Here is a 114,206-nt window from a genome sequence, read left to right as displayed (position 1 = left end):
CCCTGGCACTCCGATCGAAGCATTGCGCGGAGACCGTGGGCGTGAGGTAAAGCGCCGCGCGCAAGCCATGGGCTTCTAAGTCGCCGATCGCAGCGGTTCCAGACGTCTCCGCAGGTGAGAGACGTCTGGAACCCCTGCGCGAGGCTAAAAGAGCGGGGCTCACCCCGTAGTCCCGTGGGTCGTCACACGGGCCAGGAGTGCTCGGCCGACGCCGGGGGCCGCCACGGCGAGCCGCCGTGAGTTCGGCACGGCCACACGCCGCCACAACACCTCGCAGCCGACGAGCCCGAGGATGTCGCGATACAGCGTGTACGCGGTCCGCACACAGGGCCGCGACGTCGCGGACAGCATCCCGATACCGGGCTCCGCAGACTGATATATCGCATACGAGTGCGCGACGAGATCGTCGAGAACCCGTTGCACCCGGTCGTTTGCGCGCCGATGACGACGACACCATTGCAAAAGGTCGCGGTCGACGCCGTGCGCTCCGAGGACGTCCTGCGGCAGGTACACCCGGCCGCGGTCGAGGTCCTCGCCGACGTCGCGCAGGAAGTTCGTGAGCTGGAACGCCACCCCGAGCCGGGCCGCGTACGGTTCGGCCTCCTCGCGGGGCACGACGGTGCCGAGCACCGGCAGCATCTGCAGCCCGATGACCTCCGCCGAGCCGTGCACGTAGACACCGAGCGCGTCGAGGTCCGCGTACTCCGTCACGTCGAGGTCCATCCGCATCGACGCGAGGAAGTCGGTGAACAGCGACCTGTCGATGTCGTAGCGGCGCATCGTGTCGGCCAGCGCGTGCAGGACCGGGTTCGACGGCGCCTTCTCCAGGAGCCGCTCCAGCCGGTCGAGCTCACCCGCGCGGTCGGTCACCCCGGCCGCGTCGACGATCTCGTCGGCCCACCGGGCGAACGCGTACAGCGCGTGCACCGCGGGCCGCTGGTCAGGCCGCAGCAGCGTCGTGGCCAGGAAGAACGTCTTGCCGTACCGCGCGTTCACGCGGCGGCAGGCGGCATAGGCGGAGCCCAGGTCCACTGTCCTGGGGCTCATTCGTAACGAGAGGACAGGCCGAACGGGTCCGGCTTCACCAGTGAGCGCGCCGCGAGCCCCGACACCACCAGCGCGAAGAACAGGTAGGCCCACGAGTACAGCGCCGTGTCGCCGTTCGGGAACGTCACCAGCAGCAGGAACAGCGACGCCGTCGTCACCGTGACCAGTGCGCCCGTGCTCCACGCGAACCCGGCGGCCAGCGCCAGCGCCCAGGTGAAGTACCAGGGCAGCGTCGCGGGGGACAGCAGCGCCACGGCCAGCAACGTCAGCGCGCCACGCCGGACGGCGTCACGCACCTCTCCGTCGCGCGACGCCCACCACTGCGTGTACGCGATCCAGACCAGCACGACGGAACCCAGCGCCCGCGCCACGCCGATGAAGATGCCGCCGTCGACGTAGACGAACCAGTTCACGACCATGCGCACGAAGTCGCCCACCGCGCTCGGCAGCGACAACCAGTTGATGATCATCGACGAACTGCGCAGCGCCGGGATCCAGCCGAGGCTCACCCCGGCGACCAGCGTGCACACGAGGAACGTCCCGAGGAACGCGGCCAGGCCCGGCAGCAGCGCCTTGCGGAACTGGGCGCGCTTGTCGCCCTCCAGGCGCGCCGCCCAGATCCAGACGAGGAACGGCACGATCACGACCGCCGTCGCCTTCACCGAGAACGCGAGGGACAGCAGCACGAAGCCGAGCACGTGCCTGCGGTCGAGCACCAGCAGCACACCGGCCGCCATCAGCCCGATCATCAGCAGGTCGTTGTGGGCGCCGCCGATCAGGTGGACCAGCACCAGCGGGTTCGCCGCGACCAGCCACAGCGCGATCGCCGACTTGCCGCCCAGGTGCCTGCTCAGGCCCGGCAACGCCCAGCACAGCAGCACCAGCCCGCCCGCGAGGGACAGGCGCATGGCGACGACGCCGAGGATGACGCTCGCGTCCGTGATCCACACGATCGCCTTGGCGACCAGGATGAACAACGGCCCGTACGGCGCCGGCGTGTGCTGCCACACCCAGCTGACGTTCTCGGACAGCGTGCTCTGCAGGACGGCGGGCCCGACCGTGTACGGGTCGTAACCGCTCAGCGCGAGCTGGCCCTGTGCCAGGTAGCTGTAGATGTCCTTGCTGAACAGCGGCGGCGCGAACAGCAGCGGCAACGTCCAGACCGTCACCGCGACCAGCACCGCGAAGTCGCCGATCTCACCCCACCGCACGAGGCGGCCGAGCCGGATCCACGCCCAGATGACGAGGCCGAGCCCGAGGTACAGGACCATGCTCGCGAGGTCGCGGCCGTGGCCGTAGCGCAGCCAGCTCAGCCCGACCTGGGCGAGCAGCGGGTCGCGCTCGAGGATCGCGCCGGCACCCATGCCCCCGAGCGCGATCAGAGCCACGCCCAGCAGGCCGAGCATGGTCGTGCGGATGGGGATGGCGTAGGTGTTCGTGCGCACGACTGGATCAAGCTCCTGTGGAAGTGTCTCGGAGCTCGTGCGGGGGAGGGACGGAGTTGCTGCCATCGCCCGAACATCGTTGCACAAGGCGCTGAAGCGTCGGCAAGCAACGGGCCACACTGGTCACGTGGACTTAATCAAGCCGTCCGCCGGGGAAACGTGATCAACTTCAGAACGCGCGCTTGGTGGAGCTGATCGCGAGGCCGGCGAGCTTGGCGGCGGCCGGTTCGGCCACGGGAGCGGCGTCGAGGGCGGCCAGCGCGCTCTTCGTCAGCTCCTCGATGCGTTCCTCGACGGCGTCGACGGCGCCGACCTTCACGAGCGTGCGCCGGACCTCCTCGACGGTGTCGAGGTCGAGGTCCGGCTTGCCCAGGGCGATATCCAATATATCGGCGCCGAACTGCATGCCGAGCGCGACGAGCAGCGTGCGCTTGCCCTCGGCGAGGTCGTCCCCCGCGGGCTTGCCGGTGACCTCGGGGTCGCCGAACACGCCGAGCAGGTCGTCGCGCAACTGGAACGCGACGCCGATGTCGGCGCCGAACGCGCGCAGCCCGTCGATCAGCTCCGGCGAGCCGCCCGCCATCGCCGCACCCATGTGCAGCGGCCGTTCGACGGTGTAGGCGGCGGTCTTGAGCCGGTCGATGCGCAGCGCGGCGTCCGCGGACGAGTCGCCCCGCGCCTGCGTCAGCACGTCCAGGTACTGGCCCGCGAGCATCTCGGTGCGCATGTCCCGCCACGGCTCGCTCATCCGGCGCAGCACCTCCGACGGCAGCCCGGCGGCGAAGAGCATGTCGTCCGCCCACGCCAGCGCGACGTCACCGATCAGCACGGCTGCCGACATGCCGAAGCGCTCCGACGAACCGAGCCAGCCCTGCTCGCGGTGCCGCGCGCCGAACGCGATGTGCACGGTCGGCTTGCCCCGGCGCACCGAGGAGGCGTCCATCAGGTCGTCGTGGATCAGCGCGCACGCCTGGATCAGCTCCAGCGAGCTGACCGCCGTGAGCACCTCGTCCGCGAGTTCGCCGTCGGGATCGCCGCCGGCCGCTCGCCAGCCCCACCACGCGTAGGTCGGGCGGATGCGCTTGCCACCGCCCAGCACGAAATCGGAGAGCGCGTCCACCGCGCTCGCGAAGCTCGGGTCCATCGCCTCACCGGACGCGCGCCGGGAGGCCAGATAGGTGGTCAGTGCTGCTTCGACGTGCTGGGGCAGAGCGACGTCGATGGGGTGGTGGGACACACGTCCATGGTCCGCTGTGTCCGAGACCACCCGCATGGCGGGGCCCGCGTACCACATGATGAGCTGGAGTCTCACCTAGCGGAAGACCCACTAGGGTTGGCTCCATGACGTCGGTGGTGGAGCGGCTCCGGGGAGAGTCACCCAAGTTCTCGGTGGAGTTCCTGCCGCCTCGGGACGCGGAGGACGAGAAGGTCCTCTGGAAGGCCGTCCGCGAGCTGGAAGGCCTCGACCCGGCGTTCGTGTCGATCACCTACGGCGCCGGCGGGTCGCGCCGGGACCGCACGATCCGCGCCACCGGCCGCATCGCGCAGGAGACGACGCTGCTGCCCGTCGCGCACCTCACCGCCGTCGAGCACTCGGTGGCCGAGCTGCGCAACGTGATCGGCTGGTACGCGGCGATCGGCGTGCGCAACGTCCTGGCGCTGCGCGGCGACCCTCCCGGCGACCCGATGGGCGAGTGGGTCGCGCACCCCGAGGGCCTGAACTACGCCGACGAGCTGGTGCGGCTGGTCCGCGAGCTCGGCGACTTCTGCGTGGGCGTGGCGGCGTTCCCGTACGGGCACCCGCGTTCCGGCGATCTCGACACCGACCTGAAGTTCCTGCTGCGCAAGCTCGACGCGGGCGCGGACTACGCGGTGGCGCAGCTGTTCCACGCGCCGGAGCCGTTCCTGCGGATGCGTGACCGGGTGGCGGAGGCGGGCTGCTCCGCGGCGATCCTGCCGGGAATCATGCCGATGCTCTCGCCGCGCGGCCTGGCCAAGATCGTGGAGCTGTCCGGCGCCGACCTGCCGCTCGACGTCTCGCGCCGGTTGGAGCCGTACGCGGACGACGTGGCGGGGTTCCGGGCGACCGGCATCGACATCGCGACCGAGATGTGCCAGCGGTTGCTCGACGAGGGCGTTCCGGCGCTGCACTTCTACACGATGAACAGGTCCAAGGCGACGAAGGAAGTGCTGGGGCGCCTGGGCCTGGTGACCCGCGCCTAGAGCGTGACGTTGCGCTTGTGCGCGATGAGGGCGAGCACGACGACGATCAGCGCGGCACCGCCGGTGAGTCCGGCGACCAGCAGCGCCCAGCCGAAGAACGAGCTGGAGTTCTCGCCCGCGTACTGCACGGTGGCCTGCAGCATCGACGCCTGACCGGGTTTCGGAGACCACGCGATCGTGTTGTTCTCCTCCTCGCGGCCGTTGGTGTTCACGATCTTGCCGGGGAAGCTGACCTTGACCTGGATGTCCGCGCGTTCCACCGGGACCTGGGTCAGGTCGACCGACCCCGACAGCGTGACAAGATCACCCGACCGGCGGAAGCTGAGGCTGTAGCGGCTGTTCGACGAGCTGGTGGACGTCGACAGCGTCCGCATCTCGTCGAACGACAGGCCGTTGAAGAACAGCTGCGTGCCCGCGTACGACTCCACCCGGTACGGCTTGGTGGTGACGCGGCTCGCGAGCTCCGGCGGCACCTTGAGCTGGGGACCGGGGTCGTTGTCCTGCGTCGGAGGCGTGGCCGCGACGATCTCGCCGGAGATGCGGTCGTCGTCCGACACGGCCATGGCCGCGTAGACGCGAACGCAGCCGCTCAACGAAAACAGGGTGAGCAGCAAGAAGACCGGCAGCAGAAGTGCCCGGGAACGACGCACGCGGACATCCTGCCAGCACGGCCCAAACGACGCAGGTCCCCTCCGAAGGTCGTGAGCTTGACTAACTACCTTTTGGTGTGGAGGGGCGCGAGGTAGCGTCTCGAAACATGGCATCCGTGCACGAGATCAGCAACAAATTCGTCAGCGACTACGTGGCGCTGGACCCCATCACGGCCACCAGTCTGGGCTTCGCGGGAGCCGATGACCAGCTGACGGACCTCTCCCCGGAAGGGCACGCGGCGCGCGACGAACTCGCCGTCCGCGCTCTCGCCGCCATTACCGCCGCACAGCCCGCGGATGCCTCGGAGGAGGCGGCACGCGCCGTCTTCCTCGAACGGACGGGCCTGGAGCACGAGCTGTACGAGGCCGGGGAGACCGAGTCCTCGCTGAACGTCATCGCGAGCCCGATCCAGTCCGTGCGCGACATCTTCGACCAGATGCCGACCGACACGCCGGAGCAGTGGGCCACGATCGGCCGTCGCCTCTCCGCCGTGCCCGCCGCTCTCGACGGCCTGCGCGCCTCTCTCTCACACGCCGCTTCCCGCGGACACGTCTCCGCGATCCGTCAGGTCACCCAGGTCGCCAAGCAGTGCGACACCTTCGCGACGACCTTCTTCGGCCCGTTCGCCGCCTCCGCCAACGTCGACGGCACGGTGCGTTCCTCTCTCGACGCCGGCGCCACCGCCGCTGCCGCCGCCTACGCGGACTTCGCCTCGTTCCTGCGCACGACGCTGGCACCGCAGGCGCCCGCCAAGGACGCGGTCGGCGAGGAGCGCTACCGCCTCGGCTCGCGCTACTTCACCGGGTCGCGGCTCGACCTGGCCGAGGCCTACGCGTGGGGCTGGGAGGAGTTCCTCGGCATCGAGGCCGAGATGAAGAAGGTCGCGGCGCGGCTCAAGCCGGGCGCTTCCCTGGCGGAGACCGCGGCGTTCCTCGACGAGCACCCGCGCTACCAGGTGCACGGCCAGGACGGCCTGCAGACGTGGATGCAGGAACTGTCCGACAAGGCCCTGCTCGACCTGCGCGACGTGCACTTCGACCTGCCCGACGCGCTGATGAACCTCGAGTGCAAGATCGCCCCGCCCGGCGGTGCCGTCGGCGCCTACTACACGCCGCCGACCGCCGACTTCTCCCGCCCCGGCCGCATGTGGTGGTCGATCGCCGAGGGCAAGTCGGTGTTCCCGACGTGGCGCGAGACCTCGACGGTCTACCACGAGGGCGTGCCGGGCCATCACCTCCAGTGCGCGACGGCCGTGTACCAGTCGGAGACGCTGAACGACTTCCAGCGCCTGATGTGCTGGGTGTCGGGCCACGGCGAGGGCTGGGCGCTCTACGCGGAACGCCTCATGCGCGAACTCGGCTACCTCGACGACGACGGCGACCTGCTCGGCATGCTCGACGCGCACCTGTTCCGCGCGGCCCGCGTGATCATCGACATCGGCATGCACCTGGAGCTGGAGATCCCGGCCGGCACCGGCTTCCACCCCGGCGAGCGCTGGACGCCCGAACTCGGCCTCGAGTTCATGATGACCCGCACGCTCTCCGAGCCCGCCCACATCCGCGACGAGATCGACCGCTACCTCGGCTGGCCGGGCCAGGCGCCGGCCTACAAGATCGGCGAGCGCCTGTGGCTCGCCGCCCGCGAGGACGCGCGGACCCGCAAGGGCGCCGACTTCGACCTCAAGCTCTTCCACAAGGAGGCGCTGGAGATGGGCGCGATGGGCCTCGACACCCTCCGTGAACGGTTGGCCGCCCTCTAGCCCCACCTCTCATTGCAAGGCTCTGAACAGCACTTATGACCCCTTATGCAAAAAACGTTTGCGGACGTCCGCAAACGTTTTTTGCATAAGGGGGTGGAGATGGTTGAACGATGAACTTGCCTGAGCTGTGTTTTCACCTCCGGCATCGGCGCCGGATGTACCTGCCGGACGACAGGTACGGCACGGCGGTCGCCTTCGTGGAGGGCTACAACTCGGCGCTCGGCGGAGCACCGCTGGCGGGCTTCCAGGAGTACGTGGCAGGGAGGACCGGCCAGACCGGGTCGCCGGTGTGGTGGCCTTATCTGATCACTGAAGTGGTGGTGCCGGACATCTTGGGCGAGGGCGGCGGCATCGGTCAGCTGCCCGTAGAACTGGGAAACGCGCTCACCGACAGGCTGCTCGATCTGCTGGAGGCGTTCCTCGTGGACAGGGGCGAGCAACTGATATCCGATATATCGGATATCAGTGCGACGCGAGCGGTCGCTACGCCGGATCAACCCACCGGACGCGTACGCGGTTCGTGATCGGCTCCGGGTCGTCGGTCCGCACGAACTCGAGCCACGGACCCGGCTCGGGCCGGACCGAGGCGAAGCCGTCCCCGCTGCGCACCACCGGATGCCCGGTCGCCCGGGCCGACGCCAGCGGATCACGCGAGTCGACGACGACGGCCGCGATCACGCCGGGATATTCGGGGCGGGGTTCGAGGACGCAGAACTCGTTGCCCTGCGGATCGCGCAGCACCACCCACGGCACGTCGGTCTGACCGACGTCGGCGAGTTCGGCGCCGAGCTTCAGAGCGCGCGCCACGACGTCCGCCTGGTGTTCGGGCGACGACGAGGCCAGGTCGACGTGCACCCGGTTCTTCTCGATCTTCGGGGCGTCGCTCCACACGAACGTCAGCTCGATCTCGTCACCGGCGAACTCGGACCAGAACGCGGCCAGGGCCGGGGGATCCGCCGCCTCGAACGTGATTTCCACGCGTACGAGGGTACTGTCTCGCGCGTGGCGAAGCTGGTGCTCGGACCCCTCCTCAGGCATGTCGACGACACATCCGCGACGGTGTGGGTCGAGACCGATGCTTCCTGCGAAGTCGTGATCGCCGGGCACACGGCGCGCACGTTTCAGGCGGGAAGACAGCACTTCGCGCTCGTCAGGCTGGAGAACCTGGGGCCGCGCACGGAGTACGACGTCCGGCTCGACGACGAGCTGGTGTGGCCGGAATCCGGCAGCGGGTTCCCGAAACCGGTCATCCGCACCGGTGAGGTCCGCCGGATCGCCTTCGGGTCGTGCCGCGCCGCGCCGACCCAGCCGCTCGGTCCCGACGCCCTCGACGCGTTCGCGCAGCGGCTCATGGAGGTGCCGGAGGAGGAGTGGCCGCAGGCGCTCGTCCTGCTGGGAGACCAGGTCTACGCCGACGAACCCACCGAGGCCACCAAGCAGTGGCTGCGCGATCGCAGGCAGGGCACGGAGGAACCGGACGGCGAGGTCGTCCACTTCGGCGAGTACGCCCGCCTCTACCACGAGACCTGGGGCGACCCGGAGATCCGCTGGCTGCTGTCGGTCGTGCCGACCGCGATGATCTTCGACGACCACGACGTGCGCGACGACTGGAACACCTCCGCGACGTGGCGCGCGGAGATGGCCGAGAAGCCGTGGTGGCGCGACAGGATCCGCGGCGCACTCTCCTCGTACTGGGTCTACCAGCACCTGGGCAACCTCGGCCCGAACGAGCTCGCGCGGGATCCCTTGTACGCCAAGGTGAAGGCCCAGGACACGGACGTGCTGCCGTTGCTGGAGGAGTTCGCCGAGGAGGCGGACAAGGAGGTGGAGGGCCGCAAGTCGACGTGGTGGAGCTTCCGCCGCGAGTTCGGCCGCGTCCGGCTGCTCATGGTCGACACGCGCTCGGGCCGCATCCTCGACGAGGGCAAGCGGCAGATGGTCAGCGACGCCGAGTTCGAGTGGATCGAGCAGAACACCGACGGCGAGGACATCGACCACCTGCTGATCGGCTCGTCGCTGCCGTGGCTGATGCCGCACGCGCTCAGCCACTTCCAGTCCCTCAACGAGATCGGCGCGCGCAAACCGGGCTGGCAGGGCAAGGCCGCCGAGGGGATCCGGCAGGCGGTGGACCTGGAGCACTGGCCGGCGTTCCGCGAGTCGTTCGACCGGCTCACGCGGATGATCGAGAAGGCCGCGGGCAACGGCGCCGCGACGGTCTGCGTGCTGTCCGGCGACGTGCACCACAGCTACGTCGCCGAGGCCGAGTTCCCCAGGCCCACCAAGGCCTTCGTCGCGCAGCTCGTGTGCTCGCCCATCCACAACGAGGCGCCGAAGTTCCTGCGGCCGGGGTTCCGGTTCTCGTGGTCGCGCCCGGCCTCGTGGCTGTTCCGCCGCCTCGCGACGCTGGCAGGCGTGCCGGAGGACCTGGTGCACTGGCGCAAGACCAGCGGCCCGCACTTCGGGAACTCCGTGGCACTGCTGGACTTCGACGGCCGCCGCGCCCGCTACCGGCTGTTGTCGGCAACGGGCGAGGAGACCGCGTCCGTCCTACTTGGTCGCGAGTCGCAGTAGCGCCCACAGCTGCGCGATGGCGTCGTCGTCGCCGATCGTCGTGACCAGGCGGTCGGGCAACCGGCCCCACAGCCAGCGGTACATCGTCATCGGGCCCGCCGACACCTGCGCGTCGGCGGCGTGCGCGTCCTCCGGGTCGACCACGCGCCACGCCGACGAGCCGTGCGGACCGCAGCGCGTGAGCCACAGGTGGTCCTCGACCTGGATGGCCACGAGGCTCTCCCGCGACCCCCGCACCCCGAGCACGTCCAGCTTGTGCCCCAGCCACAACGTGAGCACCTCGTCGACGCCGTCGATCGCGACCTCGTCGGCGACGGCACCGGGTTCCACGCCGGAGGCGCCCTGGACGTCCATGCGGTGCACCGTCGTCTCGTGCGCGAGCCGTCGCCGCCAGAACCCGTAGTTCTGCCGGTCGGGCCACCACGTCGCGCACGGCTCGTCCTCGTCGTGCGCTTCGAGTTCCGCGATCACGGCCTCCGCGCCCGACCGCATGAAGTCGAGCGTGTCCTCGCCGGGCGCCGGGTGGTCCTGCCACTCCCCGGCGCGGGGCTCACGGCCGAGCCTGATCCACGCCAGCACACAGCGATAGCCGCCCCCGACGTGCCGCACGGTCTCCCCGAGGTTCAGCCCGGGACAGGCCGGCACGCCCTTGTGCGGTGGCTGGCCTATCGCGGACATGGCGAGCAGTTCCGCCTCACGACGCAGGATGTCGAGAGAGTTCACCGCTTCGCCTCGCTCATCACACGGTCGACGAGCAGCACGAACTGATGGGTCTGACGCACCAGGTCGTCGGCCGTGCGCGCGTCGACATGCCGGGTGATCCCCGCGAGCACGGCAGCCCGAGTGGACGACCACGACGCGAAGAAAGCGGCCCACTCACTCATCTCCGGTGCGAGCGCGCCGAGCAGCACCCACGCGCTGGTCGGCCTCGACCGCCCGCGATGGGGTCGTCCACGTAAGGCGAGCACCGCGGCGGCAGCGCGCAGTGCGGCGAGATAAGCGGTCGCGAACCGCTGCGGGGGCTCGGGCGTGCGCTCCGACTCGGCGAGCGAGTCGTGGGCCTGCCGCAGCAGGGCGAGCGCGGACGCGGGTGGCAACGGGATGGGGAAGGCTGCCGGATTCGAAAGATCGGCTGTCATCTCGGCCTCCTCGTGGCGTCGGTGGACGACGTCACCGCCGAGGGGAAGCCGGCGGCTCTCGGAGGTGGGGTGCTTCCCCCACCCCACCTCCGAGGCATAGTGCGACTCGAACACCTGTTCGAGTCCTCATCAGCGTAGCTCCCGGCCGATGGATTCCTCAACCCGCCCCACCACGTGGGCGCGAGTCGTGGTCTGATGGAGATGTGAGTGCGCTCGAACACCCCGGAATCCGCAAGGTCGCGGAAGCCCTGCCGCCCGCCACCGCCGGACGCATCGTCGTGCTGCCGGACGCCGTGCGGACCGCCGCGGCCGCCGCGGAAGCGGTGGGCGTCCAGGTCGGCGCGATCGCGAACAGCCTGCTGTTCGCCGCGGTGCGCGACGGCGTCGCGGCCCCGCTGCTGGTCCTCACCTCGGGCGCGCACCGCGCGGACACGTCGATGGTGGCCGAACTGGTGGGAGCGGAGGCGGTCAAGCGCGCCGACCCGGAGTTCGTCCGCGAGCACACGGGCCAGGTGATCGGCGGGGTGTCGCCGGTCGGGCACCCGGCACCGATCGAGACCATCGTGGACAGGGCGTTGTCCGGCTACGAGGAGATCTGGGCGGCCGCGGGCCATCCGCACGCCGTCTACCCCACGACCTTCACGGACCTGGTGGCGCTGACGGGCGGACGCGTGGCGGTGGTGACGGCATGACGGCCTCGCCGCGCCTGGAGCGCATCGTCGAGATGACCGCCGCGGAGCTGAACGTGCGGCTGGGCGAAGCCCTCGCGCTGTACGTGACGGCCATGAACTACCCGCCCGGCACCGTCGAGCAGCGCGCCCCGATGTGGCTCGCGCACATGATGCGCGAGGACTGGCGCTGCGTCGTCGCGCTGGGGGAGCAGGACGAACTCGTCGGCATCGGCTACGGCTACCGCGGCGCGGCCGGCCAGTGGTGGCACGAGCAGGTGCGGCGCGGACTGATGCAGGTCTCGCCGCCCACCGTCGTCGAGGACTGGCTCACCGACTACTTCGAGCTGACCGAACTGCACGTGCTGCCGCGCGCCCAGGGCCGCGGCCTCGGTGAGGACCTGTTGCGCCGCCTGCTGGAGGGCGTGCCGTCCTCCCGCGTGCTGCTGTCCACGCCCGAAGGCCCGAGCAAGGCGTGGAAGCTCTACCGCCGCGTCGGCTTCGTGGACGTGTTGAGGCACTACCAGTTCACCGGCGACCCGCGCCCGTTCGCGGTCCTCGGCCGCGTTCTTCCCGTCAGCTAGCCCGGAACTGTCCAAGCCCCCGAGTCGCACCGCGGCTCGGGGGCTTGTTGTTGCGATCACCCGGCCCGCGCCCTACGCTCACTGATATGCAATATATTGGATATGGGTCTCTGAAGGAGCGGGCGGCGGCCGAGATCCGGGCGGCGATCGTGCGCGGCGACCTGGAGCCGGGCACGCCCATCAAGGACGTCGAACTCGCGGAGAAGCTCGGCCTGTCCCGCACCCCGGTGCGCGAAGCGCTCGCCACGCTGACCGACGAGGGCCTGGTCGAGACCAAGCCGCACGCGTACACCCGTGTCACCGCGCTGGAAGCGGAGCCGGTGCGGGACGCCCTCGTCGTCGTCCAGTCCATGCACGCCCTCGCCGTCGGCATCGCGGTGCCGAAGATGCAGGCCGAGGACATCGCCGCCATGCGGGCCGCGAACAAGTCCTTCAAGAAGGCGCTCGACGCCAACGACGCCGTCGCCGCGCTGGCCGCCGACGACGAGTTCCACGCCGTGGCCGTCCACCGCTGCGACAACTTCGCGATCGCCGCGACCATCGACCGCTTCACCCCGCTGGTGCGCCGGGCCGAGCACAACCGGTTCTCCTCGCCGGACGCCCGCCACTCCGTCACCCAGCACCAGCAGATCATCGAGGCGTGCGAGAAGGGCGACCCCGCGCTGGCCGCCACCCTGGTCGACGAGAACTGGAGCACCCTGGAGGACGAACTGTGAACAGATTCCCGCTGCTCTTCGGTCCCTCGCCCGTCCACCGCCTGGACCGCCTCACCGCCCACCTCGGCGGCGCCGCGGTCTGGGCCAAGCGCGAGGACTGCAACTCCGGCCTCGCCTACGGCGGCAACAAGACCCGCAAGCTCGAGTACCTCGTCGCCGACGCGCTGGCCACCGGCTGCGACACCCTCGTGTCGATCGGCGGCATCCAGTCCAACCACACCCGCCAGGTCGCGGCCGCCGCGGCCAGGGCCGGCCTGAAAGCCGTGCTGGTGCAGGAGAGCTGGGTCGACTGGGCCGACGTCGGCAGCGACCGGGTGGGCAACATCCTGCTCAGCCGCATGATGGGAGCCGACGTCCGGCTGGTGAGCGCCGAGTTCGGCATCGGCGTCAAACCCGCCTGGGAACAGGCGATCGAAGAGGTCCGCGCGGGCGGCGGCAAGCCCTACCCGATCCCCGCCGGCGCCTCCGACCACCCGTTGGGCGGCATGGGCTTCGCGAACTGGGCGGACGAGGTCCGCCAGCAGGAAGCCCAGCTCGGCGTCTTCTTCGACACCGTCGTCGTCTGCTCGGTCACCGGCAGCACCCAGGCGGGCATGGTCGCCGGTTTCGCGAACGACACCGGCCGCCGCGTGCTGGGCATCGACGCCTCCGCCAAACCGGCCGAGACCCTCGCCCAGATCACCCGCATCGCGCACAACACCGCCAAGCTCCGCGAGGTCACGGTGTCCGAAGAGGACATCCTCCTCGACGACCGCTTCCACGCCGGCACCTACGGCATCGCCGACGAGTCCACCGTGGACGCCATGCGGCTGGGTGCGAGCCTCGAAGGCATGATCACCGACCCGGTCTACGAGGGAAAGTCCCTGGCAGGGCTCATCCACCTCGTGTCGTCGGGCGAGATCGGCCGCGACAGCACCGTCCTCTACGCCCACCTCGGCGGGCAGCCGGCCCTCAACGCCTACAGCTCGCTGTTCCCGGCATAGGTCTCACGCGCGCAGGCGCAGACCCTTCGGGGTGGCACGGAAACCTGCTTCCTGCAGAACCGTCGCCAGGTGTGAGGTCAGCGCGACCTCGCCGTCGGCTCGCTGGACCGCCAGCTGGCCCAGCCAGCCGTCGCGGACAGCCCGGCTCAGGGCGTTCGCGGCGGTGCGCAGGGTCGGCTCGTCGTCGGTGAACGACAGCAGCGACTTACCTCCTCTCTCCACGTAGAGCGCCGGGGTGCCGTCGACCAGCACCGCCAGCGCGCCGGCTTTGCGGGCCGGCCGGTGTTTGCCCTCTCCCAACGGATCCGGCCACGCCAGCGCGGCTCCGTAGGGCTGGGCGGGATCGGCGGCGGCCAGCACCACCGCGGCCTGGTCGGCCTGGGACGGCTGACCAGGAGGACGGGACAGGGCCCGCAGGCGGTCCACCGCGCCTCGCGCCGCGAACTGGGCCGCACCCAGCCCCTCGACGACATAACCGCGGATGACCTGGCCCGACTCCTCCATGGCCCGCAACACCTTGTAGACACCGCTGAACCCACCCGTCACGCGCTCGGTGTCCAGCGCGCCCCGCGTCAACACGCCGTGGCGTTCCAGGAAAGCCTCGGCACGAGCGTGCGCCCGGCGGGTCGGATCCTCCGCGGGGGTGACCGCCAGGGACCAGCGCCCGGCGGCGGTCGGCGGCCCCGTGCGCGAGGGCATGTCGGGACGAGCGGCGCGCAGCCGTGCGTAACGGCCTCGCGGGGCAGTGCGGCGAGGCTTGTGCGCCGCCCCGCCACCGGACACCAGCGCGCGCAACGGCGACAAAGTGTCGTTGGTGATCAGCCCCGCCCACACCAGATCCCACAGCGTGCCGACGACTTCCGCGTCCGTGCACGCCGTGGACAGCGAGGCCCGGTCGACCACCTGACGGAAGAACAACGCCCCGCCGGACAACGCCTCCAGCACCGCCGTGTGCAGCGGCGACTCCGGAACGGACTCCGGCACCAGGTCGGGCAGCAGCAGATCGGCCACGTCGGTCGGCGCGAGCGCGATCCAGCCGTCGCCACCGGCCAGCGCGCCACACCCCGTCCACGTCACCTCGCCGGACGCCGTCAGCTCGTCCAGCAGCGCCGGGTAGTAGCCGGGCAACCGGGACGGGAACAGCAGCGACTCCAGGGCACTCGCGGGAAGTGGCGCCCCGGCGAGCTGTTCCACCACCGAGAACACGTCGTCGACCGTCGGCGCCGCACGCAACCGGCGGCCCAGGCCGTGCCACTGCGGGAGAAAGCGGCCGAGCGCGGCGGGTTCGACCGGCTCCACCTCGGACCGCAGCAGGGCCAGCGACGCACGGCGCAGACGACGCAACACGTCCGCGTCGCAGTACTCGGTGTGCGTGCCGCCGGGCCGGAGCTCACCGCGCACCAGCCGGCCCGTGGCCGCCATGCGTTCCAGCACACCCGTCACCACGGCCACGCCCAGACCGAAGCGGGCAGCGGGTTCGGAGGCGGGGAACGGCCCGTGGGTGCGGGCGTAGCGGCTCAGCAGGTCGCCCAGCGGATCCGCCACCGGTTCGGTGAACGCCTCCGGCACGCCGACCGGGAGAGCGACCCCGAGCGCGTCACGGACCTTGCCCGCGTCCTCGATCGAGATGCTGCGTTCCTCGCCGGCGATCCGGACCCGGATCACCCGGCGCTCGGCCACCAGTTCGTCGAGCCACGCTCGGGACACGCCGCGTTCGAGCGCCTCCGCGTCGGAGAGATCTCCCAGGAACCGCAACAGGTCCGCGGTGTCCTCGGCGTGCCGCGGCCGGCGGTCCTCGGAGAGGCGCTGCAGGCTGCGCTCGACCTCGGCCACGACCTCCGGGTCGAGCAGCTCGCGGATCGCCTCCGAGCCGAGCAGCTCCGCGAGCAGCGTCGAGTCGAGCGACAACGCCGCCGCCCGCCGTTCCGCGAGAGGAGCGTCCAGCTCGTAGAGGAACATGCCGACGTAACCGAAGAGCAGGCTGCGGGCGAACGGCGACGGCGACTGCGTCTCCACCTCGACCACGCGCACCTTGCGCGAGCGGACGTCCGACATCAGCTCCTTCAGGCCCGGCACGTCGTAGACGTCCTGCAGGCACTCGCGCATGGCCTCCAGGACCACGGGGAAGCTCTCGTACTTCGCGGCGACCGACAGCAGCTGCGCCGACCGTTGCCGCTGCTGCCACAACGGGGTGCGGCGGCGTGGATCGCGGCGGGGCAGCAGCAGTGACCGGGCGGCGCACTCGCGGAACCGGGCCGCGAACAACGCCGAGCCGCCGACCTCCGCGACCACGATCTGCTCGACCTCGTCGGGATCGAGCAGCACGTCCTCCGCGCCCGCCGTCACCTCCACGCCCTCGTAGTCCAGGGCGTCCGGCAGCCGCAGCACGATGCCGTCGTCGGAGTGCGCGGCCTGCACCTCGACCCCGCGCTTCTCCCGCAGGCGCGCCGCGATCGCGAGCGCCCACGGCGCGTTGACCTGGGCGCCGAACGGGGAGTGCACGACGAGCCGCCAGTCGCCCAGCTCGTCGCGGAACCGTTCCACCAGAACGATCCTGTCGTTCGGGACGTGCCGCGTGGCCTCCCGCTGCTCGCCCAGGTACGCGAGCAGGTTGTCCGTCGCCCACGCGTCCAGACCGGCGGAGCCAGCTCGTTCCCGCGCCGCCGAATCCTCCATCGTGGACACTTCGCGCAGGAACTTGCCCATCGCACGGCCGAGTTCCAGCGGGCGGCCCGGAGCGTCGCCCTTCCAGAACGGCATGCGCGCGGGCTGACCCGGCGCGGGCACCACGATCACCCGGTCGTGCGTGATGTCCTGGACCCGCCACGACGACGTGCCCAGCAGGAACGTGTCGCCGACCCGCGACTCGTAGACCATCTCCTCGTCGAGCTCACCGACGCGCGAGCCGGCGCCGTTCTCCGAGGCCGGGGTCATGACCGTGTACATCCCCCGGTCGGGGATCGTGCCGCCGGACGTGACCGCCAGCCGTTGCGAGCCAGGCCGGCCGCGCAGCTCGGAGTTCACCCGGTCCCAGGTGATCCGGGGCCGCAGCTCGCCGAACTCCTCGGACGGATACCGGCCCGACAGCATGTCGAGCACGGCGTTGAGCGCCGAGTCCGGCAGCCCTGCGAACGGCGCCGCCCGCCGCACCAGCGCCGTCAGCTCCTCGAGCGCCCACGACTCCATCGCCACCATCGCGACGACGTGCTGCGCCAGCACGTCGAGCGGGTTGCGGGGGAACCTCACGGCCTCGATCGCGCCGTCCCGCATCCGTTCCGCCACCACCGCGCACGACACCAGGTCGCCGCGGAACTTCGGGAACATCACGCCCCGCGACACCGCGCCGACCTGGTGCCCGGCCCGGCCGACGCGCTGCAGCCCGGACGCGACCGACGGCGGCGCCTCCACCTGCACCACCAGGTCGACCGCGCCCATGTCGATGCCGAGCTCCAGTGACGACGTCGCCACCACGCACGGCAGCCGCCCGGTCTTCAGGTCCTCTTCCACTGACGTGCGCTGCTCCCGCGACATCGAGCCGTGGTGCGCGCGGGCGACGGACGCGGTCTTCTGCACCGTCATGCCCGACTGGCCGATGGCCTCGGCGGGGAACGACTCCAGCTCGGTCGCTTCTTCGGCGAGCTCGTTGAGGCGCGCGGTCAGCCGTTCCGCGAGCCGCCGCGAGTTCGCGAAGACGATCGTCGACCGGTGCGCCCGCACCAGCTCCAGGATCCGTGCCTCGACCGACGGCCAGATGGACGTGCGTTGCTCGGCTCCGGCGGCCGACCCCGACACCTCACCCGTCGGCTGGCCGAGCAGCGCCATGTCCTCGACCGGCACCTCCACCTCGACCTGGATGACCTTCGGGGTCTTCGGCTGCACCACCGACACCGGCCGGCCACCGGCGAGGAACGTGCTGATCTCCTCGACCGGCCGCACCGTCGCCGACAGCCCGATCCGCTGCGCCGGCCGGTCGAGCAGCGCGTCCAGCCGTTCCAGCGACAACGCCAGGTGCGCGCCGCGTTTGGTGCCCGCCACCGCGTGCACCTCGTCGACGATCACCGTCTCCACACCGCGCAACGACTCGCGCGCCGACGACGTGAGCAGCAGGAACAACGACTCCGGCGTCGTCACCAGCACGTCAGGCGGAGTGCGCCCGAACGCCCGCCGTTCCTCCGGGGACGTATCGCCCGTCCTCATGCCCACGGTGATCGACGGTTCCGTCACCCCCAGCCGCTGAGCGGCCTGCCGGATGCCGGTCAGCGGAGCGCGCAGGTTTCGTTCGACGTCCACCGCCAGCGCCTTCAACGGCGACACGTAGAGCACGCGGCAGCGCCGTTTCGGTTCCGAGGGGGTGGTCGAGGAAGCCAGCCGGTCCAGCGCCCACAGGAACGCGGCCAGCGTCTTGCCCGAGCCCGTCGGGGCGATGACCAGCGCGTGTTCGCCCGCCGCCGCGGCCGCCCACGCACCCGTCTGCGCCTGGGTGGGCGCGGCGAAGGCCCCGGCGAACCACTGCCTGGTCGCCGCCGAGAATGCCTCCATCACGTCCATGGAGACCATCATGACGCCGGGGTCCGACAATTTCTGATCGCGCAGGTCCGAGCACCCGGCGAAGCCCTCTGTGGCACGATCACCGCAGTACGTCTGCGAGGGGAGCACGGTGCGCGTCCTGTCCGTCGACCTGGGCACCGCCAACACGGTTGCGGTGCTGTCCGACCACGGCGTGGTGGATGTGGACGGTGGGCCGACGATGCCCTCGTCCGTCTACCTCGACGAGGACGGCTCCCTGCGCGTCGGCAGAGAAGCGGAGCGGCGTTCGCGCCAGGACCCGTCGCGCTACGAGGCGAACCCCAAGCGCCACATCGACAAGGCCACGCTCAAGCTCGGCGAGCAGAACCTGCCGGTCAACGACGCGCTCGCGGCCATCTACGCCCGCGTGCTGGAGGCCGTCACGGCGCTGCTCAAGGGCGAGCACCTCGACGAGATCCGCCTGACGCACCCGGCGGAGTGGGGCCCGAGCAGGCGCAACAAGCTGCTGTCCTCGGCCAGGCTCGCGGGCATGACCGGCGAGCTCGTGCCGGTTCCCGAGGCCATCGCGGTCGCCTCGTTCAGCGGTGGCCGCCCGCTCGCCGTCTACGACTTCGGCGCCGACACGTTCGACGTCTCCGTGCTCGACGCCCAGCACCGCATCCTCGCCGACGGCAGCCTCAGCGACGTCGGTGGTCTCGACGTCGACCAGGCGCTGCTGGAGCACATCGGCCGCACGGTCTCCCACAAGGACCCGGCTGGCTGGCAACGGCTGATGCGCCCGGTCACGGTGGACGACCACCGCGCCCGCCTCGGCCTGCGCGAGGAACTGCGCCTCGCGAAGGAGGACCTCTCCGAGCTGCCTCAGGTCGAGGTGCTGATGCCGGAGCCGTTCGAGAAGGTCGTCATCACCCGCGCCGAACTCGAGGCGCTGGTCCGGTCGAGCCTGATCCGCACCACCGAGCTGCTCATCTCCACGGTGCACCGGGCCGGTGTCACGCCCGAGCACGTCTACCTCGTCGGCGGGTCCTGCCGGATGCCGCTGGTCGCGCAGATCATCGCGGAGAAGGTCGGCATCGTCCCGACCAACCCGGACCACCCGGAGACGATCGTCGCGACCGGCGCGCAGGTCGTGGACCGGGCGACGATCACGCTCAAGCCCGAGGACGACAAGCCCAAGTACGTCGAGCCGCCCACGGTCGTGACCGCGCCGGTCAGCCCCGCCGTGAGCGGGCCGCACCCGGTGAACCCGAACGTCAGCGGCCCGAACCCGGTGGTCAGCGGCTCCTACCCGAGTGGCTCGTATCCAAGCGGTTCGTACCCGAGCGGGTCGTACCCGAGCGGCGCGTACTCGGCGAGCGGCACCTACCCGGTGAACCCGAACGTCAGCGGCAGCTACCCGGCGAACTTCCCGCAGCAGCAAGCCCCGAAGAAGAAGGACAACAAGAAGGTCCTCATCGGTGCCGGCGCGGCGGTCCTCGTGGTGGCGGGCGTGATCGGCGCGGCCTTCGCGCTGTCCGGCCCGAGCCTGCCCAGCGCCGACGAGTGCAAGGACGACACCGCGCAGGACGGCCAGGGCTTCACGAAGTGCCTGCGCCAGCTCGCGGGCACCGTGCCGGACGGCGGCGGCTGCGAGAAGGCCGACTCCGCGCAGATCACCGGCATGGAGGAGATCAAGGGCACGGTCGTGAGCTGCACGATCCGCGACGGCTACGCGGTCCAGTACATCCTCACCGACAGCGTCACCGGCGCCGAGAACAACGCGGCCACCATCGCGAAGTCGTTCCAGACCGACCGCGTCGAGGCCGACTGGACCGGCAACGGCCTGGAGGGCGACTACCGCGCGGCCACGTCGAGCGGCACCGGCGTGCTGGTGTTCACCGCCAAGGGCCGTCCCATGTTCGGCATCCTCACCAAGACCGCCGAGGAGAACGCGGACGAGCTCAAGGCCGACGAAATGGCCGATTTCTTCGAGAAGTCCGTGCAACCGGGGGAGTAAGCGCCCCTGATGGACCTGTCGGCGAGCGGTCCGGCCGTGTCACGATCGTGATCATGGTGACCGTCGCGCCGCAGGTCGAACGCGTGCAGCGCAAGGTCGTCCGCGTGCTGACCGGCACCCAGGTCCTGGGGTCGGCGGCGGTGACGATCGGCCTCGCGTTCAGCACGTTGATCGCCGCGTCGTTGTCCGGGTCCGAGGCCGTCGGCGGGCTCGCGCAGACCGCGGCCGTCGCCGGTGCCGCGGTGCTCGCCCTGCCCGGTGCCCGGCTCGCGCAACGCAGCGGGCGGCGTCCCGCGCTCATCCTCGGCTACGGCATGGGCGGGCTCGGCGCGTTGATCGCCGCCGTCGCCGTGGGTTTCGGCCTGTGGCAGGTGCTGCTGGTGGGTCTCCTCCTGTTCGGAGGGGCGTCCAGCGCGAACTACGCGGCTCGTTATGCCGCAACGGATCTGGCGCATCCGCAACGCCGTGCGCGCGAACTCTCCCGTGTCGTGTGGGCGGCCATGATCGGCGCGATCATCGGCCCGAACCTCGCCGACCCCGCCGGACGAGCGGCCGCCTCCCTGGGCCTGCCCGCCGGCGTGGGGCCGTTCCTGCTGGCGGCCGTCGTGCTCGGCGCCGCGGTGCTGGTGATCCAGTTCGGGCTGCGACCGGACCCGCTGGTCGTCGTGAAGAGCACACGACCGGTTGAATCTCCGGACTGCTGCGCCGGTGGTGCCAGTGGCGAGAGCCCTCGCGGCCTCAAGGTCTGGGCGACGCTCGGCCCGATGGCACGACTTGCACTCGTCGGTGTGACGTTGTGCCACACCGCGATGGTCGGGCTGATGTCGATGACTCCGGTGCACATGAACCACGCCGGGTCGTCGTTGCGCGTGGTCGGCATCGTGATCAGCCTGCACGTCGCCGCGATGTACGCCGCGAGCCCGTTGTTCGGGTGGATGGCGGACCGGCTGGGCCGCGTGCCGGTGCTCGCGATCGGCGCGTCGCTGGTGGTGGCGGCGTCCGGGGTCGCGGGAATGGCGCCCTCGCACGACGCTCCGCAGCTCGCCGCGGGACTGGCGCTGCTCGGGTTCGGCTGGTCGGCGGGGATGGTGGCGGGATCCGCGTTGCTGACCGAGTCCGTGCGGGTCGAGGACAGGCCCGCCGCGCAGGGACTGTCCGATCTGGTGATGAACGTCGGCGCCGCCGTCGGGGGAGCGGTGTCCGGCGTCGTCGTGACGGCGTGGTCGTACGCGGCGCTCGGGCTGATCGTCGGGTTCACCGCGCTGCCGCTGCTCGTCGTGTGCCTCTTCGCATCGCTGCGCAGGCCCGTTCGTTAGGGTCTCCCGGTGCGCATCACCATGTTCCGCAAACTCATGGCGGGGGAGTTCGGCCAGGTCAGGGCCGAGATGATCGCCCGCGACCACGTGCTGTCATCGCTCGGGGGCCGCACCGCGGACGAGGCGCTGGAGGCCGGAACCGAGGCCAAGGAAGTCTGGATCGCGGTCTGCGAAGCGTTCGATGTTCCGGAAAATCGCCGCTGAACAGGGCGTCGGGAGTGTCGCGTGTGCTCGAACACGTGTTCGGCTACAGTGGCCCCGACCCCCGGCTTCGCAGAATTGTCAGACCCCGCCAGTAGCGTCAGGTCCAACATGACGAAGCAACGGCAGACGACAAAAGGTGGACCCAAGATGGCACCCGCAGCACCCGACCGGGACAAGGCGCTCGAGCTGGCCCTGGCGCAGATCGACAAGCAGTTCGGCAAGGGCTCCGTGATGCGGCTCGGCGAAGAGGGCCGTGCCCCGATCGCCGTGATCCCGACCGGCGCGATCGCCCTGGACGTGGCGCTCGGCATCGGTGGCCTGCCGCGTGGCCGGGTCGTCGAGATCTACGGTCCGGAGTCGTCGGGTAAGACGACGGTGGCGCTGCACGCCGTGGCGAACGCGCAGAAGGCCGGCGGCATCGCGGCGTTCATCGACGCGGAGCACGCCCTCGACCCCGAGTACGCGAAGAAGCTGGGCGTCGACACCGACGCGCTGCTGGTGTCGCAGCCCGACACCGGTGAGCAGGCGCTCGAGATCGCGGACATGCTGGTCCGCTCCGGCGCGCTCGACATCCTGGTCATCGACTCGGTCGCCGCCCTCGTGCCGCGCGCCGAGATCGAGGGCGAGATGGGCGACAACCACGTCGGTCTGCAGGCCCGCCTGATGAGCCAGGCGCTGCGCAAGATCACGGGTGCGCTCAGCAACTCCAACACGACCGCGATCTTCATCAACCAGCTGCGCGAGAAGATCGGCGTGATGTTCGGCTCCCCGGAGACCACGACCGGTGGTAAGGCGCTGAAGTTCTACGCCTCCGTGCGTCTGGACGTCCGCCGCATCGAGACCCTGAAGGACGGCGGCGAGCCCGTCGGCAACCGCACCAGGGTCAAGGTCGTGAAGAACAAGGTCGCGCCGCCGTTCAAGCAGGCCGAGTTCGACATCCTCTACGGCAAGGGCATCAGCCGCGAGGGCTCGCTCATCGACATGGGCGTCGACCAGGGCATCCTGCGCAAGTCCGGCGCCTGGTACACCTACGAGGGCGACCAGCTGGGGCAGGGCAAGGAGAACGCCCGCAAGTTCCTGCTGGACAACCCGGACATCGCCAACGAGGTCGAGAAGCGCATCAAGGACAAGCTCGGCATCGGCGCCACCCTCGACGCCGACGAGACGGTTCCCGTCGCGCCGGTCGAGTTCTGAGGTCGTGAGGGTTGGACGAGGCTGAGGAGCAGCGCAAGGCGCGGGACATCTGCTACGCGCTGCTCACCGCTCGGGCCCGCTCCCGGCAGGAGCTGTACGACGCCCTGCTGCGCAAGGAGATCAGCCCCGGTGTCGCCGAGATCGTCCTCGGCAAGTTCGACCGCGCCGGCCTGATCGACGACGCGCAGTTCGCCGAGATGTGGGTGCGTTCCCGGCACACGTACAACGGCCTGGGCCGTCGTGCCCTGGCCATGGAACTGCGTCGCAAGGGCGTGGCGGACGAGGTGGTGGCTGAGGCCGTCGCCGCGGTCGACAGCGAGGCCGAGGAAGAGCGTGCCCGCGAACTGGTCCGCAAACGCCTGCGCACCATGTCCGGCGTGGACGAGACGGCGAAGATCCGCCGGCTCGTAGGTGCGTTGGCGCGCAAGGGTTACGCGGAAGGCCTCGCCTATCGCGTGGTGCGTGATGAGCTGCGCACCGCGGGGGCGGAGGCCTCGGCACTGGACGAGCCCTGGTCGTAGGCCAGGGCGGGTCCCCCTCGTGTCCGTTGGCGTGCCGTAACCGATCACGCCGCTGCGGTGGTTGGTGCCGAGTAGCCTGAAAAGCGTGAGCACTACTCCCGACGCGCCGTCCGCCGTGACCCCCACGGTCTCCGACCTGCTCTGCTTCGACCTCTACACGACGTCGCGAGCGGTCACCGGCTTCTACCGCCCGATCCTCGACAAGGCGGGCATCACCTACCCGCAGTTCCTGGTGATGCTGCTGCTGTGGGAGCGGGACTCGAGGCCGATCCGGGAGCTCGTGCAGGAACTGGACCTGGAGTACAGCACGCTCTCCCCGTTGATCAAGCGGTTGGAGAAGAGCGGCCTGCTGGTGCGCGTCACGCACCCCGACGACGAGCGTTCGGTGCTCGTCCAGCTCACGGACAAGGGCCGTGACCTGCGGTGGATCGGCGCCGAGATGTTCAACCAGCTCGGCAAGGCGCTCGGCATGACCCTCGAGGAGATCACCGTTCTCCGCAAGGCGCTGAACCGGGTCAGGCACGGCGCCGAGCGTCAGTGAGCTGAAACACATCGCGCGCGAGGTAACTCGTCGGGTAACTTACATCGTGCACGATCTAATCGAGCGCGATGCACCACCGCCACGGTGCCCGACGAGAGAGTGAGAGACCAATGCGAGTTCGCAAGGTGTTCGCGGTTCTGGGGACGCTGCTGGCGCTGGCCGCCGTTGTTCCGTCCGGCGCCGGTGCCGCGGAGGAGACCGAGAAGCAGGGCACCAAGAAGCCGACCGTCGTGCTCGTGCACGGCGCGTTCGCCGACGCGTCCAGCTGGAACGGTGTCGTGGAACGCCTGCAGCGCAAGGGATTCCCGGTCGTCGCGGTCGCGAACCCGCTCAGGTCCGTCACCGGTGACGCGAACTACCTGCGCAAGGTGCTCGCCTCGATCGACGGCCCGATCGTCCTCGCCGGACACTCCTACGGCGGCATGGTCCAGTCGCAGGCCGCGCTCGGCAACCCGAACGTGAAGTCGCTCGTCTACGTCGCGGCGTTCGCACCGGAGAAGGGCGAGAGCGCCCTCGAACTGTCGAACAAGTTCCCGGGCAGCACCCTCGGCGACACGCTGTCGGCCATCGACATCGGTGACGGCAGCAAGGACCTGACGATCCAGCAGGACAAGTACTGGCAGCAGTTCGCGGCCGACGTGTCCCGCAAGGACGCGACGCTGGCGGCGGCGACGCAGCGGCCGATCAACGACACCGCGCTGACCGAGAAGGCCGGCGACCCCGCGTGGCACACCATCCCGTCGTACTTCGTGGTGGCGGGCAAGGACAAGAACATCCCGATCGCCGCGCAGAAGTGGATGGCCGAGCGCGCTCACGCCCGCGCGGTCGTCGAGGTCCGGGGCGCCTCGCACTCGGTGGCGGTGTCGCAGCCGGACACCGTGGCCGACCTGATCGCACGCGCCGCGAAGTAGTGCCGAACGCGGTAGTTCGAAAGACGGAGAAGCCGGGACGCGGGCAGGGGCGTCCCGGCTTCTCCGTCTTTCCTCAGGGCTTCGCGACCGTGCAGCCGGGCAGCGCCAGGTTCAGCGTCGTGCCGGGGCCGAAACAGGAAACGAAGTCGAAGGTCTGCTGGCCGTAGTTGATGCCCTTGCGGACGGTGATCTGCCCGCCGGCGTCGACCTCGCACGGGTTGTTCATCGTGCAGCGGCCACCGCTCTCGTTGCCGGTGTTGTTGACGCCGACGACCTTGCCGCTCGCGTTGTCGATGATCGGCGAACCCGAGGTGCCACCGATGGTGTTGCACGACGACGTGTAGCGCAGCGAGTCACGCCAGGTCCAGTCGGCTTCCCTGATCTGGTGGACGAAGCCGTCGATCTGGCAGGAGTAGATCCGCTTCCAGTAACCGGAGACGACCCGGATGTCCGTCTTCGCCACGGGATGCGAGGCCGACAGCTCCAGCGCGCGGCTGCCGTACTGCTGCTGGATCTGCCCGTAGGTCGTGTTGAGCTGGTAGAGCGCCGCGTCCGTGCCGGTCATCGTCGCGTAGACGAGCTTGGTGCCCGTCAGGGTCGCGATCTTCGACCCGGCTCCGTTGAGCAGGCTGAAGCTGCGCGACACCGTCCGGCCGACGATCACCTGACCGGGTTTCATGAGTTCGACGCAGTGCCCGTTCGTGAGAACGAGCGCCTTGTCCGCGGGGCCTGAGTCCGGCAGGCGGACCAATGAGCCGGAGCAGTTGTTGAGCGCCACGATGCCGGTGAAGTCGACGGCGGCCTGTGCGGGGGCCGTCATCACTCCGAGTGCGGCGATCGTCGCGAGCAGGGTTCCGACGAGTCGTCGTGCCATGTGCAGGGTTCCTTTCGGGATGGCATCCAGCACCAAGCCTGTACGGATCGTAGCCGTCCCGCTACCAACGGAAGTCGGTCGACTAGCCGTCGGCAACTCGATCGAGTGACACTGCGGTGATCGGGCTAACGGGTAAAGCGGACCAATCGACGTCGTGGTCACACACCGCAACCGCCAGGAGCCGTGATGACCTATCCGACGCCCGCCTACGCCCCGCCTCCTGCCGCACCGCCGAAGCCCACGAGATTCGGTGCGCTCGCCTGGACCGCGGTGATCCTCGGGATCGTCGGCATCGTCAGCTCGTGGGTCATCTTCTTCAACAACCTCACCGCGGTCGCCGCGTTCGTCGGGATCGTGCTCGGCGTCATCGCGTTGTTCGGCACCCGCAAGGTGCTCGCGGCGGTCGGTGTCGTCCTCTGCGTCCTGGCGATCGTGCTGACCGTGGTGGCGCAGCAGGCCGCGGTCAAGGAGCTCGACAAGATCTTCAACGGTGAGGTCAACCAGGGCCAGGTCGGCGCGCCTGGTGAGACCGCTCGTCAGGACGCGATCGCCGAGAACCCCACCTGGGGCAAGCGGTACTCGTGGGCGAACGGCCTCTCCGTCGACGTCGCCGCGCCGGTCGCGTGCACACCCGGCCAGTACGCGTCGCCTTCGAACATCGCCCGCGCGGTGAAGTTCGAGATCACCATCACCAACGGGACGAGCGCCGCGTTCGAGACCGCGCTGATGTCGGTCGGCACCGACGCGCAGTTCAACGGGCAGAAGGCCGACATGGTGTTCGACAGCAGCGGCGGCTGCGACAGCACGTTCGACTCGGCGACCGTGCTGCCGGGCAAGACCTACACCTTCCACGTCGCGTACTCGGTCGGCGCGCAGCCCGGTGAGATGCAGCTCGTGTTCGAGCCGACCTTCAACGCCGACAAGGCGGCGTTCGTCGGCCAGGTGTAAACCGTTCGCTCGCGGGCGGGCGAACGGGATACAAATCGGGGCATGTTGCGCAAGTACCCGCGAACGCCCCACCTCGAGGGCTCGCGCCTGCAACCGGGCGACGAGGACCTCGACCAGGTGCCGTTCCGCGCGATCGCGGGGCGGCACCTCGTCGTCGAGGAGAAGCTCGACGGTGCCAACGCGGGCATCAGCTTCGACTCCGGCGGTGTGCTGAAACTCCAGTCACGCGGCCATTTCCTGATGGGCGGGCCGCGGGAATGGCAGTTCGCGCCGTTGAAGGCGTGGGCCGCGACGCACCAGGGCGTGCTGTGGGAGAGGCTCGGCACGCGGTACGTGCTCTACGGGGAATGGTTGTACGCCAAGCACACCGTGTTCTACGACGCGCTGCCGCACCACTTCTGCGAGTTCGACCTGCTCGACCGCACTTCCGGGGAGTTCCTGTCCACACCGGAACGTCGCCGCGTGCTCGCGGACACGCCGGTGGTGTCCGTGCCGGTGCTGCACGAGGGGCCGTTGCGTCGGTTGAAGGACCTGACCGCGTTGATCGGCCCGTCGCTGTGCCGCACTCCGGGGTGGCGTGCCGCGCTGGTGGAGGCGGCACGGGCGGCGGGGCAGGACCCGGAAGTCGTTGTCGCGGAGACGGATTCGGACGATGACATGGAAGGCCTCTACATCAAGGTGGAGGAGGACGGACGCACGGTCGAGCGCTACAAGTGGGTGCGGCCGACGTTCGTCACCGCCGTGCTGGACTCGGGCAGCCACTGGCAGGACCGCCCGATCCTGCCGAACCGGGTGGTGGCCCGTGTTTGAGCAACTCTGTCCCGCCGGTCCGCAATGGACTCTCGACTGGGACGCCGTGCGCTCGGCGTTCCCGTGGGTGCGTGCTCTCGAAGGCGTGCCGCAGGACCCGGTGCACCACGCCGAAGGCGACGTCGCCACGCACACCCGGATGGCCTGCGAGGCCCTGGTGTCGCTGCCCGAATGGCGAGCGCGTCCTTTGGCGGATCGCGTGCGGTTGTTCGCCACGGTGCTGCTGCACGACGCCGCCAAGCCGTTCCGCACGCAGATCGCGGACGGCCGGGTCACCGCGCACGGCCACTCGCGCGCCGGAGATCTGCTGGCACGCAAGCTGCTGTGGGAGATGGGACGCCCGATCGCCTGGCGCGAGCACGTCGCCGCGCTGGTGCGCCACCACCAGGTGCCGTTCTGGGCACTGGAACGCCCCGACCTCGACCGGATCGCGTTCCGGGTGAGCCTGCTCGCGCGCAACGACGACCTCGCGACGCTCGCCCGCGCCGACATCCTCGGCCGGATCTGCGGCGACGCCGGCTCGGTGCTGGACAACATCGCACTGTTCGAGGAGTACTGCCGCGAACGCGACTGCCTCGACCGGCCGCGCGCCTTCCCGTCCGACCACGCCCGCTTCCAGTACTTCCGCACGCCCGGCCGCGACCCGGACTACGCCGCCTACGACGACACGCGCGTCGAGGTGACCGTGCTGTCCGGCCTGCCAGGCGTCGGCAAGGACCACTGGATCGCCCAGCACCGGCCGGGCTGGCGTGTGGTGAGCCTCGACGCGGTGCGCTCCCGGCTCGGAATCGCGCCCGACGGCGACCAGCGGACAGTGGCCGCCGCCGCGTTCGAGGAGGCTCGCGTGCTGTTGCGCGCGGGGGAGCGGTTCGTCTGGAACGCGACCAACATCTCCCAGCAACTGCGCGAGCGCTGCATCGGACTCGCCGCCGACTACCACGCCCGGATCACCCTGGTCGGGCTCGAAGCGCCGAAGAACGTGATCCACGCGCGCAACCGCGCACGCCCGGAACCGGTGCCGGCCGCCGTGATCGACCGGCTCGCCGGCAAGTGGGAGGCGGTCGACCCCACCGAGGCGCACACCGTCGAACGGGTGGACACGGCACAGCCCTCGACGCGTGAGTAAGCCGCAGGCAGCTCTCCAAGATCCATATATCGGTTCGCCCAGGTCCGGCGCTGGGCGGCCCGTTGGCCTTTCACCCTGATTATGTCAACCCGTCACCCCTGCTGACCTGCCCCTTAGCAACGAGTCTTTGGACTTCGTCGTCAAAAGACTCGTTGCAAAGGGGGTAGATGAGGTGCGCCCGGCGGGCTGCGGAGGCCCGCCGGGCGCTGATACATCGGGTGGCGAGGGCGACAGCCGATATATCGGTGGGCAAGCGGTCAGCGGCGGTGTTCGCCGTGGTGGCCGATGGCTCGGACGAGCCAGAGGGTGCCGGCCGCGGCGACGACGAGGACGGCGATGCCGGTGAGGAAGCCGACGCTCGTGGACGAGTCGTCGGGCTGGGGTGGCGGGCTGCTGTTGGACTTCTGCTGGGCGATGGGCGGGACGTTCGTCATCTGCAGTGAGTTCGCCTTCACCAGGCCGGTGCCCTCCAGCAGGAGCATGTGTTTGAGCAGGAGGGTCAGGGCGGTCTGCGCGGCGATGCGCGCGGGGACGCTCTTGGTCGTCGCGCGGGCGTGGGCGACCTGGGTGATGAGCGAGCCGTCGGCGGCGCGGGACAGGTTCGCGTACATGCGGTCGAGTTCGTCGCCCGAGCTGGACGAGATGGCGTTCGCCCACGACTTCTGTTCCGTCGTCGGTTCGACGGGGAGGTCCACGCCGATCTGCCGCGCGGACTCGGTGACCGCCTGGGCGAGCTGGGTGTGCTCGGAGGCGAGCTGGCCCGCGACCTTGCGGACCTTCGCGTCGCGGGCGCGGTCGGAGCTCTCGCGGCTCACCGGTTTCTGCCAAAGCGAATGCTGGGTGAGCATCACGAGCAATTCCCGGTCCGACGGTTCCACGTTCTGGCCGATGACGCGGACCGCGTTCACCTGAGCCTTGGCCGTCACCAATTCGAGCGCCGACGGGTCGACCCTGCCGGTGTTCTCCAGGACCGTCATTGTACGAATCAGCATTTGCACCGTCTGGTGGGCGAGCGTGCGAATTGTGGTGTTCTGCGTTGTTGCCCGCGTTTGCACGGCCATGACGAGAAGGCCGCCCTGCGTCTGCCGGACGATCGTCGCGTAGGCGCGGTCGTGGTTGTCCCCGGTGCGTTGCGCCATCTCGTCGATGAGCGCCTGGTGCTCACTGCTGACGTCGTTCGGCAGGACGACGCCGAGTCCTTCGGCGGATTTCAGGAGATCGATGTCCAGTCGTGAATGCCCTTCGAAGATGTCCCGCCCGGCGTTGCTTATCCCCGAATTCGTGGTGCGTGCCGGAGCTTCTTTGCTCACCGGTATCAACCAAGAGTTTGCTTGGCGCAGAGATACCATGAATGAGCGGTCCGATGGCTGTACTTCTGTCGATTGCGCATTTGCCGGGACGGCTCCGATGAAAGCCCCCAGAAATACGACAGACAGGATGGTAAACAGCGCTGCGTGCTGTCCCAGCGTGCCCAACCGGTGACGCATAGTGCCCGTTCCCTCCCGCGATCGAGCTGCCTTCAAAGGTGATACGCGCAGGTGGGGTCCAAGTTCACGACACATGCGCAGATGTCGATGTGACGTGCATCACACCACTAATTGCGAACCATTCGGACTGAATTTACGTACCCGAGAGGATTTCGCGTTCACGATGTAGGATCCGGTGGATTCCATGCTCGGCCACCGAGTCGCTAGGTCTGCCGCCCGAAGCGAACCCGTCGCCGATATCTGGGGAGGTCGTCAGCTTCATGGGTGATCAGGGCAAGGTCGCACAAGCCCACCAGGACGAAGAATTGCTCACGCTGCTCTACGGACAGTTTCAGCGGATGCTGTTCTCGCAGGTCCTGTGCCTGACCAACTACGACCGCCAGTGGACGGAAGATGTTGTTCAGGAGACGTTGATCAGGGCTTGGCAGAACTCCGCACATCTCGTTCGTGAACCGGGGATGTTGCGCGGTTGGCTTTGTACTGTGGCTCGTCGCATTGTGATCGACGGATGGCGAAGCCGACAGGCGCGCCCGCAGGAAGTGGAATTGTTGCGTCCGGACATCGCCGAATCTCCGGACGACACCGAACAGACACTTTCGGTGATGGTCATTACCGATGTAGTACGCCAATTGAGTGAAGAACATCGTTCAGCCATCTACGAAACGTATGTCATGGGGCGAACGGTGAAGGAGGCCGCGATCGTTCTGGGAGTCCCGGAAGGAACCGTCAAGTCCCGGTTGTACAAGGCGATGCACACGATCCGCCGGGCGCTGCAGGACAGGAGCTAGTGATGGTGACCCGTCAACCACATCACGAGCACGTGGGAGCAGGAGCAGGACAAGACCAAGACGACGAAAACCGCACGAGCCCGGAAGGGCCGTGCGGTGATGTCGCGGCGTACGCGTTGGGCGTGCTCGACCCGGCGGAGCACGTGAAGTTCTCCCGGCACCTAGCCGGGTGCGAAGACTGCCGGCGCGACGTGGCCGACTTCGGCATGTTCGCGCCGGCGCTGCGGCCGGTGCTGCGGGAGTGTCCACCCGGCGGGCGCCAGCCGTGCCCCATCGCCCGCAGCATCCTGCTGGTGGCGGCGGGCGTCGTGGTGGCCATCGCCGCGGTGCTGTCCGTCGTGGAGTCGCTGTCCTCGCAGGCCGAGAACCCGATCGAGGTCAGCAGTCTCATTCGCGCGCAGTCCGCGCACGCCGAGCCGTTTGGGCTGCTCGGTCGCGTGTAACTCTCGCGGTGGCACGGTCAGGGGAGCAGCGAACAGGCAGGCGAGGCGGAGCCATCCGCGCATCAGCCTGGCCAAGATCATCGCTCGCTCCCACTCACAACTGCGAACAGCTCACAGTTCCGCTAGCCGTTACCTGTGGGTAAGTTTGCCCGACGACGAAGCGCAGGTCTTTACGGTCGCCACCGAAGGAACCACCGAAACCTTCGACCTGCGGTCCTCTCGGTACCGAAGGCAGGGGTAGACAGAGGTGACATCTCCACTACTCGGCCGGGACGCGGAACTCGCGACTCTCGGACGCTTGCTGGACGACGCTGTTCGGGGAACGGGCTCGTGCGTGGTCGTCACCGGCGGGTTCGGCATCGGCAAGACCGCGGTGCTCGACGCCATCGCCGCCGAGGCCCGCGGCCGCGGGTTCACCGTCCGCCTGGCCAAGAGCGCCCGCCTGGAGAGCCATCTCCCCGGTGCGGTGGTGCGCCAGCTCGCGCCGTGCCTCGCCAACGAGCACGACCTGGAAGAGCTGTACGCGCGCGCCGCGAACTCCGCGCGCAAGGCGCCGATCCTCATGGTCATCGACGACGTCCACGTCGCCGACACCTTCTCCAAGCGCGCACTCGCGTACCTGCGCCCACGGCTGCAGCACATGCCGGTCGTCATCGCGCTGGGCGCGTCCCAGGGAAACCTCGCCATCGACGAGGTCACGCTGCCCGAGATCGCCGGCGCCCACCCGCACCGGATCGACCTCGTCGGGCTCGACGTCGCGGCCATCGCAAGCCTCACCGAAGCCCTCCCCGGCCGGGACCCGCAACGCTGCCACGAGCTCACCGGCGGCAACCCCTACCTGCTCCAAGCCCTGCTCCGTGAGGAAGGCGAGGGTTCGGCGGCGGTCGGTGAGATGATCGGCATGCGGCTGCGCGAGTACACCGGAGCCGCCGAGGTCGCCCGGTCCGCGGCCGTTCTGGACGGTGACGCGGGCCTCGAACTGCTGTCCGCGCTCACCGGCTTCGACGCGCTGCCCGCCGTCGACATGCTCGTCCGGCTCGGCGTGCTCGCCGACACCGACCCGCTGACGTTCCGGTATCCGTTCGTGCGCAACAGCATCCTCGCCGACATGCCGATCGCGGTCCGCTCCGCCGCGCACGCCCGCGCGGCGTGGCTGCTGTTCGAGTCGGACGCCCCGGACGGGCGCGTCGCCGAGCACGTGCTGAAGGCCAGATCCGTCCGCTTGCCGTGGTCCGTTGACCTGCTGCGCGAGGTCGGCGGCGTCGAGCACCTGGAACGAGCGCTCGAGGAGCACCTGTCCGACGAGGACCGCCTGGCGATCGAGGTCGAGCTCGGCCACACGGAACACCTGCTGGACAACGCACTGGGCCGTGACCGCGTCCGGGACGCCCTGATGCGATGCGAGGACCCGCACCTCGCCGCCAACGTCACGCTGGCGTTGAACCAGAGCATGTGCACGGGTTCGGACGCGCACTTCGCCGTCTCGCTCGCGATCATGGCCGTCGCGCGGCTGCTGCCGGAGGACCGCGACCTGGTCTGGAACCTCGTCTGCACCACCTATCTCCTGGCCGCCAACCGCGAGGCGCGCATGGCCAACTGCGCGGGCAAGTACTTCGAGGACCTCGTCGGCGACGTCCCGCAGGACCCGAACCTCAAGCGCGCCCGGTCGGCGCTGCTCGCGGTCGGCAACGCCCGCAGCGGCGACTCCTACCCCGAAGCCGTCGAGTACGCGCTGGAAGCACTCGACGGTGAGTGGGTCGACGTCTTCGGCGAGCCCTACATCTTCACGTTCCTGGTGCCGGTGCTCGGCGACGATCCTGAGCACATCAACAAGTTCTGGCTCTCGCACAGCACCGCGCCGGTCTCGCACGACCCGCACCTGCGCCGCGGAATGCTCAGCATGATCGCCCGCGCCGCGGCCTTCCACAACAGCGGCGACCTGGCCCGCGCGTACACGTTCCTGACGCCGCCGGTCTCGACCGGCAACATGGACTGCCCGGCCGTCGTGCTCGCGACCGCGAAGCTGGCCGAGGTCTGCATCGAGATGGGGCAGTTCGACGAGGCCGCCCCGCTCGTCGCCGAGGACGGCGATCTGTTGCAGCACATCAACATCGTCTACGCCCGCGGCCGGCTCAAGCTCGCGTCCTGCCACGCGGAGGGCGGGTTGGAGGACCTGCTGGAGGCGGGCCGGCGACTCGCCACCCGTGAGATGCCCAACCCCGCGCTGATCCCGTGGCGTCACCACGCCGTGCGCGCGTATCTGGCACTGGGCAACCGGGACGACGCCGCCCGGCTCGCGCACGAGGAACTCGACCTGGCCAAGCGGTGGGGTTCCCCGAGGGTGATCGGGACCGCGATGATGAGCGTCGGCATCAGCACCGACGACATCGACGTTCTCGTTGAGGCAGAACAGATTCTCGGCTCGTCACCGCACCGGCTGCTGCACGCCCAGTCGTCCTACTGGCTCGGCCACCACCTGCGCCGCAAGGGCCGCACCGAGGCCGCGGCCCCGCACCTGCGCAAGGCGTTCGAACTGGCCCGTCACCTGAGCGCGCACCCGCTGGCCAAGCTCGCGGGCGACGAGGTCCGTGACGAGGACGACCAGGTGCAGGGCCTGACCAAGCAGGAGAACCGGGTCGCGCGGATGGCGGCGCAGGGCCTGACGAACCGGCAGATCGCCGAAGCCCTGCACCTCACCCGCCGCACCGTCGAACTGCACCTGTCGAGCGCCTACCGCAAACTCGGCATCACGGGACGAGCTGAGCTCGTCGCCGCCTTGTGGTCCTGACCGCGATCAGCAGACCCGCCAGCAACGCCATCACGATCACCGTGACGACCGACGACAGCACCAGGAACTCGTCGAGCTTGCCGCCCGTGAGGTAGGCGCCGAGCGCGATCGCGACGACCGCGCACACGGCTCGGTCCATGATGGACTCCATCGACAGAAGCGTCGCGCGGTAACGGGAGTCCGGGATCGCGTCGTTGAGCAGCTTCTTCTGGATGGGGAAGCTCATGCCCGCCGTCACGGAGAACAGGCACAGCAACACGATCGTCACGACACCGCCGGACGGCACGATGAAGCCGATCGCCAGCGCCATCACGATCGTCAGGAGGAACACCGATCTGGCCGGCCCGATCCTGCGCGACAGCCAGTGCGGGCGGGCGGCCGCGATCGCCTCGAAGATCGTCATCGCGGCGAGCACCGAGCCGTACCAGGTGACCGAGACTTCCTTGGAGTCCAGCACCGGCTGGAACAGGTTCACCTGCAGGATCCGCACCAGCGTGAACATCGCGATGCCCTGCACCATCAGCAAGAGCAGCCAGCGCGACGTCTTGAGCGCGCCGAACGCGCCGCCGACGCCCGCGAGCAGCTTCGCCGTCTTGCCCTCCGGCCGTTGCCAGCCGGGAATCGGTGGGAGCCTGAGCGCCAGCACGACGGCGATCGCGGCGTTGATCGCGGTGAGCCAGTACGGCGACGGCATGTTCCACTGCATCAGCAGGCCGATCACCGGCCAGTACACGATCTTGCCGATCAGGCTGTACGACCGCCCGACGCCCTCGACCTTCAGGTAGAGGTGCCCGGCGTCGTGCGCGTGGAGGTACTCGTAGAGGTACGCGCTCTGGGCGCCGGAGATCAACGACCTCGCCAGCGCGATCAGCAGGAAGTGGACCAGGAACCCGGTGTAGTTGCCGGCGAGCACCGGCACCAGGTTCGCGACGACCAGCACGCTCGCCCCGAGCCACAGCGACGTGCGGTAGTCGAAGCGGTCCGCGACCATGCCGGTCGGGATCTCCAGCAGGCAGAACGCGATGTAGTAGATCGACTGGATGCCGAAGATCTCGGCGTCGCTCAGGCCGAGCTGCTTCTGGTACTCGTAGAAGACCGGGATCCACAGCAGCAGCCCGAAGAAGAACTGGAAGCCGTACGTCAGGCGGACGGCACGCGCCACATCCGGAGTCGCCGGTACGCGAAGACCCAGCATCAGATCGAGTACGGCCGCAGCTGCAGGACGTACAGGACGTCGTCGGTGGCGAGCCACTCGATGTCGACCGGCGAGTCGAACGTGTAGTCCGGCGAGAAGTGCGACTGCAGCAGCCGCCCGACGATCGCGAGCCGTTGCAGCTGCGCGTGGGCCTTGACGCCCAGGTCTTCCTTCGCGTCACCGAGGGAGACCGTGCGACCGCCACCCTCCACAGTGGAGTAGAGGTACTGCATCGGCTGCTTCGAGCCTTCGACGACGTCGGTGACGTTCGGCGAGACGTTGACGTAGACGTTGCGGAAGTCGTTGCGGTTCATCGGGTTCGTGGTGACCATGACCCCGCCGAAGTCAGCCCTGACCTGCTCCTGGACCACGACGCCCATGAAGCAGTCGTCCAGCGAGATGCCCGCCTGCTGCCTCAGCCTGACGCTGCGCGCGGACACCAGCGAGGCCCACACCTCCTTGACCGACTCCACGATCTTCTCGGCGCTGGTCACGTGGTTGTAGGACTCGTAGATGCCCGCGGCGGAGAACCCGGCGAGGTCTTCGGCGTTCGACGAGCTGCGCACCACGAAGGTCCGCACGCCCGCGAGGTTCTCGACCAACGCGGTGTCCAGTTCGGACAACAGGTAGTCCGGCACGCGGGTCTTGCGGATCAGCTGCTGCAGCTCGACGCACAACGGCTCGATCTCGCGGGCGTTGAGCTCCAGCGCCATCTTCAGCTTGCCGATGGCCTGCTGGATCTTCGGCGACGACTCCAGGAAGCCCTGGTGCATCGAGAACGGGAGGGCGACGCCGCGCGGGACCCGCACCCGTTCCGCGAGCAGCTGCTGGGCCGCACCGAGCAGGTCGTCGCTCTCGGTGTTGAGCAGCTTCGCCAGGTAGGGCATGAGGTTGTCGCGCGGCGGGCGCGGCACCGAGAAGAACCCGAGCAGGCGGCGCGGCGACTCGGACGCGAGTACGTGGTGCAGCTCGCCGAGGTTCGCGGCCTTCGTGCCGTAGCGATGGCTGTCGTTGTAGCGGATCTTGCCGAGCGCGAGGATCGGGTTGTAGGTGTGCTCGGGTTCGCCGAGCGTGACGCGCTGCGCGTACCAGGCAGGCCGCTGGCCGGCGTCCTGCGGCTCGTCGATCAGCCGCAGCCCGACCTCGGCGCCGCGCGGGGACACCTCGTACTCGACCCACTGGCCGTCGAGGTTCTCCCGATCGATCAGGTCGAACGCGCCGATCTGGATGGCGTTCGGGATGGACCAGCCGGTCGCGAGGACGTTCGTGTGCGACAGGGGCGTGGTGTGCCCCGCGTTGATGATGCCGGCGAGCCGCGGAATGTCGTCGGGAACGCGGTGCATCACCACGATGTCGAACCACTCCAGCGTGTTCTCGCGGTACTCCTGCTCGCTGCGGAATGCGCGCAACCGGCCCTTCGTGACACCGGGGTTCAACGCGACGAACTCGGCCGTCGAGAACAATTCGTGCGCCAGGATCCGTGGAAGCCTTTCCACGGGCAGTTCCGCCACCTCCTGTTCCTGGAGATGGTTCGCAGGCTTGAAGAACAACGGCACGGCGGCGTCGACGTTCTTACGCACCTCGGCGTAGAAGAACTCGATCATGTCCGCCGACATGGTGTCGACCTCGACCGTCTCCAGCGAGAACATCCGCCGGTCCTCGCGCTTGTGCAGCGACAGGATGCCGAGGAAGAACCGCCGGTCAGAGGCGTGGTAGAAGCTCTGGTTGAACTCGTCGATCCGCGCCCGCATCTCGCTCTCGGCGATGCCCAGGATCTCGGTGCCGATGTAGAGCGCGTGGAACTCGTGACGCGCGTTGTTCAGGAAGTGGATCGTCCCGTTGTGCCGGTCGACCACCACCTTGACGAATGAATAACCACCCAGACTGCCGGACAGCTGGTTGAATGCCGACATAGTCAGCTGTTCTCCGACCAACCCCGCTACGTCGGCTTCCTGGACAGCCACACCTGCTCCTCTCGTGCGTCATTGCAACGAGCAAGTGTGACACCCAGGAGTTTGGGGTTATTCCAGTGGAAATCTCATTTGGCGGCCGTTCGGTTCACTTTCTCTCAAGCCCCCGTCAATTCGAGACCGGCGTCACCTCCCGTTGGGTGAAGAATCCAACGTGGTGGGACGCCGGTCTCGTGATGTGAGCCGAACTTCCGGTCCGTGATCTGGGTTACCCCAGCTGGACGGACTCCCTGGCGAGGGTTTCGATCCGCTCCCAGTCGCCCTGCACGAGGGCGTCCTTCGGGGCCAGCCACGAGCCGCCGACGCAGCCGACGTTGGCCAGCGCGAGGTAGCTCGGCGCGCTTTGCGGCGTGATGCCGCCCGTCGGGCAGAACCGCACGTGCGGGACCGGGCCGCCGATCGACTTCAGGTAGTCGACGCCACCCGCCGCCTCGGCGGGGAAGAACTTCAGCGCGGTCAGCCCGCGCTCGGCCAGCCGCAGCACCTCGGACACCGTCGCCGCGCCCGGCAGGTAGGGCAGCCCGGTCGCGTCGGCGGCGTCGAGCACCCGGTCGGTCGTGCCGGGGGTGACGAGGAACGCCGCCCCGGCCTTCGCGGCCTGCTCCGCGTGCTCCGGCGCGGTGACGGTGCCCGCGCCGATCACGATCTCCGGCACCTCGCGCGCGACGTTCTCGATCGCGGCGAGCGCGGCAGGGGTGCGCAGCGTGAGCTCGATGACGCGGACGCCACCGCGCAGCAGCGCCTGGGCGAGCGGCACGGCGTGGTCGGCGTCGTCGACCACGACGACGGGGATGACGGGGGACAGCGCGAGCAGGTCTGCCCCGGTGGTCACCCGAAGATTGTCACCGTTGGTCACGAGTGCACTCCTTGCCAGATCTCTTGGCCAGATCTCTTGATCGAAAACCGATATGTCGCAGGCCGACCTGGTGCTCGTCTCTGCCCACCCGGATGCAAAAAACGTTTGCGGACGAAGTCAAAAGACTCATTGCAAAGGCGGGTGGGCAGGGGGCGGCGAGGCTGGTCGGTCGGCTGTGGTCGTGCTGGGTGGTCGTACTGGGTGGTCGTGCTGGACCGCCCCTTTGCAATGGGTCTTTTGCGGACGAAGTCCAAAGACTCGTTGCTAAGGGGCAGGTCAGCGGTGGTGCCGGAGCCAATATATTGGTGGTGCGGGTGTCGGGGACAGCGGGCTAGTGGTGGGTGACCGGGGCGAAGTGGTCGGCGGTGATGGGGCCGAACACCGTCGCGCCGCGGTCGGCGGGTCCGACGCTACGGCGTAGCGCGGCGAACAGTTCGCGGCCCGTGCCCATCCACTCGCGGCTCGTCGGCGGGAAGTCCACCAGGGGGCGTGTCGCCAGTTCCTCCGCGGGCACCTGGATCTCCAGGGTTCCGGCGGTGGCGTCCAGCCGTACGACGTCGCCGTCGCGGACCCGGCCGAGCGGGCCGCCGACAGCGGCTTCCGGGGTCAGCTGGATGGCGGCCGGGATCTTGCCCGAGGCGCCGGACATGCGGCCGTCGGTCACCAGGGCGACCTTGTGGCCGCGGTCCATCAGCACGCCGAGTGGTGGCGTCAGCTTGTGGAGTTCGGGCATGCCGTTGGCCTGGGGGCCCTGCTGGCGGACGACGACGACCACGTCGCGGTCGAGTTCGCCCGCCTTGAAGGCCTCCTGGAACGCCTCCTGGGTGGTGAAGACGCGGGCGGGGGCCTCGACGACGTGGTTCTCCGTCGCCACGGCCGAGACCTTGATGACCGCGCGGCCGAGGTTGCCGGTGAGCATGCGCAGGCCGCCGTCGGAGGCGAACGGGTCCGTGGCCGGGCGCAGGACCTCGAGGTCCAGGGAACGGCCGGGGCCGTCGACCCAGATCAGTTCGCCGTCGGCCAGCATCGGCTCCTGGCGGTAGCGGTTCAGGCCGTGGCCCGCGACGGTGTTGACGTCGGCGTGCAGCAGGCCGGCGTCGAGCAGGGTGCCGACGACGAACTGGACGCCGCCCGCCGCCTGGAAGTGGTTGATGTCGGCGCTGCCGTTCGGGTAGACCCGCGCGATCAGCGGCACGATCGCCGACAGGTCGTTCAGGTCGTCCCAGCTCAGGTCGATGCCCGCGGCGGCGGCGATGGCGACCAGGTGCATCGTGTGGTTCGTGGAGCCGCCGGTCGCCAGCAAAGCCACAACGCCGTTGACCACGGCCTTCTCGTCGACGATGTGCGCGATCGGGGTGTAGCCCTCGCCCTTGGCCATCTCGACGGCGCGGCGGCCGGCGTGCTCGGTCAGGGCGCGGCGCAGAGTTGTCCCCGGCGGGACGAACGAGGCGCCGGGCAGGTGCAGGCCCATGACCTCGACGACCATCTGGTTCGAGTTCGCGGTGCCGTAGAACGTGCAGGTGCCGGGGGAGTGGTACGAGGCGGCCTCGGCCTCCAGCAGGTCGTCGCGCGAGGCCTTGCCCTCCGCGTAGAGCTGCCGGACGCGCGCCTTCTCCTTGTTCGACAGGCCGGACGACATCGGGCCCGCGGGCACCAGGATCGCCGGCAGGTGCCCGAACGACAGCGCGCCGATCAGCAGGCCCGGCACGATCTTGTCGCAGACGCCCAGCAGCACGGCGGCGTCGAACATCTCGTGCGACAGGGCCACGCCGGTCGACATGGCGATGACGTCGCGGCTGAACAGCGACAGCTCCATGCCGTCGCGGCCCTGGGTGATGCCGTCGCACATCGCGGGCACGCCGCCCGCGAACTGGGACACGCCGCCCACAGCGCGGACCGCGTCCTTGATCCAGGACGGGTACTCCTGGAACGGCTGGTGGGCCGACAGCATGTCGTTGTAGGAGGACACGATCGCGACGTTGGACTTGCGCAGCGCGCGCAGCGCCGCCTTGTCGCCGCCGGTGATTCCGGCGAAGCCGTGCGCCAGGTTGCTGCACGCGAAGCCGGACCGGGACGTTCCGTCCTGCGCGGCGGCGGCCACGCGTTCGAGGTACACGCGACGCGAATCGGCGCTTCGGGCGGCGATCCGGCGTGTCACCTCTGTCAGAACAGGATGCAGTTCGGTCATGGGGGTCTCCGGGTCATCACGGGCCGTGGTGGGGCCCTTACGAGACGACAACGGTGGCGTCCCACGGACGGGCGTGACGCCACACACAGTAAGTCATGGCTGGTCGCGGACACAAAAACGATTCAGTTGATGGGACCCGACCAGTTTTGAATCTTGGCGTGTGGTGCTTGTCACATGGCTTGAGATTGGGCAGAGTGCGGGGCACGACCTTGGAACGGAGGTGTCCCATGAACGCCACGGAGATCGTCGAGCTGCGCCGGGTCATCGGTCAGATGCGGCACGCCGTCAGCAACCTGCGCGCCAGGTATGGCGACGTGGCGGCTGTTCAACGCCTGGCCAACGACGTGGAACGCATGGACATCGACGCCACCGAACTCGTCGACCTGAGCACCCCGAGGCAGCGCGAAGCGCCTCAAGTGGAACGCGAGGTCGTGGTCGTGCCAGACACGCCCTACGACGAGTCGCTCTGGAAGGACGCAGACGACGAAGGACTCGGTGGCTACCGCAACCGGACCTGAGCCGAGCTGAACACGCGGCCCCCGCCTGACGCGGGGGCCGTAGTCGTTCCTCCACAACGACGTGGACCCCCAGAAAGGTGAGTAATGGCGAGGGCAGAGATCGCCGCCAGGACTCTGCGCACGGACCGATGGTGGTTGCCGCCGCTGACGACATTCGTCGGCTTGCTGCTCATCTCGATCTACGCGGCGTTCCGCACGTTCCAGGGGGACTACTACTGGGTCGACCAGTACCACTACCTCACACCGATGTACTCGCCGTGCCTCACCGAGGAGTGCGTCCCCGCGGCCTCGCACTTCGGTCAGTGGTTTCCGGCGCTGCCAGGCTTCCTGACCCCGCCGCTGCTGATCATCCCGTTCCTGCTGGGATTCCGGATCACCTGCTACTACTACCGCAAGGCCTACTACCGCGCGGCCTGGGCGTCACCGCCCGCGTGCGCCGTGGCCGAGCCGCACAGCAAGTACACCGGTGAGACCAGGTTCCCGCTCATCGCGCAGAACCTGCACCGCTACTTCTTCTACGCGGCCTCGCTCCTGCTGCTGGTGAACATCTACGACGCGGTCTCCGCGTTCAGCACCGGCGTGGGCCTCGGCAACCTCGTCCTGCTGGTCAACGTCGGCCTGCTGGGCGCGTACACGCTGTCGTGCCACTCGTGCCGCCACATCGCGGGCGGGCGGCTCAAGCACTTCTCCAAGCACCCGGTCCGGTACTGGATGTGGACGCAGATCTCGAAGCTGAACAACCGGCACATGCAACTCGCGTGGGCCTCGCTGATCTTCGTCTGCCTGACGGACCTGTACGTCGCGCTGGTCGCCTCGGGAACGATCTCCGACCTCCGCTTCATCAACTAAGGAGTGGTTTTGCCCGAGCTGGAAAGGCATTCGTTCGACGTTCTCGTGATCGGCGCGGGTGGTGCCGGTCTGCGAGCCGCGATCGAGGCCCGTGAGCACGGCCTGCGCACCGCCGTTCTCTGCAAGTCGTTGTTCGGCAAGGCCCACACCGTCATGGCCGAGGGCGGGATCGCCGCCGCCATGGGCAACGCGAACGAGAGCGACAACTGGCAGGTCCACTTCCGCGACACCATGCGCGGCGGCAAGTTCCTCAACAACTGGCGCATGGCCGAACTGCACGCACAGGAAGCGCCGCAACGGGTCTGGGAACTCGAGACGTACGGCGCGCTGTTCGACCGCACCAAGGACGGCCGGATCTCGCAACGCAACTTCGGCGGCCACGAGTACCCGCGGCTCGCGCACGTCGGCGACCGCACCGGCCTCGAACTGATCCGCACGCTGCAGCAGAAGATCGTGTCTTTGCAGCAGGAGGACTTCAAGGAGTTCGGCGACTACGAGGCACGCCTGCGGGTGTTCCAGGAGTTCACCGTCACCGACCTGGCCAAGGACGGTGACAAGGTCGCCGGCGCGTTCGGCTACTGGCGCGAGTCCGGCCGGTTCGTGCTGTTCGAGGCACCGGCGGTGATCCTCGCGACCGGCGGCATCGGCAAGTCGTTCAAGGTCACCTCGAACTCCTGGGAGTACACCGGCGACGGTCACGCGCTCGCGATGCGCGCGGGGGCCTCGCTGATCAACATGGAGTTCATCCAGTTCCACCCCACCGGGATGGTCTGGCCGCCGTCCGTCAAGGGCATCCTCGTCACCGAGTCCGTGCGCGGTGACGGTGGCGTGCTCAGGAACTCCGACGGCAAGCGCTTCATGTTCGACTACATCCCCGAGGTGTTCAAGGACAAGTACGCGGACAACGAGGACGAGGCCGACCGCTGGTACACCGACCAGGCGAACAACCGGCGCCCACCGGAACTGCTGCCGCGTGACGAGGTCGCCCGCGCGATCAACTCCGAGGTCAAAGCCGGGCGTGGGTCACCGCACGGCGGCGTCTTCCTCGACGTGTCCACACGCCTGCCCGCCGAGGAGATCCGGCGCAGGCTGCCGTCCATGCACCACCAGTTCAAGGAACTGGCCGATGTGGACATCACCGCGCAGCCCATGGAGGTCGGCCCGACCTGTCACTACGTGATGGGCGGCGTCGAGGTCGACCCGGACACCGGATCGTCCTCCGTGCCAGGGCTCTTCGCCGCCGGCGAGGTCTCCGGCGGCATGCACGGCTCGAACCGGCTCGGCGGCAACTCGCTGTCGGACCTGCTCGTGTTCGGGCGCAGGGCGGGTGCGGGCGCCTCGGAGTACGTGCGGGCGATGGCCGAACGTCCTGTGGTGTCGGAAGAACTCGTCACCGAGGCACGCGCCACGGCCCTCAAACCCTTCCAGCAGGAAGGCGGCGAGAACCCGTACACGCTGCACATGGAACTGCAGCAGTCGATGAACGACCTCGTCGGCATCATCCGCAAAGCCGGTGAGATGGAAGAGGCGTTGCAACGGCTGGAGAAGCTCAAGGAACGCGCGCAGGCGCTGACCGTCGAGGGACACCAGCAGTTCAACCCCGGCTGGCACCTCGCCCTCGACCTGCGCAACATGCTGCTGGTGTCGGAGTGCGTGGCGAAGGCGGCGTTGCTGCGCACCGAGTCCCGCGGCGGCCACACCCGCGACGACCATCCCGTGATGGACGCCGAGTGGCGCCGGAAACTGCTGGTGTGCAAGACGTCCGGTGACGGGGCCGAGGTGACGGAGAAACCGCAGATCCCGATCCGCAACGACCTGCTGGACCTGTTCGACCGCAGCGAGCTGGAGAAGTACCTCACCGCCGAGGAGTTGTCATGAGCTACCAGGGGAAGTTCCGGGTGTGGCGCGGTGACGACTCCGGCGGTGCGCTGGAGGACTTCACCGTCGAGGTCAACGAGGGTGAGGTCGTCCTCGACATCATCCACCGGCTGCAGGCCACGCAGACACCGGACCTCGCCGTCCGGTGGAACTGCAAGGCGGGCAAGTGCGGCTCGTGCTCGGCGGAGATCAACGGACGCCCGCGCCTGCTGTGCATGACCCGGATGTCGATCTTCGACGAGTCGGAGACGATCACGGTCACGCCGATGCGGACGTTCCCGATCATCCGCGACCTAGTGACCGACGTGTCCTTCAACTACACCAAGGCGCGCGAGGTCCCGTCGTTCGCGCCGCCGAAGGACCTGGCGCCGGGCGAGTACCGGATGCAGCAGGTCGACGTCGAGCGCTCGCAGGAGTTCCGCAAGTGCATCGAGTGCTTCCTGTGCCAGAACACCTGCCACGTGGTGCGTGACCACGAGGAGAACAAGGAGGCGTTCTCGGGGCCGCGGTTCCTCATGCGGGTCGCCGAACTGGAGATGCACCCGCTCGACACCGCGGACCGCGTCGACCAGGCACAGGACGACCACGGGCTCGGCCTGTGCAACATCACCAAGTGCTGCACCGAGGTGTGCCCCGAGCACATCCACATCACCGACAACGCGCTCATCCCCATGAAGGAGCGCGTCGCCGACCGCAAGTACGACCCGATCGTCTGGCTCGGCAACAAGCTGTTCAAGCGGTCTTAGCGACGGCCTGCGGTATGACCAGCCCGGACTCGTAGGCCATCACGACGGCCTGAGCCCGGCTGGTCAGCCGCAGCTTCGTCATCACGCGGTTGAGGTGCGTCTTCACCGTGCCCTCCGTGACCGTCAGCCTGGTCGCGATCGCCGTGTTCGTCAGCCCGGTGCCGACGAGCCGCAGCACCTCACGTTCGCGGTCCGTGAGCTCGTCCAGCCCGACCGAACTCCACGGCGAGACAGCCGAATCACCCCTCAGATACGCCGCCACGAGCCTGCGCATCACCGTGGGACCGAACTGCATCTCCCCGGACGCGACGGCGGTGATCGCGGCGATCAGCCTCGCCGGTTCGGACTCCTTGAGCACGAACCCGGCCGCGCCCAGCCGCAACGCCTCGTGGACGTACTCGTCCAGGTCGAAGGTGGTCAGCACCAGCACCCGCGCGGACGTCGCGGCACGGGTGAGCGCCGCCAGCCCCGGCAGGCGGATGTCCAGCAGGATCACGTCCGGCCTCGACGGCCCGGCCAGCGCGCAGGCGGTGGCGGCGTCGCCAGCCTCGCCGACGACGGTCAGACCGGGTGCGGCGTTCAGCAAGGCGACCAGGCCGGCACGGAACAACGGCTGGTCGTCGACTACGAGTACGCGCGTCACAATGCCCTCATTCTTGTGACGTCACCGCGGTAGATCCCCCACCAGGAGCGTACCGCGAAAGTTGACGGGAGATCCACTCTTCGTGAGACGACCCGGTTCCGCCCGCGTCGCTACGTTCGGCGCCATGCGAACCGCATCGGCCGATCTGCTCGCCGTCCGGACGATCACCGTGGACGGCTCGGACGTCTACCTCCGGGTCACGAACAGTCCCGTCGACCTGGAGATCCGGTGGTCCCGCGACGGCGACCACCGGGTGGCGGGCAGGCCGGTGCTGTTCCCGGCGGGAGATCGTTCGCGCCGGCTGCTCGGCGCCAACTTCCGCGCCGGCACGACGTTCTGCCTCGACGTGGTGAGTCAGGCGGGCGAGGGCTGGTGCGGTGTCGTCGACTGGAACGTCTGACCTTCCGAAGGGACTCTCGATGAAACGCGCTCTCGCCGGCCTGCTCGCCGTGGGCTTCGCGATGTTGTCGGCCACGCCCGCGCAGGCGGCGTCGACGACGATCACGGTGCCGTTCAAGGAGAACCAGATCACCTGGTTCACCACCGCGCGCACGATCACCGTCGCCGGGTCGAACATCGACGCCCAGGTCGCGCTCGGCGGCGTCATGCAGCTCGCCTGGTACAAGTGCGGCGACCGCAACACGCGCGGCGCGTTCGTGCGGATGGAGGAGACCCGCAAGCACGTCGGCACGAACTTCAAGGCGGGCACCAAGTTCTGCCTCGCCTCGAACAGCCCGTACACCTCGGGCACCGTCGGAGGAACGCTGTGGTGGAGCGGCAACTGACCGGACTGCTCGCGCTCGCCCTGCTGGCGGGTTGCGCCGCGCCGCCGGCAGAACCTCAGCTCGTCGACCAGCAGCGGTACACGCGGGACATGCGCGACGGCTCCGCGAAGTTCACCTGGCCGGACGGCAGGAGACCCGACCTCGACGTGCTCGCGGAGAAGTCGGGGCCGGGACCGGACAAGGCGCCGCCGGGCAGCGAGCGGATCGTCCTGGAGATCACGAACTCGTGCGCCTGGTACCTCGGCTGGGAGGACGCCCGCGGGCGCGGCGACCAGGCCGCTGCGGCGGCCGCGCTGAAGGTGATGGGCGAGGTGCTGCCGACGTTCTCACCCGAGGACCCCGACGGGCAGCGCTACGCCAGAGAGACGGCCGCGAAGGCCGGACAGGGCGATGGCTCACTGGCTGCGGACTACGTGACGAACAACTGCGAGTCGGTGCTCTGGAAATAGCGACGGGGGCGTGTCCGAAGTGGACACGCCCCCGTTCGTGCGAACCAGCGTCAGACGGCGTTCGAGGACGCCGCGATCTGGATCTGCTCGGCGTCGTCGTTGTCGAGCTTGATGACCTTCTTGTTGCGGCGGTTGCGCTTCTCGAGGTAGTTCGCGAGCCACGACAGCAACAGGCACAGTCCGATGTAGATCAGGGCGACCACGATCATCACCGAGATCATCGGGCGGCTGAAGTTGACCGCGTCACCACCGATGCGGGTACCCCAGCGCAGCAGCTCCTCGAAGGTGATGAGGAAGCCGAGCGCGGTGTCCTTCAGCAGCACGACGAGCTGGCTGATGATGGTCGGCAGCATCGCCCGCAACGCCTGCGGCAGCAGCACGAACGTCATCACCTGCGTCTTGCGCATGCCCAGCGCGTACGCGGCCTCGCTCTGCCCCTTCGGCAGCGAGTTGATGCCCGCGCGGAAGATCTCCGCGAGCACAGAGCCGTTGTAGAGCATCAGGCTGATCACGACCGCCGTGAACGCGGTCAGCTTCACCCCGGCCACAGGAAGGCCGTAGTAGAAGAAGAACATCATGATCACGAGCGGGATCGCGCGGAAGATCTCGACGATCACCGCCGCGGGAGCGCGCACCCACGCGTGGTCGGACAGCCGCGCCGCCGCGAAGATCGCGCCGAACGCGAGCGCCAGCACCGCGCCGACGGCGAACGCGCTGAGCGTGTTGCCGATCGCCTCGACCAGGGACAACTGGATCTGCTTGTAGTTGATCCAGTCGAGCCTGCGCGTCGTGAACTGGTCGGTGGCGACGAAACGCATGATCACGTACGCGATCGCCGCGATCACCGCGGCGATGCCGACCACGGCCATGATCCTGTGGCGGAAGCGGGCCTTCGGGCCCGGGACGTCGAACAGCACCATGCTCATCGGGCCACGCTCCACCGCTTCTCGAAGACCTGCTGCACGTACGTCAGCGGCATCACCAGGACGACGAACCCGATCGCCACCCAGAGGAGTCCGAACAGGACGTTCTCACCCTGCTCCGACAGCGAGTCGCGGATCGAACCCGCCTGGAAGACGGCGAAACCCGACGCGACGGTCGTGTTCTTCAGCAACGCGATCATCGTGCTCGTCATCGGCGGGACGACCGAGCGCAACGCCTGCGGCAGCACGACGTTGCCCAGCATCTGCGTGAACGTGAGCCCGAGCGCGCGGGACGCCTCGGCCTGGCCGACCGGCACGGTGTTGATGCCCGACCGCACGACCTCGCAGACGAAAGCCGCCGTGTAGAGCGACAACGCGATGATCGCCGCGGTGTAGGGCTCGATCTTCAGGATCTCCAGCAGCGGATACGCGAAGAGGAAGAACACGAAGACCAGCGTCAGCGGCGTGTTGCGCAGGACCGTCACGTAGGTCGTGCCGATGCCACGGAAGACCGGCACGGGGCTGACTCGCAGCGCGGCGAGGATCGTGCCCAGCACCAGCGACAGCACCGCGGAGATCGCGAAGAGCTGCAACGTCTGGCCGAATGCACGCAGGAACAGATCTAGGTTGTTGGTGAGGACGCTCATCGGTTTCCTTGCCGTCCGTCCGCCTTCAAAGGAACGGCCGGCGGACCCACGTGGGATCCACCGGCCACGTGATCAGCCTCAGTAGCGGTCGATCGTCGGCTTCGTCGCCGTCGAACCCGACTTGCCGAGCGTTCCGTCGTAGATCTTCTGCCAGTCGCCACCGTCGAGCGCGGCCTGCAGGATGTCGTTCACCTTGTCGCGCAGGGCCTTGTCGTCCTTCGGCAGGCCGATGCCGTAGGGCTCGCTGGAGAACGTCTTGCCGACGACCTTCAGCTTGCCTTCCTCGGCGGCCGCGTAGCCCTTGAGGATCGCGTCGTCCGTGGTGACCGCGTCGACCTCACCGTTGAGCAGCTTCGTGACGCACTGCGAGTAACCCTGGAACTCCAGGATGTTCTCGGGCTCGGTGTAGTTGTTCTCCCGGATCTTCTTGATCGGGGTCGAACCGGTGACCGAGCAGACCTTCTTGCCCTTGAGGGTCTCCGGGCCGGTGATGTCGGCGTTGTCCTTCTTCACCAGCAGGTCCTGGCCGGCGACGAAGTACGGGCCCGCGAAGGCGACCTTCTCCTTGCGGCCGGCGTTGATCGTGTAGGTGCCGACGTAGTAGTCGACGTCACCGTTGATCAGCGCCTGCTCGCGGGCGGCCGACTGGATCGTCTTGAACTGGATCTTCTCGGGGTCGAAGCCCAGCTTCGCGGAGACCAGACGCGCGATGTCGATGTCGAAACCGCTGTACTTGTTCGTCGTCGGGTCCTTGTAACCGAGACCCGGCTGGTCTTCCTTGACGCCGACGACCAGCGAGCCGCGCGACTTGACCTTCTCGAACGTGGGCGAGCCGTCGACCTTGACGTCCTTGGCGACCTCGAACAGGCCGGCGGGCGCCGCCGAGTCGGTCGGGCTGCCCTCCTTGCCACACGCGGTCAGGGCCAGTGCGCCCGTCAGCAGCACCGCCGCAAGGGTGCGAACCCTCATCGTCCTTCTCCTGCCATTCGTTCGAAAGTGGGCTGACTACTAGTGAGTCAGGATCTTGCCAAGGAAGTCCTTCGCGCGGTTGGACTTCGGCGCCGAGAAGAACGCTTCCGGGGTGGAATCCTCGACGACCTCGCCGTCGGACATGAAGATCACCCGGTCCGCGGCCTTGCGGGCGAAGCCCATCTCGTGCGTGACGACCAGCATCGTCATCCCGTCCTTGGCCAGGCCCGTCATGACGTCCAGGACCTCCTGGACCATCTCCGGGTCGAGCGCGGACGTGGGCTCGTCGAACAGCATCACCTTGGGCTTCATGGCGAGCGCGCGGGCGATCGCCGCACGCTGCTGCTGCCCACCGGAGAGCTGAGCGGGGAACTTGTCGGCCTGGTTGGCGATCCCGACCCGCTCGAGCAGTTCCATCGCGGTCTTGCGCGCCTCGGCGGCGGGCGTCTTGCGCACCTTCGTCGGCGCGAGCATGACGTTCTCGACGATGGTCTTGTGCGCGAAAAGGTTGAAGGACTGGAACACCATGCCGACATCGGCGCGCAGGCGGGCCAGTTCTTTTCCTTCGGCGGGAAGCGGTTGCCCGTCGACCTCGATGACACCGGAATCGATCGGTTCGAGGCGGTTGATGGTCCGGCACAGGGTCGACTTACCGGAACCCGACGGCCCCAGCACGACCACTACCTGCCCCTTCGGCACTTCCAGTTCCACGTTCTTGAGCACGTGCAACGGGCCGAAGAACTTGTCCACACCCGCCACACGAATCATCGGCGGTGCAGAGGCGGCAGTCATCCAGTCCTCCATTGGGGGTCGTCGGCGTTGGCGGAAACCTAGGTGTCCGCCACCACACCAGTCCAGGACATTGAGCAAGACTTAGGGTCTCAACTCTGTCACAGGCAGACATCGGTTGCCCGGGAGGTAGCGAAAGTGCGCGTGCTGCTCGTCGAGGACGACGACAGGGTCGCAGAGGCCTTGGTCCCAGCCCTGACCAGACGGGGTTTCCACGTGGACCGGCAGGCCACGGGCCGCGGCACGCTCGACCGCCTCGCGGGCGTCGACGTGGTGCTGCTCGACCTCGGCCTGCCCGACATGGACGGCGTGACGCTGTGCCGTGCCATCAGGGCCGCGTCGGACGTCGCGATCATCGTGGTGTCCGCGAGAGGGGAGATCGACGACCGGATCCTCGGCCTGCACGCCGGGGCCGACGACTACCTGGTCAAGCCCTATGACGTGGGCGAACTCGTCGCGCGCGTGCACGCCGTCCGCCGTCGCCGCGGCGCGGACCCGGTCGGCGTGGGAGCGGTGTCCACAGAGGTGTTCGAGACCGGCGACGTGCGGGTCGACCTGGGGCGTCACGAGGTCACGGTCGCGGGGGAGTCGGTCGCCCTGTCGCGCAAGGAGTTCCAGGTGCTCGCGCTGGTGATGGCGGCGGGCGGCGCGGTGTGCACGCGGGAGCGGATCCTCGCCGAGGTGTGGGGCCGCACCTGGTCCGGTGCGAACCGGACGCTCGACGTGCACGTCGCCACGTTGCGGACGAAGCTCGGCAGGCCCGCGTTGCTGGAGACCGTGCGGGGCGTCGGCTACCGGCTGGGGCAGGTGTGATCTCAATTGGGTGATCTTTTGTCGTCGGCGTGTCGCGGCCGGGTGGGGTGACGCCCGGTGAGGTCCCGACTGCTGGGCGTGGTGCTCGCCCTGATCGTGCTCGTGCTGGTGGGCCTGGGCGTGCCGCTGGGCCGCAACGTGGCGGCCGCGGAGCAGCAGGAGATGTTCCTCGACCGGCTCACCGACACCAGCCGGTTCGCCTCGCTGGCGCAGCGGCCGCTGATCGACCGCAGCCCGGACCTGCTGCGGCCGGAACTCGAGCGCTACGACGAGCTGTACGACATCGGTGTGGCCGTGGTGGACCGCGACGCGCCGACCGTGCCGCTGGTGGCCTCGCGCAACGACATCGCGCTCGGTGACCCGGTCGTGCAGGACCTGATCAGCAAGGCGCTGGCCGGGCGCCTGCCGGTCGCTCCCGAGCTGTTCGCGCCGTGGAGCGACGCGAAGGTGGTGCTCGCCGAACCGGTCCTGGTCGACGGCGAGGTGCGCGGCGCGGTGATCACGTTCTCGCCGACGGCCAAGACCCGCTTCGAGGTGCTCGCGTGGTGGGCGCTGCTGCTCGCGGGAAGCCTGCTGGTGCTGGCGCTCGCGGTGCTGCTGGCGCTGCCGGTGGTGCGCTGGACGTTGCGGCCGGTGCAGGCGCTGGACGAGGCGACCGGGAAGCTCCTCGCCGCGGTGGTGTCGGGCCGGCCCGTGCCGCCGGTGGGGGCGGAGAGCGGTCCGCCCGAACTGCGGCACCTCTCGCGGTCGTTCGACCAGATGGCCGCGAACGTGAGCGATGTGCTTGCCGCACAACGGGCCTTCGTCGCGGACGCGTCACACCAGCTTCGCAACCCGTTGACGGCGCTGAAACTCCGGCTGTCCAACCTGGAGGGTCACGTCGACGGCGAGGGGGAGGTGCACCAGGTCGAGGCGATCAGCGAGACCGACCGGCTCAACCGCATCCTCGACGAGCTGCTCTCCATGGCGCGCGCCGAGTCCAGTTCCGTGGACCCGGTGCCGGTCGACGTCGACAAGTCCGTGGCGGCGCGGTTGTCCGCGTGGTCGGCGGCCGCGGCGGCGAAGGAGGTGCACCTCGTGCTCGACGGGGAACGCGTCGGCATGGCCCTCGTCCCGCCGCGCGGTGTCGAGACGATCCTGGACGCGCTGCTCGACAACGCTCTGAAGTTCACCGCCGAGGGCACGCTGATCGTGGTGGACGCGCGCAAGTCCGACGGCGTCATCCGGCTCTCCGTCGCCGACCACGGGCCCGGTCTGCAGCCCGACGAGCTCGAACGGGCCACCGACCGGTTCTGGCGCAGCCCCGCCCACCAGAACGTGCCCGGCTCCGGGCTGGGCCTCTCGATCGTGCGGCTGGTGGTCGAACGCGTCGACGGCACCGTCCAGCTGGAATCGCCCGAGGACGGCGGGCTCAAGGTCGTGGTCGAACTGCCGGCCGTCTAGACCTTGGCTTCTCGGTAGTAGCGCATGGCACCGGGGTGCAGCGGCACCGGTGATGTCTCGATCGCGGACCGCTGCTCTATCGTGCGCGCCGCCGAGTGCGCCCTCACCAGGTCGGGCTGCCCCTCGAACAGCTGCCGCACCAGCGCTTCGGCCACGTCGTCGGGCATCGACTCGTTGACGAGCAGGAAGTTGCGCACGACGAGCGTGATGACCGGACCGGACTGCAGGTTGTAGGTGGAGGCGGGCAGCGTCGCCGATCCGTAGACGGGGTACTGCTGGCGGAACTTCAGCAGCTCGTCCTTGAGGTCGAGCATCCGCACGCCGAGTCCCTTGGTGAGGTCGGTGATCCGGCGCGTCGGCAGGCCGCCGGACCAGAAGAACGCGTCGAGCCTGCCCTCCTGCATGGCGCCGGCCGAGTCGTCGAGGCCGAGGTTCACGGTCTGCGGCGTGACGTTCTCGGACCGCAGCAGCTTGGTCGCGATGATCTCGACACCGGACTCCTTCGCGCCGATCGACACGCGCAGTCCGGACAGGTCGCGCAGCTTCGCCACCGGCAGGTCGGCGCGGACGATGACCTGCAGGTAGTCGTCGTGCATGCGGGCCAGCGCGCGCAACCGGTCCGAACCCGGCAATCCCTCGAGCGCGTCCGCCTGGGAGAAGCCGACCTGGGCCTGGTTGTTGATCAGCCGGGTGACGTTGTCCTTGGAACCGGCCGTCTGCACGACCTGGGGCCGCACGATGCCGAGACGCCCGCTCCAGATGTCCGCGAGACCGTTGCCGAGCGAGTAGTAGACGCCGCCCTCGCTGCCCGTGGCCATCGTTATCTTGATGTCCGTCACCGTGCTGCTACAGCCCGTCAGGACCGTTGCGGCGGTCAACAGGCTCACGGCGGCATGCAGTCGTCCCAGCACCAGCGCATCGTGCCACGGTGGTGCCCGGCCCTTGCACCCGACGAAGGTCCTGCCTGGTCACGGTGCGAATGGGACAGGCTTTGTGCGGTCCGCGAAACTCGGGCGTTTGACCAGGGGTTATCGTGTTCGTGTGAGTACCGCGCAGGTTCGCAAGAGCTTCCAGATCCGCACGTTCGGGTGTCAGATGAACGTGCACGACTCCGAGCGGCTCGCCGGTCTGCTGGAGGACGCGGGCTACGCCCGTGCCGAAGAGGACGAGCAGGCCGACGTCGTCGTCTTCAACACCTGCGCGGTCCGCGAGAACGCCGACAACAAGCTGTACGGCACGCTCGGCCACCTCGCCCCGCAGAAGACGGCGAACCCCGGCATGCAGATCGCGGTCGGCGGCTGCCTCGCGCAGAAGGACCGCAGCGAGATCGTCCGGCGCGCCCCGTGGGTGGACGTCGTGTTCGGCACGCACAACATCGGGTCGTTGCCGGTGCTGCTCGAACGCGCCCGCCACAACTCCGAGGCACAGGTGGAGATCCTCGACGCGCTGGAGACGTTCCCGTCGTCGCTGCCGGCCTCGCGCGACTCGGCCTACTCGGGCTGGGTGTCGATCTCGGTGGGCTGCAACAACACCTGCACGTTCTGCATCGTGCCGTCGTTGCGCGGCAAGGAGAAGGACCGCCGCCCCGGCGACGTGCTGGCCGAGGTGCAGACGCTCGTGGACGAGGGCGTGCTGGAGGTGACGTTGCTGGGGCAGAACGTCAACTCCTACGGCGTCGAGTTCGGCGACCGGCTCGCGTTCGGCAAGCTGCTGCGCGCCTGCGGTGAGATCGACGGACTGGAGCGCGTGCGCTTCACCTCGCCGCACCCCAAGGACTTCACCGACGACGTCATCGCCGCCATGGCCGAGACGCCGAACGTGTGCCACAGCCTGCACATGCCGCTGCAGTCCGGTTCGGACCGCCTGCTCAAGGCGATGCGCCGCTCGTACCGCACCGAGAAGTACCTGGGGATCATCGACAAGGTCCGCGCCGCCATGCCGGACGCCGCGATCACCACCGACATCATCGTGGGCTTCCCCGGCGAGACCGAGGAGGACTTCCAGGGCACGCTCGACGTGGTGCGCCAGGCCCGGTTCTCGTCGGCGTTCACGTTCCAGTACTCGAAGCGCCCCGGCACCCCGGCGGCAGACCTGCCGGACCAGCTGCCCAAGGCCGTCGTGCAGGAGCGCTTCGACCGGCTCGTGGCGCTGCAGAACGAGATGACGCACTCGTTGAACATCGAGCAGGTCGGCCGCACGGTCGAGGTCCTCGTCGCCACGGGTGAGGGCAAGCGCGACGCCGAGACCCACCGCATGAGCGGCCGTGCGCGCGACGGACGCCTCGTGCACTTCGCACCCGGTGCGATCGTTCCGCGTCCTGGTGACGTCGTGGAGACCGTCGTGACGTACGCGGCCCCGCACTACCTCGTCGCGGACGGCGAACCGCTGTCGTGGCGCCGCACCAAGGCCGGTGACCGTTCCGAGGCCGGCATCAAGCCCAAGACCGCGGGCATCGGCCTCGGTCTGCCGTCGTTCGGAGCGCCCGAGCCGTTGCCCGTCGTGTCGGGGTGCGCGGCACAGTGAGTGATGAGGACTTCTTGCGCAAAGAGATCGACGCGGTGGAGCACGAGGCGGCCAGGCGCATCGACCCGGGAACGGGCGCGCTGACGATCTCGGTCGCGGTGCTCGCGATCCTGGTGTCGCTGGTCCTGCCGTGGATCGGCGAGTTCACCGGCCTGCAGGTCGTGCTGGGCGAGTCGTCGCTGTTCCTCCCGAAGCTGTTCTCGTACCTCGCTCTCGGCATCGGGGTGCTCGGTTCCGGCATCACGCTCGCGGTACGACGCTGGGGCCTCACGTGGGTGTGCTCGCTGGGGCTGTTCGCGGGGTCGATCATCGGCGTGCTGTCGATCTGGACCCAGCAGACGACGACGAGCAACAAGACGATCGGTCCCGGGCCCGGCATCGGGTTGATCATCGCGGTGATCGCGGTGATCCTCCTGCTGGTGAAGTGGGTGCAGATCGCGGCCTCGCGCCCGCCCCAGCTGTGAACGGGCGCAGTACCCGCTAGAAACGTCTGAGGGCCCCTCTCCCGTGCGGAGAGGGGCCCTCAGACGTTGGTCTACCTAGCGGGTCGCCAGGGCCTGCTCAGCGGCGGCGAGCCACTCGCGCCACTGGGCCGCCTGCGCCTCGGCCTGCTCGGTGCGGCGCTTGTCGCCCGCGGCACGGGCCTTAGCGGCCTGCGCCTCGAACTGCTCCACGCGCTCGCGGAACTGGGCCACGCGGGCCTCGGCCTCGGGGTCGGACCGGCGCCACTGGGCGTCGACCGCGCCGCGGACCTTCTCCTCGATGCTGCGGAGCTTGCCCTCGAGCTCGCGGATGCGCTCGCGCGGCACCTTGCCGATCGCGTCCCAGCGCTCCTGGATCTTGTAGAGGGCGTTGCGCGCCGACTCGAGGTCGCCCGACGGGTCGATGCCCTCGGCCTCGGCCAGCAGCTCCTCCTTCAGCTTCGCGTTGGCCGAGAACTCGGCGTCCCGCTCGCTGAACGCTTCGGAACGCTTCTGGAAGAACGCGTCCTGCGCGGCCCGGAACCGCTGCCACAGCGCGTCGTCGGCCTCCTTGGGCGCACGCCCGGCGGCCTTCCACTCGACCATCAGCTCCTTGTAGCGACCGGCCGTGGTGCCCCAGTCGTCGGAGTCGACGAGCTTCTCGGCCTCCTCGACCAGCGACTGCTTGGAGGTCTTCGCCACCGAGCGCTGGCGGTCGAGGTCCGCGAAGTGCGAGCCGCGACGGCGGTTGAACGCGTCGCGCGCCTTCGAGAACCGGCGCCACAGCTGCTCGTCGGTCTTGCGGTCGACGCCGCGAATGGTCTTCCACTCGTCGAGGATCTGACGCAGCCGGTCGCCCGCGACCTTCCACTGCGTCGACTCGTTCGCGATCGACTCGGCCTCGTCGACGAGCGCCTGCTTGCGCGCCACGGACTGGGCTCGGGCGGCCTCCTTGGCCTCCTTCGCCTTCTCCATGCCGGCCTCTGCCTGGACCAGCACGTGCTCGACGCGGGCGGCCAGCGCCTTGAGGTCACCGACGACGGCGGCCTCGGCGAGCTGCTCCTTGACGTGCTTCGCGCTGGTCAGGGCGTGCTTGGGGTCGCCGGCGCCGGACTTGAGCCGCGACACGAGCAGCTCGACCTCGGTGCGCAGGTCGTCGAAGCGCCGCGCGAAGTGCGCGAGGCCCTCGACCGGCTCACCGGCCTGCCACGACCCGACAGCACGTTCGCCGTCCTCGGTCTTCACGTACACGGTGCCGTCGGCGTCCACGCGCCCCCAGCGGTCAGGGTGGTCCGACGCCACGGGGACGGCCGGAGGCGACGCCTGCGGTGCGGTCTCCTTCGGCGTTTCCTCGACCCCACCCTCGGCTGCGACCGCCACTGGAGTGGTCTCGGCCACGGCCTCCGGTGTGCTGTCCTGCTCCGACATCGCCGGTTCCTCCCATCTGACGCCCGTGCCTGCCACGGGCGCCCCGCCGTTGGCGGGGCCGATGCAATACGGGCGCTGGAGGGTCTCCCGTCCCCAGTTCCCCGCGCGCATTCAAACAGGTCAGAGCTCGACTCGGTACTGGGAGTCCACGATAGGTAGCCTCGTCGGTCGTGATCACCCGTGCCGCGGTGGTGCCGCACCCACCTCTTCTGGTCCCAGAACTGGTCGTGGGAGCCGCCGCAGAAACCGAGCCCGTGCGGGCCGCAACCCTTGCCGCAGCAGGAAAACTGCCCGGTCCGTGGGTCGCGGTCGCCGTGGACGACAGCGGCCCCTCCACATACTCGCCGCCGTTGTCGGGAACTTTTCTCGGTTATGGGGTCGATGTGCCTGTGTCACTCGGCGGTGACCTGCCGCCGGATGCGCGGATTCCGTTGCCGGTGCTAATCACCGCGTGGCTTCGGGAACACTGCGGAGTCGAGGTGTCACGCGTCGAACTCGTGCCGCCTGACCTGCCCGCTTCCGACTGTGTCTCGTTTGGACAACAACTCGCCTCGTCGCCGGAATCCGGGCTCCTGGTCCTGGGTGACGGCTCCACCCGGCACGGCCCGCGTTCGCCGGGGTCGGACGACGAGCGTTCGGGACCTTTTGATTCTTTGGTCCACAGTCTGCTGGCGAACGCCGACGTGGACGGCCTTCTCGGTCTCGACCTCGACCTCGCCCGTGAACTGGGCGCGCAGGGCCGTGCGGCATGGCAGGTCCTCGCGGGCGTGCCAGGACCGTGGCGCGGCTCGTCCGCCGAGTTCTTCGCACCTTTCGGCGTGGGCTACCACGTCGCTGTCTGGGAGCGCCCGTGATCACCCCCATCGCTGTTGTCGGACCCACCGCGACCGGCAAGTCCGACCTGGCCGTCGCGCTCGCGGAGCGGTTCGGGGGAGAGGTCGTCAACGCCGACGCCATGCAGCTCTACCGCGGCATGGACATCGGCACGGCGAAGATGCCGTTGGTTGAGCGTCGTGGCGTTCCGCACCACCTGTTCGACGTCCTGTCCGTCACCGAGACCGCGTCGGTGGCCGCCTACCAGCGCGAGACGCGGGCCGTCGTCGAGGAGTTGCTCGCCGCCGGGCGTCCGCCGGTCCTCGTCGGAGGTTCGGGGCTCTACGTGCAGGCCGTGCTGGACGACCTGAAGTTCCCCGGCACCGACGACGCGGTGCGCCTGCGTTTCGAGGCGGAACTGGCGTCGGCGGGCTCGGAGGCGTTGCACCGGCGCCTGCAGGAACTCGACCCGGCCGCCGCGATCGCGATCCTGCCGTCCAACGGCCGCCGCATCGTGCGCGCGCTGGAGGTCATCGAGCTGACGGGGCAACCGTTCTCGGCGAACCTCCCCAAGCCCGGCCCCGCCCGCTACGGCACCGTCCAGATCGGCGTCGACCGCGAGGTGTCCGAACTGGACACCCGCGTCGACCAGCGGGTGGACGCCATGTTCGCGTCTGGCCTGGAAGACGAGGTGCGCGCCCTGGTCCGGCTCGGCCTGCGTGACGGCAAGACCGCGTCGCGGGCGCTGGGCTACCAGCAGGTGCTGTCCGCAATGGACGGAGCCTGCACGATCGACTTCGCCGCCGAGGAGACCAAACGCGCCACCCGCCGGTTCGTGCGCCGGCAGCGGTCGTGGTTCCGGCGTGACCAGCGCATCACCTGGCTCGACGGTGCTCGGCCTGATCTTTTGGAGACCGCCGGTAACCTTGTCCCGTGGAGTTCGTGAAGGGGCACGGCACGGAGAACGACTTCGTCGTCCTGCCCGACCTCGATGACGCGTTGGACCTGACCGTCGCCCGCGTGCAGGCGCTGTGCGACCGGCAGCGAGGCCTGGGCGCGGACGGCGTGCTGCGCGTCGTGCGCACGGGCGGCAAGTGGTTCATGGACTACCGCAACGCCGACGGCTCCATCGCCGAGATGTGCGGCAACGGCCTGCGCGTCTTCGCCCGCTACCTGGTCGACGCGGGCCACCAGCCGCAGGGCACGTTCGTCGTCGGTACGCGCGCGGGGGACCGCACGGTCACCACGCACCCGGACGGCTCCGTCACGAACGACATGGGCCCCGCGCGGGTCACCGGCACGTCCATCGCCGCCGTCGAAGGCACCGGCATCGGCGGCTTCGCGGTCGACGTCGGCAACCCGCACCTCGCGTGCGTCACCGAGGTCCCGGTCGAGGACTTCGACCTCACCGTGCCGCCCGGCTTCGACCCGGTGATGTTCCCGCACGGCGTCAACGTCGAACTGATCAACGTCATCGGCGCCGACGCGCTGCGCATGCGCGTCTACGAGCGCGGCGTCGGCGAGACCCGCTCGTGCGGCACCGGCACCGTCGCGTCCGTCGCCTCCTGGCTCGCGGGCCAGGGCAGGTCGACGGGCTCGGCGACCGTCGACGTCCTCGGCGGCCAGGTGTCCGTCACCATCGAGCCGACGACGTCGACCCTCACCGGACCTGCCGTGCTCGTCGCCCGCGGCGAGCTCGACAAGTCCTGGTGGGACGCCCTCGTCTGATATCCGATATATCAGCTCAGTTCGTAGATCTCGATCTTCCCGAGCCGATCGGGCCTGACCACGCTCGGGTTCGAGTCCGGCGCGGTCAGGCACACGAGTTTGTCGCCGACGACCGCGACGGCGAAGCACGTCTGCGTCGTCTCCACCTTGTCGGTGATCTTGCCGCCCTCGGTCACCCGGAACACCGCGGGCTGCAACGCGGCAGCCACCCACACGCCGTCCCCGTCGCCCGCGATCCCGTCCGGCGCGATCCCGAACTCCTTCACATCGGCCCACACCCTGCGGTTTTGCAACGATCCGTTGCGGTCGACCGAAAACGAAGTGAGCTGGAACGCAACGGTCTCGGCGACGACCAGGATGGTGCCGCTCTCGGACTCGCCGGTCGGGTCGGGCAGCAGCGCCATGCCGTTCGGGAACTTGAGGTCTTCGGCGGCGACGCTGACGGACCCGTCGGGCTGGACGAGCGCGAGCGCGGCCCCCGGCGGTTCGAAGTCGGGTTCGAGCAGTCGTGCGATGCCGACGTCGTCGATCAGGCCGTGCAGGTCGAAGCCGAAGTTGCCGACGTACGCGCGGCCTTCGGAGTCGACGAGCATGTCGTTCGCGTGGAAGGTCGCGATGTCCGATATATCAGCGTGCAGGACGAGGTCCCCGCCGTTCTCGAGCCTGCGCACCGTCCGGTCGAGCATCGACACGACGAGCAGGCGTCCGTCGGGCAGCCAGCCGAGGCCCGAGGGCTGGCCGTCGAAGGCGACGACGACCTCGTCGTCGCCCGTCGTGAGGTCGAGGGCGTGCACTTCGCCCGCGTAGAAGTCGGAGTAGTAGAGGCGACCGTCAGGACCGCGTCGCGGCCCCTCGCCGAAGTGGAGACCGTCCCGCAGCACCGAGGTATCAGCCATGGGCCTCGACGCTAGACGTGGCCGGCAGGTCCCGCATAGAGCGCAGCGGCGAGAGCAGCAGCCACACCATCCCGCCCACCGAGCCGACGAGCGACACCCACATCGTCGGCACGATCCCGATCCACGAGCCGAGCACCCCGCCGAGCAGCGCGCCCAGAGGCGTCGCGCCCCAGACCACCCAGCGGATCGAGGCGTTCATCCGGCCCAGCAGGTGATCAGGGCAGATCGACTGGCGGTAGCTCACCTGGCCGACGTTGTAGACGACGATCCCGAACGTGCTCACCGCCAGGCAGGCCATCGGGAGCACGAGGCCCCACCCGTCCGAGATGAACGGCAGCGCCAGGGTGAAAGGCCAGGTCAGGACCGGGATGAGCCAGATCATCCTGGCCTGCCCGACGAGCAGTCCGATCCGGTAGGCGAGCGCCGCCCCGAGCACGCCGCCGACGCCTCCGGCGCTGAACACGAGGCCGGCCGTTCCCTCGCTCAGGTTCACGGTCTGCAGCAGGAACAGGATCATCACGGCGTTCTGGATGCCGTGGAAGAAGTTCGAGGTGCCCGTGCAGGCGACGATCATGCGCAGCGTGACGTTGCCGAAGACGAACCGCAGCCCCTCCATGATCTCGCGCCGCAGGTGCGGGTCGGGGTGGCGTTCCGGCGCCGGCTCCACCGTCTTGATCCTGACCAGGAAGAACGCCGAGCTCAGGTAGCCCAGCCCGGTCGCCAGGACGCTGTTGGCCGCGCCCAGGAACTGGGCCGCGTAGCCGCCGATGGCGGGTCCCGACACCTCCGCGACCGACAGGCTGGCCTGCAGTTTCGAGTTGCCCTCGACGAGCTGGCCGCGTCCGACCAGTGACGGCAGGTACGACTGGTAGGCGACGTCGAAGAACACGGTGCAGACGCCGACCGCGAGGCTCACCACGATCAGCTGCGTCAGGCCGAGCAGGCCCAGCCACCACGCGACGGGCACGCTCAGCATCAGGGCGGCGCGGACGACGTCCATCGCGATCATCAGCGGTTTGCGGCGCATGCGGTCGACCCACACGCCCGCGGGCAGGCCGATCACCAGGAACGCCATCGTGCTCGCCGCGGCGAGCAGACCCATCTCGAACGGTGTCGCGTTCAGCACGCCCGCCGCGAGCAGCGGGATGACCGTCATGCCGACGGTCGCGCCGAACTGGCTGATCGTGTCGCCCGTCCAGAGCCTGCGGAAGTCGGGGTGCCCCCAAAGCGCCATGCCGGGAAGTCTGCGCTGAGTGATTGGAAACTGTCAATCACTTAGACTGCGCTCGTGCCACTCTCCCGGAAGCGACGTCCCGCGACGAGCGACGAAGCCGCGGCGCTGAGCTCTGACCTGCGGCTGCGGATGATCCGCATGACGTTCGACCGCCCGCTCACCAACAAGGAGCTGGCCCAGCGGCTGGGCAAGGACCCGGCCACGACTCTGCACCACGTGCGCAAGCTCGTCGCCGCCGGATTCCTGGAGGCGATGCCCTCCCGCGCGGGCAACCGGGGCGCGAAAGAGATCCCCTATCGGTCGACAGGACTGTCCTGGGAGCTCGACAACAGCGAAAATGCGGTCGCCGTCGGCGAGGCGATGCTGCACGCTTTCCTCGGCGAGGTTGCCGACATCGGGCTCAGTGACGTGGATCAGAGCCGTCTGGTCGTCACCGTCGACCCCGAGGAACTAAAGCAGCGGCTCGCGTCGTTGATGGATGAGCTGGCCGCGCAACCGGTCAAGCCGGATGTTCCCCGTGTGGCGATCTACCTCGCGGTGTATCCGGGGGACTAACTGTCCGTGGGACGATGAAGGGCAAATGACGGAAAACATCCAGAGCACAGAGTTCGACCCGGAGTTCGACGCCAAGTGGGAGGAGGACGACTTCTCCACGGGTGATTACGAACGCGTCGAACGCGCCGCGCTGCGCCGTGTCGCGGGACTGTCCACCGAGCTCGAGGACATCACCGAGGTCGAGTACCGGCAGCTCCGCCTGGAGCGGGTCGTGCTCGTCGGGGTGTGGACCGAAGGCACGGCCGCGGACTCCGACGCCTCCATGGCCGAACTCGCCCGCCTCGCCGAGACCGCCGGTTCCGAGGTGCTCGAAGGCGTCGTGCAGCGGCGGGACAAGCCGGACGCGGCGACGTACATCGGCTCCGGCAAGGTCTCCGAGCTGCGCGACGTCGTGCAGTCGACCGGCGCGGACACCGTGATCTGCGACGGCGAGCTCTCGCCAGGCCAGCTGCGTCAACTGGAGGAGAAGCTCAAGGTCAAGGTCATCGACCGCACCGCGCTCATCCTGGACATCTTCGCGCAGCACGCGCAGTCCAAGGAGGGCAAGGCGCAGGTCGAGCTGGCCCAGCTGCAGTACCTGATGCCGCGCCTGCGTGGTTGGGGTGAGTCGTTGTCGCGGCAGGCCGGTGGTCGTGCCGGTGGCGGCAACGGCGGTGTGGGTCTGCGCGGTCCCGGTGAGACCAAGATCGAGACCGACCGTCGTCGGATCCGCGCGCGCATCTCGAAGCTGCGCCGCGAGATCGCCGCGATCGGCGTCATCCGCGAGACCAAGCGGGGTCGCCGCACGGCGAACGAGATCCCGAGCATCGCCATCGCGGGCTACACGAACGCGGGCAAGTCGTCGCTGCTCAACGCGCTGACGGGCGCCGGTGTCCTGGTGGAGGACGCGCTGTTCGCCACCCTCGACCCGACGACGCGCCGCGCGCTGACGCCGGAAGGCCTGCCGTACACGCTGACCGACACGGTCGGCTTCGTCCGGCACCTGCCGCACCAGCTGGTCGAGGCGTTCCGCTCGACCTTGGAGGAGGTCGGCCAGTCCGATCTGCTCGTGCACGTGGTCGACGGCTCCGACGGCATGCCGGAGAAGCAGGTCAAGGCCGTGCGCGAGGTTCTCTCCGAGATCAACGACAAGAGCGACACGCCGATGCCGCGCGAGCTGCTCGTCGTGAACAAGATCGACGCGGTCGGCGACCTGGGCATGGCCCGGTTGCGGCACCTGTTCCCGGACGCGTCGTTCGTGTCGGCGCACTCGGGCCTCGGCATCGAGGAGCTGAAGATCCGCATCGCCGAGCTGATGCCACGTCCTGAGGTCGTGGTCGAGGCTCTCGTGCCGTACGCGCGCGGCGAGGTCGTAGCCCGCGTGCACCGCGACGGCGAGATCCTGTCCGAGAAGCACACGGAGTCGGGCACGCTGCTCAGCGCCCGCGTGCGCCCGGACCTCGCCGGCGTGCTCGAGGAGTTCGCGACGAACGGGACGCCTGCTTGATCCCGCCTCCACCCGTGGACGTGTGCCCGGTAGAAATGCAGGAGCTCTCCGGGCTCACGTCCGACGGCAAGCAGTTCTTCGCGGTCAGCGACAGCGACAACGGCACGCTGCGCATCCAGGTCATGGGCCGCGACTGCGTCGTGACGCGCACGATCACCGCGCCCGTCGACCCCTACGACGTCGAAGACCTGGCGATGACGCCGGACGGCACCCTCTGGGCGTCCGACACCGGCGACAACAACAAGTCCCGCTCCACGGTCGCCTTGCACAAGGTCTCGCCTTCGGGCGCCGTGGAGCGGTTCCGCGTCACGTACCCGGACGGCAAGCACGACGCCGAGGCGTTGCTCATCGACAAGTCCGGCACCCCGTACATCATCACCAAGGAACCCCTCGGTTCCGCGCTGGTATATCGCCCGACGGCCCCGCTCCGAACTGATATATCGGTGCCGTTGGAGCAGGTGGCACGCGTGTCGCTGTCGACGACGGACACCCCGGGCGGCCCGCTGGAAGGCACCCTCGACTCGCGCCTGGTCACCGGCGCCGCCTCCACACCCGACGGCTCCGTCATCGCCCTGCGCACCTACACCGACGCCTACCTCTACCCGGTCCCCGACGGCGACGTCGTCAAGGCGCTGTCCGGCGACCCGGTCCGGGTCCCGCTGCCGAACGAACCCCAGGGCGAGGCCATCGCCTTCGACCCGGACGGCACCCTGCTCTCGGCCTCCGAGGGCGCCGGCACGCCGATCCGCGCCGTGGCGGGCGCCGCGGCCCTGGCTCAGCCACCCCCGCCGACCACCACGACGCCCCCGCCGGCCGAAGACCAGCCCCAGGCGTCCCCTTCGGACTCACCGGGCGGCTCCTGGCAGAACTGGCCCCTGGCACTGACCCTGGGCGGCATCGTGCTCGTCGCCGCCCTGGTCATCGGCCTGCGCTTCCGCCGCCGGGCCTGATTCTCGGGCCTGACTCAGTCCCAGGCGACGGGCATCCGCTCCAGTCCGCCCATCACCAGGCTCGCCCGGTACGGCAACTCGTCCTCGGGCACGGCCAGACGCAGCTTCGGGAACCGCGTGAAGAGCCCGGGAAAGGCGATCTTCAACTCGATCCGCGCGAGGTGCTGGCCGATGCACTGGTGGATGCCGTGCCCGAACGCGAGATGCCCCGCCGTTCCCCGAGCCAGGTCGAGAACGTCCGGATCGGCATACCGAGCCGGATCGCGGTTCGCCGACCCCAACTCGACGAACACCGTGTCACCCGCACGCACGACGACGCCGTCGATCTCGACGTCCTCCACCGCGGTGCGCGCCGTAGCGGGCGTCAAACTGATATATCGGAGCAGCTCCTCGACGGCAGCAGCGGGATCGGCGAGCATCGCCTCCACCCGTGCCTGCTCACGCAGCAACTCCAGCGCGCCGAGCGACAGCATGTTCGTCGTCGTGTCGAGTCCGCCCCCGAGCAACGCCATGCCCATCGCGGCCATCTCGTCGTCGGTCAGCGGTGACCCGTCCGACTCGCCGGACTCCGAGTGGACGAGGTCGCTCAGCACGTCATCCGTCGGCTCCGCCCGCTTCGCCGCGACCATCTCCAGCATGAACCGCTGTAGCCGCTCGAACGCCTCGAACATCGCCACGGCTTCATCGGCTCCAGCACCACCACTGGCCCCGGTCAGCACCATCGCGTCCTGCTGAAACTCCCTGCGCCGCTCGTACGGAACCCCCAGCAACTCGCAGATCATCAGACCCGGCACCGGCACCGCGAAGTGCTTGACCAGATCCGCCGGCGATCCCTGCGCCGCCAGCGCGTCCAGATGCTCGCCCGTGATCACCTCGAGCCGCTCGGCGAGCAACCGCATCCGCCGCACGGTGAACTGACCGGTCAGCCGGCTCCGGTAGCGGGTGTGCTCCGGCGGGTCGTGATCGGTGAACGCACCAGGCGGCGTCGGCGGCGCGTCACCGGGACTCCCCGGCCCGAACGGGTTGTGCATCAGATCCGGCCGGATGCTGAACCGACCGTCTGCGAGCACGGCGCGCACAGTCGCGTGGTCGTGCGCGCGCCAGCCGACATGCCCGTCCGGGTACGTCATCGGACTCAAGGCCATTGCTCCCCCTTGCAACGAGGTCTTTCCCCTCCCTGCAAGCTAAAAACGTTTGCGGACGAAGTCAAAAGACTCATTGCAATGGCTTGAGGTGCAAGGCAACATGGTGTTGTGCCTGGTAAGCGCCTAGACGAAGAAGAGCGGCAGCTCATCGCCCAGTTCCTCTGGGACGGGCTGGGGTACTCCGAGATCGGGAGGCGGTTGCAAAGGCCTGCCTCGACGATCCAGCGCGAGGTGACCCGCAACGGCGGCCACAACAACTACCGGCCGGGTGCCGCGCACCGGGCGGCGAGTGAACGGGCGATGCGCCGGATGCCTGCCGTCGACGAACTCGACGTCGATGACGAGGCGTACTCGTTCGACCGCAGTCCGGGGGAGGTGCAGGAGTTCCACCTGAGGCTGGTCGGCGTGTTCCGGCAGACCGGGCTGACGCTCACGGCGGCGCGGATCCTCGCGGAGATCTTCATGACCGACAAGGGCAGCCTGTCCGCGACGGAACTGGTGCTGCGGCTGTCGGTCAGCCCGGCGACCGTCTCGCGGTCGACGAGCTACCTGCAGGAGATCGACCTGCTGCACAGCGAGCGCGACGGCAAGCGCGTGCGCTACTTCCTGGGCGACGACCTCTGGTACCGGGCGTGGCTGTCGAGCGCGCAGCGCAACTCGGTCTGGGCGCACACAGGACTGGAGGGTGCCGAGATCTTCGGTCTCGGCACCCCGGTGGGAGCCCGCCTCAAGGACATGGGCCAGTTCTTCGCGTTCGTCGTGGTGGACATGGAGTCCACCCGGCAGAAGTGGCTCGACTTCTTCGAGAAGAAGAAGCGGGCCCGCGGCGAGGTTACGGAAGACGCCTGAGCACGGTCACGACCTTGCCCAGGATGGTGGCCTCGTCGCCGTTGATCGGCTGGTAGGCCGTGTTGTGCGGCATCAGCCACACGTGGCCGTCCCTGCGCTTGAACGTCTTCACGGTCGCCTCGCCGTCGATCATGGCGGCGACGATCTCGCCCTGGTCGGCGGTGGGCTGCTTGCGGATCACGACCCAGTCGCCGTCGGTGATCGCGGCGTCGATCATCGAGTCACCGACGACGCGCAGCAGGAACAGCTCGCCCTCGCCGACGATCTCGCGTGGCAGCGGGAACACGTCCTCGATCGACTCCTCGGCCAGGATCGGGCCACCGGCCGCGATCCGGCCGAGCATCGGCACGTAGGCGGGCGTCGGCTTGGACATCGGGTCGAGACCGGCGTCGATCTCGTTGGGCAGCATCCCGACCGCGCGCGGGCGGTTCGGGTCGCGGCGCAGGAAACCTTTTCGCTCCAGCGCGCGCAGTTGATAGGCGACCGACGAGGTCGACGTGAGACCCACGGCCTCACCGATCTCGCGCACGCTCGGCGGGTAGCCGAAACGGTCGACCCAATCGCGGATCACGTCGAGCACCTTGCGCTGACGCAGAGTCAGGCCGGCGTTTCCCGCGATCTCGGCCACCTGTGTGTCCACAAGAGCGGGATCCGGGTCGATCGTCTTGCCTGCCACGGTCGCTGTCCTCCTCGCCGCCCCCAGTTCGAATGGGAATCCGGCCTCCGTCGATCTTCGTGGTCGACGGTAGTCGTGTTTGCTGCACAGATCAAACACCTGTTCGAGGTATTTGGGCGCGTGTTGTGGCGTTCGGAGAGTCGGTCTGGTAGAAATTCGCACGGACGTTCGATCGAACCCCTGTTCGATCATGGTGGTTGACCTGCGATGGAGGTCGTGATGGCGGTTCTCGTCGAGAAGCGGATGCGGGTAGTCGAAGACGCGGACGTCGCAGCGGGACGTCCACTCCGTTCGGGTCCCCGTGTCATGCCGCGCAGGCCCGCGACCAAGCCGCGCCCGGTCGCTGTGCCCGCGTCGCGCGAGTCGAGTTCGTGTGAGGTCCGGCCGAAGCGCGAGTCGGTGTTCGAACTCATCGCGGTCGGCGTGTTGAGCGCGCTGACGGTCGTCGCGCTCGGCGTGCTCTACCTACAGCAGGCGGGGGTCACCCCGTAGGCCTGCCCCTACATCTTGTGTTTCCGGCGCCCGGCGTGACGTGTTCTCTCCGTCATGTGCGGGCGTCGTTGCGTAATCACCGCTGATCGTCGGCGGTTCGCCCAACAGGGTGACACGCGACGCGCCGTGTCGAGTTGCGTCGGCGTCCGCTGCGATCTAGGTTCTACCCCTACATCTAGTGGTTCCACCGTTGTAAGTAGTCCACAGGTTGTGGGTAACCCGACCAGTGTGGCTGCTGCGGTGAGTGCTGCGCTGGGAAGGGGTGAGGTGGCGTGCGGTGTCCGTTCTGCCGTCATTCGGACTCGCGGGTGGTCGACTCCCGTGAGGTCGACGAGGGACAGGTGATCCGTCGTCGCCGCTCCTGCAACAGCTGCAGCCGCAGGTTCACCACGGTCGAAGAAGCGGTTCTCGCCGTGGTCAAGCGCTCCGGCGTGACGGAGCCGTTCAGCCGCGACAAGGTGGTCGTCGGTGTGCGCAGGGCGTGCCAGGGCCGCCCGGTCGACGAGGACGCGTTCCAGCAACTCGCCCAGCGGGTGGAAGAGTCGATCCGGTCGACCGGATGCGCGGAAATCGCCAGTCACGAGGTAGGCCTCGCCATTCTCGGCCCCCTGCGTGAGCTCGACGAGGTCGCTTATCTGCGCTTCGCGAGCGTTTACAGGTCCTTCTCGTCCGTAGAGGACTTCGAGAAGGAAATTCTTGATCTTCGCACTGCGAGAGCCGAGGAAGCACCGGCCGAGCAGTGATCCACGCGCACCAGAGCGCGTGAGACAACCATCTTTTCTAAGCACCAGCACGAGGGAGATCCACCGTGACCGAGACCGTCGGCGGCTCAGCCAAGAAGACAGCCGCACGGGCGGCTGCGAAGCCTGCCGCGCTGAAGATTCAGCGCGTCTACACCACCGAAGGCCGCCACCCCTATGACGAGGTCACCTGGGAGCGCCGCGACGTCGTCATGACGAACTGGCGCGACGGCTCGGTGAACTTCGAGCAGCGCGGTGTCGAGTTCCCCGAGTTCTGGTCGGTGAACGCCACCAACATCGTCACCAGCAAGTACTTCCGCGGTGCCGTCGGCAGCGAGAAGCGCGAGCAGTCGCTGCGCCAGCTGATCGACCGCGTCGTGAAGACCTACGTGGGCGCCGGCCGCGAGCACGGCTACTTCACCGGTGAGCAGGACGCCGAGATCTTCGAGCACGAGCTCACCTACATGCTTCTGCACCAGGTGTTCAGCTTCAACTCGCCGGTGTGGTTCAACGTCGGCACCAGCTCGCCGCAGCAGGTCAGCGCGTGCTTCATCCTCGCGGTCGACGACACGATGGAGTCGATCCTCAACTGGTACCGCGAGGAGGGCCTGATCTTCAAGGGCGGCTCCGGTGCCGGCCTGAACCTCTCGCGCATCCGTTCCTCGAAGGAGCTGCTGTCCTCCGGCGGCACCGCGTCGGGCCCGGTGTCGTTCATGCGCGGCGCCGACGCGTCCGCGGGCACCATCAAGTCCGGTGGCGCCACCCGCCGCGCGGCCAAGATGGTCGTCCTCGACGTCGACCACCCGGACGTCGTGGAGTTCATCGAGACCAAGGCGCGCGAAGAGGACAAGATCCGCGCGCTGCGGGACGCCGGGTTCGACATGGACCTCGGCGGCGCGGACATCGTGTCGGTGCAGTACCAGAACGCGAACAACTCGATCCGCGTGTCGGACGAGTTCATGCACGCCTACGAGAGCGGCAACGACTTCGGTCTGCGCGGCCGTCAGACCGGCGAGGTCATCGAGCGCGTCGACGCCAAGGAGCTGTTCGGCAAGCTCGCGAAGGCCGCGTGGGAGTGCGCCGACCCCGGCATCCAGTACGACGACACGATCAACGACTGGCACACCTGCCCCGAGTCGGGCCGCATCACCGCGTCCAACCCGTGCTCGGAGTACATGCACCTCGACAACTCGAGCTGCAACCTCGCGTCGCTGAACCTGATGAAGTTCCTGAGCGACGACGGCAAGTTCGACGCCGTCACGTTCGCCAAGGCCGTCGAGCTGATCATCACCGCGATGGACATCTCGATCTGCTTCGCGGACTTCCCGACCGAGCCGATCGCGGACACCACCCGCAAGTTCCGCCAGCTCGGCATCGGCTACGCCAACCTCGGCGCGCTGCTCATGGCCACCGGCCACGCGTACGACTCCGAGGGCGGCCGCGCGCTCGCCGCGACCATCACCTCGCTGATGACCGGTGTCTCGTACCGCCGTTCCGCCGAGCTCGCGGGCATGGTCGGCGCGTACGACGGTTACAAGCGCAACGCCACGGCGCACCAGCGCGTCATGCGCAAGCACGCCGCGGCCAACGACCTGATCCGCACCTACGGCGGCAACGACTCGGCGACGCACAAGGTCGCGACCGAGGCGTGGCAGCAGTCGCTCGAGATCGGCGCGAAGAACGGCTGGCGCAACGCCCAGGCGTCCGTGCTGGCCCCGACCGGCACCATCGGCCTGATGATGGACTGCGACACCACCGGTATCGAGCCGGACCTGGCCCTGGTCAAGTTCAAGAAGCTCGTCGGCGGCGGCTCGATGCAGATCGTCAACCAGACGGTGCCGCGCGCGCTCAAGTCCCTGGGCTACCTGGACGAGCAGGTCGAGGCGATCGTCGAGTTCATCGGCGAGCACGGCCACGTCGTCGACGCGCCGGGTCTGCGCCGCGAGCACTACGAGGTCTTCGACTGCGCCATGGGCGAGCGTTCGATCGCGCCCATGGGCCACGTGCGGATGATGGCGGCCACGCAGCCGTTCCTGTCCGGCGCGATCTCCAAGACGGTCAACATGCCCGAGGCGGCGACGATCGCCGACGTCGAGGAGATCTACTACCAGGGCTGGAAGCTCGGCCTGAAGGCGCTCGCGATCTACCGCGACAACTGCAAGGTCGGCCAGCCGCTGTCGGCCGGCAAGGGCGCGAACAAGGGCGCGGAGGCCAAGGCCGCCGAAACGGTCGTCGAGTACCGCCCGGTCCGCAAGCGCCTGCCGAAGAAGCGCCCGTCGCAGACCGTGTCGTTCACGGTCGGTGGCGCCGAGGGCTACCTGCACGCCGGTTCCTACCCGGACAACGGCCTGGGCGAGATCTTCGTCAAGCTGGGCAAGCAGGGCTCCACGCTGGCCGGCGTGATGGACGCGTTCTCGATGTCCATCTCGGTGGGTCTGCAGTACGGCATCCCGCTGGAGTTCTACGTCTCGAAGTTCCAGAACCTGCGCTTCGAGCCGGCGGGCATGACCGACGACCCGGACGTGCGCATCGCGACGTCGGTGCTGGACTACCTGTTCCGCCGCCTGGCGCTGGACTACCTGTCCTACGACAAGCGCGCGCAGCTCGGCATCTTCACCGCCGACGAGCGTTCGGCGCAGGTGGCCGGCGAGTACGGCGCGCCCGTGTCGTCCGACGTGGACCTCGAGGGTCTGCGTGGATCGGTGGAGGCCGCTCCGAAGCAGGTCGAGGCCGCCGTCGAGACGCCGAAGCACGTCGGTAGCTCCACCGAGCTGCTGGAGCTGCACCTGGGCAAGGCCGCTGACGCGCCGCTGTGCATGACCTGCGGCACGAAGATGCGTCCGGCCGGCTCGTGCTACCTGTGCGAGGGCTGCGGCAGCACGTCCGGCTGCAGCTGATAGCTGGAGCTAGAACCAGTAACTGATGCGACGGACCGTCACGGCAGCTTGATGCCGTGACGGTCCGCCAGCTTCTTCTCGATCTCCGCGATCACGCACGCGATCGTCGACGGGTTGAGCCTGCCCTCCCCGAAGCGAACGACGGTCTTCGCGAACTCGTCCGCCGCCAGCGCCCGGCATTCGGCGTTCAACGAGCGGTGGTCGACCTCCGCCTCCCTGAAGCACTCCAGCGGCTTGCGGCCGAAGATCGTCTCGAACTCCTCCCAGCCGCGCAGCGTCCAGTACGTGTCGCTGGACGACGTGGACGTCGCGCGCAGCCACCGCCACAGGTACTGCGGATCCACGTGGCTCGGCGACTCGCCGACGCAGCGCCCGCACAGCAGCACCACGTTGTCCGTGGTGCGACTGCCACCCATTGACGCAGGCACGACAAGGTGTTGCTCCAGTGAGGACCTGTAACCGCAGCGCCAGCAGCGTTCGTGGGCGGTGCTCCAGTCGAGGCTGAGTTCGACCTCGTGCTCGACCCAGTACGCGACGATCTGCCGGTTGCTGATGCTCATGTGGTCCTCTCCCCAGTCTTTGACTCCCCTGTCGGTCATGAAGGCGATTCCGTTTCGCCTACCCGCAACTGATAGAACATCTCGCATTAAGGGGGAGAGATGCGTTCGTTCGACGACTTACGCCGCTACCTGCTCGGTCAGCTCAACGCCGCTGTCCGGCGTCCCGGCATGTACGGCGGTGAGGCGGTGATCCTCACCCTGCTGGACGCGCTGGCGTTCGCCGACGACCGCACGGACCGGTGGCAGATCGAGCTGGACGCGCTGGTGAAGCGCGGCGCGGCGAACGCGGCGATGGTCAGCGGCGCGGTGCACGAGGCGCTCGGGCACCGCAGCGAGGACGTCATGGCGTCGGTGTACGCGGATCTCGCGCACCGCCAGGGCTGGCTGTCGCTCGACGCCGACAGCCGCATCCCCGGTGTGCTGGGCGAACGGGACTGCCTGCTCGACGACGTGATCGCCGAGTACGGCGAGCCGCCGTTGTGGCTGGGCGGCACGAATCCCAAGTACTCGAAGACGCTCGGCTACCCGGACCGGTCGGGGTCGCTGGTGTTCTTCCACTTCATGCCGGAGATGCGGCTGATGGCGACCCGGCGCGGCGACGGAGGCTTCCGCGACAGCTTCGTCTTCACCCCTGCGGGGCTGTCGCGCTGACGATGTCCGCGAACTCGGCGATGAGCGGCGTGTGCCGGTGCGCCGACCACGCCAGCGCGACCTCGTTCGGCGCGATGTCCTCGATCGGCACGTGCACGAGGTCCTCGCGCGAGTAGAACGTCGCCGTCGACAACGGCAGGATCGCCACCCCGCCGTGCATCGCGACGTGCTCCAGCTTCTCCTCGACGGACCGGATCCCCGGCGTGCTCGTGTGCTGCACGCGCCGCTCGCCGGACAGGTCCGCCTCCAGCACGCTTTCCTTGCCCGCCAACCGATGCGTCGCCGGCAGCACGGCGACGCGCGGCTCCTCGAACAACGGCACGATCCTCAGCCCGTCCGCCGGCACCGGCAGCCGCACGTAGCCGGCGTCGACGCGGCCGTCGTGGATCACCTCGACCTGGTCGTCCCACGTCGTGCGCCGCACGTCGACCCGCAGACCGGGGTGCCGTGACGCCAGCAGCCGCGCGGCGGGCGTGACGATCAGTCCCGGCATGAACCCGACGGTGAACGTGTCCGCCACTCCCACGCGCCGCAGCAGCGCCGAAGCCTGCGCGAGCAACGGCCGTGCGTCGCTCAATAGCTGTTCGCCACCAGGCGTCAGCGCCGTCCCTTTCGAGGAACGATCGAACAGCCGCACCTTGAGCTCGGTCTCCAGCGCGCGGATCTGCCGCGACAGCACCGGCTGCGCGATGTGCAGGGCCTCGGCGGCGCGGCCGAAGTTCAGATGCTCCGCGACCGCCACGAAGTACCGCAGCTTCCGCAGGTCCAAATCCATGTGCCCAGAGTAGGCCAAACCGGTAAAATCGCAGGTGATGCGCATAGTTCTGCACACTCGTGCGCGCCTGGACCTCGCATACGCCTCGCTCGACGGGCTCTCCGTCGGCGACGCTCTGGGCGCACAGTTCTTCATGGTCGGCCGCTCGTTGCCCGACCTCGTGGCCGGCAAGCCGCCACGAGGCCCGTGGGAGTGGACCGACGACACCGAAATGGCCTGCAACCTCGTCGCCGAGCTTCGTGATCACGGCGACGTCGACCAGACCCGGCTGGCGGCGACGTTCGCCGATCGCTGCGAGCCCTACCGCGGTTACGGCGCGGGGGCTTTCACCATCCTGCGCAAGATTCGCCAGGGCACACCGTGGAAAGAGGCAGCCTCCAGCGCGTTCGACGGGCAGGGTTCGTGCGGCAACGGCGCCGCGATGCGGATCGCACCGTTGGGCGCGTACTTCGCCGACGACCCTCAAACCGTTACGACGCAGGCGATCCGGGCCAGCGAGGTGACGCACCAGCATCCAGAGGGCGTCATGGGCGGCCTCGCGGTGGCACACGCGTCGGCCGTCGCAGCCAGGGCGCGGCTGACCGGTGCGCCACCACGCGATCTGCTCGGGACGGTGCTCGACCACCTCGAAGACTCGTTCGTGCGCAAGGGGATCGAGAAGGCGCGCAAGATCGACAATGCCGAAGAAGCCGCGTACGTCCTCGGCAACGGCTCGCGCGTGACGGCGCAGGACACCGTGCCGTTCACGCTCTGGGTCGCGGACCGCCACCTCGGCGACTACCGCGCCGCCATCACGACGTGCGTCCGGGCAGGTGGCGACGTCGACACCACGGCCGCGATCGTCGGTGGCATCGTCGCGAACCCGCCGGAGCAGTGGCGGCAGGAACGTGAGCCGCTCCCGGACTGGGTGAGTCGCTCTGAACAGGAACTTTGACCTCTGCGGAGTGATTTATTCATCACGTGTTGAGTTTTCGGCCGAACGCTCGTAACCTCTTCCTCAGCGGAACCTGGAGGGGTAACCATGGCGCTCACGATCGACTTCAAGTCCATCGACGGCACGATGCTCGCCGCAGTCGGCGGCAAGGCCGCGAACCTCGGTGAGCTCACCAGCGCCGGCCTGCCGGTGCCGCAGGGCTTCTGCGTCACCACGGACGCCTACCGCGCCGTCGCGCAGGCCGACGAACTGGCGAGCACCACTCCGGAGAACGCCCGCAGGACGTTGCTGGAAACCGCTGTGCCGCAAGAAATCCGGGACGTGATCGTTGCCGAGTACCGCGAGCTCGGCAACGACGTACCCGTGGCTGTCCGATCCAGCGCCACGGCCGAGGACCTGCCGTTCGCGAGCTTCGCGGGCCAGCAGGACACGTTCCTCAACGTCGTGGGCGAGGACGCGGTGGTCGACGCCGTGCGCCGGTGCTGGGCCTCGCTGTGGACAGATCGCGCGGTCAGTTACCGCGACACGAACGGCATCGACCACACCACGACCTACCTGGCCGTTGTCGTGCAACGGATGGTGCAGTCCGCGGTGTCCGGCGTGATGTTCACGGCGAACCCGGTCACCGGCACGCGCGACCAGATCGTCATCGACGCGAGCCCCGGTCTCGGTGAGGCCGTGGTGTCCGGCGCGGTCAACCCCGACCACTTCGTCGTCGACGGCGGTGAGATCGTCGAGAAGCGCCTGGGGGACAAGAAGTTCGTCATCCGCTCGCTGCCCGGCGGCGGCACCGAACACCTCGAAGTCGCTGAGAGCGAAGAACAATGCCTCACCGACGGGCAGATCCACGCGCTCGCCGTCCTCGGCCGCAAGGTGCAGCAGCACTACGGCTCGCCGCAGGACACCGAGTGGGCGATCGACGACGAAGGGGACCTGCACCTCACCCAGGCGCGCCCGATCACGACGCTGTTCCCGTTGCCGGACAACCCGGACGGCAACGCGCACGTCTACTTCTGCTTCAGTCTCGCGCAGGGGCTAGAACGCCCGATCACGCCGATGGGGCGCGCGGCGTTCCGGGAGATCGCCAAGTCCGCCTTGGAGATCGTGATCGGAGACCCGAAGAGCAAGTCCTATGTGGAGGCCGGCGAGCGCATCTTCTTCGACGCCACGAAGGCGTTGCAGAGCAAGGTGGGCCGCGTGTTCGTCACGCGCCTGCTCGGTGTGATGGAGGCGCGCTCCTCCGAGGTGTTGCGCGGCCTGTTCGACGACCCGAGGTTCGCGATCAGGAACTCCTCGCCGGCGCCCGCCCTGAAGCGCGTTCTCCGGCTCGCCCGCCGCTTCCACGTACCTGTGACCGCGATGAAGGCGCTGGCGAACCCCGAGAAGGCCGTGCGGAACGCGCTGCTGCTGGAGCGCGAGGTCCTGCAGAAGTCCGCGGCCCTCCCGATCGAGCAGGCGTTGCAGCAGTGCGTCGTGCCCGTGCTTCCTCGGCTCGCGCCCACCGCGTTGATCGGGTTCGCGATGCTCGGCCTGGTCGGCAAAATCGTGAAGACCAGGCCGGGGGAGCTGCAGACCGTGCTGCGCGGCCTGCCGAACAACATCACCACCGAGATGGACATGGCGATGTGGGACCTGGCGCAGGAGATCCGCCACGACCCCGTCGCGCTGCGGCAGTTCCAGAACGGCGAACGTCCTGCCGCGCTCGACCGGTTCCTCGCGCGGTGGGGCCATCGCGCCGTCGCCGAGATCGACCTGGGCCTGCCGAGGTGGTCCGACGACCCGGCGCACGTCATCGGCGTCGTGAAGAACTTCCTGCGCCTGGAAGAAGGCCAGGCCCACCCGGACGTGGTCTTCGCCCGTGGCGCCGCCGAGGCCGAGGCGATGATCGACACGCTCGCCCGCCGCGCGTGGGGCCGTGGCTGGTTCGTGCGCTTCGCGTTGCGCCGCACCAGGTTGCTCGCCGGTCTGCGGGAGTACCCGAAGTACCTGGTCATCACGTTGTTCGGCGCGCTGCGGAAGCGCGTCGCCGACATCGGTGCCCAGCTCGTCGCGGCCGACCGCCTCGACACCACGGACGACGTGTTCTTCCTGAACTTCGAGGAAATGCGCTCCCCGCAAGGAGATCTGCGCCCGCTCGTGGTCGAGCGCCGTGAGGTCTACAGCCGCGAGATGCGACGCAGGCACATCCCGCGTGTATTGCTGTCGGACGGCACGGAACCCGAAGCGGTGCACCACGGCGCCGCGGTGGAGGGCGATCTCGTCGGCACGCCGGCGTCGGCGGGCACGATCACCGGTGTCGCGCGCGTTGTCATGGACCCGGTCGGCGCGCATCTCGAACCCGGCGAGATCCTCGTGGCACCGTCGACCGATCCCGGCTGGACACCGCTGTTCCTGACGGCGGGCGGCCTGGTGATGGAGATGGGCGGCGCGAACTCGCACGGCGCGGTCGTGGCGCGGGAGTACGGGATTCCGGCGGTCGTGGGCGTGCGCGAGGCCGTGACGAGGATCAAGACCGGCGAGCGGATCACCGTGGACGGTGCCACCGGCGCGGTTCTGCTGGAACAGCCTGTTGACGCGTCATCGGGGCAACCGAACGCGTAATGTCGGGATTGTGGCTGAGTCCAAGGGTGAGCTGAACAAGGTCCAGCAGGGCATCGCCGACTACCTGCTGCGCGCCGGCGTCGACGGCTTCGGCCCGTTCAAGAGCGCCCGCGAGTCCGCGTCCGACGCGCTCGTCAAGAAGGGCGACGAGGTCGACGCGATCAAGCACCTCATCCGCACGCACGTCGCCCTGGCGGGTGCCCAGGGCTTCGTCACGAACCTCGGCGGCCTGATCACGCTTCCGGTGTCGCTGCCGTCCAACATCGCGGCCACGTACGTCATCCAGACGCACCTCATCGCGTCCATCGCGTCGTTGCGCGGCCACGACGTGGACAGCGACGAGGTGCAGATGGCCATCCTGCTGTGCCTGCTCGGCAATGCCGGAACCGAGCTGTTCAAAAAGGTCGGCATCAAGCAGTTCACCAAGAAGGCCGCGTCGGCACTCATCACAAAATACGGTACGAAGAAACTCGGCACCGTCGCGGCGAAGGGTGTTCCGGTGCTGGGCGGCGTGATCGGCGGGGGCATCGACGCCGCCTCTACCAGAGCGGTCGGCGCATTCGCAAATCGCTACTTCGCTCAGACGGACGCATTGCCGAAGGTCATCGACGGCGAGGTGCTGTCCGTGCAGATCGAGGAAGCCGACGGAAAGTCCGATTCGCGCTAACTGAGCCGGTCCAGTGCGGAGCTGAACGCGTCCGACGGGATCAGCACGCCACCGCTGAACGGATTCTGCAGCTGGTAGATCGCGAACAGCAGCAGAACCAGCGTCGAGGTCAGCGTGATCGTGATCAGCAGCTGTGAGGTCAGGGTCGGCCCGCGGAACAGGTACGGGAACAGCAGCGAGAGACCGGTGCCGATCAGCAGCGCGAGCCACACGACCGGGTTGACGCCGTTGTCCGCCGCGTCCAGGCGTTCCTGCCTGGCCTGGTAGACCTCCCACAGCTGGTTCGCCGCCTCGGCCTTGCGGTCCTGCTGCCAGTCGCCGTCCGGCGCCGCCGCCGCGATCGTGTCCCTGATCTGGTTCAACGTGGTCCAGCCCGCGTTGTCGACGTTCTCGCCGTCGCGCATGCGGGGCCATTCGTCCTGGACGACGGTCGAGACGTAGTCGCGGATCAGGTCGTCGACCTTGGTCTTGGAGGGCTCGGGCAGCGAGTCCGAGGACCAGTTGACGGCGACGAGGGAGTTGGCCTCTTTCTGCACCTGTTCCTCCGCGCCGTTGGCCGCGTCGAACAGGGAGATCAGGATGAAGGCGGCCAGCACCGCGTGCAGTCCGGCGACGATGCTGAACACCGATCCGCCCGCGCCGAGGTTCTTCTCGCCCACTTCCTCCGAGCCGAACCGGCGGGTGATGACGACGAGAACGGCGGAGATGGCGGCAGCACCGAGAACCCAGAGCGTGCCGCTGAGGTAAATGCTCAATTCGGCTCCTTTCTGGTGTGGGATTAGACCACGGTCTACTGTGACCGGTACAGCACGGTCTGGTTAACGAGTAATGGTCAGGTGGGAATGCGCGGCAACAGCAGTGATACCCGGTTGTCGTATTGGGCTACTCCATTCCGGTGGCGGCGGAATATGCTCGCACTGGGCGGTGTCTCGTCCCTGTTGATGCTTTCCGCGCCGTTCACCAGCGCCGTTGCTCAGGCCGCACTCCCGAACTGTGACGCTTATCAAGTCCGTTCATCCCATCGTGGAGACTTTTCGACGTTCACGAAAGTGGACGTCTCATCCGGTGGGGTGACAGAAGTAGCCCGCCTGGACTACGCGGTGAACGCACTGGGGTACTCAGCGACGCTGGGCCGTCTGGTCGGTCTCACGTCCAAGGGTCATCACTGGTGGAAGAACCCCTCCCATGTCGTGCTGATCGACACCAAGGGCGTCGTCAACGACCTCGGACCTGTTGACGCGCACTGGTTCCGCACCGACGACGTGTCGGCGGGAGCGGTCGTCGGCACCACGTTCTACGTGCGTGACACCGCCCGGCTGCACGCCATCGACATCGACCCGGCCAGCCCGTCGTACCTCAAGATCGTGCGGACCGTCGTGCTGGACTGGCCCGCTCTCATGCTCGACGACTTCACCGCCGACCCGGCGACCGGCAAGCTGACCGGGGTGTCGGCCGCGGGCTGGGGACCGGGCGAGGTCGTGTCGTTCGATCCGGTGTCCGGGCGCGTGCAGAGCAGGACGGAGATCGCCGGCCTGCCCGGCAAGTCCACCTACGGCGCCGTGGTGATCGACGCCGCCGGCACCGTCTACGCCATCAACAACGGCTACAACGGTTCTAGCCGCCTCTACCGCGTCACGGGCACCACGGCGGCAGAGCTCTCGACGGGTCCGCAGATGGGTCTGATCGACGCGGCGGGTTGTCTGCCGAACCCGATGCCGCCCCGCGTCGAACCTCCCGCTCCCCGCCCCGAGGTACCGGCTCCGCCACCTCCCGCCCCTGGCGTTCCTCCCGCTCCGGTCCCGGCGCCCGTGCCGATCGTGCGGCAGCCGCCTCCGGTCGCCACGACCCCGCCGTCTTCCGTTGCGCCGCAACCGGTGCCGGTCCGCGCCGCGCGTCAGAGGACCGAGCCTCGCCAGGAACTCGCGGCCGATCCGGAGACGACTCCGCTGACCAAGTCCCGCAAGTGGGCGGTGGTGACCGTCATCCTCGTGATGTTCGGCGCCGGAGCGGCGGCCGCTCGCGCACGGGGCTAGTTAATTCGGTTGGCGTGCGGCGACGGCGTCGCTAACGTTGCGGACATGCGCCTCATCTGATGAAGCCCCGCAGCGCTCTTGACGCTGCCCTCGCGACCTCGTCGTCGCGCGCCTCCGGTGACCCATGAGCGGGTCCATCTCTCACGGCTGTTTTTCGCCGTGCCCTTTGCACGCCCTCTTCGCGAGGAGGCTTTCGCATGCCTGACACCACCCAACCCCAGCCCCAGCCCGAGCCGGGCAACCGCGCCGCGCGTCGTGCGCAGAAGCGGGGCAAGCAGGACCAGAACGCGCACTTCCAGCCGCCGCAGCTGCGCGCGCCGTTGGTCCAGCCGCGCCAGTTCGCGACCCGTCGCCGCGGAGGAACCGCGTAGCCGACGCCGAACCAGGCGCGACACCGGCAGGGGACGCGTTCGACCGAACGCGTCCCCTGCTCTCTTCGTGGGTTCGATCTCCCGTTCTGTCCGGATCCGATCTAGCCTGAGTTGCTACCGGACCGACAGGATCGGAGGCGCCAGATGCGGATCGCTGACGTTTTGCGTGCCAAGGGAACGGCGGTCGCCACAATCGACCCGGACGTTCCGGTGTCCGAACTGCTCAGAGCGCTCGCCGAACACAACATCGGCGCGATCGTCGTCGTCGGTTCTTCCGGCGTCGCGGGGATCGTGTCGGAGCGCGACGTGGTGCGTCACCTGCACGAAGTGGGCGTTGACCTGCTGTCTTCCCCCGTGTCGGCGATCATGACCGCCGACGTCTTCACCTGTTCGCCGTCGGACACGGTGGACAGCCTCACGGTCGTGATGACCGAGCGGCGCTTCCGGCACGTGCCCGTGCTGTCCGACGGGCAACTGGTCGGGATCGTCAGCATCGGCGACGTGGTGAAGAGCCGGATCGGGCAGCTCGAACAGTCGCAGGACCAGCTGCAGGCCTACATCGCCCAGGGCTGACCCGAGCCACTCACTACGCTGGATCGGGTGAAACCTTCTCCTGGTCAGCCCGGACTCGTCCCAGAACTGGTGGAGGTCGCACCGGGAGTCCACGCCTACATCCAGCCCGACGGGTCCTGGATGATCAACAACACCGGCGTCGTCGTCGGCTCCGACGACACGCTGCTGCTCGTGGACACCACGTCCACCGAGGCACGCAACCGCGCGTTGCTCGCCTCGGTGGCGTCGGTGTGCCCCGCCGAACCCCGCTACGTGATCAACACCCACCACCACGGCGACCACACCTTCGGCAATTGGCTGATGCCACCGTCGACCGTGATCGTCGGCCACGACGCGTGCCGCGAAGAGGTGCTCGCCGCCGGCCTGCTCGCCGCGCAGGTCCTGACCGGCCCGGACTACGGCCACATCGAGGTCCGCCCGCCGTTGCTCACCTACGCCACGTCCCTGACGCTGCACCTGGGCACGCGGGTGGTCGAACTGCACCACCCCGGCCCGGCGCACACCCGCGGCGACACCGTCGTGTGGCTTCCGGCCGAACGCGTCCTGTTCACCGGCGACCTGGTCTTCGCGGGCGGCCAGCCGTTCCTCGCCGAGGGCAGCATCCACGGCTACCTGTCCGCGCTCGAGTTCCTGCGCTCGTTCGACGCCGAGGTGGTCGTCCCCGGTCACGGTCCGCTACTGCGGGGCTCCGAGATCAACCGCGTCCTGGACGACCTGGTCGCCTACACGACGTATCTCTCGGAACTCGCCACGTCCGGCCACGCCGCCGCCAAGACCCCGATGGAGGTCGTCCGCGAGGCGGGGGAGTCGCGCTTCTGGTCGTGGCAGGAGTCCGAACGCCTGGTCGGCAACCTCCACCGCGCCTACCACGAACTGGACGGCAAGCCCCTCTCCGAACGCCTCGAACTCCCTCGCGTCTGGATGGACATGATGGAACTCCACGGCGGCCCCATCGCCTGCCACGCCTAGCCCACCCCATATATCACTTCCCGCACCTGCCTGACCTGCCGCTTAGCAATGACTCTTTGGACTTCGTCGTCAAAAGAGTCATTGCTAAACCAGGTTTCACGTTCTAGACGGCCTGGCCGATGCCGGGCGGTTCGGGAACGTTCTCGGTCTTGGTGCCTGACGGCATCGCCCACATGAAGGCGCGCATCATCGCGTACTGGAACCTCAGGCCGGCGCCGACGTCGCCGGACTCCACGACCTGCTTGAGCGCGGCGAGGATGCCCTTCCAGGTGGCGTCGACCTTGTCGAGCCGCTTGACGCCCTCGGGCCAACCGGAGTTGCGCAGCGTGACACGCGTGCCGCCGTCAACCTCTTCGAGCTCCCACGAGACGACGGTCCACGGGTCGTCGCGCATGGTGAGCCGCTGCGTGTGGGAGAGCAGCCGCGGCGGGTCGACCTCGACGACGCGGCCGACGACGAAGACCCGCTTCCCGTCGGTCGACCGGTAGTACAACGGCGCGCCCGGCTCGAGCGCGGAGTCGAGAATCGCGTCCATCATGGCGCGCTGCTTGCCGTCGAGTTTGGTGATCTCCGCCCAGACCTTGTCGATGGGCGCGGCGATCACGATGCTGTGCAACAGCTCGGTGCCGGGTTCAGCCAACGTCCTCATCCTCCTGTTCGGCGCTCTCGACCGTGAACTTCAGGCCGACCAGCGCCGCTGCCCAGTTCTCCTCGTAATGCGCGACCCACCGCTGGTGAATCTGCTGGATGGGCACGGGATTCAGGTGGTTGACCCGCTTCCGGCCCCGCGGCTCCACGAGCACCAGATCGGCCTCGCGAAGCACACCGAGGTGCTGCATGACGACGTGCCGGCTGGTCTCCAACTCCTCGACCAGCTCTCCCGTGGTGCGCGGTCCCGTGCGCAGGACGTCGAGGATCGCGCGCCTCAGCGGGTTCGCGAGGGCGCGCCAGACGGCGTCATCGTCATGTGGCAACTTCATTACGTAAGGTTTTTAACACCTAAGTGCGCCCATGTCGAGCATCGGAAGATCGGCCTCAAGGCCTATAAGTTCGAGTGATGCTGCACGACGTCGCTGACGCCACGCACCAATATATTAGTTTGCTGGCCGATGACCAGCGCGAACACGCCATTCGCGCGATCACGGACGACGACCTCAGGCACCGCTGGGCGTATACACCCGGTACACGCTCTGGACTCGCGCTCGGCGAACTCCGGCGGGACCAGCGCAAGGCGGTACACGGCATGCTCGCGACCGTGCTCAGCCCGCACGCCTATGCCCAGGCCGCAGCGGTGATGGCGCTGGAAGACGTGCTCGACCACCGCGAAGGCGGACGCCGCGACCGGCACAGCGGTGACTTCTGGACCGTGCTCTTCGGCACGCCCGGCAGCGACGAGCCGTGGGGCTGGCGCATCGAAGGGCACCACCTGTCGGTGAACGTCGTCATCGCCGACGGCCGCGTCTCCGCGACACCGTTCTTCCTCGGCGCGAATCCGGCCCGCGTCACCTACCGCGGCCGCGTCGTCGCCCAGCCACTGCGACTGGAAGAGGAACTCGCCCGCGAACTCCTCGACCGCATGGGCCCGACCGCCCGCCGCCTGGCCGTCGTCTCGGACACCGCGCCGCACGACATCCGCACCGGCAACGCGCCACGAATCAGCCCGTCCGAACCGGTCGGCGTGACCCCGGCCCAGCTCGGCAAACCCGCTGCGGAGCTGCTCGTCGACATCGTCCGCTTCTACCTCGACCGGCTCGCGTACGAACTGGCCGACGAGGAGTTCGCCCAGATCGACCCAGAGCGCCTGCACTTCTCGTGGGAGGGCTCGCTGCGCCGAGGCGAGGGCCACTACTACCGAGTCCAGGGCCCGGAACTGCTCATCGAGTACGACAACACGGCCAACGAGGCCAACCACGTCCACACAGTCTGGCGGCGCCATTCAGGTGACTTCGGCGACGACCTACTCGCGGCTCACTACGGCGCGTCACGGCACACTGTCGCCCGTGGAGTGGACCAGAACGGTTGACCCGAGAATCGACGCCGCCGTGGCAACGCAGGAGCGCCTGCGCACCCAGGTGATCACCACCAGCGCCCCTGACCTGCGCATAGACACCGTCGCAGGCCTGGACGTCGGCTACCGTAGCAATGACACAGTTGTGGGCGTCTGCGTGGTGTTCGATGCAAAGACGCTGGTCGTCCTCGACGAGGTCGTCGTCGAGGACACGACGGACTTCCCATATATTGCCGGGCTCTTCGCGTTCCGCGAGATGCCCGTTCTGCTGCGCGCTCTCGATCAGGTGACCGTCGCGCCCGACCTTTTGGTCGCGGACGGTCAGGGCCTCGCACACCCGCGCCGCTTCGGCCTGGCGTGCCATCTCGGCGTGCACACCGGCATCCCGAGCATCGGCGTCGCCAAGAACGCGATGGGCGCGTTCGAGCAGCCAGGCCACGCCCGCGGTTCGATGAGCGACCTCGTCATGGACGGCGACAACGGCGACGAGGTCGTCGGCAGGGCGCTGCGGACCCAGGACGGCGTGAAACCCGTCTTCGTGTCGGTCGGCCACAAGATCGACCTGGACCGGGCGTGCGCCGAGGTGCTGCGCCTGGCTCCGCGCTACCGGCTGCCCGAGACGACCCGCCGCGCCGACACGCTCACGAAGCAGGTTGCTTCGTCGGGGTGAAGCTCAGCAGCACGAGCAGAATCGCACCGCCGACCAGCGCGATGTCCGCGACGTTGCCGACGAACCAGCCGTTGTAGTCGATGAAGTCGACGACGTGCCCGCGCGCGAAGCCCGGCGGCCGGAACAGCCGGTCGAGCAGGTGGGTGGTCGCGCCACCCAGCATCAACGCGAGTGCGATCGCCCGCAGCTTCGACTGCGGCTGCATGCCGTACCGGGCGAGCATCACGACGGCGACGGCCGCGACGATGGTGAAGATCCACGTCGACCCCGCACCGATCGAGAACGCGGCGCCGGGGTTGTAGAGGAGCCTGAGCTGCAGGAACTCCCCGAGAACGGGAATGGGCGCGCGGCCGGTCAGCGCGCTCTCGGCCCAGAACTTCGTGGCCTGGTCCAGCAGCAGCACGAGCACGGCGATGCCCATGACGAGTGGCACGCGGCGAGAGGTGGTGGTGTCCATTTGCGGACGAGCGTAGTTAAGAACACCGCCACTCGGCATCAGACCCTGGTCACTTCTTGAACGCGTCGACGTCGTCGACGTCGGCTGCGGCGAGAAACTCCTCCTCCAGCGTCGCTGACCGCTCGTCGGTGTCGTAGTCGACGCAGATGCGCCACCGTCCGTCTGTGCGTCGCGAATACGTGTGGAAGCGGCCGTAGAACGTGCGCCCGTCGCCATCCGCACGCGTCGACACGAGCTGGAAGATGCCGCGCTCGCTCGCGACGTCGTTCGCCGCGATGCGCTCCACGAACCGGAACGTGATGCTCACCGAGCTGCCGCGGTCAGCGAGCTCGGCGAACCACTTCTCCGTCTGGTCCGCGTACTCGGTGAACCCGAACACCTGTTTCGCCGGGCCTCCCGCGCGAATCAGCTCCGGCGAGTATAGGTCCAGGAACGCCGGCGCATCCAGCCGTGCGTAGAGGAGCGGGAACGGATGCCAGACGTCGTCGTTGAGTTGCCTCAACAGAGTGGTGTCCACGACCTCAGAACGTAGCGCGAAAGACTCCGGACAGAAGTGGATGTGCGTCAACGATCTTGCGAGCGACGCTGACGGAGTCGACGAGCGGATGCAGCGCCAACGCCTTCACGGCGTGCGCACGCTCACCGCTGATGGCTGCCTTGATGGTGGCGCGTTCGACGACCTTGAGCGCGGTGACGAGTCCGACGCCTTCGTCCGGCACCTGGCTGACCGAGACGGGCCGCGCTCCGTTGGCGTCGACAAGGCTCGGCACCTCGACAATGGCGTCCGCGTCGAGACACGACAACGTCGTCCCGTTCGGCACGTTGAGGATCAGGGTGGCTCGCTGGTCGGACGTGATGGCGTGCATCAGGTCCAGGGCGACCCGCTCGTAACCGCCGCCGTCGAGGTCGTCGCTGTCGCGTTCGTCGTCGCGGGTCTCGGCCATGTAAGTCTGCTCGCGTTCGAGACGGGTTCGTTCCCAGCTCTCCCACGAAGGCGCCGCGTAGAACTGTTTCTGCTGCTCCAGCAGGAATGCCCCGCGTGACGCGCCGGACTCCACCGCCTCACGCGTGAAGTAGTAGTAGTGCAGGTACTCGTTCGGGATGGCGCCCAACGTTCGCAGCCACTCCGCACCGAAGAGCTTGCCTTCCTCGAACGACTCGAGCCGCTCGATGTCAGCGAGCAGATCCGGCAGCACATCGCGCCCGCGCACGTGGACGCCCCGCAACCAGCCGAGGTGGTTGAGGCCGGCGTAGTCGAGCCACGCGTCTTCGAGACGGGCGCCGACCGCCCGCACGACCCGTTTGCCGAGCCCGACGGGGGAGTCGCAGATGCCGATGACGCGGTTGCCGAGGTGCGCCGACATCGCCTCGGTGACCATGCCTGCCGGGTTCGTGAAGTTGATGACCCACGCGTCTGGCGCGTGCACTGATATACGGCGTGCGATGTCGAGGGCGACGGGCACGGTACGCAGCCCGTATGCGACGCCTCCGGCCCCGACTGTCTCCTGGCCGAGCACGCCGCAGCCCGCAGCGACGCTCTCGTCGGCCGCGCGTCCGTCGAGCCCGCCGACGCGGATCGCGGAGAACACGAAGTCCGCTCCGCGCAGTGCCTCGTCGAGATCGGTCGACGTCGTCACGGTCGGCGCATCCGATATATCAGTCGCGAGTTCGGCGAGGACGCCACCAATCGCGGTGAGCCGGGCGGCGTCGAGGTCGTGCAGCACGACCTCGGTCACGCGGCCGGGCGAGCGATCGGCGAGCAGCGCGCGATAGACGAGCGGCACGCGGAAGCCGCCTCCGCCCAGGATGACCAGCTTCATGCCTTGACCACGTCCTTGAGGGCCTCTCCTTGCAGCGCGAGCCGCCTCACTGAATCTTACATTTCCAGGTGCGGTGGACGACGAATTGCCAGAGGACCGACCAGTGGGCTGCCAGGGGTTCCTCGGTCAGTGTCGACTCGTCGTCCTGCGCAATGGAACCTGGGGTTCGTGGTCACTCGCCGGGCTTGCTGACCTGGGCGGATCATCTTCGTCGCGGGATCTCTCGAAGGGTTCCACGCGCGACTGAAGTGTGATAAAAAGAATGGCTTTGCATTTTCGGAATGAATTTTCCGGGAAGACAGAATTATTGTATCACAGGGGGCAAGGTGTTGGCGAGCGAACAGGCACGGATCACCTCTCTGTATGAAAAGCTCGACAAAGAACGGAACAAAGCGGCGGCCGACCTTGCGGCCGCGCTGCGGGACACCGTCACCCAGCGACTGGACCGCGAGGCCTCGGTCGAGTTGCTGACCAGGGAAGTGGGGAAGTACCGCGCGGCGGAGGAGGGGTTGTGCTTCGGCCGCATCGACTCGGAGAAAGGCGACTGCACCTACATCGGACGAGTCGGGTTGTTCGACGACGACTTCGAGCCGCTGCTGCTGGATTGGCGCGCGCCGGCCGCGCGCCCGTTCTACACGGCGACCGCCGCGAACCCGGAAGGTGTCGTGCTGCGGCGGCACTTCCGCGTTCGTGACCGGGAACTGTGCGACTTCCACGACGACGAACTCCTGACCGACACGACCGCGCTGCTCGACGCACTCAACGCGCCGCGGACCGCGACGATGCGCGACATCGTCTCGACCATCCAGGCCGAACAGGACGAGATCATCCGCTACTCGGGTCCCGGCGTGCTGGTGATCGAAGGCGGTCCCGGCACCGGCAAGACCGCCGTTGCCCTGCATCGCGTGGCATACCTGCTGTATACGCGCCGTGAACGCCTGTCGCGGCATGGTGTGCTGATCGTCGGTCCGAACACCGGTTTCCTGCGCTATGTCGGCGACGTCCTGCCGTCGCTGGGCGAGACCGATGTCGTGTTCGCGACGCCCGGCGAGCTGTACCCCGGCTTCGTGACCGACGTCGAGGACACCCCGTCGTTGCAACGACTGAAAGGCGATACATCGGTTCTGGACCTGCTGGCCGTCGCCGTCGCCGACCGGCAGGAGCTTCCCGACGAACCCGTCGAGATCGAGCTCGAGGACGTCATCGTCCCGCTCGACGCGCACATCGCCGCCCTCGCGCGAGAGAAGACCCGCTACTACGGCCTACCGCACAACGCCGCCCGCAAGTACTTCTTCCTCGCGCTCGCCGAGGAACTCGTCGCGCCGGCGTTGCGGCTGATCGGCGTCGACTGGCCGGAGATCGAGGAGGACGTCCGCCACGAACTTCGCCACAGCTCCGCGTTGCGCGACGTCGTCGACAGGCTGTGGCCGCTGCTCACACCAGAGAAGCTGCTGGCCGACCTGTACGCAGGCCGCTGTTTCCGGATCGGCGCACCGGAGCTGTACCGGCCCGACGCCGAGGCGTGGACGGTGTCCGACGTGCCGCTTCTGGACGAACTCGCCGAACTGCTCGGGTCCGACGGCACAGCGGAGCGCGCGGCCCGGCAAGAGGAGGAAGAGCAGCTCGACTACGCGCGAGGCGTCATGGACGTCCTGTCGATCGACAAGCGCGCGGACTCCGACGAGTACATCGTCACGGACTTCGTCAACGCGGAGGTACTGGCCGCCCGGCATGAGGTTCGCGACCAGCGCACCCTCGCCGAACGCGCCGCCGGCGACCGCACGTGGACCTACGGCCACGTCGTCGTGGACGAAGCGCAGGAAATGTCCGCGATGGACTGGCGCGTGCTGCTGCGCCGATGCCCCAACAGGTCCATGACCGTCGTCGGCGACCTGGCCCAGCGCCAGGCAGCGGGCGGCGTCCGGAGCTGGGGGTCGGTGTTCGAGCGGTTCGCCTATCGCCGGCTGGAGGTCAACTACCGCACGCCCGGCGAGATCATGGCCGTCGCCACCCCGGTCCTGAAGCTCGTCGACCCCGACGCGTCGGCGCCGGTGTCGGTGCGCACGGCCGGCGTACGTCCGTGGGCCCGCCGCGTCACTGATATATCGGCCGCAGTGCGCGACGAACTCGACGCGCACGCTGACGCACACAACGAGCGCACGATCGCCGTCATCGGCGAAGGCTGGATGCCTCCGCGCGCGTCGAAAGGACTGGAGTTCGACGTCGTCCTCGTCGTCGAACCGCACCGCATGTCGCCCAGCGAGCTGTACGTGGCGCTGACGAGGGCGACGCAACGGCTCGGCGTCCTGCACACCGAACCGTTGCTGCGTCACCTAAGAGGTCTCCTCTGAGATCCACGCCAGGTAGTCGTCGTTACCTCCGGTCACGGGGGTGACGACGACCTCGGGCACGTCATAGGTGTGATGCGCCTTGATGTGCACGACGAGATCGTCGACGCGGATGGTGGACGTCTTCACGACGCACTGCCACTCCGCGTCGACGCGCACCTCGCCGTCCCATCGATAGACGCTGCGGATCGGCACGATCTGCACGCACGCGCCAAGCCGCGCCTCGATCACGCCCTTCGCCAGCGACTCCGCGGCCTCGGCGGAATCGACCGTTGTCGTCACCACGCTCACATCACTCACAGCGCGTCGATCTCCTTCAACAACTGGTCTTTCAGTTCGGCCGGCGCGTACGACGCCCGCACCGCAGCCCGTGCGAGATCGGCGAGTTCGTCGTGGCCGAATCCGAACCTCTCGTGGCACAGCAGGTACTCGCGGTCGAGATCGGTGTGGAACATGCCGGGGTCGTCGGTGCTGATCGTCACCGGCACTCCGGCTTCCACCAGCCGAGGCAACGGGTGCTCGTCCAATGACTTCACCGCACCCGTGCGGATGTTCGATGTCGGACACACCTCGACTACGACGCCCTCGTCGGCGAGATGCCGCACCAGCTCGGGATCCTGCACCGCACTGACGGCGTGCCCGATCCGTTCGGCACGCAGATCGCGCACTGCGGCCCAGATCTCGCTAGGCGGCGTCGTCTCACCGGCGTGCGGCACCATGCGCAGCCCGGCATCGCGTGCCATCGCGAACGCCTCGCGGAAGTTCGACCTCGGCGAGTCCGACTCGAATCCACCCAGCCCGAACCCGACCAGCCCGTCGGGCCGGTACTCGGTCGCGAACCGCGCACTCGTCATGCCCCAGTCGCGGTCCCAGATTCCGGGAACGTCGAAGATCCACTGCAACGCCACACCGTGCACGGCGAGCGCCTCGTCGCGGCCCGCCTTCAAAGCTTCGACGAGTTCGTCGGGTGCGATGCCCGCCCGCAGGTGACTGGTCGCGCTGATCGTCAGTTCTGCGTATCGGATATTGGCCCGTGCGGCGTCACGCGCGTATCCGACGATCAGGGTGCGGACGTCCTCGCCGGTGGTGACGAGGTCGTTGACGATGCCGTACACGTTGATGAAGTGCCGGAAGTCCCTGAACTCGTAGAACTTCCGCAACGCGTCCTCGTCGGCCGGCACCCGTCCGCCGGGGTGGTTGCGGGCGAGCGCGAGGACGGTGTCGACGGAAGCCGCGCCCACGAGGTGGACGTGCAGCTCGGCTTTCGGCAACGCGTGGACGAAGTCGGAAATGTGCACGGTCCATGCTCTCAGGTCAAGGGCCGTTCGACGGGTGACATGTCTTGCAGTCAAAGGAGAGGGTGCAGGCGAATCCCTGTCTCTGGCTTCCGCATTGGGGGTGCCTCGTGAGGGGCGCACGAAGAGTTGCACTGCTGACAGCGGTGCTGGTTCTGCCATTCCTGCCCGTGACGGCCCAAGCCGCCGAGGGGCCGGTGTTCCTGGACGGCGAGGCGCAACCCGTCTTCGATCCGAAGGACGTGGTGAAGGAGAGCCTCTGGGTCCGGGCGCCGGTCGACAGCGACCGCGACGGCAAGGACGACGAGGTCTACACCGAGGTCGTCCGGCCACGTGCCACCGAACGCGGCCTCAAAGTCCCCGTCGTCTACATGGTCAGCCCGTACTTCTCGGGCGGCAACGACGTCGCCAACCACAACGTCGACGTCGAGCTGTACGTGCCTGACAAGCGCGACGGCCGTTTGCTGAAGTCCTCCTCCGACGAACGCATCACTGCGGCTCTCGGCCCGAACCCGATCACCTCGGGTCGTTACGAGGCCTACTTCATCGCGCGCGGATACGCCGTCGTCTACGCCGAATCGCTTGGCACCGGCAAGTCGACAGGCTGCCCGACGACGGGCGACGTCAACGAGACGATCGGCGCGCGTGTCGTCGTCGACTGGCTCAACGGCCGTGCGACCGCACGCACCGCCACGGGCGAAGCCATCAAGGCGACCTGGTCGACGGGCAAGACCGGAATGATGGGCGTGTCCTACAACGGAACGCTGCCCAACGCCGTCGCCTCCACCGGCGTGCGCGGCCTCGAAGCCATCGTGCCGATCGCCGCGATCTCCAGCTGGTACGACTACTACCGCGCGGACGGTGCCGTCGTCGCCCCCGGCACGTTCCAGGGTGAGGACGCAGACGTGCTCGCCGAGTACGTCTACACGCGCGCGGACCGGGAGATCTGCAAGCCGATCATCGCCGAGATCGCGAAGGACCAGGACCGCGTCACCGGCGACTACAGCAGGTTCTGGGACAAGCGGAACTACCTGAACGACGTCAAGAAGGTCCGTGCGGCTGTGCTGGCAGTGCACGGCCTCAACGACTGGAACGTCAAGATGACGCACGTCGAGCAGTGGTACTCGGCGTTGAAGAAGGTCGGCGTGCCGCACAAGATCTGGCTGCACCAGTCCGGCCACACCGATCCCGACACGCTGCGTTCGGTCGAGTGGCGGCGCACGCTGAACCGCTGGTTCACCCAGTACCTCTGGGGTCACCGCAACGGCGTCGACAAGGAGCCGAAGGCAACGCTGCAGCGCGAGGACAAGACGTGGGTCGACGAGAAGGACTGGCCGGCTCCCGGCACGTCCGACGTGAAGCTGCGCCTGTCCGCGGGAGGATCCGCCAAGGGTGGCCTCGGGATTCTGCCCGGCCGCGGCGTCGAGAAGCTGACCGACGACGCGACGAAGACGGCTGAGTCGCTGATCGACCTGGCGACCTCACCGAACCGGCTCTCCTACACCTCAGAGGCGACGAAGAAGCCGGTACGGCTGTCGGGCAGGTCGACGGCGAACCTGCGGGTCGCGTTCGACCGGCCCGCGGCCAACGTGACGACGCTGCTCGTCGACCGCAAGCCCGACGGCACGTCGCACGTCATCACGCGCGGCTCGACCGACCCGCAGAACAGGGAACGGCCGGACAGGACGTCGCCGATCAAGCCCGGCAAGTTCTACGACGTCGAGGTGCCGATCGTGCCGGACGACTACATCCTGCAGACCGGTCACCGGCTCGAGTTCGTCGTGATCTCCAGCGACTACGACTACACGCTGCGCCCGCAGCCGGGTGCCGGCCTGTCGCTGGACCTCACTCGGACGTCGGTGGAGCTGCCGGTCGTCGGCGGCTGGCGGTCTGTGTTCCAGACGTTCTGATGGGGTGCCGCGCTTCGGTCTGCGGAGACCGAAGCGCGGCAACCTAGCACCCACCCCCGACAAAACCTCGCTCCCGAGCACCCCAAGATCTCAACCTGTCCACAACCGCCGAGTTGTCCACAACCTCGCGGCCGACCCGGCTCACCACCCGGCCCACCCTCCACAGTGGGCCCATGCCCTCAGCCCTCTCGAAGCCGATCCGCGTCCGCGAAGCCGGCGATCTCTACGCCGCGATCCCGCACCTGATGGGGTTCCACCCGGCCGACTCGCTCGTCGTGCTGGTGCTGAAAGACCATCTGGTCAGCATGACCATGCGCGTCGACCTTCCGCGCCCGCGACATAGAGGCCTTCTAGCGGCTCAACTGGAAGGTCCGCTGCAGGAACAAGGCGCGACCGAAGTGCTATTGGTCGTCGTGTGTCCGCCGTCTGAGCACATGCCCGAGGAACTGCCGCACGAGCCGCTGGTCACCGCGCTCAAACTCCAACTGGGCGGTGTGGGCATCGAAGTCGTCGAGGCCGTGTGGCTGCCGTCGTGCCAGAAGGACGCGCGATGGCTCTGCTATCTCGACGTCGACTGCCACGGGACACTGCCGGATCCCCAGTTGTCCGCCATGGCGGCCGCGTCGGCGCACGAGGGCAACGTGACCTTCGAGTCGCGTGCCGCCATGGCCGCGATCGCCGCGCTGGATCCACCCGAGGCGCTGGAACGCAGATCCACGTTGCTCGACGAGCTCGTGACGACTTCGCACGGCCCTGACCCGAGGACCGAGCTGCGTCGGGTGAGCGACACGATCGACGCCGTGGAGCACCGCAAGGGATCGTTGCCGGACAAGGAGATCGTCGCTCTGGCGAGGGCGTTGTCGGTGCCCGAGGTGCGCGACGCTTGCATGGGGTTCGCGGCGCAGTCCAGGTTCCGGCTGGCTGAACGCCTGTGGCTCGAACTCACCAGGGCCAGCCCGGCACCGGAACGAGCGGAGCCCGCTTGCCTGCTCGCGTTCTACGCCTATCAGCGTGGCGACGGCGGGATCGCGTCCATCGCGCTCGACGCGGCCGAGGAGGCCTGCCCCGGCCATGCGCTGAGCAAACTCATCCGCGCCGCTGTCAGCGCCGCGTTACCGCCGTCGGAGATGCGGGCGCTGTCCGCGAAGTACCTGGACAGCGCCCGTGAGCTGCTCGCCGGCGCTCAGAGCAGTTCGGGTCGCTCCCAGTCCTGATCCAGGACGTGTTCGGCCAGGAACGCCCACACCGTCTCGTACCAGACCCGAGAGTTCCCGGGGGTGAGAATCCAGTGGTTTTCGGTTGGGTAGTAAAGGTATTTCGCCGTGACCCCGTGGCGGACGAGGTCGAAGTACAGGCGATGTCCCTCACCGATGGGAACCCGGTAGTCCTTGTCCCCGTGGATGACGAGCATCGGGGTCTTGATGTCGGCCACCCGCAGGTGCGGGGAGTTGGCCAGGATCCGCTCCGGCTGGGTGAGGGGATCGCCCATCTCCCGCATCCAGAAGTAGGAGCTGTCGGTGCCGCCGGAGAAGGCGTCGAGGTGCCAGAGCGACGCGTGGGTGACGATCGCGCGGAACCGGTCGGTCTGGGTGGCGATCCAGTTGGCCATGTAGCCGCCGAACGACCCGCCCATCGCGGAGGTCCGGGAGGCGTCGATGTCGGCCCGCTCGACGGCGACGTCCGTGATGGCCATCAGGTCGGTGTAGGGCTCGGCACCCCAGCGACCCCAGCCGGCCTTGATGAAGTCCGGTCCGTACCCGGTCGACAGGGCGGGGTCGGGCAGCAGGATCGCGTAGCCGCGAGCGGCCATCAGCCACGGGTTCCAGCGCCAGGTCCAGCCGTTCCAGCTCATGACCGGGCCGCCGTGGACCCACAGCACCAGCGGCGCGGGCGAGTCGGCGGAGGCGCCTTCCGGCAGCACCAGCCACGAACGGACGGTCCTGCCGTCGGCGACGACCGTGGAGATCTCGGTGAGGGTGCCGGGCACCGAACCGAGGGCGCCGGGCGCACGCAACCGTTCCGGATCCTGGTCGGCCCCGGTGGCGGCGAACCGCACGGGCTGCGGCGGATGGTCCACGGAGTTGCGCAACGCGTACAGCGTCTTGCTGTCCGGGCTCACGATCAGATCGCTGTAGTAACCGGAGACCGTCAGCTTCGTGATCTCGCCGCTCGCCAGGTCCAGCCGCCACAGCGGCTGGTGCCCGAGGTGGCTCGCCGTGAAGAAGACCGCCGACCCGTCCGGGCTCACCACAGGGTGGTCCGGTTCCTCCTGGAAATCGGGCGCCAGTGGCGTGATCGAGCCGTCCGCCAGATCGATGCGCACCAGGTCGCGCCGGTACGGGGAGTCCGGAGTGGACTCGCGGAACCGGATTGCGATCACGGCGGCGGAGTCCGGCGTGAACGTGGGGCTGTGGAAGGAGAAACCGTCCTCGGAGGCGATGACGCGAGACGCGCCACCGCTCGTGGCCACGACCCGAAGCTCGATCCTGCGGCCGTAGGCGGCGCTGACGTCCACGGCGTGGCCGTGAACGGCCAGCTTCCCGTCCGGACTGAGCGCGACGTCCTCGTCGCTGAGCCGGCTTTCGGAGTCTTCGCTGAGGGGGGAGACCTTCTCGGCGCTGACGTCCGCGACAGGAGCCGCGAACAGGCGGGGGTAGGCAGGACCGAGGTCCGCGTCCCAGTACCTGATCGGGTACGACTCGTGCAGGATCGCTGTCACGCCGGCGTCCTCGCGGGCCTTGCGCTTGGCGTTGTCGCCGTCGCCGAACTCCGTGAAGCGGTACGCCGACGACGTGAACAGCACTGTCTCGCCGGCGGCGCGCACCTGACCGACTCCGCCTCCGGGACGCAGCACCTCGGCGGCCTCACCGCGGACCGGAAGCCGCCACAGCGCCTTCTTGTCCTTGGCCTCGCCCGGCTTCGCGAGCGGGTCCGGACGGGCCGACAGGAACAGCAGCGAACCGTCCGGGGCGAACACGGGGGAGGAGTCGCCCTTGGCGGAACGGGTGAGCCGGACGGCTTCCCGCTCGCCGGTGGGGTCGACCTCCCAGAGGGAGCCCTGCCACGTTTTGCCGTCCGGTGCGAGCGTCGACACGACCGTGACGAGTCGGGTGCCGTCCGGGGACAGCGCGAGCGACGCGAGCCGCGGGGTGGCGTTGTAGCTCTCGAAGGAGGCGAAGTCGGTCATCCCGGCTCAGGCCTCGTGACGGGCGCGGGTGAACTCCCACGCGTCGCGGACGATGCCGGTGATGTCCGCGCGCTCGGGCTTCCAGCCGAGGTCGGTGCGGGCCCGCTCGGCGGAGGCGACGAGGACGGCCGGGTCGCCGGCGCGCCGCGGGGCGACGACGGCGGGGATCGGGTGGCCGGTGACCTCGCGGCAGGTGTCGATGACCTGCTTGACCGAGAAGCCGGTGCCGTTGCCCAGGTTGTAGATCCGGTGCTCGCCAGCGGTCGCGCTCTCCAGCGCGAGGAGGTGGGCGTCCGCGAGGTCCGTGACGTGGATGTAGTCGCGGACGCAGGTGCCGTCCTCGGTGGGCCAGTCCTCGCCGTAGATCGAGATGTGCTCACGCTGCCCGAGCGCGACCTGAAGCACGAGCGGGATCAGGTGGGTCTCGGTCGCGTGCCGCTCGCCGATGCTGCCGTAGGCGCCGGCGACGTTGAAGTACCGCAGGCTCGTCGCCGCCAGGCCGTGCGCGGCCGCGTACGACGTGATCGCGTGGTCGATGGCCAGCTTGGTGGCGCCGTAGGTGTTGGTGGGCGCGGTGGGCGCGGTCTCGGGGATCGGCACCTCCCGCGGCTCGCCGTACGTCGCGGCAGTAGAGGAGAAGACGAGCTTCGGCGTGCCGTGATCCTTCATCGCGTCGAGCAGACGAATCGCCGTCAGGACGTTGCCCGTCCAGTACTTGCCGGGGTCCTGCATGGACTCGCCGACGAGGGACTTCGCCGCGAAGTGCAGAACTCCGTCGAACCCTTCTGCGAGGACATCGCCGATCACCTCGGCGATGTCGCCCTTGATGAAGCGCGCTCCCGCAGGGACGGCGTCCTCGTGGCCGGTCGAGAGGTCGTCGAGGACGACAACCTCGTGTCCGGCTTCGAGCAGCCTGGCGGCGCACACGCTGCCGACGTATCCGGCCCCGCCCGTGACGAGCAGCTTCACCACAGTCCTCGCATTCCTGGTCAAGATCGTTCTTGGCTACCGGTCCCTGCCCGCGCCCGCGGACGGAACCGCCGTGAAGAGCCTCGGCCGCGTGAGCGAGCGCGAGGCGAAGCCGGCGAGCACGGACCGCTCGACCTCGTCGTGCCGTTCGACGGGTACGAGGGCGATGGCCGAGCCACCGAAACCGCCGCCGACCATCCGGGCGCCCAGGGCGCCCGCCGCCATCGCGGAGTCGACGGCGACGTCGAGCTCGAGGCACGAGACCCGGTAGTCGTCCCGGAGGCTCGCGTGGGAACCCGAGAGGAGGGGGCCGACGTCGGCGAGCCTGCCGTTGCGGAGCAGTTCGACGGTGCGCAGGACCCTGTCGTTCTCGGTCACGACGTGCCGCACCAGCGGACGCAGCTCTTCGGGCAGCCGGACGAGCGTCTGGTCGAGCTCGGCGATGTCGACGTCGCGCAGCGCGGGGACACCGAGGATGCCGGCCGCGCGTTCACAGCCTGCCCGCCGTGCGCCGTAGCCGCCGTCGACGAGGGCGTGGCTGGCGCGGGTGTCGATGACGAGCACCTCGAGCCCGCTGGCAGCCGCGTCGAACGCGACCTGTTCAGGCTTGCCGGAGCGCACGTCGTAAAACAGGGCGTGCGCTTCGATGCAGCACAGCGATGCCGTCTGGTCGAGGATGCCGGTCGGCGCGCCCACGAAGTCGTTCTCGGAGCGCTGCACCCAGCGCGCGATGTCCGCCCGCTCGGCGTCGACGCCGGCGAGGCCGAGCAGCGCGAGCGCGACAGCGCACTCCAGGGCGTGCGAGGAGGAGAGACCGGCCCCCGCGGGCACGTCGCCCGCGATGACGAGGTCCGCCCCGCCGGTGACGGCGATCCCCTGCTCGCGCAGGGCCCAGGCGACGCCACCGGGGTACGCGGCCCACCCCTTGACGGTGCCGGGGACTAGGTCGGCGACCACGACCGGGTCCGCTTCCTGCAGCCCGCCGTCGTCGCCCATCGTGCTGACGGTCATGACGCCGTCGGCACGGGGCGACGCCGCCACCGCGATGCGGTGGGGCAACGCGAACGGCAGCACGTAGCCGTCGTTGTAGTCGGTGTGCTCGCCGATGAGGTTGACGCGGCCCGGGGCCGACCAGACTCCCTCGGGCGCGCGTCCGTGCAGGCGCTGGAACGCCTCGGCCGCCTTCTCCGCCGGTGTCGTCGCCTGGGTCACCGGGCGAGCACCATGACGGCGTGGGCGACCGCGGGGTCGAGTTCTGCCGTGGTGCCGTTGCCGCGCACCTGGATGACCTTGGCGCCACCGAGCGCCTCGACCTCCACGGTGCCGCCCGGCACGACGCCGGCGGACTTCAGTTCGGCCATGAGGTCCGGGTCGAGCTGGACGTGCTCCGCGATGCGGCGCACCTCGACGCGCCCGCCGCCGCGGCGGGCCACCTCGTCCACGCGCACCAGGTCCGCCTCGGCGGGCGGGGCGGGCTCGCCGTCGCCCAGCTTGTCGAGGCCGGGGATCGGGTTGCCGTAGGGCGAGGTGGTGGGGTTGCCGAGGAGCTTGATGAGCTTGCGCTCGACCGCCTCGCTCATCACGTGCTCCCAGCGGCATGCCTCGCTGTGCACGTGCTCCCACTCGAGCCCGATGATGTCCACGAGGAGGCGCTCGGCGAGCCGGTGCTTGCGCATGACGGCGATCGCGAGGTTGCGGCCCTGCTCGGTGAGCTCGAGGTGGCGGTCCTCCGCCACGATGACCAAGCCGTCCCGTTCCATGCGGCCGACGGTCTGGCTCACCGTCGGTCCACTTTGGCCGAGGCGCTCGGCGATGCGGGCGCGCAGTGGCACCACGCCCTCTTCTTCGAGCTCGTAGATCGTGCGGAGATACATCTCCGTGGTGTCGATGAGGTCGTTCACACCCGCTCCCCTTCGTATGGTGTCAATGGTAGTCGTGCCGGGGGACACAGGTGTCCGCGCGGGTGCAGGATGTGAGCCGTGCATCCCTTGATCACTCCTGAGGCCCTCGCCGATGCGCTGAGTGCGCGTTCGGCCACCGTCGTGCTGGACGTGCGGTGGCGTCTCGGCGGACCACCCGGACGCCAAGACTACGAGGTCAGCCACGTGCCTGGCGCGGTGTACGTGGATCTGGACACCGAGCTGTCCGCTTCGCCGGGGATCGGGGGCCGGCATCCGCTGCCGGATCCGGAGCGGTTGCAGGAGGTGCTGCGCGGCGCGGGCGTTCGCGAGGGTGCTCAGGTCGTGGCTTACGACGGTGGGGACGGGTCGGTCGCCGCGCGGGTGTGGTGGCTGCTGCGGTGGGCCGGGTTCGGTGAGGTCGCGGTGCTGGACGGTGGGTTCGCCGCCTGGGAGGCCGCCGGGCTGCCGATGACCGCCGACGTGCCGGCCGTCCTGACGGGTGATGCCGCCGGTGATGTGGTGGTGCGGCCTGGGCAGATGCCCGTGCTGGACGCGGACGAGGCTGCGGCGCTCGCTCAGGAGGGTGTGCTGCTCGACGCGCGGGCGGCTGCTCGGTATCGCGGGGAGACCGAGCCGGTCGATCCCAAGGCCGGGCATGTTCCGGGGGCGCTCAACGCTCCGACTACCGGGCATGTCGGAGAGGACGGGCGGTGGCTCGGGCCGGAGGAGTTGGCCGCGCGGTTCGCCGGGCTCGGGGTGTCGGGTGGTGTGGCTGTCGGCGCTTACTGCGGGTCGGGTGTCACCGCGTCGTCCGTGGTGCTCGCGCTGGAGGTCGCGGGGATCACGTCGGGCGAGAAGCCGGCGGCGCTGTACGCAGGGTCGTGGTCCAACTGGTGTGCGTTGGACCGGGAGGTCGCGACCGGCGGCTGACGCTGCCCGTCGGAGTGTGGGGCGGCTGGCTAGGCGTTGGGGATGCGGTTGAAGCCCTCGGTGGCGAGTTTCAGAGCCGCGGCGCAGGTGTCCAGTTCCTCGATCGCCAGGACGCTCACCGAGAAGGCCGAGGTGATGGCGTTCGGGTCGTCGGTCAGCATGACGGTGACCTGGCAGTCCTCCTTGGAGGCGCTGACCTGCCATGCGGTGTTGCCGCCGATCTCGATCTGCTTCTTCTCGCCCTCCTGGTCCGCCACCTCGGGGACCGTGACCATCTGGGTGATGACGGTGGACGGGCCGGTGGTGGTGTGGATGCAGCCGCCGTCCGCCGAGGACTTGCCGCCGGTGGCGGCCTCGATGTCCGCCGCCTTGAGGACACCGCAGGTTTCCAGGCCGGCGGCCTTCTTCTTGGTGGTGATCTTCACGTCGCCCTGTTTCGGGGCGGTGGGGTCCGCCGGCTTGGAGGCCGGGGTGCTGGCGGTCGGTTTCTTCGTGGTCGTGGTGGGGTCGGCGGGTTCCTGGACCGCTTTCGGGTCGGCTGCCGCCGAGCCCTTGACCTGTTCGGCGCAGCCGGTGACGGCGGTGAGGGTCAGGCCCAGTGCTAGGAGGACGGCCGCTGGTCGCAGGTGCATGTCGCCTCTGACCCCTGTTCGGTGAGATCGGTTCCGGCTGGTGCGCCGGAAAGGTGCGCCGCAAAGACGCGACTGTAAGTTGCTGGGCATGGGTAAGCCAGCCGCGGTTGTCTGGGACAGGTCCTTCCTCGGGTACGACCTCGGTGGCGACCATCCCCTGAATCCGGTTCGGCTCGACCTGACCGTCCGGCTCGCCACGGCGCTCGGCGTGCTGGACGACGTTGAGCTGCGGGTGCCCGAGCCGGCCAGCGACGAAGAGATCGAACTGGTGCACAAGCCCGGCTATCTGAGCGCTGTGCAGGCGGCGCCTACCGCCGGATGGGACGTCGGGCACGGGCTGGGGACGCCGGACAATCCCGTGTTCGAGCGGATGCACGAGGCTTCGGCGTTGGTCGTGGGCGGGTCGCTGGCGGCGGCTCGGGCCATCGCGTCGGGTGAGGCGGATCGTGCGGTCAACATCGCGGGCGGGTTGCACCACGCGATGCCGGACAGCGCGGCCGGGTTCTGCGTGTACAACGACTGCGCGGTGGCGATCGAGTGGCTGTTGCGCAGCGGGGTTGAGCGCATTGCCTACGTTGATGTCGACGTGCATCACGGGGACGGGGTGCAGACGGCGTTCTGGGACGACCCGCGGGTGCTGACGGTCTCGTTGCACCAGCATCCGATGAGCCTGTGGCCCGGTACCGGGTGGGCCGGTGAGGTCGGGGGTGCTGGGGCCGAGGGGAGCGCGGTCAACGTGCCGTTGCCCGCGGGGACGCGGGACGGCGGCTGGATGCGGGCGTTCCACGCGACGGTGCCCTCGTTGTTGCGGGCGTTCCGGCCGCAGGTGCTGGTGACGCAGTGCGGTGTCGACACGCACAAGGAGGATCCGCTCGCGGACCTGTCGTTGAGCGTGGACGGGCATCGGGCGATCTACCAGGCGTTCCGGGACCTGGTGAACGAACACGGGTTCAAGTGGCTCGCGCTCGGTGGTGGTGGGTACGAGCTGCTCAGGGTGGTGCCGCGCTCGTGGACGCACCTGCTGGCCACGGTCATGGACCGCGACGTCGACCCGAACCGGCCGTTGCCGGCGGACTGGGTGGCGCACGCGACACGGATCGCGCCCGAGTGGCCTTTGCCTGCGTCGATGACCGATGGGTGCGACCCTGGGCACCAGCCGTGGGGTGGGGACGCGGAGGAGCCGGTGGACAAGGCGATCCGCGAGACCCGTCGCGCGGTGTTCCCCCTGCACGGACTTGATCCCGACGACCCCAGGGACTGACACCAGTGCCGGACAGCGCCAGAGACATCGGCAGGGATCCGTTCGACTTCCCGCGGGACTGGGAGGCGGACGTCGTCCTCAGCGACGGCGGCACCGTCCACCTGCGGCCGATCACGCCCGACGACGGCGAGAAGCTGCGGGAGTTCCACGGCAGGCTGTCCGAGCGGACGCGGTACTTCCGCTACTTCGGGCCGTACCCGCGGATCCCGCAGCGCGACCTCGACCGGTTCAGCACCGTCGACCACCACGACCGCGTCGCGCTCATCGCGCTCCTGGGCGACGACATCGTCGCCGTCGGCCGGTTCGACCGGCTGCGCGGTGACGGCCATCGGGGAGACAGCGCCGAGGTGGCGTTCGTCGTCGAGGACGGGCACCAGGGCCGCGGGCTGGGCAGCATCCTGCTCGAACACCTCGCCGCCGCGGCCAGGGAGGTCGGGCTGGAGCGGTTCGAGGCCGAGGTGCTCGCGGAGAACGGGCAGATGGTCCGGGTGTTCCGCGACGCCGGCTACCAGGTCAGCAGGGCGTTCGAGGAGGGCGTGCTGCACCTGGAGTTCGCGATCGACCCCACCGACGAGTCCGTCGCCGTCGCCAGGGCCCGCGAGCAGGCCGCCGAGGCCCGCAGCGTGCACAACCTGCTGCACCCGCGCAGCGTCGCGGTCATCGGCGCGTCCACCGATCCGACCAAGATCGGGCACGCGGTCCTCAAGAACCTCCTCGAAGCCGACTTCAACGGGCCCGTCTACCCCGTCAACGCCGAGCATCGCGCCGTGCGGGGCGTCCGGGCCTATCCAACCGTGCTCGACATCCCCGACGACGTCGACCTCGCCGTCGTCGCCGTCCCCGCGGCCAGCGTCGACGAGGTCATGGACGGATGCCTCGCCAAGGGCGTGAAGGCGCTCGTCGTCGTCAGTTCGGGCTACGGCGAGACGGGACCGGACGGGCTGTCGGCCGAACGCAGGCTCGCGGGGGAGGCGAGAGCGCACGGCATGCGCGTCGTCGGCCCCAACGCGCTCGGCGTGATCAACCTCGACCCCAAGGTCCGCCTCAACGCGAGCCTCGCCCCGAAGCTGCCGCAACGGGGCCGCGCGGGCTTCTTCTGCCAGTCCGGCGCCCTCGGCACGGCCATCCTCGCCAACGCCGCCGGTTGGGGCCTCGGTCTGTCCACGTTCGTCTCGGCAGGCAACCGCGCCGACGTCTCCGGCAACGACATGCTGCAGTACTGGGAGACCGACCCCGCCACCGACGTCGTCCTGCTCTACCTGGAGTCGTTCGGCAACCCGCGCAAGTTCGCGAGGCTCGCCCGCCGACTCGGCCGCACCAAGCCCATCGTCGCGGTGAAGTCCGGCCGGCACGCCGTCGTCCCCGGCCTCGCCGCCACCGCCGCGAAGGTCGACGAGGCGAGCGTCCAGGCCTTGTTCGAGCAGGCCGGCGTGATCCGGGTCGACTCGCTGGCCCAGCTGTTCGACACCGCGCTCCTGCTGGCCCACCAGCCGCTGCCCAAGGGCAAGCGCGTCGCCGTCGTCGGCAACTCCACCGCGATCGGCCTGCTCGCCGCCGACACGCTGCTCGCCCAGGACCTCGACCTCGCGGGCGACCCCGTCGACGTCGGCGCCCAGGCCACCCCCGAAGAGTTCGCGAAGGCCGTCAAGGAGGCCCTGGACCGCGCCGACACCGACGCGCTCGTGGTCGTGTTCGTGCCGCCGATCGCGGTCCCCGGCGCCGCCTACGCGCGTGCGATCAAGGAGTCCGCGCACCGCACGAAACCGATCGTCTCCACGTTCCTGGCGGTCGAGGGCATCCCCGACGAGCTCAAGATGCCCGGCAAGGGGTCGATCCCCAGCTACGCCAGTCCCGAACGCGCCGTGCTCTCCCTGGCCCGCGCCGTCCGCTACGCCCGCTGGCGTGCCGCGCCGCAGGGCACCTTCGTGCGACCCGACGGCATCGACGCCGACAAGGCGCGATCCATTGTGGACAGCCCGCGGTCCGAACTCCGCCTCGACGACCGCAAGGCCGTCGAACTGCTGGAGTGCTACGGCATCAACGTCGTTCCGTTCCGCATCGCCCACAGCGCCGAGGAAGCCGTGCAAGCGGCCGACGAACTCGGCTACCCGGTCGCGATGAAGGCCACCAGCGAACGCCTGCGCCACCGCACGGATCTCGTCGGCGTCCGGCTCGACATCGCCCACGCCGAATCGGTCACCGGGGCCTACCAGGACCTCGCCGAACTCTCCGGCAAACCGGGCGTGTACGTGCAACGCATGGCGCCCAAGGGAGTCAGCTGCGTGCTGGGCCTGCAGGACGACCCGAGCTTCGGCACGCTGGTCTGGTTCGGACTGTCGGGTCTGGTCAGTGACCTCCTCGGCGACCGGGCCTACCGGGCGGTACCACTCACCGACACCGACGCGGCGGAACTCGTTGCCGCACCGAAAGCAGCGCCGTTGCTGACCGGCTACCGCGGCGACGAACCCGCGGACCTGAAAGCACTTCAGGATTTGGTACTCCGTTTGGCCGCACTGGCCGAGGACCTTCCGGAGGTGCGTTCCCTGAAGCTCGAGCCCGTTCTTGCTTCTGCCGCAGGGGCTTTCGTGAGCAGTGCGCGAATCGTCATCGGACCGCCTCCGTCCCTGCACGACGCCGGTCCGCGTCGCCTGCGCTGACTGCGGCACCGGCTCCGGACTGAACTGTTACCGCACCGATTCCGTTGTTTCCATTCGCGTCGAGGTATGGACATGCGTCGGTTCGCCGCTTAGGTTTCCCGGCATCGCCCAGCAGCGCCGAAGCAGGTGCGCAGGCGCATGCCCGTGGAATAACGCTGTAGTGGATAGACAACCGCTGTAAGAGGGACGAATGACGCCGAGAGCACTTCTCCGCCTGGTCGCGGCAACATGTGCGGCCGTGCTCCTGCTCGCCTCGTGCGCGGGTGGCGGCGGTTCCGGCATGGCCAGCAAGGTCGGTTCGAGCGACCGCATGGTCATCGCCGTGTCGTACGACCAGCCGGGACTGTCGATCCGCAGGCTGGACGGCAGCTACCGCGGGTTCGACGTCGACGTCGCCAAGTACATCGCGAACGAGCTGGGCGTCAAAGAGGAGAACATCACCTGGAAGGAAGCGCAGCCCGGCAACCGGGAGACGCTGCTGACCAGCGGTGAGGCCGACATGGTCGTCTCCACCTACTCGATCACGGACAAGCGCAAGCAGATCGTCGACTTCGTCGGCCCGTACTTCGTCGCCGGCCAGGACCTGCTGGTGCGCATGAACGAGAACCGCATCGAGGGCCCCAAGTCGCTCAACGCCACCTTGCGCCTGTGTTCCACCGCCGGCTCGACCTCGGCCGAGTACGTCCGCGACCAGTTCGCCAAGGACGTGAAGATGGTCGAGTACGCCAAGTTCAGCGACTGCGTCACGGCGCTGCTCGCGGAGAACGTCGACGCCGTCACCACCGACGACGTGCTGCTCGCGGGCTACGCCGCCCAGAACCCGGAGCTCCTGCGGGTCGTCGGCGACCCGTTCAGCAAGGAGGAGTACGGCGTCGGCCTGCACCGCGACGACCCCGCCAGCAAGACCAAGGTCCAGGCCGCGATGCAGAAGATGATCGACACGGGTGCCTGGCGCAAGTCGCTCGAGGTCAACATCGGATCTTCCGGCTACAAGATTCCCGACCCGCCGAAGCTGGCCCCCTGATCACACGGGGCGTCACGTAGGCTCACGCCACGTGAACCGCGTCCCGCCGCACCGCGCTGATCGACCCGTTCGCGCGGGCATTCCCGAACACGGCAGAGTCCCGCGCTACTACGCGGTCAAGGCCGAGCTGTTCGACCTCGTCGAGAACCTCGGCGAAGGCACCGTCCTACCCTCCGAACGTGAACTCGCCGAACGGTTCTCCGTCTCGCGCGTCACGCTGCGGCAGGCCGTCAGCGAACTCGTGCTCGAAGGCAAGCTCATCCGCCGCCAGGGCAGTGGCACGTTCGTCGCGCCGCCCAAGCTCGTCCAGCCGTTGTCCCTGGTCAGCTACACCGAGGGCATGCGCCGTCAGGGCGTCGAGCCGAACCGCACGGTCATCACGGTCGAGGAGCTCGGCGCCGACGAGGGCCTGGCCCGCGACCTGATGCTCGAACCGGGCGACCCGATCGTGCACCTCGAGCGCGTCCTGCTCGCCGACGACGAACGCATCGGCCTCGAGTCGACGTACCTGAGCCTCGGCCGCTTCCCGGACCTGCTGGAGAAGCTCGACCCCGCGGGCTCGCTCTACGCGTGCCTCACCGAACGGCTCGGCGTTCGTTTCGCCGAGGCCGAGGAACGCGTCGAGACGGTGCTCGCCACGCCCCGCGAGGCGTTGCTGATCGGCACGAACCCGGCGCTGCCCATGTTGCTGCTGCACCGCGTCTCCTACGACGTCGACGGCCACCCGATCGAACGCGCCCGGTCGCTCTACCGGGGTGATCGGTTCAGCTTCGTGGCCAGGCTGCACGCGGACCGCTAGCCGGTTCATTCGGAACGGAACAGGATCGGCCTCCGAAGCGTCTGAGGATCATGGCGCTGGAACCGGAGATCGGGCTCGTCGGCAGGGACGACATCACCGCGTTGGTGGAGTCCCTGGTGGAACGCCGCGCGAAACACCCCCTGCCGGTGATCGTCGCGTTCGGTCCCGGCGGCAGCGGCAAGACGTCGTTGCTCGACCACGTCCGCCGGCGCTATCGCGACGCGCCGACCGCCAAGGTCGACCTCGACAAGGCCGGATCCCGTTCCTGCAAGGACATCCTCGACGTCGCCGCCGAGCAGCTGCGCTCCTACCGGCACGCCGAGTTCGGCCGCATGCGGTTGCCGCGCTACGACCTCGCCCGGCTCGCGCTGTACACGGAGCCCGCGGACGATCCGCACCACCGCGCCCGTGAGCTCGCCGCCAAGCAGATGACCCGTCTCGTCGCGGTGGCCGACGCCGCCGAGGTCGTCGAGATGCTGCCGCCGGCCCAGGGCCTGGGCAAGGTGTTGCGGCCGTTGCTGTTGTGGCTCATCGGGCTCGCGGTCGTCGCGCCGCGGCCGTTGCGCTGGCTGCTGGGCGGGCCTCGGGTCGCGAGTGCGTTGCGCTGGTTCGAGAACTACGTCGGACAGGAACTGAAGTCCGGGCCCAAAAGCAGACACAGCTTGAAGTTCGACGCCGCACTCGTGCACACGTGGAGCCTTCACCGCTCCGGTGACACGCTGGAGATCGACCGGCTGCTCGTCGCCGCCTTCCTCGCCGACATCACGGCCGCCTACCGGTTCCGCCGCTACCGCGGGATGAACAGCCTGCTGCTGCTCGACGGCGCCGACCTGCTCGACGGCATCGACTCCTACCTGCCCCGAAACGGCCACGCCCCGCCGCGCGGGCGACCGACTTCCTGAGCCTGCTCGCCGAGCGTCGCGCGAAGGAACCGCACGTGCCGCTGCTCGTGATCGCCACCAAGCAGTCCGCGCCCGCACTGGCCGACTCGGCGGTCTTCAAGCCGGTGCGCCTGGAACCCTTCACCCTGGCGCAGACGCGGCAGTTCCTCGCCGAGTGGAACCGCACCCGCAACAGCACGGTCGAGTCCGAGGCGCTCGTGGAAGAGCTGCAGGAGGTCACGCACGGCCACCCGCTGGCTGTGCGGCTCGCCATCCAGCTCGTGCAGTTCGTGTTCGCACGAGACCAGGTGCTGCCGTCGGTGCGGTCGGTGTTCGACGAACGGCTGCCGGTCGACGAGACCACGACGTTCCAGGACGCCACCGTCGGCGACTACCTGCTTCTCCGCTTCTTCCAACGCATTCCGGGCACCGAGGAGATGCCGGAACGCGAGGCGGCGCGTGAGATCTTCGCCCGTCTCGCCGCCCCGCGCGTGCTCGATCGGCACGTGATCCGCGCGCTGCTGCCGCCGTCGTGGTCGGCCGAGAACATGCGGGCTTTGCTGGCACAGCTCAGCTTCGTCGGCCAGGAGGGCGACAACTTCGTCCTGCACCCGCTGTTGCGCGACCTCCTCGCGCGCAGGCTCCGCGACGTTCCGGCGGACCAGCCGTTCTCGCACGCGAACGTCCACCGGTTGCTGAAGGACCGCTACGACGGCCTCGGGCAACGCGAGGACGCGCTCTACCACGCGCTCGCACTCGGCCAAGTCCACCTCGTCGCGCATCGCCTGCGTCCGCACGTCGACGAACGCAGCGACCGCTGGATCGCCGAGCTCGCCGCCGTCGCCGAGGCCCCGATGCCGCCCGGCGAAGGCGAACCGGAGTTCGACGAGGAGCCGCGCACGTGGTGGGAGCGGATGAGAACCGGCACCAAACGCAACCTGCACCGCCGCTACGACAGCGTGGTGCGCCCGGAGACGGGACTGCTGGAGGACGCGGTCATCGCGACCTGGGAACTGCGCTCCCGCAGCCGGACCGCACGCCCGACCGTCGAGATGTACGACCGGGTTCTGCGCACCCACCAGGAACTCGACGGCGCCGAGGAACGCCTGACCGCCTACCGCGCGACGAAACGCGCCCTGGAACACAACACGCCCGCGTCGCCGCCGGTGTCGTTGCCGCGCCAGTCCACGGTCGGCAGGTTCCCGTATCCGCGGCGCTGGCCGGGTCGCAACTCGGTGCGCCGCGTGACCGCCTACCTCGTCGTCGTGCTGCTTGCCTTGTACGGCGCGGCTTTCTACGTGCAAAGCAGCAACAACTGCTTGCGCTACGGCATTCTCGAACCCGATGAACTCGTCGCGGACCTCAGCGGCGACCGCACGCGCCTGTCCAAAATGGATGGAGTGCAATGCGTTGGCCTGAGCGAGAAACCAGGCAGGTTCGCCTACGGTGACCCGGCGACGCAGAACAACGACGACGCCGAGGTGGAGGAGCTCGCGAAGCTCATCGCGGAGGAGAACGACCGCGTCACCAAGGTGAAGGACCGCAGCGTCGTCACGATCGTCGTCGCCACCATGCTCAGTTCCAGTGAGCGGGTGAAGAGGGACCTGTCCGCGGGCGTGAACGAACTGCGCGGCGCCTACCTCGCCCAGCGCGACTGGAACCAGCTCGACGGGCTCGGCCGCAATCCGTTGGTGCGCCTGGTTCTCGCGAACTTCGGCGGCGAGTCCAAGTACGCGGAGAACGTCGCCGGGCAGATCCGCGCCTACGCCGAACGTGACCCGTCGGTGATCGCCGTGACCGGTCTCGGGCAGAGCCGCGAGACCACCCAGTCGGCGCTCGCCGTGCTGGGCCCGTCGAAGGAACGGCCGACCGGCATCCCGATGATCGGGTCGTCGTTGTCGTCGACGAACTTCAGCCAGAAGCCCTACTTCTTCCGCGTCGCGCCGGCCAACGACCGTCAGGCGCAGGTCGCCGCCCGCATCATCGAACGGACCGAAGCGTTGCGCGGCCGCCCGTTGCACCTCGTGCGCAGCCCAGGAGACGAGTACAGCTCGGATCTCGCCGAGAAGTTCGAGGCCGCGCTCAAGCCCGAACGCCACGACTACGACGAGACGGCCAACGCGGTCACCACCCAGCTGGGGCAGGTGGTGACGGACATCTGCGAAAAGGCCCCGAACCCGCTCATCCTCTACACGGGCCGCACCGCGGAGGTCGGCGGGCTGCTGACCGAGCTGAGTCACAGCAACTGCACCGACCCGGTGGTGTTCGGCGGCGACGACCTGACGCAGCTCGAGACGACGAACTTCACGGATCTGGAAGACATCAAACGATTCGCCGACGGCCGGCTCTACTTCACGACGTTCGCGTGGACGCCGGGTCGCGAGCCGATTCCCCAGCCGACGCAACAGTTCTTCACCACGTACGAGGCCGCCCAGAAGAAGCACGCCCGCAGGGCATTCCTTTCGGGCCCCAACGGACATGTTCTGCTCGCCTATGACGCCGTCAGCGTTGTCGCGCGGCAGACGTCCGTTGGGGCGTCACGAGAAGACCTCTACGAAAGGCTGCGCACTTTGCGTGACTTCCCGGGCGCGTCCGGGAGGCTGACGTTCGACCGGACCGGTGCGAGCGGCACGTCCGGAGCCGACCCGGCCGACAAGCTGGTCGTGGGCCAGATCGTCAAGCTGGACAACGGTTTCCTGGTGTCCCGCTACGTGTCCCACGAGGGAACATGACCGTCAGGTGAAGTGACTGCGGGTCACCGCACCCCGTGCGGGCGCAGGAAGATACCGCCCGTTCGCACTCGTTTCCCGCTCAAGTCGCGGAGGTACTGTTGACGGTACGAACTTCAGGACGTCCGCAACGGTGCGGAGGAGCGGGGGTGTGCCGTGTCCTTCAAGGCGGAGTTCCTCGCAGAACTCGAGGATTGCCTGCGCGGCTACGGCGCGGTCCCGGTGAGCAATCCCGACGCACTCGCGTTGTTCATCGAGTTCGTGCGAGCCCTTCCGGCGAGTGACCAGAGGCTGCGTTGCCTCGAAGGTGTCGACCAGGGTTCCGGGTCGTTCTGGAACAACCCGGCGGTGTGGTGGGAGCAGGTGCCGCGATTCGGCGCGGGACTTCCCCGTTGCGGATCGGCGGAGTGCCGCAAGCTGCTGGACGACATGCTCGACGAGGCGATCAGCGACGAGATCGACGTGCTCGAGATGGAGATCCGCGAACTGCCCAGCTGAGTCTCGGCATGAGGTCCGGACATGCCTGCCGGCGCCGCCACCTGTTACGGCCACGGCGCCGGGGCTTCCAGCACTTATTTGACGGCGACCAGCGACTTGAACAATTCCCGATAGCGGTGGAGAGCCAGTCGCAGGTCCTCGGTCTGTGGATCACCGTTTCCCTCGAGCTGCTTGGTGAGGGAGCGGTGCCGGGTGTTGAGCTCCTCGAGCGCGCGGCTCACGAGGTCGTCGGCCTTGCGGACGGCGGCCTTCGGGTCGTCGACGAAGTCGTACTGCACCGACTGCCACTCTTCTTCGAGCTTGCTGGACAGCTTCTGGTCGGTGCGCTGCTGGTCGGCGCGCTGTGACCCGGTGGGCTGCTGCTCGGTGCGGTGCTGCTCGCCGCGCTCGGTGCGCTGCGCCTCGGTGCGCTGGTGCTCGGTCCGCTGAGCCTCGGTCCGGTTCGCGTCGGTCCGCAGGGCCTCGGTCCACTGGGCGTCAGTGCGCTGCGCTTCGGTCTGGTTCGTGTCAGTGCGCTGGCCCTCGGTCCGCTGCGCCTCAGTGCGCTGCGCTTCGGTCCGGTTCGCGTCGGTGCGCTGGCCCTCGGTCCGCTGCGCCTCGGTGCGCTGGGCCTCAGTCCGTTGCGCGTCAGTGCGTTCCGCATCGGTGCGCTGCGTCTGCTGCGGGGTGCGCTCGCCCTGCTGCGGGCGAGCCGGAGTGGGAACCCCAGCGGCGTGAGTCGGTGCCTCAGACATCAGTCTTCTCCTTCCGCACGGTTTCCCTGTCCTTGCGCGGCTCGGCGCCGTGTTCGAGCAGATCCGTGAAGAGTTCGCGGTAGTGGACCATCGCCGTGCGCAGGTCCTCGGTGTTCGCTTCGCCGATCTCCTGGCGCTCCGAGATGTCGTGCGCCGTGCGGTAGTGCTCCAGGGTCCGCGCGTGCTCGACGGACAGAACGCTCAGCTGCGCCTCGTAACCCTCGGTGGGGTACCCGCGCTCGGCCATCAGATCGGTCACGAGCCGGTCGGCGTCGGCGATCGCGCTCTCCGGCGAGTCGACGAACTTCGCCTGCACGTTCGCCCAGTGCCGGCGGTAACTCTCCTGTGCCGTCTGGGAAAGCGGCTTCAGGTCGAACTCGCTGTGGCGGTGCTCCCGCTCGGCGAGCTCTTTCTCCGCGGCCGTTCTGCTGTCGCTGTCCGTGACCGCGCGGTCGTATTCAGGGCCGAAGCGGTCACGCAGCTTCTTGCGCTGCATAGCGGGCCTCAGCACGAACGCGAGGACCGCCAGCACCACTAGAACCGCGACCACCAGGCCGATGATGGCGCCCGTTGACATGGAAAAACCTCCAAGACAGGCAAGAAAGACTCTGCTGTCCTGGAGGCTTCCCGTTCACCCACAAGGGAAACATCAACCCTTGATACAAACCACCTGCTTGAGCTTCGCGACCACCTCGACCAGGTCGGACTGGTTCGCCATCACGGTGTCGATGTCCTTGTAGGCGCCCGGAATCTCGTCCACCACGCCGGAGTCCTTGCGGCACTCGACACCACTTGTCTGGGCGGCGAGATCCTTCGTCGTGAACGTCTTGCGGGCCTTGTTGCGCGACATCCTGCGGCCGGCGCCGTGCGACGCCGACTCGAACGAGTCGGGGTTCCCGAGCCCGCGCACGATGTACGAACCGGTGCCCATGGAACCCGGGATGATGCCCAGCTCACCACGTCCGGCGCGGATCGCACCCTTGCGCGTCACCAGAACGTCCTCGCCGAAGTGGTTCTCCTCGGAAACGTAGTTGTGGTGCGCCGAGATCGGCTCCTCGAAGGCGATCTGCGGGAACTCGCCGCGCAGCACGTCGCAGACCAGGCGCAGCATGACCGCGCGGTTGCGTCGCGCGTAGTCCTGCGCCCAGTACAGGTCGTGACGGTACGCCGCCATCTCGGGCGTGCCCGACAGGAACACGGCGAGGTCCGGGTCCGGCAGCTCGGCGTTGTGCGCGAGCGTGCGCGCCACCGCGATGTGGTGCTGCGCCAGCTCGTTGCCGATGCCACGCGACCCGGAGTGCAGCATGACCCACACCCGCTGGTCGCCGTCCAGGCAGACCTCCAGGAAGTGGTTGCCGCCCCCGAGCGTGCCCATCTGGTGCAGCGCCTTGTCGGCGCGCGCCTTCACGACGGGCGTGAGGTCGTCGAACTTCCTCCAGAACGTGCCCCAGTCGGACGCGTCCCTCTTGGTGAACGCGGTCGCCTTGTGCTGACCGAAACCGACGGGGACCACGGCCTCCATGCGGGACCGCAACCCGCGCAGCGTCTCCGGCAGGTCGTTGGCGGTGAGCGAGGTGCGCACGGCGGTCATGCCGCAGCCGATGTCCACGCCGACGGCCGCGGGGGAGACGGCGTCGCGCAGCGCGATCACCGAACCCACCGTGGCGCCCTTGCCGTAGTGCACGTCGGGCATGACCGCGATGTGCTTGAACGCCCACGGCAGCGAGGAGATGTTCTGCAGCTGCCGCATGGCGAACTCCTCGACCTCGTCCGGTCGAGTCCACATGCGAATGTCCACGTTCTGACCGCGGACCAGAGTTGCTGCCATGCCACGAGGTTAGGTGGCGCTTCGCCCGTTCGACAAAGGAGTTTCGGCGCTCACGAACCCGTTTCGCTCAGCGGGCCACGGCGCGCTTGTACTGGTGGTTGGCCAGCGGAACGAAGATCAGCAGGAACACCACCACCCAGCCGAGCGACGCGAGCACCGGGTGCTGCAGCGGCCACACGTCCGGCGGCGTCTGCAGGGGAGAGGTGTTGCCGAACAGTTCGCGGGCGGCCAGCGTGACGGCCGAGACCGGGTTCCACTCGGCGACGTGCCGCAGGCCCGCCGGCAGGTTCTCCGACTGCACGAACGTGTTCGCGATGTAGGTGATCGGGAAGATGAAGATGAAGCTGGCGTTGTTGAACACCTCGGGACTGCGCACCAGCAGCCCGATCCACGCCATCGCCCACGAGAACGCGTACGCGAACAGCAGCAGGATCCCGACCGCGGCGAGGGCCTCCAGCGGCGACGAGTGGATGCGCCAGCCGACGATCAGGCCGGTGATCATCATGATGACGATGACCAGCGCGTTGTTGACCAGGTCGGACGTCGTGCGGCCGACCAGGACGGCCGAGCGCGCCATCGGCAGCGAGCGGAACCTGTCGATGATGCCCTTGGTCATGTCCTCGGCGAGGCCGCTGCCGGTGATGGTGGCGCCGAACAGCACGGTCTGCGCGAAGATGCCCGCCATCAGGAACTCGCGGTAGTCCATGCCGGGGATCTGGATCGAGCCGCCGAACACGTAGGCGAACAGCAGCACGAACATGATCGGCGCCGCGGTGGAGAACACCAGCAGGTCCGGCACGCGCTTGATCTTGATCAGGTTGCGCTTGGCGACGACTCCGCCGTCCGCGAGCGCCTGCAACAGCTTCACTTCTCTTCCCCCTGCACTGAATCGTCCGCGACATGACCGGTCAGAGCGAGGAACACGTCGTCGAGAGTCGGCCTGCGCAACCCGATGTCGAGGACCTTCACCGACTCGGCGTCCAGCAGCCGGATCGCCTCCATCAGCACCGAGGACCCGCCCGTGACCGGCACGGTGAGGTGGTTCTGGCGGTCGTCGGACTCGATCTGGCCGACGGCGAGACCGGCCAGCGCGCTCGCGGCGCTGCCGAGTTCGGTGGACGTGGCGACTGACAGTTCGAGACGCTCACCGCCGACCTGGTCCTTGAGTTGGTCGGCGGTGCCCTCGGCGATCACTCTGCCGTGGTCGATCACGGCGATCTGGTCGGCGAGCCGGTCGGCTTCTTCGAGATACTGGGTGGTGAGCAGCAGGGTCGTGCCGCCCTTGACCAGTTCCTCGATCACGTCCCACATGCCCAGCCTGGAGCGCGGGTCGAGGCCCGTGGTCGGTTCGTCGAGGAACAGCACGGTCGGCTTCGCGACCAGCGCGCCCGCGAGGTCGAGCCGGCGCCGCATACCGCCGGAGTAGCCCTTCACCGGACGGTCGGCGGCGTCCTCGAGGTCGAAGCGGGCGAGCAGTTCGCGGGCTCGTTCCCGGCTTCTGGCGCGGCCGAGGTGGTACAGACGCCCGACCATGTCGAGGTTCTCGAACCCGGTGAGGTTGTCGTCGACGGCCGCGTACTGACCGGAAAGCCCGATCTTCGTGCGGAGCTCGTTCGCGTTCCGGCGGACGTCGAGACCGGCGACGCGCGCCGATCCGGCGTCGGCTTCGAGCAGCGTGGTGAACACGCGCACCGCCGTCGTCTTGCCGGCGCCGTTGGGACCCAGCAGTCCCGTGATGGTCCCCTCGGGCACGGAGAGGTCCAGGCCGTCGAGCGCGACGACCGATCCGTAGCGTTTGACCAGGCCTTCGGCCACGATCGCGTCTGTCATGCGGGCATCATGGCGCCGAGGTCTGACAATTTCGTCCGATTTATGACCGTGTCCAGGTGATTGACACGCGCTTTGAACGTGAAAATAATTCAGAGCCATGGAACGCGTGTGCGTCATCGGTGCCGGCTCGTCCGGCATCGCCGCATGTCAGGTGCTCGGTGCCCGCGGCATCGAGTTCGACTGCTTCGAGACCGGGTCGGAGATCGGCGGCAACTGGCGCTACCTCAACGACAACGGCATGTCGTCGGCCTATCGGTCCCTCCACATCAACACCTCGCGGCAGATGATGGAGTTCAAGTCCTTCCCGATGCCCGCGCGGCTGCCCGCCTATCCGTCGCACTTCCAGATCGCCGAGTACTTCGACGACTTCGTGAAGCACCACGGGTTCCGCGACCGCATCCGGTTCCGGACCGAGGTCACCTCGGTTTCCGTCGCACCCGGTGGCTATTCCGTCACGACGCGCGATCGCGATACCGGTTCCGAGATTTCGGGTGTCTATCGTTCAGTAATCGTCGCGAACGGGCACCACTGGTCACCGCGGCTGCCCGAGCCCGCGTTTCCCGGCTCGTTCGACGGCGAACAGATGCACGCGCACTTCTACAAGACGCCCGAACGATTCGCGGACAAGAAGGTGCTGGTTCTCGGCATCGGCAATTCCGCCTGCGACATCGCGGTCGAGTCGTCACGCGTCTCCGCGCGGACGTTTCTGGCGATGCGCCGAGGCGCGCACATCATGCCCAAGTACCTCTTCGGCATGCCGACCGATCACCTGACGACCTCACCGCTCGCCCGTTTCGCGCCCGCCTGGCTGCAGGCGCTGTCCGTGCGGGCGATGCTGCGGCTGGCGCGCGGCAAGCTCTCCGACTACGGCCTGCCCGAACCGTCGCACGGCATCCTCGCCGCGCACCCG

Annotated in this window: 110 protein-coding genes (2 of these 110 cut by a window edge); 65 read left to right on the top strand and 45 right to left on the bottom strand. The window is 68.7% G+C overall.

Translation table 11 applies throughout. The features are described 5' to 3' along the window. Positions 1-79, top strand: partial view of an Rv2175c family DNA-binding protein gene (locus tag ACH413_RS28995; protein ID WP_030474641.1) — the end only. It extends 287 nt beyond the left edge of the window; only the last 79 of its 366 coding nucleotides appear in the window; its start codon lies beyond the left edge, outside the window; the stop codon is at positions 77-79. 80 nt (positions 80-159) lie between these two features. On the opposite strand, the gene ACH413_RS28990 is transcribed toward ACH413_RS28995, so the two are convergent. The 3 genes from ACH413_RS28990 to ACH413_RS28980 form a co-directional block, all read right to left on the bottom strand. After that, positions 160-1,047 (bottom strand): phytoene/squalene synthase family protein, encoded by an 888-nt coding sequence (locus ACH413_RS28990; protein WP_360043154.1) that lies wholly within the window; start codon positions 1,045-1,047, stop codon positions 160-162. Further along, on the bottom strand, positions 1,044-2,492 hold the full coding sequence (gene mptB / locus ACH413_RS28985) for a polyprenol phosphomannose-dependent alpha 1,6 mannosyltransferase MptB (protein ID WP_360043157.1): 1,449 nt from the start codon (positions 2,490-2,492) through the stop codon (positions 1,044-1,046). Before mptB ends, ACH413_RS28990 begins: the two co-directional genes overlap by 4 nt. A gap of 169 nt (positions 2,493-2,661) precedes the next feature. Then, complete coding sequence (locus tag ACH413_RS28980; RefSeq protein ID WP_396425379.1) at positions 2,662-3,765, bottom strand: polyprenyl synthetase family protein; 1,104 nt, start codon at positions 3,763-3,765, stop codon at positions 2,662-2,664. 68 nt (positions 3,766-3,833) lie between these two features. Here ACH413_RS28980 and metF point away from each other — a divergent pair, with 68 nt between their 5' ends. Next, the gene (metF, locus tag ACH413_RS28975) at positions 3,834-4,715 is read left to right on the top strand and encodes a methylenetetrahydrofolate reductase [NAD(P)H] (RefSeq protein ID WP_360043159.1); all 882 of its coding nucleotides are present in this window, start codon (positions 3,834-3,836) and stop codon (positions 4,713-4,715) included. Here the strand turns inward: metF and ACH413_RS28970 are convergent. After that, a complete protein-coding gene (locus ACH413_RS28970) occupies positions 4,712-5,365 on the bottom strand; it encodes a DUF3153 domain-containing protein (protein WP_093599826.1) in 654 nt (217 codons plus the stop codon). The genes metF and ACH413_RS28970 overlap by 4 nt on opposite strands. Before the next feature lie 107 nt (positions 5,366-5,472). Here ACH413_RS28970 and ACH413_RS28965 point away from each other — a divergent pair, with 107 nt between their 5' ends. Both ACH413_RS28965 and ACH413_RS28960 read left to right on the top strand, forming a co-directional pair. Continuing rightward, positions 5,473-7,125, top strand: a complete 1,653-nt coding sequence (locus tag ACH413_RS28965) for a DUF885 domain-containing protein (protein ID WP_360043163.1) — start codon at positions 5,473-5,475, stop codon at positions 7,123-7,125. Between the two features lie 110 nt (positions 7,126-7,235). Beyond that, positions 7,236-7,649 (top strand): hypothetical protein, encoded by a 414-nt coding sequence (locus tag ACH413_RS28960; protein ID WP_360043166.1) that lies wholly within the window; start codon positions 7,236-7,238, stop codon positions 7,647-7,649. On the opposite strand, the gene ACH413_RS28955 is transcribed toward ACH413_RS28960, so the two are convergent. Beyond that, positions 7,609-8,103, bottom strand: coding sequence for a VOC family protein (locus ACH413_RS28955; protein ID WP_360043169.1), 495 nt, complete (start codon positions 8,101-8,103; stop codon positions 7,609-7,611). The genes ACH413_RS28960 and ACH413_RS28955 overlap by 41 nt on opposite strands. Positions 8,104-8,127: 24 nt before the next feature. Here ACH413_RS28955 and ACH413_RS28950 point away from each other — a divergent pair, with 24 nt between their 5' ends. Next, positions 8,128-9,696: an alkaline phosphatase D family protein gene (locus ACH413_RS28950; RefSeq protein ID WP_360043172.1), complete on the top strand. Its 1,569-nt coding sequence runs from the start codon at positions 8,128-8,130 to the stop codon at positions 9,694-9,696. Here the strand turns inward: ACH413_RS28950 and ACH413_RS28945 are convergent. After that, the gene (locus tag ACH413_RS28945) at positions 9,673-10,419 is read right to left on the bottom strand and encodes a maleylpyruvate isomerase N-terminal domain-containing protein (RefSeq protein WP_360043175.1); all 747 of its coding nucleotides are present in this window, start codon (positions 10,417-10,419) and stop codon (positions 9,673-9,675) included. The two genes, ACH413_RS28950 and ACH413_RS28945, sit on opposite strands and share 24 nt — an antisense overlap. Beyond that, positions 10,416-10,835 carry an SAV_6107 family HEPN domain-containing protein gene (locus ACH413_RS28940; protein ID WP_330270009.1) on the bottom strand — a complete coding sequence of 140 codons (420 nt, stop codon included), beginning with the start codon at positions 10,833-10,835 and terminating at the stop codon, positions 10,416-10,418. The genes ACH413_RS28945 and ACH413_RS28940 overlap by 4 nt, the downstream gene beginning before the upstream one ends. 203 nt (positions 10,836-11,038) lie before the next feature. Between ACH413_RS28940 and ACH413_RS28935 the strand changes: the two genes are divergently transcribed. The 4 genes from ACH413_RS28935 to ACH413_RS28920 all read left to right on the top strand — a co-directional run bounded on the left by ACH413_RS28935 (position 11,039) and on the right by ACH413_RS28920 (position 13,786). Further along, entirely contained in the window at positions 11,039-11,527 is a 489-nt protein-coding gene (locus ACH413_RS28935; protein WP_360043178.1) for a YbaK/EbsC family protein, read from the top strand. Then, the gene (locus tag ACH413_RS28930) at positions 11,524-12,087 is read left to right on the top strand and encodes a GNAT family N-acetyltransferase (protein WP_360043181.1); all 564 of its coding nucleotides are present in this window, start codon (positions 11,524-11,526) and stop codon (positions 12,085-12,087) included. Before ACH413_RS28935 ends, ACH413_RS28930 begins: the two co-directional genes overlap by 4 nt. An 86-nt stretch (positions 12,088-12,173) precedes the next feature. Further along, positions 12,174-12,803: a GntR family transcriptional regulator gene (locus tag ACH413_RS28925; protein ID WP_360043184.1), complete on the top strand. Its 630-nt coding sequence runs from the start codon at positions 12,174-12,176 to the stop codon at positions 12,801-12,803. Further along, positions 12,800-13,786, top strand: coding sequence for a 1-aminocyclopropane-1-carboxylate deaminase (locus tag ACH413_RS28920; RefSeq protein WP_360043187.1), 987 nt, complete (start codon positions 12,800-12,802; stop codon positions 13,784-13,786). Before ACH413_RS28925 ends, ACH413_RS28920 begins: the two co-directional genes overlap by 4 nt. Positions 13,787-13,789: 3 nt before the next feature. Here ACH413_RS28920 and ACH413_RS28915 read toward each other — a convergent pair whose 3' ends face one another. Next, the gene (locus tag ACH413_RS28915; protein ID WP_396425378.1) at positions 13,790-18,334 is read right to left on the bottom strand and encodes an ATP-dependent helicase; all 4,545 of its coding nucleotides are present in this window, start codon (positions 18,332-18,334) and stop codon (positions 13,790-13,792) included. 109 nt (positions 18,335-18,443) lie between these two features. On the opposite strand from ACH413_RS28915, the gene ACH413_RS28910 reads away from it, so the two are divergent. The 7 genes from ACH413_RS28910 (at position 18,444) to ACH413_RS28880 (ending at position 24,996) form a co-directional block, all read left to right on the top strand. Then, positions 18,444-20,309 (top strand): Hsp70 family protein, encoded by a 1,866-nt coding sequence (locus ACH413_RS28910; protein ID WP_360043190.1) that lies wholly within the window; start codon positions 18,444-18,446, stop codon positions 20,307-20,309. Positions 20,310-20,362: 53 nt separating this feature from the next. Beyond that, positions 20,363-21,625: an MFS transporter gene (locus ACH413_RS28905; protein WP_360043193.1), complete on the top strand. Its 1,263-nt coding sequence runs from the start codon at positions 20,363-20,365 to the stop codon at positions 21,623-21,625. 9 nt (positions 21,626-21,634) lie between these two features. Further along, entirely contained in the window at positions 21,635-21,829 is a 195-nt protein-coding gene (locus tag ACH413_RS28900; RefSeq protein ID WP_360043196.1) for a DUF3046 domain-containing protein, read from the top strand. 147 nt (positions 21,830-21,976) lie between these two features. Next, a complete protein-coding gene (gene recA, locus ACH413_RS28895; RefSeq protein ID WP_090073224.1) occupies positions 21,977-23,023 on the top strand; it encodes a recombinase RecA in 1,047 nt (348 codons plus the stop codon). An 11-nt stretch (positions 23,024-23,034) separates the two neighbouring features. Then, a complete protein-coding gene (locus tag ACH413_RS28890; RefSeq protein WP_360043199.1) occupies positions 23,035-23,544 on the top strand; it encodes a regulatory protein RecX in 510 nt (169 codons plus the stop codon). 85 nt (positions 23,545-23,629) lie between these two features. Further along, positions 23,630-24,085, top strand: a complete 456-nt coding sequence (locus ACH413_RS28885; RefSeq protein WP_360043202.1) for a MarR family transcriptional regulator — start codon at positions 23,630-23,632, stop codon at positions 24,083-24,085. A 110-nt stretch (positions 24,086-24,195) separates the two neighbouring features. Continuing rightward, positions 24,196-24,996 (top strand): alpha/beta hydrolase, encoded by an 801-nt coding sequence (locus ACH413_RS28880; RefSeq protein ID WP_360043205.1) that lies wholly within the window; start codon positions 24,196-24,198, stop codon positions 24,994-24,996. A 73-nt stretch (positions 24,997-25,069) separates the two neighbouring features. Here the strand turns inward: ACH413_RS28880 and ACH413_RS28875 are convergent, their stop codons facing one another. After that, entirely contained in the window at positions 25,070-25,870 is an 801-nt protein-coding gene (locus ACH413_RS28875; RefSeq protein WP_360043208.1) for a serine protease, read from the bottom strand. Between the two features lie 186 nt (positions 25,871-26,056). Here ACH413_RS28875 and ACH413_RS28870 point away from each other — a divergent pair, with 186 nt between their 5' ends. Genes ACH413_RS28870 through ACH413_RS28860 form a run of 3 tightly spaced genes read left to right on the top strand, consistent with a single transcriptional unit; the run spans position 26,057 to position 28,754 of the window. After that, positions 26,057-26,818 carry a hypothetical protein gene (locus tag ACH413_RS28870; protein ID WP_360043211.1) on the top strand — a complete coding sequence of 254 codons (762 nt, stop codon included), beginning with the start codon at positions 26,057-26,059 and terminating at the stop codon, positions 26,816-26,818. 42 nt (positions 26,819-26,860) lie between these two features. Beyond that, positions 26,861-27,628 (top strand): RNA ligase family protein, encoded by a 768-nt coding sequence (locus tag ACH413_RS28865; protein WP_360043214.1) that lies wholly within the window; start codon positions 26,861-26,863, stop codon positions 27,626-27,628. Then, positions 27,621-28,754, top strand: a complete 1,134-nt coding sequence (locus ACH413_RS28860) for an AAA family ATPase (RefSeq protein WP_360043217.1) — start codon at positions 27,621-27,623, stop codon at positions 28,752-28,754. The genes ACH413_RS28865 and ACH413_RS28860 overlap by 8 nt, the downstream gene beginning before the upstream one ends. A gap of 257 nt (positions 28,755-29,011) precedes the next feature. Here ACH413_RS28860 and ACH413_RS28855 read toward each other — a convergent pair whose 3' ends face one another. Continuing rightward, entirely contained in the window at positions 29,012-30,241 is a 1,230-nt protein-coding gene (locus ACH413_RS28855; RefSeq protein WP_396425347.1) for a DUF4142 domain-containing protein, read from the bottom strand. A 260-nt stretch (positions 30,242-30,501) separates the two neighbouring features. Between ACH413_RS28855 and ACH413_RS28850 the strand changes: the two genes are divergently transcribed. From ACH413_RS28850 to ACH413_RS28840, 3 genes are all read left to right on the top strand, one after another. After that, entirely contained in the window at positions 30,502-31,029 is a 528-nt protein-coding gene (locus ACH413_RS28850; RefSeq protein ID WP_093599776.1) for a sigma-70 family RNA polymerase sigma factor, read from the top strand. Between the two features lie 2 nt (positions 31,030-31,031). Continuing rightward, positions 31,032-31,472, top strand: coding sequence for a zf-HC2 domain-containing protein (locus ACH413_RS28845; RefSeq protein ID WP_360043223.1), 441 nt, complete (start codon positions 31,032-31,034; stop codon positions 31,470-31,472). A 247-nt stretch (positions 31,473-31,719) separates the two neighbouring features. Then, positions 31,720-34,260 carry a LuxR C-terminal-related transcriptional regulator gene (locus ACH413_RS28840; protein ID WP_360043226.1) on the top strand — a complete coding sequence of 847 codons (2,541 nt, stop codon included), beginning with the start codon at positions 31,720-31,722 and terminating at the stop codon, positions 34,258-34,260. Here the strand turns inward: ACH413_RS28840 and ACH413_RS28835 are convergent. From ACH413_RS28835 to edd, 4 genes are all read right to left on the bottom strand, one after another. Beyond that, on the bottom strand, positions 34,220-35,455 hold the full coding sequence (locus ACH413_RS28835) for an MFS transporter (RefSeq protein ID WP_360043229.1): 1,236 nt from the start codon (positions 35,453-35,455) through the stop codon (positions 34,220-34,222). The genes ACH413_RS28840 and ACH413_RS28835 overlap by 41 nt on opposite strands. Continuing rightward, a complete protein-coding gene (locus tag ACH413_RS28830) occupies positions 35,455-37,368 on the bottom strand; it encodes a PEP/pyruvate-binding domain-containing protein (protein WP_360043232.1) in 1,914 nt (637 codons plus the stop codon). The genes ACH413_RS28835 and ACH413_RS28830 overlap by 1 nt, the downstream gene beginning before the upstream one ends. Before the next feature lie 265 nt (positions 37,369-37,633). Then, complete coding sequence (gene eda / locus ACH413_RS28825; protein ID WP_360043564.1) at positions 37,634-38,257, bottom strand: bifunctional 4-hydroxy-2-oxoglutarate aldolase/2-dehydro-3-deoxy-phosphogluconate aldolase; 624 nt, start codon at positions 38,255-38,257, stop codon at positions 37,634-37,636. Between the two features lie 355 nt (positions 38,258-38,612). Further along, entirely contained in the window at positions 38,613-40,469 is a 1,857-nt protein-coding gene (gene edd, locus ACH413_RS28820) for a phosphogluconate dehydratase (protein WP_360043235.1), read from the bottom strand. A gap of 227 nt (positions 40,470-40,696) precedes the next feature. Here edd and ACH413_RS28815 point away from each other — a divergent pair, with 227 nt between their 5' ends. The 4 genes from ACH413_RS28815 to ACH413_RS28800 all read left to right on the top strand — a co-directional run bounded on the left by ACH413_RS28815 (position 40,697) and on the right by ACH413_RS28800 (position 44,460). Further along, complete coding sequence (locus tag ACH413_RS28815) at positions 40,697-40,987, top strand: hypothetical protein (protein WP_360043238.1); 291 nt, start codon at positions 40,697-40,699, stop codon at positions 40,985-40,987. Positions 40,988-41,071: 84 nt separating this feature from the next. Further along, on the top strand, positions 41,072-41,836 hold the full coding sequence (locus ACH413_RS28810) for a hypothetical protein (protein WP_360043241.1): 765 nt from the start codon (positions 41,072-41,074) through the stop codon (positions 41,834-41,836). Between the two features lie 9 nt (positions 41,837-41,845). Continuing rightward, positions 41,846-43,714, top strand: a complete 1,869-nt coding sequence (locus ACH413_RS28805) for a fumarate reductase/succinate dehydrogenase flavoprotein subunit (RefSeq protein ID WP_360043243.1) — start codon at positions 41,846-41,848, stop codon at positions 43,712-43,714. Beyond that, on the top strand, positions 43,711-44,460 hold the full coding sequence (locus ACH413_RS28800; RefSeq protein WP_360043246.1) for a succinate dehydrogenase/fumarate reductase iron-sulfur subunit: 750 nt from the start codon (positions 43,711-43,713) through the stop codon (positions 44,458-44,460). Before ACH413_RS28805 ends, ACH413_RS28800 begins: the two co-directional genes overlap by 4 nt. On the opposite strand, the gene ACH413_RS28795 is transcribed toward ACH413_RS28800, so the two are convergent. Beyond that, a complete protein-coding gene (locus ACH413_RS28795; RefSeq protein ID WP_360043249.1) occupies positions 44,447-45,103 on the bottom strand; it encodes a response regulator transcription factor in 657 nt (218 codons plus the stop codon). The genes ACH413_RS28800 and ACH413_RS28795 overlap by 14 nt on opposite strands. A 124-nt stretch (positions 45,104-45,227) precedes the next feature. On the opposite strand from ACH413_RS28795, the gene ACH413_RS28790 reads away from it, so the two are divergent. The 3 genes from ACH413_RS28790 to ACH413_RS28780 are packed head-to-tail and all read left to right on the top strand — an operon-like array spanning position 45,228 to position 46,337. Beyond that, the gene (locus ACH413_RS28790; RefSeq protein ID WP_360043252.1) at positions 45,228-45,503 is read left to right on the top strand and encodes a hypothetical protein; all 276 of its coding nucleotides are present in this window, start codon (positions 45,228-45,230) and stop codon (positions 45,501-45,503) included. 19 nt (positions 45,504-45,522) lie between these two features. Further along, positions 45,523-45,888, top strand: a complete 366-nt coding sequence (locus ACH413_RS28785; RefSeq protein WP_093599744.1) for a hypothetical protein — start codon at positions 45,523-45,525, stop codon at positions 45,886-45,888. After that, positions 45,873-46,337, top strand: coding sequence for a hypothetical protein (locus ACH413_RS28780; protein WP_360043256.1), 465 nt, complete (start codon positions 45,873-45,875; stop codon positions 46,335-46,337). Before ACH413_RS28785 ends, ACH413_RS28780 begins: the two co-directional genes overlap by 16 nt. A 50-nt stretch (positions 46,338-46,387) precedes the next feature. On the opposite strand, the gene ACH413_RS28775 is transcribed toward ACH413_RS28780, so the two are convergent. The 4 genes from ACH413_RS28775 to ACH413_RS28760 all read right to left on the bottom strand — a co-directional run bounded on the left by ACH413_RS28775 (position 46,388) and on the right by ACH413_RS28760 (position 49,644). Continuing rightward, on the bottom strand, positions 46,388-47,263 hold the full coding sequence (locus ACH413_RS28775) for an amino acid ABC transporter permease (protein WP_360043259.1): 876 nt from the start codon (positions 47,261-47,263) through the stop codon (positions 46,388-46,390). After that, the gene (locus ACH413_RS28770) at positions 47,260-47,907 is read right to left on the bottom strand and encodes an amino acid ABC transporter permease (RefSeq protein ID WP_360043262.1); all 648 of its coding nucleotides are present in this window, start codon (positions 47,905-47,907) and stop codon (positions 47,260-47,262) included. The genes ACH413_RS28775 and ACH413_RS28770 overlap by 4 nt, the downstream gene beginning before the upstream one ends. A gap of 78 nt (positions 47,908-47,985) precedes the next feature. Further along, positions 47,986-48,876, bottom strand: a complete 891-nt coding sequence (locus ACH413_RS28765) for a glutamate ABC transporter substrate-binding protein (RefSeq protein ID WP_360043265.1) — start codon at positions 48,874-48,876, stop codon at positions 47,986-47,988. Positions 48,877-48,915: 39 nt separating this feature from the next. Then, a complete protein-coding gene (locus ACH413_RS28760; protein ID WP_319978680.1) occupies positions 48,916-49,644 on the bottom strand; it encodes an amino acid ABC transporter ATP-binding protein in 729 nt (242 codons plus the stop codon). 159 nt (positions 49,645-49,803) lie between these two features. Here ACH413_RS28760 and ACH413_RS28755 point away from each other — a divergent pair, with 159 nt between their 5' ends. Both ACH413_RS28755 and ACH413_RS28750 read left to right on the top strand, forming a co-directional pair. Continuing rightward, positions 49,804-50,478: a response regulator transcription factor gene (locus ACH413_RS28755; protein WP_319964593.1), complete on the top strand. Its 675-nt coding sequence runs from the start codon at positions 49,804-49,806 to the stop codon at positions 50,476-50,478. Between the two features lie 57 nt (positions 50,479-50,535). Then, a complete protein-coding gene (locus ACH413_RS28750) occupies positions 50,536-51,921 on the top strand; it encodes a HAMP domain-containing sensor histidine kinase (RefSeq protein ID WP_360043268.1) in 1,386 nt (461 codons plus the stop codon). Here ACH413_RS28750 and ACH413_RS28745 read toward each other — a convergent pair. Beyond that, positions 51,918-52,832, bottom strand: a complete 915-nt coding sequence (locus ACH413_RS28745; protein WP_360043271.1) for a TAXI family TRAP transporter solute-binding subunit — start codon at positions 52,830-52,832, stop codon at positions 51,918-51,920. The genes ACH413_RS28750 and ACH413_RS28745 overlap by 4 nt on opposite strands. Positions 52,833-52,962: 130 nt before the next feature. On the opposite strand from ACH413_RS28745, the gene miaB reads away from it, so the two are divergent. Both miaB and ACH413_RS28735 read left to right on the top strand, forming a co-directional pair. Then, positions 52,963-54,444 (top strand): tRNA (N6-isopentenyl adenosine(37)-C2)-methylthiotransferase MiaB, encoded by a 1,482-nt coding sequence (gene miaB, locus ACH413_RS28740; protein ID WP_360043273.1) that lies wholly within the window; start codon positions 52,963-52,965, stop codon positions 54,442-54,444. A gap of 14 nt (positions 54,445-54,458) precedes the next feature. Beyond that, positions 54,459-54,908 carry a hypothetical protein gene (locus ACH413_RS28735; RefSeq protein ID WP_360043276.1) on the top strand — a complete coding sequence of 150 codons (450 nt, stop codon included), beginning with the start codon at positions 54,459-54,461 and terminating at the stop codon, positions 54,906-54,908. Between the two features lie 75 nt (positions 54,909-54,983). On the opposite strand, the gene ACH413_RS28730 is transcribed toward ACH413_RS28735, so the two are convergent. Beyond that, entirely contained in the window at positions 54,984-56,333 is a 1,350-nt protein-coding gene (locus ACH413_RS28730; RefSeq protein ID WP_360043279.1) for a DUF349 domain-containing protein, read from the bottom strand. 170 nt (positions 56,334-56,503) lie between these two features. Here ACH413_RS28730 and ACH413_RS28725 point away from each other — a divergent pair, with 170 nt between their 5' ends. From ACH413_RS28725 to dapF, 3 genes are read left to right on the top strand one after another with little or no spacing between them, the layout of a single operon-like run. Continuing rightward, complete coding sequence (locus tag ACH413_RS28725; RefSeq protein ID WP_360043282.1) at positions 56,504-57,187, top strand: hypothetical protein; 684 nt, start codon at positions 56,504-56,506, stop codon at positions 57,185-57,187. Continuing rightward, positions 57,184-58,092, top strand: coding sequence for a tRNA (adenosine(37)-N6)-dimethylallyltransferase MiaA (gene miaA, locus ACH413_RS28720; protein WP_360043285.1), 909 nt, complete (start codon positions 57,184-57,186; stop codon positions 58,090-58,092). The genes ACH413_RS28725 and miaA overlap by 4 nt, the downstream gene beginning before the upstream one ends. Beyond that, positions 58,080-58,874, top strand: a complete 795-nt coding sequence (gene dapF / locus ACH413_RS28715) for a diaminopimelate epimerase (protein WP_360043288.1) — start codon at positions 58,080-58,082, stop codon at positions 58,872-58,874. Before miaA ends, dapF begins: the two co-directional genes overlap by 13 nt. Before the next feature lie 11 nt (positions 58,875-58,885). On the opposite strand, the gene ACH413_RS28710 is transcribed toward dapF, so the two are convergent. Next, positions 58,886-59,770: an SMP-30/gluconolactonase/LRE family protein gene (locus ACH413_RS28710; protein ID WP_360043291.1), complete on the bottom strand. Its 885-nt coding sequence runs from the start codon at positions 59,768-59,770 to the stop codon at positions 58,886-58,888. After that, positions 59,763-61,004, bottom strand: coding sequence for an MFS transporter (locus ACH413_RS28705; protein WP_360043294.1), 1,242 nt, complete (start codon positions 61,002-61,004; stop codon positions 59,763-59,765). The genes ACH413_RS28710 and ACH413_RS28705 overlap by 8 nt, the downstream gene beginning before the upstream one ends. A 54-nt stretch (positions 61,005-61,058) precedes the next feature. Between ACH413_RS28705 and ACH413_RS28700 the strand changes: the two genes are divergently transcribed. From ACH413_RS28700 to ACH413_RS28690, 3 genes are read left to right on the top strand one after another with little or no spacing between them, the layout of a single operon-like run. Next, entirely contained in the window at positions 61,059-61,559 is a 501-nt protein-coding gene (locus ACH413_RS28700) for a winged helix-turn-helix domain-containing protein (RefSeq protein WP_360043297.1), read from the top strand. 25 nt (positions 61,560-61,584) lie between these two features. Next, a complete protein-coding gene (gene hflX / locus ACH413_RS28695; protein WP_360043300.1) occupies positions 61,585-63,045 on the top strand; it encodes a GTPase HflX in 1,461 nt (486 codons plus the stop codon). A gap of 35 nt (positions 63,046-63,080) precedes the next feature. Further along, on the top strand, positions 63,081-63,995 hold the full coding sequence (locus ACH413_RS28690) for a hypothetical protein (RefSeq protein WP_360043303.1): 915 nt from the start codon (positions 63,081-63,083) through the stop codon (positions 63,993-63,995). A gap of 14 nt (positions 63,996-64,009) precedes the next feature. Here ACH413_RS28690 and ACH413_RS28685 read toward each other — a convergent pair whose 3' ends face one another. Then, complete coding sequence (locus tag ACH413_RS28685) at positions 64,010-65,140, bottom strand: cytochrome P450 (protein WP_360043306.1); 1,131 nt, start codon at positions 65,138-65,140, stop codon at positions 64,010-64,012. Positions 65,141-65,248: 108 nt separating this feature from the next. Between ACH413_RS28685 and ACH413_RS28680 the strand changes: the two genes are divergently transcribed. After that, a complete protein-coding gene (locus tag ACH413_RS28680; protein WP_360043309.1) occupies positions 65,249-65,989 on the top strand; it encodes a helix-turn-helix domain-containing protein in 741 nt (246 codons plus the stop codon). Here ACH413_RS28680 and lexA read toward each other — a convergent pair. After that, complete coding sequence (gene lexA, locus ACH413_RS28675; protein ID WP_396425377.1) at positions 65,973-66,650, bottom strand: transcriptional repressor LexA; 678 nt, start codon at positions 66,648-66,650, stop codon at positions 65,973-65,975. The genes ACH413_RS28680 and lexA overlap by 17 nt on opposite strands. A 234-nt stretch (positions 66,651-66,884) precedes the next feature. Here lexA and ACH413_RS28670 point away from each other — a divergent pair, with 234 nt between their 5' ends. From ACH413_RS28670 to ACH413_RS28660, 3 genes are all read left to right on the top strand, one after another. After that, complete coding sequence (locus ACH413_RS28670; RefSeq protein ID WP_360043312.1) at positions 66,885-67,157, top strand: hypothetical protein; 273 nt, start codon at positions 66,885-66,887, stop codon at positions 67,155-67,157. 272 nt (positions 67,158-67,429) lie between these two features. Further along, positions 67,430-67,900 carry a transcriptional regulator NrdR gene (gene nrdR / locus ACH413_RS28665; protein WP_030464916.1) on the top strand — a complete coding sequence of 157 codons (471 nt, stop codon included), beginning with the start codon at positions 67,430-67,432 and terminating at the stop codon, positions 67,898-67,900. 65 nt (positions 67,901-67,965) lie between these two features. After that, entirely contained in the window at positions 67,966-70,794 is a 2,829-nt protein-coding gene (locus ACH413_RS28660; protein ID WP_360043315.1) for a vitamin B12-dependent ribonucleotide reductase, read from the top strand. A 38-nt stretch (positions 70,795-70,832) separates the two neighbouring features. On the opposite strand, the gene ACH413_RS28655 is transcribed toward ACH413_RS28660, so the two are convergent. Next, positions 70,833-71,354, bottom strand: coding sequence for an HNH endonuclease (locus ACH413_RS28655; protein WP_360043318.1), 522 nt, complete (start codon positions 71,352-71,354; stop codon positions 70,833-70,835). A gap of 99 nt (positions 71,355-71,453) precedes the next feature. Between ACH413_RS28655 and ACH413_RS28650 the strand changes: the two genes are divergently transcribed. Further along, complete coding sequence (locus tag ACH413_RS28650) at positions 71,454-72,005, top strand: hypothetical protein (RefSeq protein WP_360043321.1); 552 nt, start codon at positions 71,454-71,456, stop codon at positions 72,003-72,005. Here ACH413_RS28650 and ACH413_RS28645 read toward each other — a convergent pair. Next, complete coding sequence (locus ACH413_RS28645; RefSeq protein WP_360043324.1) at positions 71,980-72,780, bottom strand: LysR substrate-binding domain-containing protein; 801 nt, start codon at positions 72,778-72,780, stop codon at positions 71,980-71,982. The two genes, ACH413_RS28650 and ACH413_RS28645, sit on opposite strands and share 26 nt — an antisense overlap. 37 nt (positions 72,781-72,817) lie before the next feature. Between ACH413_RS28645 and ACH413_RS28640 the strand changes: the two genes are divergently transcribed. The 3 genes from ACH413_RS28640 to ACH413_RS28630 all read left to right on the top strand — a co-directional run bounded on the left by ACH413_RS28640 (position 72,818) and on the right by ACH413_RS28630 (position 76,982). Beyond that, positions 72,818-73,714: an ADP-ribosylglycohydrolase family protein gene (locus tag ACH413_RS28640; protein ID WP_360043327.1), complete on the top strand. Its 897-nt coding sequence runs from the start codon at positions 72,818-72,820 to the stop codon at positions 73,712-73,714. Between the two features lie 87 nt (positions 73,715-73,801). Beyond that, complete coding sequence (locus ACH413_RS28635; RefSeq protein WP_360043330.1) at positions 73,802-76,315, top strand: PEP/pyruvate-binding domain-containing protein; 2,514 nt, start codon at positions 73,802-73,804, stop codon at positions 76,313-76,315. Positions 76,316-76,325: 10 nt separating this feature from the next. Further along, the gene (locus tag ACH413_RS28630) at positions 76,326-76,982 is read left to right on the top strand and encodes an EcsC family protein (protein ID WP_319978296.1); all 657 of its coding nucleotides are present in this window, start codon (positions 76,326-76,328) and stop codon (positions 76,980-76,982) included. Here ACH413_RS28630 and ACH413_RS28625 read toward each other — a convergent pair. Continuing rightward, positions 76,979-77,737 (bottom strand): DUF4239 domain-containing protein, encoded by a 759-nt coding sequence (locus tag ACH413_RS28625; protein ID WP_360043334.1) that lies wholly within the window; start codon positions 77,735-77,737, stop codon positions 76,979-76,981. The two genes, ACH413_RS28630 and ACH413_RS28625, sit on opposite strands and share 4 nt — an antisense overlap. Before the next feature lie 315 nt (positions 77,738-78,052). On the opposite strand from ACH413_RS28625, the gene ACH413_RS28620 reads away from it, so the two are divergent. The 4 genes from ACH413_RS28620 to ACH413_RS28605 all read left to right on the top strand — a co-directional run bounded on the left by ACH413_RS28620 (position 78,053) and on the right by ACH413_RS28605 (position 80,928). Beyond that, positions 78,053-79,015: a DUF6923 family protein gene (locus tag ACH413_RS28620; RefSeq protein WP_360043336.1), complete on the top strand. Its 963-nt coding sequence runs from the start codon at positions 78,053-78,055 to the stop codon at positions 79,013-79,015. 197 nt (positions 79,016-79,212) lie between these two features. Further along, complete coding sequence (locus tag ACH413_RS28615) at positions 79,213-79,386, top strand: hypothetical protein (protein WP_360043339.1); 174 nt, start codon at positions 79,213-79,215, stop codon at positions 79,384-79,386. Between the two features lie 144 nt (positions 79,387-79,530). Beyond that, entirely contained in the window at positions 79,531-79,959 is a 429-nt protein-coding gene (locus ACH413_RS28610; RefSeq protein ID WP_360043342.1) for a CBS domain-containing protein, read from the top strand. Between the two features lie 27 nt (positions 79,960-79,986). Further along, positions 79,987-80,928 carry an MBL fold metallo-hydrolase gene (locus tag ACH413_RS28605; protein ID WP_360043344.1) on the top strand — a complete coding sequence of 314 codons (942 nt, stop codon included), beginning with the start codon at positions 79,987-79,989 and terminating at the stop codon, positions 80,926-80,928. Positions 80,929-81,031: 103 nt separating this feature from the next. On the opposite strand, the gene ACH413_RS28600 is transcribed toward ACH413_RS28605, so the two are convergent. Both ACH413_RS28600 and ACH413_RS28595 read right to left on the bottom strand, forming a co-directional pair. Then, complete coding sequence (locus ACH413_RS28600) at positions 81,032-81,568, bottom strand: SRPBCC domain-containing protein (RefSeq protein WP_360043347.1); 537 nt, start codon at positions 81,566-81,568, stop codon at positions 81,032-81,034. Beyond that, positions 81,561-81,908 carry a metalloregulator ArsR/SmtB family transcription factor gene (locus ACH413_RS28595; protein WP_319978290.1) on the bottom strand — a complete coding sequence of 116 codons (348 nt, stop codon included), beginning with the start codon at positions 81,906-81,908 and terminating at the stop codon, positions 81,561-81,563. The genes ACH413_RS28600 and ACH413_RS28595 overlap by 8 nt, the downstream gene beginning before the upstream one ends. A 77-nt stretch (positions 81,909-81,985) precedes the next feature. Here ACH413_RS28595 and ACH413_RS28590 point away from each other — a divergent pair, with 77 nt between their 5' ends. Next, the gene (locus ACH413_RS28590) at positions 81,986-82,951 is read left to right on the top strand and encodes a DUF3500 domain-containing protein (protein WP_360043350.1); all 966 of its coding nucleotides are present in this window, start codon (positions 81,986-81,988) and stop codon (positions 82,949-82,951) included. Then, positions 82,929-83,606: an endonuclease V gene (locus ACH413_RS28585; protein WP_360043353.1), complete on the top strand. Its 678-nt coding sequence runs from the start codon at positions 82,929-82,931 to the stop codon at positions 83,604-83,606. The genes ACH413_RS28590 and ACH413_RS28585 overlap by 23 nt, the downstream gene beginning before the upstream one ends. On the opposite strand, the gene lspA is transcribed toward ACH413_RS28585, so the two are convergent. The 3 genes from lspA to ACH413_RS28570 are packed head-to-tail and all read right to left on the bottom strand — an operon-like array spanning position 83,578 to position 85,883. Beyond that, positions 83,578-84,063: a signal peptidase II gene (gene lspA / locus ACH413_RS28580; RefSeq protein WP_360043356.1), complete on the bottom strand. Its 486-nt coding sequence runs from the start codon at positions 84,061-84,063 to the stop codon at positions 83,578-83,580. The two genes, ACH413_RS28585 and lspA, sit on opposite strands and share 29 nt — an antisense overlap. Positions 84,064-84,112: 49 nt before the next feature. Further along, positions 84,113-84,580, bottom strand: coding sequence for a nuclear transport factor 2 family protein (locus ACH413_RS28575; protein ID WP_360043359.1), 468 nt, complete (start codon positions 84,578-84,580; stop codon positions 84,113-84,115). A gap of 4 nt (positions 84,581-84,584) precedes the next feature. After that, a complete protein-coding gene (locus ACH413_RS28570; RefSeq protein WP_360043362.1) occupies positions 84,585-85,883 on the bottom strand; it encodes a 6-phospho-beta-glucosidase in 1,299 nt (432 codons plus the stop codon). Between the two features lie 326 nt (positions 85,884-86,209). Between ACH413_RS28570 and ACH413_RS28565 the strand changes: the two genes are divergently transcribed. Further along, positions 86,210-88,234, top strand: a complete 2,025-nt coding sequence (locus ACH413_RS28565; protein ID WP_360043364.1) for a helicase — start codon at positions 86,210-86,212, stop codon at positions 88,232-88,234. On the opposite strand, the gene cutA is transcribed toward ACH413_RS28565, so the two are convergent. Both cutA and add read right to left on the bottom strand, forming a co-directional pair. Next, positions 88,217-88,531, bottom strand: a complete 315-nt coding sequence (cutA, locus tag ACH413_RS28560; protein WP_360043367.1) for a divalent-cation tolerance protein CutA — start codon at positions 88,529-88,531, stop codon at positions 88,217-88,219. The genes ACH413_RS28565 and cutA overlap by 18 nt on opposite strands. Continuing rightward, on the bottom strand, positions 88,528-89,529 hold the full coding sequence (add, locus tag ACH413_RS28555) for an adenosine deaminase (protein ID WP_360043370.1): 1,002 nt from the start codon (positions 89,527-89,529) through the stop codon (positions 88,528-88,530). Before add ends, cutA begins: the two co-directional genes overlap by 4 nt. Positions 89,530-89,636: 107 nt before the next feature. Here add and ACH413_RS28550 point away from each other — a divergent pair, with 107 nt between their 5' ends. Together ACH413_RS28550 and ACH413_RS28545 are read left to right on the top strand one after the other, a co-directional pair. Further along, complete coding sequence (locus ACH413_RS28550; RefSeq protein ID WP_360043373.1) at positions 89,637-91,436, top strand: Xaa-Pro dipeptidyl-peptidase; 1,800 nt, start codon at positions 89,637-89,639, stop codon at positions 91,434-91,436. Positions 91,437-91,609: 173 nt separating this feature from the next. Further along, on the top strand, positions 91,610-92,650 hold the full coding sequence (locus tag ACH413_RS28545; RefSeq protein WP_360043376.1) for a DUF4192 domain-containing protein: 1,041 nt from the start codon (positions 91,610-91,612) through the stop codon (positions 92,648-92,650). Here the strand turns inward: ACH413_RS28545 and ACH413_RS28540 are convergent. The 4 genes from ACH413_RS28540 to ACH413_RS28525 are packed head-to-tail and all read right to left on the bottom strand — an operon-like array spanning position 92,620 to position 97,493. Beyond that, positions 92,620-94,623 carry a S9 family peptidase gene (locus tag ACH413_RS28540; RefSeq protein WP_360043379.1) on the bottom strand — a complete coding sequence of 668 codons (2,004 nt, stop codon included), beginning with the start codon at positions 94,621-94,623 and terminating at the stop codon, positions 92,620-92,622. The genes ACH413_RS28545 and ACH413_RS28540 overlap by 31 nt on opposite strands. A 6-nt stretch (positions 94,624-94,629) precedes the next feature. Next, on the bottom strand, positions 94,630-95,592 hold the full coding sequence (galE, locus tag ACH413_RS28535; protein WP_360043382.1) for a UDP-glucose 4-epimerase GalE: 963 nt from the start codon (positions 95,590-95,592) through the stop codon (positions 94,630-94,632). Between the two features lie 36 nt (positions 95,593-95,628). Then, on the bottom strand, positions 95,629-96,804 hold the full coding sequence (gene galK, locus ACH413_RS28530; RefSeq protein ID WP_360043385.1) for a galactokinase: 1,176 nt from the start codon (positions 96,802-96,804) through the stop codon (positions 95,629-95,631). Then, positions 96,801-97,493 (bottom strand): iron dependent repressor, metal binding and dimerization domain protein, encoded by a 693-nt coding sequence (locus ACH413_RS28525; protein WP_360043388.1) that lies wholly within the window; start codon positions 97,491-97,493, stop codon positions 96,801-96,803. The genes galK and ACH413_RS28525 overlap by 4 nt, the downstream gene beginning before the upstream one ends. A gap of 78 nt (positions 97,494-97,571) precedes the next feature. Here ACH413_RS28525 and ACH413_RS28520 point away from each other — a divergent pair, with 78 nt between their 5' ends. After that, complete coding sequence (locus ACH413_RS28520) at positions 97,572-98,423, top strand: sulfurtransferase (protein ID WP_360043390.1); 852 nt, start codon at positions 97,572-97,574, stop codon at positions 98,421-98,423. A gap of 29 nt (positions 98,424-98,452) precedes the next feature. Here ACH413_RS28520 and ACH413_RS28515 read toward each other — a convergent pair whose 3' ends face one another. Next, positions 98,453-99,055 carry a hypothetical protein gene (locus ACH413_RS28515; protein ID WP_360043393.1) on the bottom strand — a complete coding sequence of 201 codons (603 nt, stop codon included), beginning with the start codon at positions 99,053-99,055 and terminating at the stop codon, positions 98,453-98,455. Between the two features lie 88 nt (positions 99,056-99,143). On the opposite strand from ACH413_RS28515, the gene ACH413_RS28510 reads away from it, so the two are divergent. The 7 genes from ACH413_RS28510 to ACH413_RS28480 all read left to right on the top strand — a co-directional run bounded on the left by ACH413_RS28510 (position 99,144) and on the right by ACH413_RS28480 (position 108,904). Then, positions 99,144-100,316 (top strand): acetoin utilization protein AcuC, encoded by a 1,173-nt coding sequence (locus ACH413_RS28510; protein ID WP_360043397.1) that lies wholly within the window; start codon positions 99,144-99,146, stop codon positions 100,314-100,316. Positions 100,317-100,321: 5 nt separating this feature from the next. Next, the gene (locus ACH413_RS28505) at positions 100,322-102,973 is read left to right on the top strand and encodes a GNAT family N-acetyltransferase (RefSeq protein ID WP_360043400.1); all 2,652 of its coding nucleotides are present in this window, start codon (positions 100,322-100,324) and stop codon (positions 102,971-102,973) included. 190 nt (positions 102,974-103,163) lie between these two features. Then, positions 103,164-103,997 carry a glutamate ABC transporter substrate-binding protein gene (locus ACH413_RS28500; protein WP_360043402.1) on the top strand — a complete coding sequence of 278 codons (834 nt, stop codon included), beginning with the start codon at positions 103,164-103,166 and terminating at the stop codon, positions 103,995-103,997. A 31-nt stretch (positions 103,998-104,028) separates the two neighbouring features. Continuing rightward, on the top strand, positions 104,029-104,796 hold the full coding sequence (locus tag ACH413_RS28495; protein WP_319978268.1) for a GntR family transcriptional regulator: 768 nt from the start codon (positions 104,029-104,031) through the stop codon (positions 104,794-104,796). 50 nt (positions 104,797-104,846) lie between these two features. Next, the gene (locus tag ACH413_RS28490; RefSeq protein WP_360043405.1) at positions 104,847-105,698 is read left to right on the top strand and encodes an ATP-binding protein; all 852 of its coding nucleotides are present in this window, start codon (positions 104,847-104,849) and stop codon (positions 105,696-105,698) included. A 35-nt stretch (positions 105,699-105,733) separates the two neighbouring features. Beyond that, complete coding sequence (locus ACH413_RS28485; RefSeq protein WP_360043408.1) at positions 105,734-108,409, top strand: hypothetical protein; 2,676 nt, start codon at positions 105,734-105,736, stop codon at positions 108,407-108,409. A gap of 153 nt (positions 108,410-108,562) precedes the next feature. Next, complete coding sequence (locus ACH413_RS28480) at positions 108,563-108,904, top strand: hypothetical protein (protein WP_093599595.1); 342 nt, start codon at positions 108,563-108,565, stop codon at positions 108,902-108,904. Between the two features lie 74 nt (positions 108,905-108,978). On the opposite strand, the gene ACH413_RS28475 is transcribed toward ACH413_RS28480, so the two are convergent. The 5 genes from ACH413_RS28475 to ACH413_RS28455 all read right to left on the bottom strand — a co-directional run bounded on the left by ACH413_RS28475 (position 108,979) and on the right by ACH413_RS28455 (position 113,296). Then, positions 108,979-109,638, bottom strand: a complete 660-nt coding sequence (locus ACH413_RS28475) for a hypothetical protein (protein WP_360043411.1) — start codon at positions 109,636-109,638, stop codon at positions 108,979-108,981. Continuing rightward, complete coding sequence (locus ACH413_RS28470; RefSeq protein WP_360043414.1) at positions 109,631-110,215, bottom strand: hypothetical protein; 585 nt, start codon at positions 110,213-110,215, stop codon at positions 109,631-109,633. The genes ACH413_RS28475 and ACH413_RS28470 overlap by 8 nt, the downstream gene beginning before the upstream one ends. 72 nt (positions 110,216-110,287) lie before the next feature. Further along, on the bottom strand, positions 110,288-111,466 hold the full coding sequence (locus ACH413_RS28465) for an RtcB family protein (protein WP_360043416.1): 1,179 nt from the start codon (positions 111,464-111,466) through the stop codon (positions 110,288-110,290). Positions 111,467-111,533: 67 nt separating this feature from the next. Next, positions 111,534-112,334 (bottom strand): ABC transporter permease, encoded by an 801-nt coding sequence (locus ACH413_RS28460; RefSeq protein WP_319978262.1) that lies wholly within the window; start codon positions 112,332-112,334, stop codon positions 111,534-111,536. Then, positions 112,331-113,296, bottom strand: coding sequence for an ATP-binding cassette domain-containing protein (locus ACH413_RS28455; RefSeq protein ID WP_360043419.1), 966 nt, complete (start codon positions 113,294-113,296; stop codon positions 112,331-112,333). Before ACH413_RS28455 ends, ACH413_RS28460 begins: the two co-directional genes overlap by 4 nt. 97 nt (positions 113,297-113,393) lie before the next feature. Here ACH413_RS28455 and ACH413_RS28450 point away from each other — a divergent pair, with 97 nt between their 5' ends. Continuing rightward, positions 113,394-114,206 carry the 5' portion of an NAD(P)-binding domain-containing protein gene (locus ACH413_RS28450; protein ID WP_360043422.1) on the top strand. The gene runs 507 nt beyond the window's last position, so the window shows 813 of its 1,320 coding nt (coding positions 1-813); it begins with the start codon at positions 113,394-113,396; the stop codon falls past the right edge of the window.

The sequence above is a fragment of the Lentzea sp. NPDC020367 genome, assembly GCF_044387305.1.
Lineage (GTDB): Bacteria > Actinomycetota > Actinomycetes > Mycobacteriales > Pseudonocardiaceae > Lentzea.
Note: the sequence above shows the minus strand (reverse complement) of the source record. Positions and strands in the feature narration are given on the sequence as shown.

Bases quoted from the DNA above. Each gene is read 5' to 3' on its own strand.
- ACH413_RS28990 (WP_360043154.1), bottom strand. From the start codon at position 1,047: ATGAGCCCCAGGACAGTGGACCTGGGCTCCGCCTATGCCGCCTGCCGC.
- ACH413_RS28640 (WP_360043327.1), top strand. From the start codon at position 72,818: ATGCGCATAGTTCTGCACACTCGTGCGCGCCTGGACCTCGCATACGCC.
- ACH413_RS28800 (WP_360043246.1), top strand. From the start codon at position 43,711: ATGAGCTACCAGGGGAAGTTCCGGGTGTGGCGCGGTGACGACTCCGGC.
- ACH413_RS28690 (WP_360043303.1), top strand. From the start codon at position 63,081: ATGCAGGAGCTCTCCGGGCTCACGTCCGACGGCAAGCAGTTCTTCGCG.
- hflX (WP_360043300.1), top strand. From the start codon at position 61,585: ATGACGGAAAACATCCAGAGCACAGAGTTCGACCCGGAGTTCGACGCC.
- ACH413_RS28810 (WP_360043241.1), top strand. From the start codon at position 41,072: ATGGCGAGGGCAGAGATCGCCGCCAGGACTCTGCGCACGGACCGATGG.
- ACH413_RS28515 (WP_360043393.1), bottom strand. From the start codon at position 99,055: ATGCACCTGCGACCAGCGGCCGTCCTCCTAGCACTGGGCCTGACCCTC.
- ACH413_RS28760 (WP_319978680.1), bottom strand. From the start codon at position 49,644: ATGATTCGTGTGGCGGGTGTGGACAAGTTCTTCGGCCCGTTGCACGTG.
- ACH413_RS28775 (WP_360043259.1), bottom strand. From the start codon at position 47,263: ATGAGCATGGTGCTGTTCGACGTCCCGGGCCCGAAGGCCCGCTTCCGC.
- ACH413_RS28940 (WP_330270009.1), bottom strand. From the start codon at position 10,835: ATGACAGCCGATCTTTCGAATCCGGCAGCCTTCCCCATCCCGTTGCCA.
- ACH413_RS28470 (WP_360043414.1), bottom strand. From the start codon at position 110,215: ATGTCAACGGGCGCCATCATCGGCCTGGTGGTCGCGGTTCTAGTGGTG.
- ACH413_RS28855 (WP_396425347.1), bottom strand. From the start codon at position 30,241: ATGCGTCACCGGTTGGGCACGCTGGGACAGCACGCAGCGCTGTTTACC.
- ACH413_RS28835 (WP_360043229.1), bottom strand. From the start codon at position 35,455: ATGCTGGGTCTTCGCGTACCGGCGACTCCGGATGTGGCGCGTGCCGTC.
- ACH413_RS28490 (WP_360043405.1), top strand. From the start codon at position 104,847: ATGGCGCTGGAACCGGAGATCGGGCTCGTCGGCAGGGACGACATCACC.
- ACH413_RS28500 (WP_360043402.1), top strand. From the start codon at position 103,164: ATGACGCCGAGAGCACTTCTCCGCCTGGTCGCGGCAACATGTGCGGCC.
- ACH413_RS28705 (WP_360043294.1), bottom strand. From the start codon at position 61,004: ATGGCGCTTTGGGGGCACCCCGACTTCCGCAGGCTCTGGACGGGCGAC.
- ACH413_RS28880 (WP_360043205.1), top strand. From the start codon at position 24,196: ATGCGAGTTCGCAAGGTGTTCGCGGTTCTGGGGACGCTGCTGGCGCTG.
- ACH413_RS28815 (WP_360043238.1), top strand. From the start codon at position 40,697: ATGAACGCCACGGAGATCGTCGAGCTGCGCCGGGTCATCGGTCAGATG.
- ACH413_RS28845 (WP_360043223.1), top strand. From the start codon at position 31,032: ATGGTGACCCGTCAACCACATCACGAGCACGTGGGAGCAGGAGCAGGA.
- ACH413_RS28465 (WP_360043416.1), bottom strand. From the start codon at position 111,466: ATGGCAGCAACTCTGGTCCGCGGTCAGAACGTGGACATTCGCATGTGG.
- ACH413_RS28765 (WP_360043265.1), bottom strand. From the start codon at position 48,876: ATGAGGGTTCGCACCCTTGCGGCGGTGCTGCTGACGGGCGCACTGGCC.
- ACH413_RS28770 (WP_360043262.1), bottom strand. From the start codon at position 47,907: ATGAGCGTCCTCACCAACAACCTAGATCTGTTCCTGCGTGCATTCGGC.
- ACH413_RS28960 (WP_360043166.1), top strand. From the start codon at position 7,236: ATGAACTTGCCTGAGCTGTGTTTTCACCTCCGGCATCGGCGCCGGATG.
- ACH413_RS28870 (WP_360043211.1), top strand. From the start codon at position 26,057: ATGACCTATCCGACGCCCGCCTACGCCCCGCCTCCTGCCGCACCGCCG.
- ACH413_RS28875 (WP_360043208.1), bottom strand. From the start codon at position 25,870: ATGGCACGACGACTCGTCGGAACCCTGCTCGCGACGATCGCCGCACTC.
- ACH413_RS28730 (WP_360043279.1), bottom strand. From the start codon at position 56,333: ATGTCGGAGCAGGACAGCACACCGGAGGCCGTGGCCGAGACCACTCCA.
- ACH413_RS28615 (WP_360043339.1), top strand. From the start codon at position 79,213: ATGCCTGACACCACCCAACCCCAGCCCCAGCCCGAGCCGGGCAACCGC.
- ACH413_RS28590 (WP_360043350.1), top strand. From the start codon at position 81,986: ATGCTGCACGACGTCGCTGACGCCACGCACCAATATATTAGTTTGCTG.
- ACH413_RS28685 (WP_360043306.1), bottom strand. From the start codon at position 65,140: ATGGCCTTGAGTCCGATGACGTACCCGGACGGGCATGTCGGCTGGCGC.
- ACH413_RS28710 (WP_360043291.1), bottom strand. From the start codon at position 59,770: ATGGCTGATACCTCGGTGCTGCGGGACGGTCTCCACTTCGGCGAGGGG.
- ACH413_RS28595 (WP_319978290.1), bottom strand. From the start codon at position 81,908: ATGAAGTTGCCACATGACGATGACGCCGTCTGGCGCGCCCTCGCGAAC.
- ACH413_RS28865 (WP_360043214.1), top strand. From the start codon at position 26,861: ATGTTGCGCAAGTACCCGCGAACGCCCCACCTCGAGGGCTCGCGCCTG.
- ACH413_RS28510 (WP_360043397.1), top strand. From the start codon at position 99,144: ATGGGTAAGCCAGCCGCGGTTGTCTGGGACAGGTCCTTCCTCGGGTAC.
- metF (WP_360043159.1), top strand. From the start codon at position 3,834: ATGACGTCGGTGGTGGAGCGGCTCCGGGGAGAGTCACCCAAGTTCTCG.
- ACH413_RS28915 (WP_396425378.1), bottom strand. From the start codon at position 18,334: ATGGACGTGATGGAGGCATTCTCGGCGGCGACCAGGCAGTGGTTCGCC.
- ACH413_RS28785 (WP_093599744.1), top strand. From the start codon at position 45,523: ATGAAACGCGCTCTCGCCGGCCTGCTCGCCGTGGGCTTCGCGATGTTG.
- lspA (WP_360043356.1), bottom strand. From the start codon at position 84,063: ATGGACACCACCACCTCTCGCCGCGTGCCACTCGTCATGGGCATCGCC.
- ACH413_RS28475 (WP_360043411.1), bottom strand. From the start codon at position 109,638: ATGTCTGAGGCACCGACTCACGCCGCTGGGGTTCCCACTCCGGCTCGC.
- ACH413_RS28930 (WP_360043181.1), top strand. From the start codon at position 11,524: ATGACGGCCTCGCCGCGCCTGGAGCGCATCGTCGAGATGACCGCCGCG.
- ACH413_RS28980 (WP_396425379.1), bottom strand. From the start codon at position 3,765: ATGCGGGTGGTCTCGGACACAGCGGACCATGGACGTGTGTCCCACCAC.
- recA (WP_090073224.1), top strand. From the start codon at position 21,977: ATGGCACCCGCAGCACCCGACCGGGACAAGGCGCTCGAGCTGGCCCTG.
- ACH413_RS28965 (WP_360043163.1), top strand. From the start codon at position 5,473: ATGGCATCCGTGCACGAGATCAGCAACAAATTCGTCAGCGACTACGTG.
- ACH413_RS28850 (WP_093599776.1), top strand. From the start codon at position 30,502: ATGGGTGATCAGGGCAAGGTCGCACAAGCCCACCAGGACGAAGAATTG.
- ACH413_RS28455 (WP_360043419.1), bottom strand. From the start codon at position 113,296: ATGACAGACGCGATCGTGGCCGAAGGCCTGGTCAAACGCTACGGATCG.
- ACH413_RS28830 (WP_360043232.1), bottom strand. From the start codon at position 37,368: ATGTCGGCATTCAACCAGCTGTCCGGCAGTCTGGGTGGTTATTCATTC.
- ACH413_RS28545 (WP_360043376.1), top strand. From the start codon at position 91,610: ATGCCCTCAGCCCTCTCGAAGCCGATCCGCGTCCGCGAAGCCGGCGAT.
- ACH413_RS28570 (WP_360043362.1), bottom strand. From the start codon at position 85,883: ATGAAGCTGGTCATCCTGGGCGGAGGCGGCTTCCGCGTGCCGCTCGTC.
- ACH413_RS28670 (WP_360043312.1), top strand. From the start codon at position 66,885: ATGGCGGTTCTCGTCGAGAAGCGGATGCGGGTAGTCGAAGACGCGGAC.
- ACH413_RS28650 (WP_360043321.1), top strand. From the start codon at position 71,454: ATGCGTTCGTTCGACGACTTACGCCGCTACCTGCTCGGTCAGCTCAAC.
- edd (WP_360043235.1), bottom strand. From the start codon at position 40,469: ATGACCGAACTGCATCCTGTTCTGACAGAGGTGACACGCCGGATCGCC.
- ACH413_RS28540 (WP_360043379.1), bottom strand. From the start codon at position 94,623: ATGACCGACTTCGCCTCCTTCGAGAGCTACAACGCCACCCCGCGGCTC.
- ACH413_RS28905 (WP_360043193.1), top strand. From the start codon at position 20,363: ATGGTGACCGTCGCGCCGCAGGTCGAACGCGTGCAGCGCAAGGTCGTC.
- ACH413_RS28610 (WP_360043342.1), top strand. From the start codon at position 79,531: ATGCGGATCGCTGACGTTTTGCGTGCCAAGGGAACGGCGGTCGCCACA.
- ACH413_RS28635 (WP_360043330.1), top strand. From the start codon at position 73,802: ATGGCGCTCACGATCGACTTCAAGTCCATCGACGGCACGATGCTCGCC.
- ACH413_RS28925 (WP_360043184.1), top strand. From the start codon at position 12,174: ATGCAATATATTGGATATGGGTCTCTGAAGGAGCGGGCGGCGGCCGAG.
- ACH413_RS28655 (WP_360043318.1), bottom strand. From the start codon at position 71,354: ATGAGCATCAGCAACCGGCAGATCGTCGCGTACTGGGTCGAGCACGAG.
- ACH413_RS28790 (WP_360043252.1), top strand. From the start codon at position 45,228: ATGCGAACCGCATCGGCCGATCTGCTCGCCGTCCGGACGATCACCGTG.
- ACH413_RS28645 (WP_360043324.1), bottom strand. From the start codon at position 72,780: ATGGATTTGGACCTGCGGAAGCTGCGGTACTTCGTGGCGGTCGCGGAG.